Source organism: Mesorhizobium hunchu, from assembly GCF_040081975.1.
In the GTDB taxonomy this organism is placed as follows: domain Bacteria; phylum Pseudomonadota; class Alphaproteobacteria; order Rhizobiales; family Rhizobiaceae; genus Mesorhizobium; species Mesorhizobium hunchu.
Genome location: NZ_JBEBMG010000008.1, coordinates 1 through 110309, shown reverse-complemented (window position 1 = coordinate 110309; position 110309 = coordinate 1). Strand labels below are relative to the sequence as shown.

General features: G+C 65.7%; 112 protein-coding genes, 1 other RNA gene and 2 pseudogenes (1 of these 115 running past the window's edge). 62 read left to right on the top strand and 53 right to left on the bottom strand.

The window, feature by feature from the left end; all coding sequences use genetic code 11:
- From ABMA46_RS15385 to yihA, 3 genes are all read left to right on the top strand, one after another.
- On the top strand, positions 1-48 hold the 3' end of the coding sequence (locus ABMA46_RS15385) for an imelysin family protein (RefSeq protein WP_349000610.1). 1029 nt of this gene lie to the left of the window's left edge; the window shows 48 of its 1077 coding nt (coding positions 1030-1077); its start codon lies beyond the left edge, outside the window; the stop codon is at positions 46-48.
- A 204-nt stretch (positions 49-252) separates the two neighbouring features.
- Positions 253-1356, top strand: coding sequence for a DUF1513 domain-containing protein (locus ABMA46_RS15380; RefSeq protein WP_349000608.1), 1104 nt, complete (start codon positions 253-255; stop codon positions 1354-1356).
- Positions 1357-1435: 79 nt separating this feature from the next.
- On the top strand, positions 1436-2086 hold the full coding sequence (gene yihA / locus ABMA46_RS15375; RefSeq protein ID WP_349000606.1) for a ribosome biogenesis GTP-binding protein YihA/YsxC: 651 nt from the start codon (positions 1436-1438) through the stop codon (positions 2084-2086).
- A 43-nt stretch (positions 2087-2129) separates the two neighbouring features.
- On the opposite strand, the gene ABMA46_RS15370 is transcribed toward yihA, so the two are convergent.
- A complete protein-coding gene (locus tag ABMA46_RS15370; RefSeq protein ID WP_349000605.1) occupies positions 2130-2855 on the bottom strand; it encodes a TetR/AcrR family transcriptional regulator in 726 nt (241 codons plus the stop codon).
- Between the two features lie 117 nt (positions 2856-2972).
- Between ABMA46_RS15370 and ABMA46_RS15365 the strand changes: the two genes are divergently transcribed.
- Both ABMA46_RS15365 and ABMA46_RS15360 read left to right on the top strand, forming a co-directional pair.
- Positions 2973-4130 carry an HlyD family secretion protein gene (locus tag ABMA46_RS15365; RefSeq protein WP_349000603.1) on the top strand — a complete coding sequence of 386 codons (1158 nt, stop codon included), beginning with the start codon at positions 2973-2975 and terminating at the stop codon, positions 4128-4130.
- 21 nt (positions 4131-4151) lie between these two features.
- Entirely contained in the window at positions 4152-5741 is a 1590-nt protein-coding gene (locus ABMA46_RS15360) for a DHA2 family efflux MFS transporter permease subunit (RefSeq protein WP_349000602.1), read from the top strand.
- A gap of 247 nt (positions 5742-5988) precedes the next feature.
- Here the strand turns inward: ABMA46_RS15360 and msrB are convergent, their stop codons facing one another.
- The 4 genes from msrB to ABMA46_RS15340 all read right to left on the bottom strand — a co-directional run bounded on the left by msrB (position 5989) and on the right by ABMA46_RS15340 (position 8632).
- A complete protein-coding gene (msrB, locus tag ABMA46_RS15355) occupies positions 5989-6495 on the bottom strand; it encodes a peptide-methionine (R)-S-oxide reductase MsrB (RefSeq protein WP_349000601.1) in 507 nt (168 codons plus the stop codon).
- A gap of 203 nt (positions 6496-6698) precedes the next feature.
- Positions 6699-7256 (bottom strand): fasciclin domain-containing protein, encoded by a 558-nt coding sequence (locus ABMA46_RS15350; RefSeq protein ID WP_349000599.1) that lies wholly within the window; start codon positions 7254-7256, stop codon positions 6699-6701.
- A 108-nt stretch (positions 7257-7364) separates the two neighbouring features.
- Positions 7365-8096, bottom strand: coding sequence for an anti-sigma factor (locus ABMA46_RS15345; RefSeq protein ID WP_349000597.1), 732 nt, complete (start codon positions 8094-8096; stop codon positions 7365-7367).
- Entirely contained in the window at positions 8093-8632 is a 540-nt protein-coding gene (locus ABMA46_RS15340) for a sigma-70 family RNA polymerase sigma factor (protein ID WP_349000698.1), read from the bottom strand. The genes ABMA46_RS15345 and ABMA46_RS15340 overlap by 4 nt, the downstream gene beginning before the upstream one ends.
- Positions 8633-8776: 144 nt before the next feature.
- On the opposite strand from ABMA46_RS15340, the gene argB reads away from it, so the two are divergent.
- Entirely contained in the window at positions 8777-9670 is an 894-nt protein-coding gene (gene argB, locus ABMA46_RS15335) for an acetylglutamate kinase (RefSeq protein WP_349000595.1), read from the top strand.
- Positions 9671-9763: 93 nt separating this feature from the next.
- Complete coding sequence (locus ABMA46_RS15330) at positions 9764-10072, top strand: plasmid stabilization protein (protein WP_349000593.1); 309 nt, start codon at positions 9764-9766, stop codon at positions 10070-10072.
- Positions 10073-10170: 98 nt separating this feature from the next.
- Here the strand turns inward: ABMA46_RS15330 and ABMA46_RS15325 are convergent, their stop codons facing one another.
- On the bottom strand, positions 10171-10932 hold the full coding sequence (locus tag ABMA46_RS15325) for a GGDEF domain-containing protein (RefSeq protein ID WP_349000591.1): 762 nt from the start codon (positions 10930-10932) through the stop codon (positions 10171-10173).
- Positions 10933-11097: 165 nt separating this feature from the next.
- On the opposite strand from ABMA46_RS15325, the gene ABMA46_RS15320 reads away from it, so the two are divergent.
- Both ABMA46_RS15320 and ABMA46_RS15315 read left to right on the top strand, forming a co-directional pair.
- The gene (locus ABMA46_RS15320) at positions 11098-11805 is read left to right on the top strand and encodes a pyrimidine 5'-nucleotidase (RefSeq protein ID WP_349000589.1); all 708 of its coding nucleotides are present in this window, start codon (positions 11098-11100) and stop codon (positions 11803-11805) included.
- Positions 11802-12707 (top strand): DUF817 domain-containing protein, encoded by a 906-nt coding sequence (locus ABMA46_RS15315; RefSeq protein WP_349000587.1) that lies wholly within the window; start codon positions 11802-11804, stop codon positions 12705-12707. Before ABMA46_RS15320 ends, ABMA46_RS15315 begins: the two co-directional genes overlap by 4 nt.
- Here ABMA46_RS15315 and ABMA46_RS15310 read toward each other — a convergent pair.
- Positions 12679-13521, bottom strand: a complete 843-nt coding sequence (locus ABMA46_RS15310) for an LOG family protein (protein WP_349000586.1) — start codon at positions 13519-13521, stop codon at positions 12679-12681. The two genes, ABMA46_RS15315 and ABMA46_RS15310, sit on opposite strands and share 29 nt — an antisense overlap.
- A gap of 143 nt (positions 13522-13664) precedes the next feature.
- Between ABMA46_RS15310 and dapD the strand changes: the two genes are divergently transcribed.
- Together dapD and ABMA46_RS15300 are read left to right on the top strand one after the other, a co-directional pair.
- On the top strand, positions 13665-14519 hold the full coding sequence (gene dapD / locus ABMA46_RS15305) for a 2,3,4,5-tetrahydropyridine-2,6-dicarboxylate N-succinyltransferase (RefSeq protein WP_349000584.1): 855 nt from the start codon (positions 13665-13667) through the stop codon (positions 14517-14519).
- A gap of 125 nt (positions 14520-14644) precedes the next feature.
- Entirely contained in the window at positions 14645-15007 is a 363-nt protein-coding gene (locus ABMA46_RS15300) for a DUF805 domain-containing protein (RefSeq protein ID WP_349000583.1), read from the top strand.
- A 15-nt stretch (positions 15008-15022) separates the two neighbouring features.
- Here the strand turns inward: ABMA46_RS15300 and ABMA46_RS15295 are convergent, their stop codons facing one another.
- The gene (locus ABMA46_RS15295) at positions 15023-16039 is read right to left on the bottom strand and encodes a 2-dehydropantoate 2-reductase (RefSeq protein WP_349000581.1); all 1017 of its coding nucleotides are present in this window, start codon (positions 16037-16039) and stop codon (positions 15023-15025) included.
- Between the two features lie 168 nt (positions 16040-16207).
- Between ABMA46_RS15295 and dapE the strand changes: the two genes are divergently transcribed.
- Entirely contained in the window at positions 16208-17452 is a 1245-nt protein-coding gene (gene dapE, locus ABMA46_RS15290; RefSeq protein ID WP_349000579.1) for a succinyl-diaminopimelate desuccinylase, read from the top strand.
- The gene (locus ABMA46_RS15285; RefSeq protein ID WP_349000577.1) at positions 17452-18045 is read left to right on the top strand and encodes a transporter; all 594 of its coding nucleotides are present in this window, start codon (positions 17452-17454) and stop codon (positions 18043-18045) included. The genes dapE and ABMA46_RS15285 overlap by 1 nt, the downstream gene beginning before the upstream one ends.
- Positions 18046-18048: 3 nt before the next feature.
- On the opposite strand, the gene truA is transcribed toward ABMA46_RS15285, so the two are convergent.
- Genes truA through fmt form a run of 3 tightly spaced genes read right to left on the bottom strand, consistent with a single transcriptional unit; the run spans position 18049 to position 20248 of the window.
- Positions 18049-18792 carry a tRNA pseudouridine(38-40) synthase TruA gene (gene truA, locus ABMA46_RS15280; protein ID WP_349000575.1) on the bottom strand — a complete coding sequence of 248 codons (744 nt, stop codon included), beginning with the start codon at positions 18790-18792 and terminating at the stop codon, positions 18049-18051.
- Positions 18793-18806: 14 nt separating this feature from the next.
- Positions 18807-19316 carry a GNAT family N-acetyltransferase gene (locus ABMA46_RS15275; protein WP_349000573.1) on the bottom strand — a complete coding sequence of 170 codons (510 nt, stop codon included), beginning with the start codon at positions 19314-19316 and terminating at the stop codon, positions 18807-18809.
- Positions 19313-20248 (bottom strand): methionyl-tRNA formyltransferase, encoded by a 936-nt coding sequence (gene fmt, locus ABMA46_RS15270; protein WP_349000571.1) that lies wholly within the window; start codon positions 20246-20248, stop codon positions 19313-19315. The genes ABMA46_RS15275 and fmt overlap by 4 nt, the downstream gene beginning before the upstream one ends.
- A gap of 204 nt (positions 20249-20452) precedes the next feature.
- Between fmt and ABMA46_RS15265 the strand changes: the two genes are divergently transcribed.
- Positions 20453-20692: a hypothetical protein gene (locus ABMA46_RS15265; RefSeq protein ID WP_349000569.1), complete on the top strand. Its 240-nt coding sequence runs from the start codon at positions 20453-20455 to the stop codon at positions 20690-20692.
- 6 nt (positions 20693-20698) lie between these two features.
- On the opposite strand, the gene def is transcribed toward ABMA46_RS15265, so the two are convergent.
- Positions 20699-21226: a peptide deformylase gene (def, locus tag ABMA46_RS15260; RefSeq protein WP_349000567.1), complete on the bottom strand. Its 528-nt coding sequence runs from the start codon at positions 21224-21226 to the stop codon at positions 20699-20701.
- Positions 21227-21323: 97 nt separating this feature from the next.
- On the opposite strand from def, the gene ABMA46_RS15255 reads away from it, so the two are divergent.
- Positions 21324-22565 (top strand): DNA recombination protein RmuC, encoded by a 1242-nt coding sequence (locus tag ABMA46_RS15255; protein ID WP_349000566.1) that lies wholly within the window; start codon positions 21324-21326, stop codon positions 22563-22565.
- A 46-nt stretch (positions 22566-22611) separates the two neighbouring features.
- Here ABMA46_RS15255 and ABMA46_RS15250 read toward each other — a convergent pair whose 3' ends face one another.
- Both ABMA46_RS15250 and ABMA46_RS15245 read right to left on the bottom strand, forming a co-directional pair.
- On the bottom strand, positions 22612-23034 hold the full coding sequence (locus ABMA46_RS15250; protein ID WP_349000564.1) for a GFA family protein: 423 nt from the start codon (positions 23032-23034) through the stop codon (positions 22612-22614).
- Positions 23031-24017 carry a cation diffusion facilitator family transporter gene (locus ABMA46_RS15245; RefSeq protein ID WP_349000562.1) on the bottom strand — a complete coding sequence of 329 codons (987 nt, stop codon included), beginning with the start codon at positions 24015-24017 and terminating at the stop codon, positions 23031-23033. The genes ABMA46_RS15250 and ABMA46_RS15245 overlap by 4 nt, the downstream gene beginning before the upstream one ends.
- 147 nt (positions 24018-24164) lie before the next feature.
- Between ABMA46_RS15245 and ABMA46_RS15240 the strand changes: the two genes are divergently transcribed.
- A complete protein-coding gene (locus ABMA46_RS15240) occupies positions 24165-24290 on the top strand; it encodes a hypothetical protein (RefSeq protein WP_349000561.1) in 126 nt (41 codons plus the stop codon).
- A 123-nt stretch (positions 24291-24413) separates the two neighbouring features.
- Positions 24414-24728 carry a quaternary ammonium compound efflux SMR transporter SugE gene (gene sugE / locus ABMA46_RS15235; RefSeq protein ID WP_349000559.1) on the top strand — a complete coding sequence of 105 codons (315 nt, stop codon included), beginning with the start codon at positions 24414-24416 and terminating at the stop codon, positions 24726-24728.
- 75 nt (positions 24729-24803) lie between these two features.
- Here sugE and ABMA46_RS15230 read toward each other — a convergent pair whose 3' ends face one another.
- Positions 24804-25232: a DUF6481 family protein gene (locus ABMA46_RS15230; RefSeq protein WP_349000557.1), complete on the bottom strand. Its 429-nt coding sequence runs from the start codon at positions 25230-25232 to the stop codon at positions 24804-24806.
- A 324-nt stretch (positions 25233-25556) separates the two neighbouring features.
- Between ABMA46_RS15230 and ABMA46_RS15225 the strand changes: the two genes are divergently transcribed.
- Positions 25557-26639 carry an AI-2E family transporter gene (locus ABMA46_RS15225; RefSeq protein ID WP_349000696.1) on the top strand — a complete coding sequence of 361 codons (1083 nt, stop codon included), beginning with the start codon at positions 25557-25559 and terminating at the stop codon, positions 26637-26639.
- A 77-nt stretch (positions 26640-26716) separates the two neighbouring features.
- Entirely contained in the window at positions 26717-27718 is a 1002-nt protein-coding gene (locus ABMA46_RS15220) for an LLM class flavin-dependent oxidoreductase (RefSeq protein WP_349000556.1), read from the top strand.
- Between the two features lie 239 nt (positions 27719-27957).
- Here ABMA46_RS15220 and ABMA46_RS15215 read toward each other — a convergent pair whose 3' ends face one another.
- From ABMA46_RS15215 to ffs, 6 genes are all read right to left on the bottom strand, one after another.
- Positions 27958-29178 carry a lytic murein transglycosylase gene (locus ABMA46_RS15215; RefSeq protein ID WP_349000554.1) on the bottom strand — a complete coding sequence of 407 codons (1221 nt, stop codon included), beginning with the start codon at positions 29176-29178 and terminating at the stop codon, positions 27958-27960.
- 194 nt (positions 29179-29372) lie between these two features.
- Positions 29373-29978 (bottom strand): recombination mediator RecR, encoded by a 606-nt coding sequence (gene recR / locus ABMA46_RS15210; protein ID WP_349000553.1) that lies wholly within the window; start codon positions 29976-29978, stop codon positions 29373-29375.
- A gap of 82 nt (positions 29979-30060) precedes the next feature.
- Complete coding sequence (locus ABMA46_RS15205) at positions 30061-31122, bottom strand: cell wall hydrolase (RefSeq protein WP_349000551.1); 1062 nt, start codon at positions 31120-31122, stop codon at positions 30061-30063.
- A gap of 214 nt (positions 31123-31336) precedes the next feature.
- The gene (locus ABMA46_RS15200) at positions 31337-31660 is read right to left on the bottom strand and encodes a YbaB/EbfC family nucleoid-associated protein (RefSeq protein WP_349000549.1); all 324 of its coding nucleotides are present in this window, start codon (positions 31658-31660) and stop codon (positions 31337-31339) included.
- A 22-nt stretch (positions 31661-31682) separates the two neighbouring features.
- Positions 31683-33512, bottom strand: coding sequence for a DNA polymerase III subunit gamma/tau (locus ABMA46_RS15195; RefSeq protein ID WP_349000547.1), 1830 nt, complete (start codon positions 33510-33512; stop codon positions 31683-31685).
- A 120-nt stretch (positions 33513-33632) separates the two neighbouring features.
- Positions 33633-33729: signal recognition particle sRNA small type (gene ffs, locus ABMA46_RS15190), an RNA gene on the bottom strand.
- A 138-nt stretch (positions 33730-33867) separates the two neighbouring features.
- Between ffs and ABMA46_RS15185 the strand changes: the two genes are divergently transcribed.
- From ABMA46_RS15185 to ABMA46_RS15170, 4 genes are all read left to right on the top strand, one after another.
- Positions 33868-34287, top strand: coding sequence for an HIT domain-containing protein (locus ABMA46_RS15185; RefSeq protein WP_349000545.1), 420 nt, complete (start codon positions 33868-33870; stop codon positions 34285-34287).
- A gap of 42 nt (positions 34288-34329) precedes the next feature.
- Complete coding sequence (gene nudC, locus ABMA46_RS15180; RefSeq protein ID WP_349000544.1) at positions 34330-35280, top strand: NAD(+) diphosphatase; 951 nt, start codon at positions 34330-34332, stop codon at positions 35278-35280.
- A 13-nt stretch (positions 35281-35293) separates the two neighbouring features.
- Positions 35294-35587 carry a Dabb family protein gene (locus ABMA46_RS15175; RefSeq protein ID WP_349000543.1) on the top strand — a complete coding sequence of 98 codons (294 nt, stop codon included), beginning with the start codon at positions 35294-35296 and terminating at the stop codon, positions 35585-35587.
- Between the two features lie 74 nt (positions 35588-35661).
- Positions 35662-36702 (top strand): nucleotidyltransferase family protein, encoded by a 1041-nt coding sequence (locus ABMA46_RS15170; protein WP_349000541.1) that lies wholly within the window; start codon positions 35662-35664, stop codon positions 36700-36702.
- A gap of 5 nt (positions 36703-36707) precedes the next feature.
- Here ABMA46_RS15170 and ABMA46_RS15165 read toward each other — a convergent pair whose 3' ends face one another.
- Together ABMA46_RS15165 and ABMA46_RS15160 are read right to left on the bottom strand one after the other, a co-directional pair.
- Positions 36708-37571: a prephenate dehydratase gene (locus ABMA46_RS15165; protein ID WP_349000540.1), complete on the bottom strand. Its 864-nt coding sequence runs from the start codon at positions 37569-37571 to the stop codon at positions 36708-36710.
- 10 nt (positions 37572-37581) lie between these two features.
- The gene (locus ABMA46_RS15160; protein ID WP_349000538.1) at positions 37582-38313 is read right to left on the bottom strand and encodes a 3-deoxy-manno-octulosonate cytidylyltransferase; all 732 of its coding nucleotides are present in this window, start codon (positions 38311-38313) and stop codon (positions 37582-37584) included.
- A 200-nt stretch (positions 38314-38513) separates the two neighbouring features.
- On the opposite strand from ABMA46_RS15160, the gene ABMA46_RS15155 reads away from it, so the two are divergent.
- The 7 genes from ABMA46_RS15155 (at position 38514) to ABMA46_RS15125 (ending at position 48171) form a co-directional block, all read left to right on the top strand.
- A complete protein-coding gene (locus ABMA46_RS15155; protein ID WP_349000537.1) occupies positions 38514-39221 on the top strand; it encodes a c-type cytochrome in 708 nt (235 codons plus the stop codon).
- Positions 39222-39376: 155 nt separating this feature from the next.
- Entirely contained in the window at positions 39377-41260 is a 1884-nt protein-coding gene (locus ABMA46_RS15150) for an extracellular solute-binding protein (RefSeq protein WP_349000535.1), read from the top strand.
- Positions 41261-41307: 47 nt separating this feature from the next.
- Positions 41308-43167 (top strand): extracellular solute-binding protein, encoded by a 1860-nt coding sequence (locus ABMA46_RS15145; protein WP_425475755.1) that lies wholly within the window; start codon positions 41308-41310, stop codon positions 43165-43167.
- Positions 43168-43272: 105 nt separating this feature from the next.
- Positions 43273-44376 (top strand): microcin C ABC transporter permease YejB, encoded by a 1104-nt coding sequence (locus ABMA46_RS15140; RefSeq protein WP_349000531.1) that lies wholly within the window; start codon positions 43273-43275, stop codon positions 44374-44376.
- A gap of 1 nt (position 44377) precedes the next feature.
- Complete coding sequence (locus tag ABMA46_RS15135) at positions 44378-45544, top strand: ABC transporter permease (protein WP_349000530.1); 1167 nt, start codon at positions 44378-44380, stop codon at positions 45542-45544.
- Positions 45541-47169, top strand: a complete 1629-nt coding sequence (locus ABMA46_RS15130; protein ID WP_349000529.1) for an ABC transporter ATP-binding protein — start codon at positions 45541-45543, stop codon at positions 47167-47169. Before ABMA46_RS15135 ends, ABMA46_RS15130 begins: the two co-directional genes overlap by 4 nt.
- A gap of 24 nt (positions 47170-47193) precedes the next feature.
- Complete coding sequence (locus tag ABMA46_RS15125; protein ID WP_349000528.1) at positions 47194-48171, top strand: 2-hydroxyacid dehydrogenase; 978 nt, start codon at positions 47194-47196, stop codon at positions 48169-48171.
- Between the two features lie 13 nt (positions 48172-48184).
- Here ABMA46_RS15125 and ABMA46_RS15120 read toward each other — a convergent pair whose 3' ends face one another.
- Positions 48185-48523: a hypothetical protein gene (locus ABMA46_RS15120; RefSeq protein ID WP_349000527.1), complete on the bottom strand. Its 339-nt coding sequence runs from the start codon at positions 48521-48523 to the stop codon at positions 48185-48187.
- A 216-nt stretch (positions 48524-48739) separates the two neighbouring features.
- Here ABMA46_RS15120 and rpe point away from each other — a divergent pair, with 216 nt between their 5' ends.
- On the top strand, positions 48740-49414 hold the full coding sequence (gene rpe / locus ABMA46_RS15115; RefSeq protein ID WP_349000525.1) for a ribulose-phosphate 3-epimerase: 675 nt from the start codon (positions 48740-48742) through the stop codon (positions 49412-49414).
- Position 49415: 1 nt separating this feature from the next.
- Here the strand turns inward: rpe and ABMA46_RS15110 are convergent, their stop codons facing one another.
- Both ABMA46_RS15110 and pncA read right to left on the bottom strand, forming a co-directional pair.
- A complete protein-coding gene (locus ABMA46_RS15110; protein WP_349000524.1) occupies positions 49416-50831 on the bottom strand; it encodes a sodium:proton antiporter in 1416 nt (471 codons plus the stop codon).
- Between the two features lie 70 nt (positions 50832-50901).
- On the bottom strand, positions 50902-51501 hold the full coding sequence (pncA, locus tag ABMA46_RS15105; protein ID WP_349000522.1) for a bifunctional nicotinamidase/pyrazinamidase: 600 nt from the start codon (positions 51499-51501) through the stop codon (positions 50902-50904).
- Between the two features lie 223 nt (positions 51502-51724).
- Here pncA and ABMA46_RS15100 point away from each other — a divergent pair, with 223 nt between their 5' ends.
- The 7 genes and pseudogenes from ABMA46_RS15100 (at position 51725) to ABMA46_RS15075 (ending at position 59272) form a co-directional block, all read left to right on the top strand.
- Positions 51725-52582, top strand: a complete 858-nt coding sequence (locus ABMA46_RS15100) for an FAD binding domain-containing protein (protein ID WP_349000521.1) — start codon at positions 51725-51727, stop codon at positions 52580-52582.
- Positions 52579-55584, top strand: coding sequence for a molybdopterin-dependent oxidoreductase (locus ABMA46_RS15095; RefSeq protein WP_349000520.1), 3006 nt, complete (start codon positions 52579-52581; stop codon positions 55582-55584). Before ABMA46_RS15100 ends, ABMA46_RS15095 begins: the two co-directional genes overlap by 4 nt.
- Positions 55581-57122, top strand: coding sequence for a 6-hydroxynicotinate reductase (locus ABMA46_RS15090; protein WP_349000518.1), 1542 nt, complete (start codon positions 55581-55583; stop codon positions 57120-57122). Before ABMA46_RS15095 ends, ABMA46_RS15090 begins: the two co-directional genes overlap by 4 nt.
- Positions 57119-57316, top strand: a pseudogene (locus ABMA46_RS21390) (UPF0280 family protein); the annotation flags it as partial. The gene ABMA46_RS15090 and the pseudogene ABMA46_RS21390, both read left to right, overlap by 4 nt.
- 222 nt (positions 57317-57538) lie before the next feature.
- A pseudogene (locus ABMA46_RS15085) lies at positions 57539-58240 on the top strand (UPF0280 family protein); the annotation flags it as partial.
- Positions 58233-58814, top strand: a complete 582-nt coding sequence (locus ABMA46_RS15080; RefSeq protein WP_349000516.1) for an amino acid synthesis family protein — start codon at positions 58233-58235, stop codon at positions 58812-58814. The pseudogene ABMA46_RS15085 and the gene ABMA46_RS15080, both read left to right, overlap by 8 nt.
- Positions 58811-59272 carry a MarR family winged helix-turn-helix transcriptional regulator gene (locus ABMA46_RS15075; RefSeq protein WP_349000514.1) on the top strand — a complete coding sequence of 154 codons (462 nt, stop codon included), beginning with the start codon at positions 58811-58813 and terminating at the stop codon, positions 59270-59272. Before ABMA46_RS15080 ends, ABMA46_RS15075 begins: the two co-directional genes overlap by 4 nt.
- 130 nt (positions 59273-59402) lie before the next feature.
- Here the strand turns inward: ABMA46_RS15075 and ABMA46_RS15070 are convergent, their stop codons facing one another.
- A complete protein-coding gene (locus ABMA46_RS15070) occupies positions 59403-61136 on the bottom strand; it encodes a hydantoinase B/oxoprolinase family protein (RefSeq protein WP_349000513.1) in 1734 nt (577 codons plus the stop codon).
- A 310-nt stretch (positions 61137-61446) separates the two neighbouring features.
- Positions 61447-63510, bottom strand: a complete 2064-nt coding sequence (locus ABMA46_RS15065; protein WP_349000511.1) for a hydantoinase/oxoprolinase family protein — start codon at positions 63508-63510, stop codon at positions 61447-61449.
- A 209-nt stretch (positions 63511-63719) separates the two neighbouring features.
- Between ABMA46_RS15065 and ABMA46_RS15060 the strand changes: the two genes are divergently transcribed.
- The 4 genes from ABMA46_RS15060 (at position 63720) to ABMA46_RS15045 (ending at position 66784) form a co-directional block, all read left to right on the top strand.
- Positions 63720-64544: a ferredoxin--NADP reductase gene (locus ABMA46_RS15060; protein ID WP_349000509.1), complete on the top strand. Its 825-nt coding sequence runs from the start codon at positions 63720-63722 to the stop codon at positions 64542-64544.
- A 72-nt stretch (positions 64545-64616) separates the two neighbouring features.
- A complete protein-coding gene (locus ABMA46_RS15055; protein WP_349000507.1) occupies positions 64617-64904 on the top strand; it encodes a WYL domain-containing protein in 288 nt (95 codons plus the stop codon).
- Between the two features lie 149 nt (positions 64905-65053).
- Positions 65054-65788 (top strand): SDR family oxidoreductase, encoded by a 735-nt coding sequence (locus tag ABMA46_RS15050; RefSeq protein ID WP_349000505.1) that lies wholly within the window; start codon positions 65054-65056, stop codon positions 65786-65788.
- Positions 65789-65938: 150 nt separating this feature from the next.
- Complete coding sequence (locus tag ABMA46_RS15045; protein WP_349000503.1) at positions 65939-66784, top strand: fumarylacetoacetate hydrolase family protein; 846 nt, start codon at positions 65939-65941, stop codon at positions 66782-66784.
- A gap of 233 nt (positions 66785-67017) precedes the next feature.
- On the opposite strand, the gene ABMA46_RS15040 is transcribed toward ABMA46_RS15045, so the two are convergent.
- From ABMA46_RS15040 to ABMA46_RS15015, 6 genes are all read right to left on the bottom strand, one after another.
- Positions 67018-68016 carry an ABC transporter ATP-binding protein gene (locus ABMA46_RS15040; protein WP_349000502.1) on the bottom strand — a complete coding sequence of 333 codons (999 nt, stop codon included), beginning with the start codon at positions 68014-68016 and terminating at the stop codon, positions 67018-67020.
- Positions 68017-68026: 10 nt separating this feature from the next.
- Positions 68027-69094, bottom strand: a complete 1068-nt coding sequence (locus ABMA46_RS15035; RefSeq protein WP_349000500.1) for a Gfo/Idh/MocA family protein — start codon at positions 69092-69094, stop codon at positions 68027-68029.
- 193 nt (positions 69095-69287) lie between these two features.
- The gene (locus tag ABMA46_RS15030; RefSeq protein ID WP_349000499.1) at positions 69288-70127 is read right to left on the bottom strand and encodes a carbohydrate ABC transporter permease; all 840 of its coding nucleotides are present in this window, start codon (positions 70125-70127) and stop codon (positions 69288-69290) included.
- A gap of 10 nt (positions 70128-70137) precedes the next feature.
- Positions 70138-71067 carry a carbohydrate ABC transporter permease gene (locus ABMA46_RS15025; RefSeq protein ID WP_349000497.1) on the bottom strand — a complete coding sequence of 310 codons (930 nt, stop codon included), beginning with the start codon at positions 71065-71067 and terminating at the stop codon, positions 70138-70140.
- 215 nt (positions 71068-71282) lie between these two features.
- Positions 71283-72542, bottom strand: coding sequence for an ABC transporter substrate-binding protein (locus tag ABMA46_RS15020; RefSeq protein WP_349000495.1), 1260 nt, complete (start codon positions 72540-72542; stop codon positions 71283-71285).
- Between the two features lie 24 nt (positions 72543-72566).
- Entirely contained in the window at positions 72567-73505 is a 939-nt protein-coding gene (locus ABMA46_RS15015) for an N-acetylmuramic acid 6-phosphate etherase (protein ID WP_349000493.1), read from the bottom strand.
- A gap of 199 nt (positions 73506-73704) precedes the next feature.
- Here ABMA46_RS15015 and ABMA46_RS15010 point away from each other — a divergent pair, with 199 nt between their 5' ends.
- Genes ABMA46_RS15010 through nagA form a run of 4 tightly spaced genes read left to right on the top strand, consistent with a single transcriptional unit; the run spans position 73705 to position 77556 of the window.
- On the top strand, positions 73705-74586 hold the full coding sequence (locus tag ABMA46_RS15010) for a glucosamine kinase nucleotide-binding domain-containing protein (protein ID WP_349000491.1): 882 nt from the start codon (positions 73705-73707) through the stop codon (positions 74584-74586).
- A complete protein-coding gene (locus ABMA46_RS15005; RefSeq protein ID WP_349000490.1) occupies positions 74583-75371 on the top strand; it encodes a GntR family transcriptional regulator in 789 nt (262 codons plus the stop codon). Before ABMA46_RS15010 ends, ABMA46_RS15005 begins: the two co-directional genes overlap by 4 nt.
- A complete protein-coding gene (locus ABMA46_RS15000; protein WP_349000488.1) occupies positions 75368-76390 on the top strand; it encodes an SIS domain-containing protein in 1023 nt (340 codons plus the stop codon). Before ABMA46_RS15005 ends, ABMA46_RS15000 begins: the two co-directional genes overlap by 4 nt.
- Positions 76390-77556, top strand: a complete 1167-nt coding sequence (gene nagA, locus ABMA46_RS14995; protein WP_349000486.1) for an N-acetylglucosamine-6-phosphate deacetylase — start codon at positions 76390-76392, stop codon at positions 77554-77556. Before ABMA46_RS15000 ends, nagA begins: the two co-directional genes overlap by 1 nt.
- Positions 77557-77754: 198 nt before the next feature.
- Here nagA and ABMA46_RS14990 read toward each other — a convergent pair whose 3' ends face one another.
- The 10 genes from ABMA46_RS14990 to ABMA46_RS14945 all read right to left on the bottom strand — a co-directional run bounded on the left by ABMA46_RS14990 (position 77755) and on the right by ABMA46_RS14945 (position 86975).
- Positions 77755-78468 (bottom strand): ABC transporter ATP-binding protein, encoded by a 714-nt coding sequence (locus tag ABMA46_RS14990; RefSeq protein ID WP_349000484.1) that lies wholly within the window; start codon positions 78466-78468, stop codon positions 77755-77757.
- Complete coding sequence (locus tag ABMA46_RS14985; RefSeq protein WP_349000483.1) at positions 78465-79199, bottom strand: ABC transporter ATP-binding protein; 735 nt, start codon at positions 79197-79199, stop codon at positions 78465-78467. The genes ABMA46_RS14990 and ABMA46_RS14985 overlap by 4 nt, the downstream gene beginning before the upstream one ends.
- 26 nt (positions 79200-79225) lie before the next feature.
- Positions 79226-80191 carry a branched-chain amino acid ABC transporter permease gene (locus ABMA46_RS14980; RefSeq protein WP_349000481.1) on the bottom strand — a complete coding sequence of 322 codons (966 nt, stop codon included), beginning with the start codon at positions 80189-80191 and terminating at the stop codon, positions 79226-79228.
- The gene (locus ABMA46_RS14975; RefSeq protein ID WP_349000480.1) at positions 80188-81069 is read right to left on the bottom strand and encodes a branched-chain amino acid ABC transporter permease; all 882 of its coding nucleotides are present in this window, start codon (positions 81067-81069) and stop codon (positions 80188-80190) included. The genes ABMA46_RS14980 and ABMA46_RS14975 overlap by 4 nt, the downstream gene beginning before the upstream one ends.
- Positions 81070-81363: a type II toxin-antitoxin system RelE/ParE family toxin gene (locus ABMA46_RS21385; protein WP_425475754.1), complete on the bottom strand. Its 294-nt coding sequence runs from the start codon at positions 81361-81363 to the stop codon at positions 81070-81072.
- On the bottom strand, positions 81360-81656 hold the full coding sequence (locus tag ABMA46_RS14965; protein ID WP_349000477.1) for an antitoxin of toxin-antitoxin stability system: 297 nt from the start codon (positions 81654-81656) through the stop codon (positions 81360-81362). The genes ABMA46_RS21385 and ABMA46_RS14965 overlap by 4 nt, the downstream gene beginning before the upstream one ends.
- Positions 81657-81724: 68 nt before the next feature.
- Positions 81725-83029, bottom strand: a complete 1305-nt coding sequence (locus ABMA46_RS14960) for an ABC transporter substrate-binding protein (RefSeq protein ID WP_349000475.1) — start codon at positions 83027-83029, stop codon at positions 81725-81727.
- Positions 83030-83180: 151 nt separating this feature from the next.
- On the bottom strand, positions 83181-84593 hold the full coding sequence (locus ABMA46_RS14955; protein ID WP_425475753.1) for a hypothetical protein: 1413 nt from the start codon (positions 84591-84593) through the stop codon (positions 83181-83183).
- Positions 84594-84600: 7 nt separating this feature from the next.
- Positions 84601-85902, bottom strand: a complete 1302-nt coding sequence (gene pncB, locus ABMA46_RS14950; protein ID WP_349000474.1) for a nicotinate phosphoribosyltransferase — start codon at positions 85900-85902, stop codon at positions 84601-84603.
- Between the two features lie 122 nt (positions 85903-86024).
- The gene (locus tag ABMA46_RS14945) at positions 86025-86975 is read right to left on the bottom strand and encodes a LysR substrate-binding domain-containing protein (RefSeq protein ID WP_349000472.1); all 951 of its coding nucleotides are present in this window, start codon (positions 86973-86975) and stop codon (positions 86025-86027) included.
- A gap of 175 nt (positions 86976-87150) precedes the next feature.
- On the opposite strand from ABMA46_RS14945, the gene speB reads away from it, so the two are divergent.
- The 5 genes from speB to ABMA46_RS14920 all read left to right on the top strand — a co-directional run bounded on the left by speB (position 87151) and on the right by ABMA46_RS14920 (position 92602).
- On the top strand, positions 87151-88212 hold the full coding sequence (gene speB / locus ABMA46_RS14940; protein WP_349000471.1) for an agmatinase: 1062 nt from the start codon (positions 87151-87153) through the stop codon (positions 88210-88212).
- A 67-nt stretch (positions 88213-88279) separates the two neighbouring features.
- Positions 88280-89368, top strand: a complete 1089-nt coding sequence (locus tag ABMA46_RS14935) for an ABC transporter substrate-binding protein (RefSeq protein ID WP_349000470.1) — start codon at positions 88280-88282, stop codon at positions 89366-89368.
- 261 nt (positions 89369-89629) lie between these two features.
- Positions 89630-90667: an ABC transporter ATP-binding protein gene (locus ABMA46_RS14930; protein ID WP_349000469.1), complete on the top strand. Its 1038-nt coding sequence runs from the start codon at positions 89630-89632 to the stop codon at positions 90665-90667.
- Positions 90668-90956: 289 nt separating this feature from the next.
- The gene (locus ABMA46_RS14925; protein WP_349000467.1) at positions 90957-91811 is read left to right on the top strand and encodes an ABC transporter permease; all 855 of its coding nucleotides are present in this window, start codon (positions 90957-90959) and stop codon (positions 91809-91811) included.
- The gene (locus ABMA46_RS14920) at positions 91808-92602 is read left to right on the top strand and encodes an ABC transporter permease (RefSeq protein WP_349000466.1); all 795 of its coding nucleotides are present in this window, start codon (positions 91808-91810) and stop codon (positions 92600-92602) included. The genes ABMA46_RS14925 and ABMA46_RS14920 overlap by 4 nt, the downstream gene beginning before the upstream one ends.
- Before the next feature lies 1 nt (position 92603).
- Here ABMA46_RS14920 and ABMA46_RS14915 read toward each other — a convergent pair whose 3' ends face one another.
- Complete coding sequence (locus tag ABMA46_RS14915) at positions 92604-94004, bottom strand: MATE family efflux transporter (RefSeq protein WP_349000465.1); 1401 nt, start codon at positions 94002-94004, stop codon at positions 92604-92606.
- A gap of 204 nt (positions 94005-94208) precedes the next feature.
- Here ABMA46_RS14915 and ABMA46_RS14910 point away from each other — a divergent pair, with 204 nt between their 5' ends.
- From ABMA46_RS14910 to ABMA46_RS14900, 3 genes are all read left to right on the top strand, one after another.
- Positions 94209-95303, top strand: coding sequence for a hypothetical protein (locus ABMA46_RS14910; protein WP_349000464.1), 1095 nt, complete (start codon positions 94209-94211; stop codon positions 95301-95303).
- Positions 95304-95575: 272 nt separating this feature from the next.
- Positions 95576-96193, top strand: coding sequence for a nucleoside triphosphate hydrolase (locus tag ABMA46_RS14905; protein WP_349000462.1), 618 nt, complete (start codon positions 95576-95578; stop codon positions 96191-96193).
- 106 nt (positions 96194-96299) lie between these two features.
- A complete protein-coding gene (locus ABMA46_RS14900; RefSeq protein ID WP_349000460.1) occupies positions 96300-96725 on the top strand; it encodes a hypothetical protein in 426 nt (141 codons plus the stop codon).
- Positions 96726-96762: 37 nt separating this feature from the next.
- Here ABMA46_RS14900 and ABMA46_RS14895 read toward each other — a convergent pair whose 3' ends face one another.
- The 4 genes from ABMA46_RS14895 to ABMA46_RS14880 all read right to left on the bottom strand — a co-directional run bounded on the left by ABMA46_RS14895 (position 96763) and on the right by ABMA46_RS14880 (position 99762).
- Positions 96763-97467 (bottom strand): glutathione S-transferase N-terminal domain-containing protein, encoded by a 705-nt coding sequence (locus ABMA46_RS14895; protein WP_349000459.1) that lies wholly within the window; start codon positions 97465-97467, stop codon positions 96763-96765.
- Between the two features lie 99 nt (positions 97468-97566).
- Positions 97567-98775 (bottom strand): beta-ketoacyl-[acyl-carrier-protein] synthase family protein, encoded by a 1209-nt coding sequence (locus tag ABMA46_RS14890; protein ID WP_349000457.1) that lies wholly within the window; start codon positions 98773-98775, stop codon positions 97567-97569.
- 7 nt (positions 98776-98782) lie between these two features.
- Positions 98783-99037, bottom strand: a complete 255-nt coding sequence (locus tag ABMA46_RS14885; protein WP_349000456.1) for an acyl carrier protein — start codon at positions 99035-99037, stop codon at positions 98783-98785.
- 239 nt (positions 99038-99276) lie between these two features.
- Positions 99277-99762 carry a hypothetical protein gene (locus ABMA46_RS14880; protein WP_349000455.1) on the bottom strand — a complete coding sequence of 162 codons (486 nt, stop codon included), beginning with the start codon at positions 99760-99762 and terminating at the stop codon, positions 99277-99279.
- A gap of 125 nt (positions 99763-99887) precedes the next feature.
- Here ABMA46_RS14880 and ABMA46_RS14875 point away from each other — a divergent pair, with 125 nt between their 5' ends.
- The 4 genes from ABMA46_RS14875 to ABMA46_RS14860 all read left to right on the top strand — a co-directional run bounded on the left by ABMA46_RS14875 (position 99888) and on the right by ABMA46_RS14860 (position 102215).
- Entirely contained in the window at positions 99888-100244 is a 357-nt protein-coding gene (locus tag ABMA46_RS14875) for a GFA family protein (protein ID WP_349000453.1), read from the top strand.
- 141 nt (positions 100245-100385) lie between these two features.
- Positions 100386-100979 carry a hypothetical protein gene (locus ABMA46_RS14870; RefSeq protein WP_349000451.1) on the top strand — a complete coding sequence of 198 codons (594 nt, stop codon included), beginning with the start codon at positions 100386-100388 and terminating at the stop codon, positions 100977-100979.
- 33 nt (positions 100980-101012) lie between these two features.
- Complete coding sequence (locus ABMA46_RS14865; protein WP_349000450.1) at positions 101013-101615, top strand: urease accessory protein UreE; 603 nt, start codon at positions 101013-101015, stop codon at positions 101613-101615.
- A gap of 159 nt (positions 101616-101774) precedes the next feature.
- A complete protein-coding gene (locus ABMA46_RS14860) occupies positions 101775-102215 on the top strand; it encodes a DUF3995 domain-containing protein (protein ID WP_349000448.1) in 441 nt (146 codons plus the stop codon).
- Positions 102216-102351: 136 nt separating this feature from the next.
- On the opposite strand, the gene ABMA46_RS14855 is transcribed toward ABMA46_RS14860, so the two are convergent.
- Positions 102352-102987, bottom strand: coding sequence for an HAD family hydrolase (locus ABMA46_RS14855; RefSeq protein ID WP_349000446.1), 636 nt, complete (start codon positions 102985-102987; stop codon positions 102352-102354).
- 200 nt (positions 102988-103187) lie between these two features.
- On the opposite strand from ABMA46_RS14855, the gene ABMA46_RS14850 reads away from it, so the two are divergent.
- The 4 genes from ABMA46_RS14850 (at position 103188) to ABMA46_RS14835 (ending at position 107224) form a co-directional block, all read left to right on the top strand.
- Positions 103188-104144, top strand: coding sequence for a sugar-binding transcriptional regulator (locus ABMA46_RS14850; RefSeq protein WP_349000444.1), 957 nt, complete (start codon positions 103188-103190; stop codon positions 104142-104144).
- 157 nt (positions 104145-104301) lie between these two features.
- Complete coding sequence (locus ABMA46_RS14845; protein ID WP_349000442.1) at positions 104302-105096, top strand: isocitrate lyase/PEP mutase family protein; 795 nt, start codon at positions 104302-104304, stop codon at positions 105094-105096.
- Positions 105093-106094, top strand: coding sequence for a proline racemase family protein (locus tag ABMA46_RS14840; RefSeq protein WP_349000440.1), 1002 nt, complete (start codon positions 105093-105095; stop codon positions 106092-106094). Before ABMA46_RS14845 ends, ABMA46_RS14840 begins: the two co-directional genes overlap by 4 nt.
- Before the next feature lie 137 nt (positions 106095-106231).
- The gene (locus tag ABMA46_RS14835; RefSeq protein ID WP_349000439.1) at positions 106232-107224 is read left to right on the top strand and encodes an adenosine kinase; all 993 of its coding nucleotides are present in this window, start codon (positions 106232-106234) and stop codon (positions 107222-107224) included.
- 243 nt (positions 107225-107467) lie between these two features.
- Here the strand turns inward: ABMA46_RS14835 and ABMA46_RS14830 are convergent, their stop codons facing one another.
- The 3 genes from ABMA46_RS14830 to ABMA46_RS14820 are packed head-to-tail and all read right to left on the bottom strand — an operon-like array spanning position 107468 to position 110013.
- Positions 107468-108469 (bottom strand): Ldh family oxidoreductase, encoded by a 1002-nt coding sequence (locus ABMA46_RS14830; RefSeq protein ID WP_349000437.1) that lies wholly within the window; start codon positions 108467-108469, stop codon positions 107468-107470.
- Between the two features lie 39 nt (positions 108470-108508).
- The gene (locus ABMA46_RS14825) at positions 108509-109318 is read right to left on the bottom strand and encodes an ABC transporter permease (RefSeq protein ID WP_349000435.1); all 810 of its coding nucleotides are present in this window, start codon (positions 109316-109318) and stop codon (positions 108509-108511) included.
- The gene (locus tag ABMA46_RS14820; protein ID WP_425475760.1) at positions 109315-110013 is read right to left on the bottom strand and encodes an ABC transporter permease; all 699 of its coding nucleotides are present in this window, start codon (positions 110011-110013) and stop codon (positions 109315-109317) included. Before ABMA46_RS14820 ends, ABMA46_RS14825 begins: the two co-directional genes overlap by 4 nt.
- Positions 110014-110309: the final 296 nt, after the last annotated feature.

Below are 110309 nucleotides of genomic sequence, written 5' to 3'. Positions count from 1 at the left end.
GCCGAATTCGGCCTCACCACCGGGTTCTCCTCGCTGGACGGGGATTGAGCTTGTGACTGACGCCGGCGCACCCCCACCCCTATCCCCTCCCCACAAGGGGGAGGGGGACTTGAAGGGCCGCGCCATGCCCGAAATCTTGTCGGACTTGGCGCGCGGCAGCTACCCCTCCCCCTTGTGGGGAGGGGATAGGGGTGGGGGTGCCGCGACTCCGGAGCGGGCAAACCTCCAGTCATACAACAGGAGGATCGTTCCATGCCCACTCCTCTGATCGACCGCCGTGACTTCCTGCGCGCGGCCGGCGCCGGCTTCGTCGCCGCCATGACGCCTTCCGCATGGGCCGCGACGCTGGACACGGACGCCATCTTCGCCACCGCCTTCGTCCGCCATGGCGGCGGTTATGGGGCGGGCGTCATGTCCGAAGCCGGGAAACTTCTCTACACGGTCGCCCTGCCCGACCGGGGCCATGACGTGACGTTCGACCCCGTGTCCGGTCGCTCCGTCGTGTTTCCGCGCCAGCCCGGCACCTTCGCCGTCGTCTTCGACCACGCCAGGCGCACGCAGCCGCAGACCATCGCCGCAGCACCCGGCCGCCATTTCTACGGCCACGGCGTCTTTTCCGACGACGGCAAGCTGCTCTACGCCACCGAGAACGACTTCGACAATGCCGCAGGCATGATCGGCATCTACGACGCCGGCGACGGCTTCAAGCGCCTCGGCGAACTGCCGACGCACGGCACCGGGCCGCACGAGGTGCTGTTGCTCGGCGACGGGCGCACGCTGGCGGTGGCGAACGGCGGGGTGGAGACACACCCGGACTTCGGCCGCGCCAAGCTCAATGTGGCGACCATGAAGCCGTCCTACGTGCTGATCGACCGCGTCACCGGCGACCTCATCGAAAAGCACGAACCGAAGGCCGACCTGCATCAGCTTTCGATCCGCCACATGGATGTCGATTCAGCCGGCGCGGTGTGGTTCGGCTGCCAGTACGAGGGGGCGACGACAGAGCGGCCGCCGCTGGTCGGGCGCGTGACGCGCGACAAGGGACTGGAACTGATCGACATGCCGGCGCCGGCGCTCAACGGGTTGCGCAACTATATCGGCGCGATGGCGGCCAACAGGAAGGCCGGCACGATCGCGGTCACCTCGCCGGCCGGCAACACCTATGTGGTGCTCGATACGCGCAGCGCTGAAGTGGTCGCGGTCAATCCGATGACGGAAGTCTGCGGCATCGCGCCGGACAAGGCCGGCTTCATCGCCTCCTCCGGCGCCGGCGACATCGTCGGCGGCGACGGACGCAAGGTTTCCGAGCCGGACTATGTCTGGGACAATCACATATTGCGGGTCGCTGGCGCCTGACGCTTCCGCTTCGGAAAGATTCCCTTCTTTCGCTTCCGGGCCTAACGTGCGAGTGGATCGGAAAACCGGAGGCGAGCCGTTGAGCGAAGCATCACACATCGACCGGGAGCTTTTCAAGCGGCCGTGGGCGTTCATCCGCGGCGTGCCGGCGATGAAGTTCCTGCCGCCGGAAGGGCCGCCGGAGATCACCTTCGCCGGGCGCTCCAACGTCGGCAAGTCGTCGCTGATCAACGCGCTCATCGGCCAGAAGGGACTGGCGCGCACCTCCAACACGCCGGGCCGCACGCAGGAACTCAATTATTTCGTCCCGGACGGCTATTCGGGCCAGGGCGACGACCTGCCGCCGGCGGCGCTGGTCGACATGCCCGGCTACGGCTACGCCAAGGCACCGAAGGAGCAGGTCGACCAGTGGACGAAGCTGGTCTTCGATTATCTGCGCGGCCGCTCGACGCTCAAGCGCGTCTATGTGCTGATCGACGCCCGTCACGGCGTGAAGACCAACGACGAGGAGGTTTTCTCGCTCCTCGACAAGGCGGCCGTCTCCTACCAGCTGGTGCTGACCAAGACCGACAAGATCAAGGCCGCCGGCGTGCCGCGTCTGATCGAAGAGACATTGACGAAGATCCGCAAGCGCCCTGCCGCCTATCCGGCGGTGCTGGCAACCTCGTCGGAGAAAGGTGAGGGGCTGGAGGAGTTGCGGGAAGCGATTGTGACTGCGATACGGCAGTAGGCAGTCAGCATAGATCGCGCGCTTGCGGTTGCCCGGCTTCGGCCTATTCCCGACTGCCTTCTTCCTGCTCTCGCAGCTTGTCGGTGCCGTAGGCCTTCAGGAACATGTCCACGCCGGATTTGGCGATGTATTCGACCTCGGCCTTGGTCGGCGCCTCGGTGCGATAGGCGAACAGGCACTGGCGGAACAGGCCGGCGGTGGAAACCTCGGTGAACTGGTAGCCGGCCAGTTCGAGATCGGGAATGTCCAGCAGGCCTTGGGCGATCGCCTTCTCGAGATATTTGACGAAGTGCTCGCGGCCGCGCTTGGGGCCGCGCTCGTAGAAGCGCCGGCCGAGCTCGGGAATCCGCTCCGACGCGCCGATCACGGTCCGCTGCGCCAGGACGACGTTTGGCGACGTCAGCTTGAACGACAGGCCCATGGCGAAGCGGACCAGCGTCTCGCGAAGCGGCGTGCCCTGCTCCAGCGTCTCATAGAGATTCTTGAAGATAGAGCCGCGCTCTTCCTCGATCAGCGCCTCGAACAGCTCTTCCTTGTTGGCGAAATAGACGTAGATGGTGCCCTTGGAGACGCCGGCCTCGCGGGTGATGTCGTTCATCGAAGCGGCGTCGAAGCCCATATTGATGAAGACGCGCCGCGCGCCCTCGATGATCTGCTTGCGCTTGACCGGATCCTGGCCGGCGGCCGGACGGCCACGACGGATGCATTCTTCCTCCCTGCTCCCGCAAGGTTCGGTATCGATCTTGTCAGTATGCTTGTCAGCAGACATTTCGAAAAAATCCAAAATAATCGAACCAATCGGTTCGAACACCCTTGATATGGCGACGCTTTGACGTTAAGTCAACATCGAACCGAACGGTTCAGTCTTATAATCAGAGATTCCCCGATGTCCTCCACCTCCAATACGATAGCGGAAGTGCGTCAATTCCCCAATGCCAAGGCGCCGGTCACCGAAGCACCGGCCGAACCCGTTGTGGACAAGGCGCCCGAGGAAAAGAAGAAAAAGCGGTCGGCGCGCTCGTTCCTGCTGCCGATCATCGGCATCGCGCTCGCCGGCGGCGCGGCCTGGTACGGTTACGATTACTGGACCGACGGCCGCTTCATGATCTCGACGGACGACGCCTATGTCCAGGCGGACATGGCGTTCATCTCGCCGAAGATCTCGGGCTATGTCGACGACATCAAGGTCGCGGAAAACCAGCATGTGAAGGCCGGCGATCCGCTCTTCGTCATCGACCAGGGCGACTACAAGATCGCCGTCGCGCAGGCCGAGGCGCAGATCGCCACGCTCGACAAGACGCTGGACCGCATCGATGCTCAGATCGTCGCGGCCAGGGCATCGCTCGACCAGGCCAAGGCCGAAAAGGTCGCCGACCAGGCCAAGGCGGACAACGCCCTGTTGACGCAGACGCGCGCTGAAAAGCTCGTCGCCACCAAGGTCGGCACGCAGGCAGCGCTCGACGATGCCCGCAGCGCCGTCGAGCAGGCCAATGCGGCGCTGGCCGGCGCGGATGCGCAGATCGCGGCGGCACAGGCCAATATCGGCGTGCTCGAAGCGCAGCGGGCGGAGACGGCGTCGTCGCTGGATTCGCTCAGGCTGGCCAGGGACAAGGCCGAGCGCGACCTTTCCTTCACCGTACTCAAGGCGCCCTATGACGGCGTCGTCGGCAACCGCTCGGTGGAAAAAGGCGACCTCATCAGCCCCGGCCAGAAGCTGGCGGTGATCGTGCCGACGGACAAGCTCTACATCAACGCCAACTTCAAGGAGACGCAGCTTGCGCGCCTCGTTCCCGGCGAGGAGGTGAGGATTGCCGTCGACGCGATGGACGGCGACACGTTCGAAGGCACCGTGTCCTCGCTCGCGCCGGCCTCGGGTGCGGTGTTCTCGCTGCTGCCGCCGGAGAATGCGACCGGCAACTTCACCAAGGTCGTGCAACGCGTACCCGTGCGCATCGACATCCCCAAGGACGTGCTCGACGCCGGCAAGCTACGCGCCGGCCTGTCGGTCGTAGTCGATGTCGACAGCCGCACGGCGCCGAACTAACCAAACGCCCGGAGGTTCGCCATGGCGACCGCCACACTGACGGCACCAGCCATCCCGGCCAGACCGGCCGACCATATGGAACCGCGCCGCGTCATCGCCTTCCTGACGATGGTGTTCGGCATGTTCATGGCGATCCTGGACATCCAGATCGTCTCGGCATCGCTGACCGACATCCAGGCGGGCCTGTCCGCCAGTGCCGACGAAATCCCGTGGGTGCAGACCTCCTATCTCGTTGCCGAGGTCATCATGATCCCGCTGTCGGGCTTCCTGTCGAGGATGCTGTCGACGCGGGTGCTGTTCACCATCGCGGCCGCAGGCTTCACCGGGGCCAGCGCGCTGTGCGCCACCGCCACCAACATCGACCAGATGATCGTCTATCGCGCGATCCAGGGCTTCATCGGCGGCGGCATGATCCCGAGCGTCTTCGCGGCCGCCTTCACCATTTTCCCACCGTCGCGGCGCGCCGTGGTGACGCCGATGATCGGCCTTGTCGCGACGATGGCGCCCACCATCGGCCCGACCATCGGCGGCTACATCAGCCACGCCTTCTCCTGGCATTGGCTGTTCCTCATCAATGTCGTTCCGGGTGTGCTGGTGGCCAGCGCTGCCTGGGCGCTGATCGACTTCGACAAGCCTAACCTCGGCCTGTTCAGCAAGTTCGACTGGTGGGGCCTGATCGGCATGGGCGGTTTCCTCGGCGGGCTCGAATATGTGCTGGAAGAGGGCCCGAACCACGACTGGCTGCAGGACCAGGCTGTGCTGGTGTGCGCCATCGTCTCGGCCACGGGCGCGGTGCTGTTCTTCTGGCGCGCCTTTACGGCGGAAGAGCCGATCGTCGATCTCAAGGCCTTCACCAACGTCAACTTCGCCTTCGGCTCGATCTTCTCCTTCGTCATCGGCATCGGCCTCTACGGATTGACCTATCTCTATCCGATCTATCTCGGCCGCATCCGCGGCTACGATTCGATGATGATCGGCAATGCGCTGTTCGTCTCCGGCCTGGCGATGTTCGCCGCCGCGCCCGTTTCCGGCGTGCTGTCACGCAAGATGGACCCGCGCATCATGATGATGATCGGCTTCCTCGGCTTCGCCGCCGGCACTTGGCAGATGACGCACATGACGGCCGACTGGGATTTCTGGGAGATCTTCGTGCCGCAGATCCTGCGCGGCGCCTCGATGATGCTGTGCATGGTGCCGATCAGCAATATCGCGCTCGGCACGCTGCCGCCCGAGCGGCTGAAGAATGCGTCCGGCTTGTTCAACCTGACGCGCAATCTCGGCGGCGCCGTCGGACTGGCGCTGATCAACACCGTGCTGGTGAACCGCAACGCTTTCCATTTCGCCCGGCTGTCGGAGCACGTTCAATGGGGCAGCGCCGAAGCGCAGACCCAGTTGCAGAACATGACGCGCAATTTCGAGACCTACAGCGGCATGGACGCGGCCTCGGCGGCGATCTCGCAACTCGCCGGCATGGTGCATCAGCAAGCGGCGCTGATGTCCTTCATCGACGTGTTCTACCTGCTGACCGTGCTGTTCGCCTCGCTGGCGCTGTTCGTCATGCTCATCCGTAAGCCGCCTGAATCCGCCAGCGGCGGAGGAGGTGGACATTGATCGTCATTCCGTGGAGAAGAAGGCCGGAAGCCCCGGCCGTCCCGGTGGCTCAATCACGACCGGCATCCTCAATGGACGCCGATCGCCAGTCCGGGACGCCTTCGTTCAAGAGGCAATGGCCCCGAAAGGCGAAGCCGGGACAACCAGGCCGCGATTTCGGCAGCGACGACAACATCCCCCTTCCGCTCGACGGGTGGAGATAGCCGTTGCCGCCAGGAAGCCGTCCGCCTGATCGGTTTCCGCTGCGTTACGCCGTTGCCGGATGGAAGGTCAGCGCGACGCCGTTGATGCAGTGCCTGAGGCCGGTCGGCGCCGGGCCGTCGTTGAAGACATGTCCGAGATGGCCGCCGCAGCGCCTGCAATGCACTTCGGTTCGCATCATGCCGAGCGTCGTATCCTTGTGCTCTCCGATCGCCTTGGGGATTTCCTGCCAGAAACTCGGCCAGCCGGTACCGGATTCGAACTTCGTCTCCGACGAATAAACCGCCAGGTCGCAGCCGGCGCAGGCGAAGGTTCCCTTGCGGTGTTCGTTGAGCAGCGGGCTGGTGAAGGGATATTCGGTGCCTTCGTGGCGCAGCACCTCATACTGCTCGGGCGTCAGCAGCTTCTTCCATTCGGCATCGGTCCTGGCGACCTCGAAGGTTTCGGTCGCGGCATTGGCCTCTTCGGGGCTGCCGGTGCGCCACAGGGCGCCGATGCCACCGAGCAAGGCTGCCGCTGCAGCGCCGGTCCAGAGAACTTCGCGACGGTTCATAACAAAACCTCCTTCACCCAATCTGCCAGTATCGCCGGCATCGCGAAAATCACTTGGCGGTGATGCCTGGGCGAACGTTTTACGCCCCGCATCGGCGCCTGCTTTGGCAACGCGATGCGAGGCGCCCGGTCCGATGGCGTGAGGGACGTTCCTGCCATCGGACGCGACGTCGCTCCTCCTGTTCGCAGGAAGCGCGGCGGTTGTTACATCCTGGGCAGCAGCACCTTGTCGATGACATGGATGACGCCGTTCGACTGGACCACGTCCGCAATGGTGACGTTGGCGGTGTTCCCGTTCTCGTCGGTCACCGTCACCTTGCCGCCGTCATCCTTGAGGGTGAGCTTGCAGCCACCGACCGTGTCGACGACGTGCTTTCCGCCGTCTTCCTTGACCATCGACATGACGTCGGACGACATGGCCTTTGCCGCGACGACATGGCAGGTCAGAATCTTGACCAGCTTGTCCTTGTTCTCGGGCTTCAGGAGATCGTCGACAGTGCCCTTGGGCAACGCCGCGAACGCCTCGTTGGTCGGCGCGAAGACGGTGAACGGACCCTTGCCCTGCAGCGTGTCGACCAGCCCGGCCGCCTTGACGGCGGCGACCAGCGTGGTGTGGTCCTTCGAGTTCATGGCGTTCTGGACAATGTTCTTGTCCTCGAACATGGCGGCGCCGCCGACATGCGGGTTCTTGGCATAGGCAGTCGCGCCGAGGCTGGCGGTGGCGACCATGCCGGCGAGCAGAAGGCTGGCGAATTTACGCATTTGGAAAATCTCCTGATGTTTCATTCCCACTCTTTTGGGAGGCATCAGAAGATACGAGGGCGTTTCAGGAGAGTTTCAGGAATCCTGAAATTTCTTGCCGGCAGCCGCTCAGATGCTCTTCAGATCGCCGGTCGCCACGACGGGACCGGTCGGTTGCCCCGTCGGCGAGCCGCCGGCGGGTTCCACGCTGATCGCCAATACCGCGCCCTGCGCCAGTTTCTGCTGCAGAGCCGGCGTCAATTCGATGTGGACCGTCGGCCCGGTCGGAATGACGCCCATCGAAACCGGGGCGTTCTTGCCCTCGATCATCCAGAGCTGGAAGTCCTTGCCGGCGGCGCGCTCGCCGGCGACGTGGGAAAGGCCGACTTCATGATGGGCCGCGTCGTAGACGGCGAGATACTTCACGTCGCTGCTGTCGGCGGCGAGCGAAGCCACCAGCCTAAGGGCCGGCTGTCCGGCAGGCGGGCTCACATAGGGGACGACAATGGCGATGGCGAGCGCCGCGACGGCGACCGCCGCCAGACCGCGCCAGAAGGCGAGACTGGACCACAGGCCGGCGCGTCCACGCGCGGCGTCGGCTGCCGAAGCGGCGGAGGATGCGAACAGGCGTCGGTCGATCGCAGCCTTGACGCCGTCGGGCGCCGCCGCTTCAGGATACGCTTCTCCCAGCGGCGCCAGCCGGACCTCCCAGGCATCGACCAGCCGCGCGAACGCGGCATCCGCCTCGATGCGGCGGGCTACCTCCTGCCGCTCCTCCCCAGGTAGCACGCCCATGACATATTCGGCGGCGAGGAGATCGTCGCCATCGCGCTCGGGATGGTCGTGTTCGGTCGGGCTCATCGTTCCAGGCATTCCCGCAGCTTGATGAGGCTGCGCCGCAACCAGGTTCTCATCGTATTCAAAGGCACGTCATGGCGTTCGGCCAGTTCGGCATAGCTTTCTCCCTTGAGATAAGCACCCCGGACGGCCGAGGCCCTGTCCTCGTCCAGTTCGTCCAGGCAGCGATGGACGCGCGCGCTGTCCTCGCCAGCCATGGCAAGCGCCTCCGGTCCCGGCGTGGGATCGGCAATGTCGATGGCAGCATCGATGCCCGCCGTCGTCTTTCGCCTGACCCTGAGACGATCGATGGCGTGATTGCGGGCGACCGCAACCAGCCATGAAATCGGGCTCAGCTCCGACACGGCGAAACGATCCGCCTTCGTCCATACCTTGACATACACTTCCTGCAGCGCTTCCTCGGCCTCGCTCCGGTCGTTCAAGACACGCAGGCACACGCCAAAGAGTTTCGCACTCGTCAGGCGATAAAGCAGGTCGAACGCCGTCCGGTCCCGCATCGAGGTGCGAACGATCAGCTTGGTGATGTCTTGCGGTGCCATTCGGCTAGAAGCTAGGCGAATACGGGCGATTTGCAATGCGCACGCAGAACGAGCGATGCGGTTCACCGCATCGACTTCATTTGCCCCTGCCCGCGAATTTCGCTAAGACGCGCCCGTCTTTCCAGCCAGGCCGGGAAAAAACCCATGACGGACGCCGCCGCCACCGCCGAGATGCAAGCCGCCCTGCTCTCTCGCGCGCTGCCCTATATGCAGCGCTACGAGAACAAGACGGTCGTCGTGAAATACGGCGGCCATGCGATGGGCAACGTAGAACTCGGCAAGGCTTTCGCGCGCGACATCGCGCTGCTCAAGCAGTCCGGCGTCAACCCCATCGTCGTGCATGGCGGCGGGCCGCAGATCGCGGCGATGCTTGCCAAGATGGGCATCGAATCGAAATTCGAGGGCGGGCTGCGCGTCACCGACGCCAAGACGGTCGAGATTGTCGAGATGGTGCTGGCCGGATCGATCAACAAGGAGATCGTGGCCCTGATCAACGCCGAGGGAGAATGGGCCATCGGCCTGTGCGGCAAGGACGGCAACATGGTGTTCGCCGAGAAGGCCCACAAGACGATCAAGGACCCCGATTCCAACATCGAGCGCGTTCTCGATCTCGGCTTCGTCGGCGAGCCTGTGGAGGTCGACCGCACGCTGCTTGACCTTTTGGCGCGCTCGGAGATGATCCCGGTGCTGGCGCCGGTTGCGCCCGGCCGCGACGGCCACACCTACAACATCAACGCCGACACCTTCGCCGGCGCCATCGCCGGCGCGCTGGGCGCCAAGCGCCTGCTTTTCCTGACCGACGTGCCGGGCGTGCTGGACAGGGACAAGAAGCTGATCGACGAACTGACGGTGGCCGAGGCCAGGGCGTTGATCGCCGACGGCACCATTTCCGGCGGCATGATCCCCAAGGTCGAGACCTGCATCGAGGCCATCGACCGCGGCGTCGAGGGCGTCGTCATCCTCAACGGCAAGACGCCGCATTCGGTGCTGCTCGAGCTCTTCACCGAACATGGCGCCGGCACGCTGATCGTCCCTTGAGCCCGCGTTCCGCCCTGGCATAGCCAAATCGGGAACATCCCGGCCTCTGGCCCGTTCGCCTTGCGCGGGGGCACGGCAAACAGGAGTGTTCCCATGCCACAAGGCGACAAGGACAAATACACCGACAAGCAGAAACGCAAGGCCGAGCATATCGAGGAAGGCTACGAGAAGCGCGGCGTTTCCGACAAGGAGGCCGAACGCCGGGCCTGGGCGACGGTCAACAAGGAATCGGGCGGCGGCAACAAGTCCGGCTCGGGCCGCGGCAAGAAGGATACGCACGCTTCGGCCAGGAAAGGCGGCAGGCTGGGCGGAGAAGCCTCGGCCAATCGCCCTGCATCCGAGCGCTCGGCCTCCGCCAAAAAGGCTGCCAGGACGCGCGAGGAACATGCGTCCCATCATTGACGCGAGGCGATGGCCAGCGACGCGTGAGGTGATGACCCAAAAGGTTTGCGCCGGACGATTCTTTCGGTTCCGCCGGTGAAACGGCAGGCATGACCCGTTCAGGCGGCCGCGGCGAGCCCCGATTCCACGATCGCCAGGTTACGGCCGCCGTTTTTCGCTTCGTAGAGACGGCGATCGGCGCCGCGCATCAGTTCCGACACGGTCGCGCCGGAGCCGCAGATCGTGCCGCCGATCGAGACGGTGAGCGGGATCGTGCGCTCGTCGACCGGACGGAAACGGACCAGTTCGACCTCGCGGCGGATGCGCTCGGCGATATGGCGCGCCTCGGCCTCGGTGGCGCCGACCAGGAACGCGCCGAATTCCTCGCCGCCGATACGACCGAGGATGTCGCCCGAGCGCACGCCCCTGCGAATCGCGGCGGCGATCAGCAGCAGCGCCTCGTCGCCGGTCAGATGGCCGAAATCGTCATTGATCGCCTTGAAGTGGTCGGCATCGATGATGAGAAGCGCGCCGCGATCGGTTTCGCGCCGCGAATTATCCAGCGAAGCGAAAAAGCTTTCCCGGTTCAACATGCCGGTCATGTCGTCGTGGCTCGCCTTGTCTTCCAGCCGCCGATGCGCGGCAGCCAGTTGCGCATGGGTGCGGGCAAGCTCGCGATGCGCCACCGTCAACCGCTCGTTCTGACGAAAAGTGTAGGCGCTGGCGGGCCAGGCGATCAGCAGCGGGCAGATGACGCACATCATGAAAGCGTTGCCGTCGACCACGCCACCCATGGCCGGCACGACGGTCAGGGCAAGGATCAGCGATGCCGCGACGGAGGCCAAAGCGACAAGTCCCGACCTCACCAGAATGCGCACCATCCGCCGTCCTCCCCGTTACCCTGCTCCTTCCCAACAAGCGCTGAAGGTCTCCTTTCAACCGTCGCTAAAATTTGAATCATCGTGCCGATTTCCGCCGCGATGGCGTTTCAAGCTTGTGGATAACCGCGACCTGCGCATCCGCCGTTTTCATGCCATAAGCACGTCATGACCGAGCTTCCCGATCCCGCACGCTTCGCCCATGTCAGCGACTGGGTGTTCGACCTCGACAACACGCTCTATCCGCATCACTCGAATCTGTTCTCCCAGATCGATGCGAAGATGACGGCCTACGTCTCCAACCTGCTCGCCCTGCCGCGCGACGACGCACGGCGGCTGCAGAAGGAGCTCTATCTCGAATACGGCACGACCCTGAACGGGCTGATGCAGCGCCACGGCATCGACCCTGACGACTTCCTCGAGAAAGTGCATGACATCGACTATTCCTGGCTGGTGCCGGACCCGACCCTCGGCGCCGCCATCCACCAGCTTCCCGGACGCAAGTTCATCTTCACCAACGGCGACCGCGGCCATGCCGAGCGCGCCGCCCGCCAACTCGGCATCCTCGACCATTTTGACGACATCTTCGACATCGTCGCCGCCGGGCTGACGCCGAAGCCGGCGCGCGGGACCTACGAGAAATTCGCCGCCCTGCACGCGGTGACCGGCCGCAACGCCGTCATGTTCGAGGATCTGGCACGCAATCTCGCCGTGCCGAAGGCCCTCGGCATGACGACCGTCCTGATCGTACCGCGCAATTTCGAGCCGACCTTCTCCGAAATCTGGGAACGCGACCCAGACAATGAGGACGACGTCGATTTCGTCACCGACGATCTCGCCGGCTTCCTGACGGCGATCGTCGAACAACCCGCTTGAAGCGCTTCACCTCCGTCGAGGCGGCCATCGACGCCGCCGCCCACGAGGTGCTCGACCGCCTGCCGGCGCGCGGGCTTTCCGGCGCGGCGGTCGAGTTCCTGGTCTTCGGCCTCAAGCAGGGCTGGGCCTGCCTGTTCGGCGGCGCGATGCTGTTCCTCATGCTCGCCACCAAGTTCATCTGGCCGGAGCATTTTCTCCTCGCGCGCTACGATTTCCTTTTCCTCGCCGCACTGGCGATCCAAATCGCGATGCTGTGGCTGCGGCTGGAAACCTTGTCGGAGGCAAAGGTCATCCTGATCTTCCATGTCGTCGGCACGGCCATGGAACTGTTCAAGACCTCGGCGGGATCGTGGATCTATCCGGAGGACAGTTTCTTCCGGCTAGGCGGCGTGCCGCTGTTTTCAGGCTTCATGTATGCGGCCGTCGGCTCCTATATCGCCCGCATCAGCCGTATCTTCGACATGCGCTATTCGCACTGTCCGCCGATGTGGACGACAATCCTTCTCTGCGCGGCGATCTACCTGAACTTCTTCACCCACCATTTCATGATCGACATCCGCTATGCGCTCTTCGCGGCAACGGCGCTGCTCTATTGGCGCACGGTCGTCCACTACCGCGTCTTCCGGCATCGGCTGAAGATGCCACTTCTCTTCGGCTTCCTTCTGGTGGCGGTGTTCATCTGGGTGGCCGAGAACGTCGGCACATGGTCCCACGCCTGGATCTACCCCGGACAGGAGGCCGGCTGGACACCGGTTTCGATCGGCAAGCTCGGCGCCTGGTATCTGCTGATGATCATCTCATATGTGCTGGTGACGCTAGTTCATCGACCGCAACCACTGGAGGCGGCAGACCTTTCCGCTTCGACCGGACTGCTCAAGCCAACTCGTAGAAGCGTTGGATGAACCCCCACGCTTCTTCGGCGGTCTCGGCGTAGTCGATGAGGTTCTGGTCGCCGGGGGTGATGGTGCCCTGCTCGGCCAGGAAATCGAGATCGAGCGCTCGTTCCCAGAACGACTTGCCGAACAGGATGACCGGCACGCGCTCCATGCGGCCGGTCTGGATCAGCGTCAGCGTCTCGAAGAACTCGTCCATCGTGCCGAAGCCGCCGGGGAAGACCGCGACGGCCTTGGCCCGCATGACGAAGTGCATCTTGCGGATCGCGAAATAGTGGAAGTTGAAGCACAGATCCGGCGTCACGTAGATATTGGGCGCCTGCTCGTGCGGCAGGACGATGTTGAGGCCGATCGAAGGCGCGCCGACATCGGCGGCGCCACGGTTCCCGGCCTCCATGACGCCCGGGCCGCCGCCGGTGACGACGACGTATTCGCGATAATAGGTCGTGGCGGAATGCTGCGAGCACAGCCGGGCGAACTTGCGCGCCTCGTCGTAGTATTTGCTGTTCGCTTCGAGATTCTTCTTCTGGGTCTCGTTCTTGGCCGCCCAGGCCTCGCCGCCCGGCTCGGGCAGGCGCGCACCGCCGAACAGGATGACGGTGGAGCGGATGCCGCGCTCGGCAAGGATCATCTCCGGCTTCAGCAATTCGAGCTGGAGGCGCACCGGCCGCAGTTCGCGCCGGGTCATGAATTCTTCGTCGTTCCAAGCCAGGCGGTAGGTCGGCGAGCGGGTCTGCGGCGTGTCCGGCGCGCTCCTTGCTCGCTCGAGATCCTCGTCGGAATGCGGCAGCGGCGTCCAGCCCGCCTTCTCCATCGGGTCCATGATTGAAAATCCCCACTTGCTGCCTGCGAGCGCCGTCCCGTGACGCTACCGCGATTGACCCCCGGTTAGGCTTCACATAGGTTCCCGCGCGGCTTTCAAACAGGTTAAGGGCAGCCCCTTAACAGCACGGTAACGGAGAGATGATGACCAAGCCCGATCTGGCCAGCCTCGAAAAGACGATCGAGACCGCCTTCGAGGCGCGCGAAGGGATTTCGCCCGCCACCCGGGGCGAGGTCCGCGACGCCGTCACCACGGCGCTCGACCTGCTGGACAGGGGCGAGGTCCGCGTCGCAGAGCGGCAGGCCGACGGCAACTGGCGCGTCAACCAGTGGCTCAAGAAGGCGGTGCTGCTGTCGTTCCGGCTGAACCCGATGGAGATCATCAAAGGCGGCCCCGGCCAAGCGGTCTGGTGGGACAAGGTGCCCTCCAAATTCGACGGCTGGGGCGCGGTCGATTTCGAGAAGGCCGGCTTTCGCGCCGTTCCGTCCGCCGTGGTGCGCCGCTCGGCCTATGTGGCGCCGGGCGTGGTGCTGATGCCCTCCTTCGTCAATATCGGCGCCTTCGTCGATACCGGAACCATGGTCGATACCTGGGCGACCGTCGGCTCCTGCGCGCAGATCGGCAAGAACGTGCACCTGTCGGGCGGCGTCGGCATCGGCGGCGTCCTGGAGCCGCTGCAGGCGGGCCCGACCATCATCGAGGACAATTGCTTCATCGGCGCCCGCTCCGAAGTGGTCGAGGGCTGCATCGTGCGCGAGGGGGCGGTGCTCGGCATGGGCGTGTTCATCGGCAAATCCACCAAGATCGTGGACCGCGCCACCGGCGAGGTGTTCTACGGCGAGGTCCCCGCCAACGCGGTCGTGGTGGCGGGCACCATGCCCGGCAAGCCGCTGCCCAACGGCGAGCCCGGTCCCAGCCTCTACTGCGCGGTGATCGTCAAGCGGGTCGACGAGAAGACGCGCTCGAAGACGTCGATCAACGAATTGCTGCGGGACTAGAGCATGATGCCGAAAAATGTAGAGCGGTTTTCGGGCGACATCCTGCTCTATCTCTTTGATTTCAAGCCAGATTCAAATTTCGGATCGGCTCGATCCGAAATCATCCGGCTCTGGGCGGCGCGCGGGTGAGCCTTCAGCAAACGCTCTGGGTGTTCTTCGGCTTTTCCGGCCGGCTCGGGCGGCAGGCCTTCGCGCTTGCCGGCCTGCTGCTCTATGTCATCCGCCTCTATCCCATGTACCGGCTTTACGCGGTGCAGGGCGACGAAGAGGCCATGACCTATTGGGCGAGCGCCTTCCTGATCACGCTGTGCGTGCTGATCGTTTCGCATCTCGCGCTGGCCGCCAAGCGGCTGCACGATTTCGACAAGAGCGGCTGGTTCAGCCTGCTGTTCATCATCGGCGACATCTTCGCCTATCTGCTGCTTTGCCTGCCACGGGGCACGGGCGGCCCCAATCGCTACGGCCCGCGCACCGACGCGCCGGCGTAGTCTCCGGTATCCCACTCAGCGAAAGACGTCCGGAGTAAGGCCGGGCGAGCCGCGCTGTGCCTGCTCGGCCTCGCGAACCAGCCGGACGACGCCGGCCGTGCGGGGCGCGTCGGTTCCGACCTGTACCGCCAGCCGGAGCACCGCGCCCTGCAGCGCATCGATCTCGGTCGGCCGGCGGCGCTCCAGATCGTCCCACATGGACGAGCGGGCAGCCGGGTCGATCGCGAGCATTCGCCGCGCAAGCAGGCCGAACAGCCAGTCCGGAAGACGCAGCGCAGCCGGCAGCCAATCCGGCTTCAGGGGGCCTGCCGCCGCGGCCGGGCGGATGCCGGCGCGGTTCATCGCCCCGAGCGCCTCGGCGATCTGGTCGGCAAGGATCAGCCGCCAGCGCCGGTCGCGCAGTTCCTCGGCCAGAGGCAGGCCGGAAAGCGCGACAAGCGCATTGTTGAGATTGAACAGGAGCTTGCCCCAAAGCACCGCCTTCATGTCGGCACGCGCGGCGACGGCGCAGCCTTCGACCGACAGCAGGTCCGCCAGTCCCTCCACGCCCTCTTCCACCAGCACCGCGCCTTCGGTGGCGCGATGGAGATGGAGCGGCGCGTCGGCGGGCTGGTCCCGCACCACGTTGAACGGCACCATGCCGGAGAGCGCCGGACGACGGGCGACCGCACGGATGCGCTCGGCATTGTCGACGCCGTTCTGCAGGGAGAGCACGACCGCGTCTTTCGGGGCATAGGCCGCGATCAGCCGGGCCATCTCTTCGCTGGCGCCGCTCTTGACGGTCACCAGGATCAATCCGGCGTCGTGGAAGGCCCTGGCGGGATCGGCGCTGACGGAAAGGTCGGCGCCCTCCAGCACCCTGTCCCTGCCTTCGAGATCGGTCACGCGCAGACCGTGGGCACGCAACGATCTTTCGTTGGCAGGTCGCGCCAGAAAGGCGACGTCACGCCCTGCCAGCGCCAGGCAGCCGCCGACATAGCAACCGATCGAACCGGCTCCGGCGACGGCTATGCGGGTGTCGAGGTCGAGCATCGTCTTTCCTTCTGAGCCCGCGCGCGGCTTTCGATCCCGGTCCGCCGAGCCGCTTCCGTCTTCGACGTCCGGTCCGCACCCCGGTCGATGGTCCAAGCAAACCATATTGTCGGCCACACACGCCAGCGGATCGTGACAGGCCATACGCTTTGGACTATCGCTTCGGGAATGAGCCTTCCCGTCGATCCCGCTGAAAATCTCGCCGCCCTCATCCGCTGCCCGTCGGTGACTCCCGCGGAGGGCGGCGCGCTCGCCGCGCTCGCGGCGATGCTGACGCCGATGGATTTCAAAGTCGAGCGGCCGACCTTCTCGGAGGACGGCACGCCGGACGTCGAGAACCTCTACGCGCGGCGTTCCGGCAACGGCCCGCATCTGCTATTCGCCGGCCATACCGACGTGGTGCCGGTCGGTGACGAGGCGACGTGGAAACACCCGCCTTTCTCCGCCGCGATCGAGCGCGGCGAAATGTACGGCCGCGGCGCCGTGGACATGAAAGGCGGCATCGCCTGCTTCGTCGCGGCCCTTGCGCGCCATATCGAGAAGACCGGCGGCCCGAAGGGATCGGTCTCGCTGCTGATCACCGGCGACGAGGAGGGACCTGCGATCAACGGCACCGTCAAGCTGCTCGACTGGGCCGCCGCGCGCGGCGAGACCTGGGATGCGGCGATCGTCGGCGAGCCGACCAACCCCGACCGGCTCGGCGACATGATCAAGATCGGCCGGCGCGGCTCGCTCTCCGGCATGGTGATCGTGCACGGCCGGCAGGGCCATGCCGCCTACCCGCATCTCGCCGACAATCCGGTACGCGGCCTGCTGACGCTGGCGGACGCCCTGCTCAACCCGGTGCTGGACGAGGGCAGCCGCGACTTCCAGCCGACCAATCTGGAGATCACCTCGATCGACGTCGGCAATCCCGCCAGCAACGTCATCCCAGCCAAAGCAAGCGCGATCTTCAACATCCGCTTCAACGACAATTGGGACGCCGAGACGATCCAGGCGGAAATCCACAATCGTCTCGATGCCGCCTCGCGACGCAGCAAGTATCGCAAGGGCCAGCGCGGACCGATCGACTACGAGTTGTCGTGGCGCGATCGGCCGAGCCACGTTTTTCTCACCCATGACGACAAGTTGATCGAGACGCTCAGCGGATCGGTCGCGGCCATCATCGGGCGCACGCCGGACCTGTCCACGTCCGGAGGCACCTCGGACGCCCGCTTCATCAAGGACTATTGCCCGGTGGTCGAATTCGGCCTTGTCGGCAAGACCATGCACATGGTCGACGAGCGGGTGGCGCTGGCGGATCTGGAGACGCTGACCGGCATCTACCAGCGTTTCATCGAGGACTGGTTCGACAGGGACCAGACACGGACCGGCCGGCAGGGACCTGCTTACCGAAGCCGGACGCTAGACTGATGCTGTCGACCGACGAAACCCAGACGGCGCTCACCGGGGCCTGGCGCACCATGCTGGGCAAGGCCGACGGCCTGCGGATGCTCGATCTCAGCGCCGACGGGTTCTGGAACTCGTTCTTCTCCATCCTCGTCGCCATGCCGGCCATGATCGTGAGCTGGGTGGGCATCGCCAACGAGATCGGCGATCCCGATGCCGTGGCGGGCCGGTTCGGCCTGGTCATACGGCTGGCAGCAGTCGATATCGGCACCTGGGTGCTGCCTCTGGTCGGCCTGGCGTTGGTCGGCCCGCGCACCGGCCTCGGCGGGCGCTTCGTGCACTATGTGGTGGCCAGCAACTGGGCGTCGGCCATCATCGCCTGGCTGATGCTGCCTTCGGCGCTGGTCAGGCTGTTCGTTCCGGCCGCCGACCAGGCGGCCAGCCTGCTATCGCTGGTGCTGTTCACCGCCTCTATGGTGCTGACGTGGCGCATGACCAATGTCGCGATCGGCAAGGGCGCGGCGGTCGGCACCGCCGTGTTCGCCGGCATGTTCGTCGCCTCGCTGATCGTATTGTTCGCGCTGCAGGCGCTGCTCGGCATCAACGTGCCGGCGTGACGCTCAATAATCGACTTTCGTCAAGAACAGCCCATCGGGCGGCGCGACCTGGCCGCAGGCGGCGCGGTCGCGCGCGTCGAGCGCGGCCTTGAGGTCGGCGGCACTCCAGGCGCCCTCGCCTACCCGCTTGAGCGAGCCGACCATGGAGCGCACCTGGTTGTGCAGGAAGGAGCGCGCCGAGGCGCGGACCTCGATCAGGTCGCCGTCGCGGATCACATCCAGCCGGTCCAGCGTCCGCAGCGGACTGTTGGCCTGGCATTGCGTCGAGCGGAAGGTGGTGAAGTCGTGCCGGCCGAGCAGACCCTGCGCCGCCTCGTGCATCGCGGCGGCGTCGAGCGGTTTCGGCACCCACCAGACCTTGCCCTTCTCCAGCGCCGGCGGCGCGCGGCGATTGGAGATGCGGTAGAGATAATGGCGGGCCAGCGCCGAGAAGCGAGCGTCGAAATCGTCCGGCACGGCCGAGACGCCCACGATCGCCACCCGCTCGCCGGCCTGGCTCAAATGTGCGTTGAGCGCGTCGCGCACCGTGTCTGGCCGCCAGTTCCTGCCGAGATCGACATGCGCGACCTGACCGGTGGCGTGGACGCCAGCGTCGGTGCGGCCCGCACCGCGCAGCGAAATCGTCTCGCCGCTGAATTTTTCGACGGCCTGCTCGATCGCCGCCTGCACGGAAGGCTGGTCGGCCTGCCGCTGCCAGCCGGCATAGGGGCCGCCGTCATACTCGATGTCGAGGCGAAAGCGTGGCACAGAGCCTCAGACCGTCAGGCCGCAAGCGCCGTTCCGAAGGCCGCGGCATAGACCAGTTCGCCCTTTTCGGGTGCGTCGCCCCAGGCCAACGCCTGCAGCGCCTCGCCCTGGTAAGCGCTCGTAAAACCTGCGGCACGCTCGTGACTGTAGCCGAAGCGTCCGTAATAGGCCGGATCACCGAGAACCACGGCCAGAGTCTCGCCGGCGTTCTTCAACCTCAGATGCGCCTCGCGGATCAGCGCGCCGCCGATTCCGGTGCCGTGGAATGACGGCTCGACGGCCAGCGGCGCGAGCGCCACGGCGGCGGACGACTTCGCGCCGTTGCGCACGACGAGCCGCGAGAAAAGGATATGGCCGACGACCTGGCCGTCTTCCTCGGCGACCAGTTCCAGCACCGCGTCGCCATCCGTCAGCAGCGCGTCGACGAGCCCGGCTTCCGCCTTTTGGCCGAACGCATGTTCCTCGACGAGGCGGATGGCCTCGCGGTCGCGCGGCATAGCCGCGCGGATCGACATCATGCTCATGACAGTTTCATTCCTTCTTCAAGCCTGGCGCCACGCAGGAATTCCGGCGCCGATGCGGGCCTCGCGCCCGCCCTTTGCAATTCGACCAGCCGAACCGCGCCCGCTCCGCAGGCGACGGCGAGGCGGCCGTCAAGAATTTCTCCCGGTGCGCCGGCACCTTCGGCGCGTACGGAACGCAGCAGTTTCAGGCGTTCCACCCTGGCGCCGATCGTCGCCTCGCACCATGCGCCCGGCATCGGCGACAGGCCGCGGATATGGTTGTGCACCGCATCGGCGGAAAGCGACCAATCGACGCGGGTTTCTGCCTTATCGATCTTTCTGGCGTAGGTCACGCCCTCTTTTGACTGTGCGGTAAAAATCAACGTTCCCGCCTGCAGACGGGCGAGCGCCTCGACCATCGCCGCGGCACCGACCGCGGCCAATCGGTCATGCAGTTCGCCCGCGGTCATGTCGGAGCCGATGGCGACCTTCTCGACCAGACCGACGGGGCCGGTGTCCAGCCCCTCCTCCATCTTCATCACCATCATGCCCGTCTCTTCGTCGCCGGCCATGACGGCGCGCTGAATGGGGGCAGCACCCCGCCAGCGCGGCAGCAGCGACGCATGGCCGTTCAGGCAGCCGAGCCGAGGGGCATCGAGCACCGGGCGCGGCAGGATGAGGCCGTAGGCAACGACCACCACGACGTCGGCGCGCAGCGCCGCGAAAGCCTGCTGCTCGGCCTCGCCCTTCAGCGAGACGGGCGTGCGGACCTCGATGCCGAGACGGTCCGCCTCGCGCTGAACCGGCGACGGCGTCAGTTCCAGCCCGCGGCGGCCAGCGGCGCGCGGCGGCTGGGTATAGACGGCCGCGATCTCATGGCCCGCGGCAGCGACGGCGGCGAGCGTGGAGACCGAAAAATCCGGCGTACCCATGAAGACGACGCGCAGCGGCATGGTTTTCTCCGGAAAGCCGCTGCGAAGCCCTATCCTATGGTCAACGGGCGCCGACAGTCGGCCTGGCGATGCAATCCGTCTTCAAACGTCTTTCGACCGCAGCGGTCAAGGCGCTGGCGAGAACTGTCAGGAAGGTGACGCGACTTTATCCACGCCTACTCACCGGGGCTTAGCGTAGAGGCTTGCTCCAATCGAGTTCGTGTCATGGAAAACAAGCCCCCGTTCCGGGTCTCCCTGCCTCCCGCGCTGGCCGAGGTCGAGACCTCCGATTCGCAATTCCACGACGGGCGGCTGCAACGCACGCGCCGGCGAAGGCTCGCGCTGCGTATCCGGCCGCTCGGCCTATGGCTGATCCTCGGCATTTCACTGGCGCCCGGCGTCTGGACGCTGCTGAGCAGCCTGGGCAAGGCCGCGCTGCGATGGCTGCTGGCGATTCTGGCCTGAGCCGGCTCAGCCGACCAGGCGGCCGGCCTTTTCCTTGGCGATCTTCCTGAATTTCTTGACCACCATGTCGCGCTTCAGCTTCGAGATGTGGTCGATGAAAAGCACGCCGTTCAGATGGTCGATCTCGTGCTGCAGGCAGGTCGCCATCAGCCCTTCGGCCGTCATCTCCTGCGCCTTGCCGGCACGGTCGAGATATTTCACGCGCACGCCGGCGGGCCGCTCCACCTCGGCATAATAGTCGGGGATCGACAGGCAGCCTTCCTCGTAGACCGAACGGTCGTCGGTGCTTTCGAAGATTTCGGGATTGATGAAGACGTGCGGCGCCGGCGTTTCGTCCTCCTTGGCGAGATCGATGACCAGCATGCGCAGCGGCTCGCCGACCTGGATGGCGGCGAGACCGATGCCTGGCGCGTCGTACATCGTCTCCAGCATGTCGTCGGCCAGCCTGAGAAGCGGCGCGTCGACCCGCTCCACCGGCTTGGAAACCTGGCGCAGGACCGGATCGGGAAGGATGACAAGCGGCTTGATCGACATGCCGCCTCACCTAAGCGGTCGCGGCGACAGCGTCAACAGGAACGCCCGTTCCCGTTTTGATCTGTCCCGGCGACACGAATCGGATATGGTGGCGGCCATGAACGCCGCGCCCCTGTCCGAACCCGTCTTCCATATCGGCACCGCCGCCGTCACATTGGCGCAGGCCATCATGGGCGCGGCGGCGCTCGCAGCCGCGCTTCTGCTGGTGCTCGCCTTCGCCCTGTGGCGGGCCGCCAAGGCGCGCACGGATGCCGCCAACGAAGCCGCCCAGCGGGCGCAGGAAGCCGAGAACCGCATGGCGGCCATCGCCCAGGCGCAGGCGGAGATGCAGGGACGCATGGGCGCGCTGGCGGACGTCTTCGGCTCGCGCCAGGCCGAGCTCACGCAGTCGATCAGCCAACGGCTCGACGCCATGACCGGCCGGCTCGGCCAGTCGATGAGCGAGCAGTCGCGCTCCACCCATGAAAGCCTCGCCAGGCTGCAGGAAAGGCTGGCGGTGATCGACACCGCGCAGACCAATATCCAGTCGCTCGCCGGACAGGTCGTACAGTTGCAGGCGATCCTCTCCAACAAGCAGACGCGCGGCGCCTTCGGCCAGTCGCGCATGGAGGCGATCGTCGCCGACGGGCTGCCGCAGGGCGCCTATGAATTCCAGGCGACGCTCTCCAACGGCAGCCGCCCCGACTGCATCGTGAAGATGCCGAACGGCGCGCCGGCGCTCGCCATCGATGCCAAGTTCCCGCTCGAGGCGTGGAACGCGATCCGGGCGGCGGAGGGCGAGGGGGCGCAGAAATACGCCGCCCAGGCGTTCCGGCGAGATATCGAGGTCCATATCCGCGACATCGCCGACAAATACCTGATCCAGGGCGAGACGCAGGACACGGCCTTCATGTTCGTGCCGTCGGAATCGGTGTTCGCCGAGATCCACGAGAACTTCGAGGCGATCGTGCAGCGGGCGCACCGCGCGCGCGTCGTCATTGTCTCGCCGTCGCTGCTAATGCTGTCCATCCAGGTGGTGCAGGCGATCCTGAAGGATGCACGCATGCGCGAGCAGGCGCACCTGATCCAGGGCGAGGTGATCCGGCTGATGGAAGATGTCGGACGCCTCGACGAGCGCGTGCGTAAATTGCAGACCCATTTCGGCCAGGCTTCGAAGGACATCGACGACATACTAGTCTCGTCCTCCAAGGTGACGAAGCGCGGCCAGAAGATCGAGGCGCTGGAATTCGGCGAGCATGGCGAGGAGACCATCGAGGCGCCTGACGCCCAGCCGGACAAGCGCGCTGCCCAGTCGAAGACCGGGCAGCTCAGGCTGAGGGTGGTCGAGGACGACGACTGACGGCGCGGCCCGCGCCGACGAGCCCCAGGCTTTTTACCCCCCCCTTCTACGACTGGCCTTCGACCGTCACAATCGTTTCGAAGCCGGGACCGTCGAACTCCGGCAGCCACGCCATTTTCGAGCCGTGCCAGATCTGCCTGCGCGGAACGAGATGGTCGCGTTGGCGCGCGGTTCCGGTACGAATGCCGTAGACCTTCGGGCCGTCGCCGTCCGACGTCGCATACAGGTGCGATCCGCAGTCCGCACAAAAGGCCTGGAGACGTTTCGCGCCGCTGTCGGCGGTCTTGACGAAGACCTTCGGCTCGCCCTTGGTGATGCGGAAATCGGCCTCCGGCGCCGGCACCGTCACGCGGAAGGCCGTGCCGGTAAGCTCCTGGCAGGCCCGGCAATGGCATATGGAGGTCTTTTCGGGATCGACTTCCGCCTCGTAGGCGACCGCCCCGCAGAAACATCCGCCGTCTATTCTCATGGTTCTTCTCCTTGCAATTCTCCGGGCAATTCTCCGGACGCGGCGGCGATCTCGCGCCGCCGTCGCTCCCATGTTCCTGTCGTCTGCGGCTTGACGAAGAGGTTCGAGATCGTCGGCACCTCCGCCTTCAGCCGCTTTTCGATCCGCTCGACGCAAGCCTCGATCTCGGGCGCCGTCATGTGGTCCTCGAACTCGATGCTGAGGCCGGCGACGATCTCTTCGGGGCCTATATGCACGGAGGTGATGCCGTTGGCGCGCTGCACCGCCGGATCCTGCTGGGCGATGGAAAGCACCTTGCGCTGGATGTCGGGCGCGGCCGGCTCGCCGAGCAGCAGGCCCTTGCTCTCGCGCGCCAGGAAGATCGCCGTGGCGGCGAGGATGGCGGCGATGCCGAGCGAGGCCACGCCGTCGAGTTCGGGCATGTCGAGAAGCTGGGCGGCGAGGATGCCGGCAAAGGCGACGATAAGGCCGAGCAGGGCGGCGCTGTCCTCGAAAAGCACGGTGAAGACACTCGGATCCTTGCTCGCCCGGACCGCCTCGAACCAGCCGAGCCGCCCCTTGTTCTGGCGAAACTCCCTGAGCGCGACCAGCCAGGACGCTCCCTCGAAAAGGAACGAGAGGCCGAGCACGATGTAGTTCACATAGGGGTTTTCGACCGGCTCCGGCGACAGGATATGGATCACGCCCTCGTAGAAGGAGACGCCCGCGCCCAGCGCGAACACCAGAAGTGCGACGATGAAGCTCCAGAAGTAGAGTTCGCGGCCGTGGCCGAGAGGATGGGTGCTGTCGGGCGGACGGGCCGCGCGGTGCATGCCGTAGAGCAGCAGGCCGCCATTGCCGGTATCGACCAGCGAGTGAACGCCTTCGGAAAGCATGGCGGAACTGCCGGTGAACAGGGCCGCGGCGAACTTGGTCACCGCGATGGCGAAATTGCCGGCAAGCGCCGCGTAGATCACCCGTTTCGATCCGCCCTGCGCGGCCATGCCCGGTCCCCTGTTCTTTCTGCCCGAACATAGCGCGCATCGCGCCGGCGGCCAGAAAAAGATGATATTCCGGTTCTGTCCCGCACCCATCTTGCGGACGGTCCGTTCTCCTGATTGACTTCATCTGTCACCGATTGGAGGACGACCATGGCAAAAGGTGCGATGAAGGCGAAGAAGGAAGCCCGCAAGCCGAAAAAGGACGCCAAGAAGACGGCGGCGTCCGGAAAGACGCCGCCCCCGCCCGTTATGGCGACCAGGATCAAGGACAAGTAACACCTCCTGCGTCGATCCCTGCCATTGACAGTGCGGCGAAGCGGCCCACATCGCGAAAGCGGGGACGACCCCGTGCTTTTCCCAGACACTCGGCAGGACGACCCGCCGGAAACGGAGCGTTCCATGTCGTGGATTTTTTTGTTCTTCGCCGGGCTTCTGGAAATCGGCTGGGCTATCGGGCTGAAATATACGGACGGCTTTACCCGCCCGGCGCCCACCCTATTCACCATCGCCTCGATGATCGCCAGCCTGGCGCTGCTGGGACTGGCGCTGAAGACGCTGCCGGTCGGCACCGCCTATGCCGTTTGGACCGGCATCGGCACGGTCGGCACGGCGCTGCTCGGCGTCTGGCTGCTCGGCGAACCGGCCACCGCGACGAGGCTGGCCTGCATCGGCCTGATCGTGGCCGGAATCGTCGGTCTCAAGCTGGCGGCCTGACCTGGCCGCAATCTAAAAAGCAAAAGGCCGGTCCGGATACCGGATCGGCCTTTTCGATAGTCGACAGCTATGCCGTCAGCGGGCGGAGAAGCCGGGCGGTGCGCGACCGACGCGAGCCTTGCGCGCGGCATAGCGGGCGTCGCGCTTGGCCTTGCGTGCGGCCTCGTCGGACAGCTCGTTCGCAATGCGTTCGGCCTCCTCGGCGGCGCGGATGCGCGCTTCCTCGGCGGCCTTCGCCTCAGCCTCGGCGCGAAGCCGCGCTTCCTCAGCCTCACGTGCGGCCTTCTCGGCGGCTTCGCGCGCCAGCCGTTCCTGCTTCAGCTTCTGCTTTTCGGCGTCGCGGATGGCGCGGGCCTCGAGGATCTTGCGGCGCTCTTCCTGGCGGGCCAGGACCTTGGGGTCGTCCGCCGCCGGCTTCGCCTTGAAACGCGCCAGAAGCGCCTTCTTTGCCTCATTCGCGGCGTTGCGCCGCTCGAAGATGTCTTTTTCCCTGTAGATAGCCAAATCTCATTCCCTGAAGTCAATTCGCGCCGCTTACATACGCGCCGATGCCGCGAGTTCAAGCCTCTAAACGGTATGCCAGCCATGAAAATCTGCAGTGTTGCATGCCCGGCACGTTGCGGGGCGCCTGTGCGAGTCCGCCGTCATGCTGTTGCGGAACTTCGGCACGGCTCACGCGTTTGAGACGGCGCCATGCGCGATGGCGCTCTCGCACTGGGGGATCCCATGAAGAACGACGGAGAGGCGCCGGGCGGTGCGGCAGCATCGCATGCGACGACGATAAGGAATGCGGCAAGCTTCGAAATCCTCGTCGAACAGGCGCAAGGCATGACGGCGATCCGCTGGCTGCTGACCGGCATCTTCATCTTCATGGCGATTTTCGCCCTCTATTTCGCCAAAGCCTTCTTCATGCCGGTCCTCCTGGCGTTCCTGCTCGCGCTCACGCTGACGCCGGTGGTGCGCTTCCTGCGCAAGCGCGGCGTGCCGGACGCCGTCTCGGCGACGCTGCTGGTGCTCCTGTCCGTCATCGGCATCGCCACCGTCGGCTATCTTCTGAGCGGCCCGGTCATCGATCTCATCAACAATGCGCCTTCGATCGGGCAGCAGCTCGCCGAACGGCTGGAGCGGCTGCGCAAGCCGTTCGAGAGGATCATGAACATCGTCGGCCAGATGAGCGCGGTGACCGAGGCGCGGCAGGAGCCCGGCGTGCAGCGCGTGGTGCTGGCGCAGACGGGCGTCGTCTCGCAGGCGGCCGGCAACGTTCTTTCGGCGGGCACCTCGATCACCATCGTCTTCGTGCTGTCGCTCTTCCTGCTGGCCTCGGGCACGATGTTCTACGAGAAGATCATCCAGTCCTTCGCCACGATGAGCGAGAAGAAACGGGCGCTGAGGGTGGTCTACGACGTCGAACGCGAAATCTCGCGCTACCTGTTCACCGTCGCGCTCATCAATTCGGGGCTGGGCGCCGTCATCGCGCTCGGCCTGTGGATGCTCGGCATGCCCAATCCGCTGGTATGGGGCACGGCGGCGGCGCTGCTCAACTTCCTACCCTATGTCGGTGCCTTCATCACCATCGTGCTGGTCGCGGCGATCGCGCTGATCAGTTTCGACACAATATCCTACGCGTTGCTGGCGCCGGCCTTCGTGCTGATGTGCGACATTGTCGAGGGCCAGTTCGTGACACCGATGATCGTGGGTCGCAGGCTGGAGATCAATTCCGTGGCGATCTTCATCGCCATTGCGTTCTGGTCATGGCTTTGGGGTTTCGTCGGCGCGCTGATGGCGGTGCCGCTGCTGGTCGTGATCAAGGTGTTCTGCGACCATTTCGAGAGTCTGACCCATGTCGGCAATTTCCTGGCTGCCGCGCCCGCGCCGGTGCCGGACGACGACGAGGATGACGAAGCTGCCTGACGGGACAGGGGCGGTGTTTGCGGGCGGCACGGGTGCGCCCTATATGCGCGTGACCGCCGCCACACAGGACGCCCGCCATGCCAAAGCTTTCGGTTCTCGATCTCTCGCCCGTGGTCGAAGGCAGCGGGCCGGCGCAGTCGCTCGCCAACTCGCTGGACCTGGCGCGTCATGCAGAGCGGCTGGGTTACAACCGCTACTGGCTGGCGGAGCACCACAACATGCCCGGCATCGCCAGCGCCGCCACTGCCGTGGTGATCGGCCATGTAGCCGGCGGCACGAAGACGATCCGCGTCGGCGCCGGCGGCATCATGCTGCCCAACCATTCGCCGCTGGTGATCGCCGAGCAGTTCGGCACGCTGGCGGCGCTCTATCCCGGCCGCATCGACCTCGGTCTGGGCCGCGCGCCCGGCACCGACATGCTGACGGCACGGGCGCTACGCCGCAATCTCGACGCCGCGGTCGACACGTTCCCGCAGGACGTGGTGGAACTGATGGGCTATTTCCGCCAGGCGGAGCCGGGCCAGCGCATCCGCGCCGTGCCGGGCGAAGGCGAGACCGTCCCGGTCTGGATTCTCGGCTCCAGCCTCTACGGCGCGCAACTCGCCGCCATGCTCGGCCTGCCTTATGCCTTCGCCTCACATTTCGCGCCCGCCGAACTCGACAATGCGCTTTCGGTCTACCGCTCGCGCTTCCAGCCGTCGGAACACCTCGACAAGCCTTACGTCATGCTGGGGCTGAACGTGGTCGCCGCCGCGACCGACGCCGAGGCGCGGCTTCTGTTCACGTCGCAGCAGCAAGCCTTCGTCAACCTGCGCAGCGGTCGGCCCGGCAGGCTGCCGCCGCCGGTCGAGAACTACGACCGCGATCTCGACGGCCCGGCACGGGCGATGCTCGGCCATGCGCTGGCGGAAGCCGTGGTCGGTTCGCCTGAAACGGTGAAGCGCGGCGTCGAAGCTTTCGTCGCGCGCACCGGCGCTGACGAGTTGATGGTCACCGCCCAGGTTTTCGACCACGGCGCGCGGGTGCGCTCCTACGAGATCCTGACCGACGTACAAAAGGAGATGTCGGCGGCGGCATAGTGGCGGTTCACACTGTGAGACAAAGGAGAACCTGGTTCTCTATTCCAACCGCCGCACACCCCCACCCCTGTCCCCTCCCCACAAGGGGGAGGGAGACGCCGACATCGCCGTTTCGTTCACAATTGTGAAGGTCGGCACAGGATGGCCTCGTAAGGTTCCCCTCCCCCTTGTGGGGAGGGGACAGGGGTGGGGGGTGCGGCGTCATGGGCGGTTGCCCGGCCACTACGGAGAGCGGGCCGTCACCTTATCGCCTTCACCAGTCTCTCGTCGGGAAAGCAGGTGGCGGCCATGCCGTTCTTCTCCTGCCATTCGCCTATCGAGCGGCGGGTCTTGAAGCCGGGCAGCCCGTCGGCGCCGCCGACGTCGTATCCTTTCTTCTGGAGCCTGCGCTGCATGGCGGCGATATCGGAACGGTAGAGGCCGCCGACGGCACCCCAGGCACCGGCGAAGCGATGGTCGCCATAGGCGATGCGGTCCGCCGAAAGGCCGACGAACAGCGCATAGAGGTCGCTGGTGTTGTATTCCTTCAGCACGTAGAAATTCGGCGTGACGATAAAGGCCGGGCCATGACGGCCGGCCGGCATCATCAGGAAACCTTCCGCCTTCGCCTCGCTCGCCGGGAACGGCTTGCCGTTGACCCGCGCGATGCCGAGCTTCGCCCAGTCGGAAATTTTTTTCCCGCGGTCCGGTCCCTCGAGCGAGCAGGAGACGCTTTCGGGCACGGTGACCTCGAAACCCCAGTCGCGTCCCTTCACCCAGCCGTAATCGGCGAGATAATTGGCGATGGAGCCCATGATGTCGGGTGCGGACTTCCAGATGTCGGCGCGGCCGTCGCCGTCGAAATCCACAGCGTGCTTCAGGAACGAGGTCGGCATGAATTGCGGCTGGCCGAGTGCGCCGGCCCAGGACGACTTCATCGCGCCTTTCGGCTCCAGCCCCTTCTGCACGATCTCCAGCGCCGCGAGCAGCTCGCTGCGGTATATGTCGCGCTTGGTCGCCGACAGGAAGGCGCGCGTGCCCAGCACCTGGAACGCGTCGTAGCGGATGGTCGCCGCGCCGTAGCCGGTCTCGCGGCCCCATATGGCCAGCACGATGGAGCCGGGCACGCCGGTGCGCTTCTCGATCGCGGCGAGGGCGGTGGCGTATTGCCCGGCGCGGGCGCGGCCGCCGGAGGCAACCGGCGCCAGCGTCTTTTCGGCGAAATAGGGCGCCGGCGAACCGAACTCCGCCTGATGCTGCACCTTCGGCGTCGACGGCTTCTCGCCGGGCATGACGAGGTCGGGCAGCCTGAGGTTCGGCGTCACCCCATCGAACGCCTGATTGAAGGTCTTGCGGGAAATGCCTTTCGCTGCGGCCTGCGGCCAGAGGTCCGTCTGGAGCCAGGCGCGGAACTGGCCGTCGATTTTAGCTGCGGAAGCAGGCGAGGCAATCGCAAGCAAAAGAAAGGCAGTTTGCAGCAAGAGCCAGAGATTTCCGACCCAGCGCACCCCCACCCCTAACCCCTCCCCACAAGGGGGAGGGGAACAACGCCGAAACTGTCTCGTCTTCCGAAAGAGTATGCCAAAAAGTGGCGCTGCAAGTCCCCCTCCCCCTTGTGGGGAGGGGCTAGGGGTGGGGGTGCGCTGGCGGCTGGCAATCATGGCACGATGCAATCTCAAAAAGCCGTGCGCGATTTCAGCGCGGCGGCCAGCGTGCCTTCGTCGAGATAGTCGAGTTCGCCACCCACCGGCACGCCGTGCGCCAGCCGGGTCACCTTGACGTCGAAGCCCTCGAGCTGATCGGTCACGTAATGCGCAGTGGTCTGGCCCTCGACGGTGGCGTTGACGGCAAGAATCACCTCCCTGACATCGCCGGCGGCGACACGGTCGACAAGGGAACGGATGTTCAACTGGTCCGGGCCGATACCGTCGAGCGGCGAGAGCGTGCCGCCGAGCACATGGTAGCGCACGTTCATCGCGCCCGCCCGTTCCAGCGCCCACAGGTCCGACACGTCCTCGACCACGATCAGCGTGGCCGGATCGCGGCGCGGATCGGTGCAGATCATGCAAGGGTCGGCGGTATCGACGTTGCCGCATGTCGAGCAGACGCGGACCTTCTCGACCGCTTCGCCCATCGCGGCGGCCAGCGGCGACAGCAGTTGGTCCTTCTTCTTGATGAGGTGGAGCGCGGCGCGCCTTGCCGAGCGCGGTCCCAGCCCCGGCACCTTGGCGAGGAGCTGGATCAGGCGTTCGATTTCAGGACCGGCGATTCGTTTGGACATGACCCGAGCATATATGCCGAATGGCGCCCGGAAGGGAGACCGCTCGTTGATCGAGAAGCACGTGTCGGCGAGAGAGCAGTCGCTACTGGGCGAAGCCCATCGACATCGACGGGTCGTCGTCGCCGAAGCGCGCGGCGATCGGTTCCTCGGCCGCGACCTGGACAGGCTGCGGCGCGACCTCTTTCTTCGCGACCTTGCGGGACGGAAGCGGTATCATCGCCGCGCGGGCCGTCGGCACGGGAGCGGCGCTCGGCACAGCGATCTTGCGCTCGGACCTGGGGACCGGCTCGTCCGCCGACGCAAGCGCGAACGGAACGGTCTCGGCCTGCGGCATACGCTTGCGCGCGGACTTCACTGCCGGCTTCACCGATGCGGCAGCAACCCTCCCCTCATCGGGGCGCATGGTCGGACGGGGCGGCTCGACCGAAGCGAACGCCTGCGCCTCAGGTGCGGGCGACGCGGAGGCCACGACCACCTGCGGCTGCGGCGCGACCGTCTCGGACCGGGCGGCCGGCTGAACCGGCGCCGGCTCGGCGGACGCGACCATCACCGGCGGCGCCACGTCAGGGGTCGAGCCGGAATAGGCCACCATCGTCTCGGGCGGCAGCGGCTGCCAGTTGCGCGTGCGCTTCTCGTAGAAGGAGTTGCCGCCGGCGACCAGCACGTAGTGCATATTCTTGTAGGGGAACTTCAGGCCCGCCGTGTGGAAGAACATCGCGTTCTTGAGTTTCGGCGAGCGCTCGCCTTTCAGTACCGCCTCGGCGGTGTCCCTGGCCAGATCGGCTCCGCGCGAATCCATCTTGCGAGTCAGTGCGCCCGGCGCGAACTGGCCGGCTTCGCCGACGACCTCGCAGATCGAGCCGCCGTGCTTTCCGGACCGGAGGCGGTTCATGACGACCGTTCCGACCGCGACCATGCCGTCGCGGCTGGAGCGGTTGGATTCGAAATACATCACCCGCGCCATGCATTCCTTGTCACGCGACGAATAGCGATAGGGACGCGCCTTCAGGATGGAGGGAGTGACGGCGTCCGTCAGGCTTGCGACCGACATGCCGTGGGAGGTTGTCTGGCTGCAACCGGCCAGGAGAAACGGAGAGAGCGCGGCACACAGCAGGGCTGGCGCCTTCCATCGCGTCGCTGTCAACGTACATGCCTCATGCTATGTCGGCTAATCCCGTCCCCAGTCGTGGCAAGAATGAGACTGTTTCGGGCCAAAAGATGGCCAAACCGTTAGCGAAGCGCCTTCAATAGCAATTGCAATGCGTTGAAGGGCATCAACAATCCGCACGAATGGTTACAGAGCGTGATAACAAGGCCAATTGTGGCAGACGTGGAGCGCTTGCCGGCGAACTTGGACCTCAGAACGGGAGCTTCATGCCGGGCGGCATCGGCAGGCCGGCCGTCAGTTCCTTGGTCTTCTCCTGCATGATCTGCTCGACCTTGGCCTTGGCATCGTTGTGGGCCGCCAGGATCAGGTCTTCCAGGATCTCCACCTCGTCTTCCTTGAAGAGCGACGGATCGATCTTAAGCGCCTTCATCTCGAACTTGCCGGTGATGGTCACGCTGACCAAACCGCCGCCGGCCTGGCCGGAAGCCTCGATCGTGGCGACCTCTTCCTGCATAGCCTGGAACTTGGCCTGCATTTCCTTGGCCTTGCCCATCAGGCCGAGAAGATCCTTCATCGCGGGGTCCTTTTCCGTTCGTTCAGTTGTCGTCTTCGTCGCCCGAAGTCTCTTCGGCAAGGTCTTCCTCGCCGTCCTCGGCGTCCGGTGCGTCGGGAATGCGCACGTCGATCACCTTCGCGCCCGGAAACTTCGCCAGTATGGCGGCGACCGTCGGATCGTTGCGGGCGTCGAGAAAGGCGGTCTCGCGTTTGGCGGTCTCCAACTCGGCCAGCGTCTGGCCGCCTTCCTCCTTGGACAGCGAGACCAGCCAGTTGCGGCCCGTCCAGTCGCGCAGCCGGGCCGTCATGTCGTTGAGCAGCGTGCGTGGCGCATCGTCGGTGAGGACGACGTCGATGCGTCCCGCCTCGACACGCACGGGGCGCACGCAGCGCTTCAACATCACCTTGAACGTCATGTCTCGATGCTGGTCGGCCAGCGCCGCGAGATCGGCCAGCGAACGGATCGTGACCGCCGGCATGCTTTCGGCGACAGGCTCGGCGGGCGCCGAGACGGGTTCGGCCCGGACCTCGGTTTCCACCAGCCGCATGGTCTGGCCGCCACCGGAACCTTGCACCCGGGCATGGCCAACGGCCATCGGTGCGCCGTCGTTTCTCGATGAGCTCGCGGACGCACCGGTGCCGGGGGACGGCGAGGCCGTCTGCGCCCCGTCCAACGATTTCAGCGCTTCGTCCAGCGTCGGCAGGTCGGCCGCGTGGGCGAGGCGGATCAGCACCATTTCGGCGGCGCTGACGGGCCGATTGGACGCCTGCACTTCAGGAATACCTTTCAGGAGCATCTGCCATGTGCGCGACAGGACGCGGACCGAAAGCTTCCCGGCGAAGTAGGCGCCGCGCCTGCGCTCGTCCTCGGAGAGCGTCGCGTCGTCGGCCGCGGACGGCACGAAGCGCAGCCGCGTCACCAGATGATTGAATTCGGCGAGATCGGTCAGCACGGCGGCCGGATCGGCACCGGTGTCGTATTGCCCGCGCAACTCCGCCAGAGCGGCGGCGACGTCGCCCTTCATGACATGCTCGAACAGGTCGACGATGCGGGCGCGGTCGGCGAGGCCCAGCATGGTGCGCACGGTCGTCGCATCCACTCCACCTGTGCCCGTCGAACCGCCACTATGGGCGATCGCCTGGTCGAGAATGGACAGCGAATCGCGCGCCGAGCCCTCGGCCGCGCGCGCGATCATGGCCAGCGCCTCGGCATCGACCGCGATGCCTTCCTTGCCGGCGATCGAGGCGAGGTGCGTCACCAGCATACCCGCGTCGATGCGGCGCAGGTCGAAGCGCTGGCAGCGCGACAGCACCGTGATCGGCACCTTGCGAATCTCGGTTGTGGCGAAGATGAATTTTACGTGGGGCGGCGGCTCTTCCAGCGTCTTCAGCAGGCCGTTGAAGGCCTGCGTGGAGAGCATGTGCACCTCGTCGATGATATAGACCTTGTAACGGGCCGACACGGGGGCGTAGCGGACGCGGTCGATGATGTCGCGTATGTCGTCGATGCCGGTGTGCGAGGCCGCGTCCATCTCAATGACGTCGACATGGCGACCTTCCATGATCGCGCGGCAATGCTCGCCCAGTTCCGTCAGCTCGACGGAGGGGCGATCCACGGACGCCGTCTTGTAATTGAGCGCGCGCGCCAGGATGCGCGCCGTGGTTGTCTTGCCGACGCCGCGCACGCCCGTCAGCATCCAGGCCTGCGCGATGCGTCCGGTGGCGAAGGCGTTGGTGAGCGTCCTCACCATCGGCTCCTGGCCGATCAGCTCGGAGAAATTGGACGGGCGGTACTTGCGCGCCAGCACGCGGTAGGCGCCGGCCTTTTCCGCTGAATTCGCGTCCGATCCGCTTGTTCCGGCTTCGCTCATCGACCTCGACGGTTCCTGATGGGTGCCGCAAATACGCGGCCGATTCCGCAAGGAGTTTCGCCCGCGCGCCGATGCGCCGTCAATGTCGCGGTGCGAGACGTCGCGGGAAAAGACGGAAAGGCGGGAGGCTGGAACAATGACCCGTTCCGGGCTCGTTAGGGCTGCTTCCTTCCGGACCTGACCCGGTTGGCGAGTGGATCGTCCACCACCAACCTCCCGCTCCCCATATCGTCAATCCGGCACCGGAATGCAAGGCAAAAGCGATCATGGGGCTCGGCCCGCAGTCCGGCAAAACGATTCGCTTGCAGCGGAGCGGCAGCCGCAATAGCCTTCCGTCAAAATGAGGGAAACGCCGATGATGCCGGGCCTGAAGGCCGGATTTGCCCTGGACGCCAGGTTGGAGGCGGACAGCGAGCCCCTGATCTGGCTCGGCCTGTGCGAATTGCGGGTCATGAACGATCGCCGCTGGCCCTGGCTGATCCTGGTGCCGCAACGGCCGGGCATCGAGGAGGTGCACGACCTCACCCCGCTCGACCAGGCGATGCTGACCTTCGAGGTCAACATGTCGGCGCAGACGCTCAAGCGGGTGACCGGCTGCACCAAGATCAACACCGGCGCGCTCGGCAACATCGTGCGCCAATTGCACGTCCATGTCGTCGCCCGCAACGAGGGCGACGCCGCCTGGCCGGGACCCGTCTGGGGGCACGGCCTGCGCGAACCCTACAAGCGCGACGATTTCCATACGTTTGCCGAAACGATCAGGGCGGCGCTATAAGCTTCCGGCAAGTCCCGCCATCCGCTTCGAGTCCGCCGTCCCATGACTTTCCGCCTTTTCGACGCGCCGCCGCGCGAGCCCAGCCAGTTCGTCGGCTTTGCCGGCAACCGCCTCGACCGCCAGTCCGAGAACCGCGCCGACGACTGCGTGGAAACGGCGCTCGCCGATCCGCGCGCCCGGCTCATGCTGATGCGCGAGGGCCGGCTCTATCTCAAGACGGACGGCGAGGCCTTCGACCCCTGGTATGCGGCGGCCGAAATCGGCTCGCTTGGCGCGCTGCGCGGCGGGACGATCCTGCTCGGCTTCGAGGACGACGGGCAGCCGCTGCTCGCTGCGCCGGCCGGCACAGCACCGGAAGAACTGCCCGACACGATCAAGGCGATCGACTACCGCTCCGTCTACATGCAGGGGCTGATCGATCCGGCGGTGCTCGGCGCGCTGGCCCAGGGCGCCGCCCTTTTGGCCTGGAACGACAGCCACCGCTTCTGCTCGAAATGCGGGCAACCGTCCGAAATGCGCGCGGGCGGCTACCGGCGGCATTGCCCGGCCTGCGGCGCCGATCACTTTCCGCGCACCGATCCGGTGGCGATCATGCTGACGGCGACGCGCGAGAAATGCCTGCTGGGGCGCAGCCCGCGTTTCGCACCGGGCATGTATTCCTGCCTCGCCGGCTTCATCGAGCCCGGCGAGACGATCGAGAACGCGGTGCGGCGCGAAACCTTCGAGGAGGCGGGCATCCGCATCGGTCGCGTCGTCTATCACGCCAGCCAGCCCTGGCCGTTCCCCTATTCGCTGATGATCGGCTGCTTCGGCGAGCCGCTCGACGAGGAGATCAGGCCAGACCTGACCGAACTGGAAGACTGCCGCTGGTTCGGGCGCGACGAGGTACGCCAGATGCTGGAGCGTACGCATCCAGAAGAGCTGACGACGCCGCCAGCCGGCGCGATCGCACATACGCTGATCAGGACGTGGGTAGAGCAAGGACTGGATTAAGGGGAGCGAAAAAATGATCCGTCATACGGTGGTCTTCAGGCTCAGACACTCGGCAGGCTCCGCGGAGGAGACGCAGTTCCTCGCCGACGCCAAGGCACTTGCCGCCATCCCGGGCGTGAAAGAATTCGAGCAGTTGCGGCAGGTCAGCCCGAAGAACGACTACCGGTTCGGCTTCTCTATGGAATTCGCCGATCAGGCCGCCTATGCCGGTTACAACGGCCACCCCGATCACGTCGCCTTCGTGCGCGACCGCTGGGTGCCCGAGGTCGAGGATTTCCTGGAGATCGACTACGAGCCGCTGGGCTGAGCCACCTTGCCACACAAAAATATCCTTGTGTGGCAAGAAACCCATGTTAAATTGCCACACAGGAAAATTCTTGTGTGGCAACGCATTCGATGACGGCATTTCTACGCCATAGCCCGACGGCGCAGGCAGCATACCATGATCTGGTTTCGATGCTTCTTGACGACACGGTTTCGGACATACGGGGAGCTCCAGTTTCCAGGGAGCGCAACGGCAGGCAATATTGGTATGACCGATACCGCATAGGCCAGCATATCCAGGAACGGTATCTGGGGGAGGATTCTCCGGAAATCCACCAGCGCCTGGAGAAACATCACCTTCTCAAGGAAAAGAGCGACGACCGCCGGCACGAACGCGCGCGCCTCGTCAGACTGCTTCGCAGCGAACGGTTTCTTGGCGTTGACGGCGCTACGGGCAGCCTTGTCGCCGCGCTGGCCCGGACAGGCGCATTTCGGCTGGGCGGCGTGCTCGTCGGGACCAACGCATTCCGGCTCTACGAAGGGGAACTGGGCCTGCGCTTGAAACTCGACCAGTTGGCCATGACCAACGACATCGATATCGCCAGCTTCGAAAAGCTTTCCTTCGCCATCGGTGAGACAGTGCTTCCGTCCATTGACGAGGCGCTTGCCGACCTCGATTTCGACCCCGCGCCGAGCCTGGATCGCGAAAAGATCTGGCGCTGGCGGCAAGCCCGCAGCGAAACGCTCGTGGAATTCCTGACGCCTTCCTTCGATGAAGAAGAAACCTTGCGCGATCTGCCCGCGCTCGGCGTCAGCGCCCAGTCGCTGCATTTCCTGAACTATCTGATCGCGGACCCAATTCATGCCGCGGCCGTCTATCGGGACGGCATATTGGTTCGCGTTCCGCGTCCCGAAAGGTTCGCCATACACAAGCTGATCGTTGCCGACAGGCGACGTGAAGGACCGGACAGCCTCAAGGCGCGAAAAGACCTCGCTCAGTCACAATTGCTCGTCGCGGTGCTGGCCCAGGATCGTCCTACCGACCTCCATGAGGCCTATCAGGATGCGCTGTCGCGCGGACCGCAATGGCGCCAGCGGATCGAAAGAAGTCTGAAGCGCATTCCGGAAACCGACGCACTTTTGAAAGGCGCAGGATAACGGCTTCAGTCCGCCACTTTCCATTCCTCGCGCGAGTCCGAGCGCGGATAGACACCGAGGATACGCACTTCCTTGGAAAAGAACCGCAGTTCTTCCAGCGCGTTCTTCACGCCCGGATCGTCGGGGTGGCCCTCGATGTCGGCGTAGAACAGCGTCGCGGTGAAGGCGCCGAGCTGGTAGCTTTCCAGCTTGGTCATGTTGACGCCGTTGGTGGCGAAGCCGCCCATCGCCTTGTAGAGCGCCGCCGGCACGTTGCGCACCCGGAAGACGAAGGTGGTCATCATGCGGGCGTCGGGCGTCGGGCGCTCGACCCATTCTCTCGATTTCGTCAGAACGACGAAGCGGGTGACGTTCGAATCGGTGTCCTCGACATTGCGCTCGATAATATCCAGCCCATAGAGTTCGGCCGCCAGCGCCGGCGCCAGCGCCGCCATGGAACGCTGGTTTTCCTGCGCCACGAAACGTGCCGAACCGGCGGTATCGCCGGCGACCACGCCCTTCCAGCCGTTTTTGCGGATATATTTGCGGCACTGGCCGAGCGCATGGATGTGGCTGTGGACCGTTCTGATCTCCTCGCGCTTCACGCCTGGCAGCACCATGAGCTGAAAGTGGATGGGCAGGAAATACTCGCCGACGATATGCAGCTTCGATTCCGGCAGAAGGTAATGGATGTCGGCCACGCGCCCGGCGATCGTGTTCTCGATCGGGATCATGGCGAGGTCGGCCTTGCCGGTCTCGACTGCGTTGAAGGCGTCCTCGAAGGTCGGACACGGCAACGGTTCCATGCCGGGATACATGTTGCGGCTGGCCGTGTCGGAATTCGCGCCCGGCTCGCCCTGAAAGGAAATCCTGTTCGTTTTTTCCGGCATTGCAGTCCCGTCAGAGTGTCAGCAGTTTGCGCGCGCGCTCGAGGTCTTCGGGCGTGTCCACGCCGAGCGGCACCGAATCGACGATCTCGGCGTCCACCCGCATGCCCGCCTCCAGCGCCCGCAATTGCTCCAGCTTTTCGCGCTTCTCGAGCTGCGATTGCGACAAGCTGACGAAGCGCGCCAGCGCCGCGCGACGATAGGCATAGAGGCCGATGTGATGATAGAGCGGCCCCTCGCCCCAGGGCGCGGTGGCGCGGGTGAAATAAAGCGCATGCAAGCGCGTCGGCGAGACCGGCGAACCGACGATCTTCACGACGTTGGAATTGGTCTTTTCCTCCTCGCGCACGATCTCGACGCCGAGCGTCGCGATATCGACGGCGGTGTCGTCCTCAAGCGGGCGCAGCGCGGCGCGGATGACGGCGGGATCGATCGTCGGCAGGTCGCCCTGGACGTTGACGATGGTTTCGACCTGTCCCGCCGGGTCGATGGCCTCGAGCGCCTCGAATATGCGGTCGGAGCCCGACTGGTGGTCGGCCCGGGTCATCGCCGTCTCGAAACCCGCAGCCCGCACGGCAGCGGCGACTTCGGCCGAATCGGTCGCGACCACGACGCGACCGAGACCGCTTTCGGCGGCGCGCAAGGCGACATGGACGATCATCGGCTTGCCGTCGATATCCGCCAGGGGTTTGCCCGGCAGACGGGTGGAGGCCATGCGGGCCGGGATCAGGATGAGCGTGGACATGGTTTCGCCATATAGGGGTTTCCGGATATAGGGATGCGGCAAAAAAGTGGCAAAACGTCTCACTGGAAGCGCCCTTATAGGTGTTGCATGGCCGAAGCAAAAGACCTAGTTTCCGCCCGATTTGGCCGCCTTCTCCAGGGGCCACGATACCGACGGACGGATGGACGGCAAAGTCCGCCGGAAAAGGGAGCTCGGGGTGCATGGACTCATTCGAACTGAACAAGCTGATCGGCGGACTGCTCGGCACGGTCTTCGTCGTCTTCTCGGTCGCGCTTGTCTCCGACGCCCTGTTCGCCTCGCCCGCGCCTGAAAAGCCCGGCTACGCCATCGAGGCCGCCGAGGAACCTGCCGAGGGCGGCGCCGCGGCCGGACCGGCCGAGCCCAAGCCGATCGCAGAACTGCTGCCCACCGCCAGCGTGGAGAAGGGCCAGGCGATCTTCAAGAAGTGCCAGGCCTGCCATTCCGGCGAAAAGGGCGGCCCCAACAAGGTCGGCCCGGATCTGTGGGACATCGTCGACCGCCCGGTCGCCGAGCATGAAGGCTTCTCCTATTCGGCCGGCATGAAGGATTTCTCCAAGGGCGGCACGGAGAAGTGGACCTACGACCATCTCTATCATTTCCTGATCTCGCCCAAGGCCTTCGTGAAGGGCACCGCGATGGGTTTCGCCGGCCTCAAGAAGGACGAGGACCGCGCCGACGTCATCGCCTATCTGCGCACGCTTTCGGACAGCCCGAAGCCGCTGCCCGAGGCTGCCGCTCCCGCTGCGGACGCCAGCAAGCCGGCTGACGCGAAACCGGCCGATGCCAGCAAGCCGGCTGATGCGAAGCCCGCCGATGCAAAGCCTGCCGAGGGTGAAAAGCCGGCCGCGCCGGCGCAGGGCGAACAGCCGGCACAGCCTGCGCAATGACGAAATTGTAATCCTTCGATCCATGAAAAAGCCGGGTTCAGCCCGGCTTTTTTGCTATCAGAAGGCATTCGCAGCCCAAATGCGGCCGTGCGGGTTTCCGCTCGCCGCGTTTTGGCTAGATTGCTGGGACAACACTGTCGGGCGAGAGGAACGGAATGCGGCACTGGAAAAGCGTGACAATCCTGGCGACGGCGCTGCTCGCGTTCATCCTCGCCGCTGCCTTGCCCGCGCGCGCCGACGACCAGTGGCACACTTACTCCTCGCTGATCGGCGATTCGAAATACGGCGAGACCTTCCAGCACTACGATTACGTCAATCCGGACGCGCCGAAGGGCGGCACGCTGAACTCGACCGTGTTCGGCACGTTCGACAGCTTCAATCCCTATATCGTCCAGGGCGCGCCGGCGGCAGGCCTCGCCGGTTTCGGGGGCGGCCTGCTCTATGACACGCTGATGGAGCAGGCGACCGACGAGGGCAGCGTCAGCCATCCGCTGATTGCCGAAGCCTACAAATATCCCGGCGACTATTCCTCGGCCACCTACCGGCTCGATCCGAACGCCCGCTGGCACGACGGCCAGCCGATCACCGTGGACGACGTGGTGTGGTCGTTCAACGTGCTGAAGGCCAACAGCCCGATGTACAACCGCTATTTCGAGAACGTGACGGAGGCCAAGGCGCTTTCCGACCGCGAGGTCCAGTTCATCTTCGACCAGAAGGGCAATCGCGAGCTTCCCAAGATCATGGGCGACCTGGTGGTGCTGCCGAAGCACTGGTGGGAGGGCACCGACGCCAACGGCAGGAAGCGCGACATCACCAAGTCGACGCTGGAGCCGCCGCTCGGTTCGGCCGCGTACAAGATCAAGAGCTTCAAGCCGGGCTCCGAGATCGTCTGGGAGCGCGTGCCGGACTACTGGGCGGCGAAGCTGCCGGTGAAGATCGGCCGCGAGAATTTCGACACGCGGCGCTACACCTACTTCCTTGACGAAAGCGCGGAATGGCTGGCCTTCGTCAAGGGCGGCTTCGAGGACATTCATTCCGAAAACAGCGGCCGCGGCTGGATGACGAAATACGACTTTCCGGCCGTCAAGGCCGGCGACGTCGTCAAGAAGGAATACAAGGCCAGTTCGCGCGCCAACATGCAGGGCTTCGCCATCAACACGCGGCGGCCGCTGTTCAAGGACCGGCGCGTGCGCGAGGCGCTGTCCACCCTCTACGATTTCGACACGATCAACCGCACCCAGTCCTTCGGGCTCAACACGCGCATCACCAGCTATTTCATGGGCAGCGACCTCGCCTCAAGCGGGCTGCCGCAGGGCAAGGAACTGGAGATCCTGAACCAGTACAGGGACAAGCTGCCGCCGGAACTGTTCACGCAGGAGTGGAAGCTGCCGGCCTTCGACACGCCACAGGCCGAGCGCAAGATCCTCAGGCAGGCGGTCGACCTGCTGGCCAAGGCCGGCTGGGTCATCAAGGGCCGGCAGATGGTCAATGCGCAGACCGGCGCGCCCTTCCGCTTCGAGATACTCGGCTCCAACCAAGCTGCCGAGGCGACGCTCAACCCCTATGTCGCCATGCTGCGCAAGATCGGCATCACGGCGACGCTGCGCTTCGTCGACCAGTCGCAATACATCAACCGGCTCAACGATTTCGACTTCGACATGACGACAGTGGTGCTGCCGCAGTCGGATTCGCCCGGCAACGAGCAGCGCGACTTCTGGAGTTCGCAGGCCGCCGATTCGCCGGGATCGCGCAACTATTCCGGCATCAAGGACCCGGTGGTCGACGCGCTGGTGGACCGCGTCATCTTCGCCAAGAATCGCGACGACCTGGTCGCCGCGACCCACGCGCTCGACCGCGTGCTGCTGTGGAATTTCTACGTGGTGCCGCAATTCACGCGGCCGGACGTCTGGCTGGCCTACTGGAACAAGTTCGGCATTCCCGACAAGCAGCCCACCTATATCGGCCCGGACATCGAATCCTGGTGGATCGATACGGACAAGGAAAAGGCGTTGGCCGCGAAATACAAGAGCGTCGATTGATGAGGCATAGAGGACCGGAGCGCACAGTCCACCAATCGGCGAGCATGATGGGTCGCCGCGATTTCCTGGCACTCGGCGCCGCTGCGGGTGCGGCGGCCCTCCTGCCGGGCCGCGTCTTCGCCGAAACGAAGACCGGCGTGAAGCTGCACGGCCTGTCGGCGTTCGGCGACTTGAAATATCCGCCCGATTTCCGGCAGTTCGGCTATGTGAACCCGGATGCCCCGCAAGGGGGGACATTCAACTTCGGCCCGTCGCAATGGGTGTTCAACCAGAACCCCTACACCTTCAATACGCTCAACAGTTTCGTGCCCAAGGGCGATTCGCCGCCGCGCATGGAGATGTGTTTCGACTCGCTGATGACGAGCGCCCTGGACGAACCAGATTCGGTGTACGGCCTGATGGCCGAGACGGTGACGATCTCGGCCGACCGCAACAGTTTCACCTTCGACCTGAGGCCGCAGGCGCGCTGGCATGACGGCACGCCGCTGACGGCGCAGGACGCGGCCTATACGTTCAACCTCTTCAAGGACGAGGGGCATCCCGACCTGTCGCTGCCGCTCAGGGAACTCAGCGAGACGATACCGGTCGACGACCGGACGCTGCGGCTCACCTTTTCCGGAAAGCAGTCGGAGCGCACCATTCTGGACGTGGTGACGTTTCCGATCCTGTCGAAGGCCTATTTCGCCAAGGTACCGTTCGACAGCGCGCGCCTGGAAGCGCCGCTCGGCTCCGGCCCCTACAAAGTCGGCCTGGTCCGCGCCGGCCAGACCATCGAACTGGAGCGCGTGGCCGACTATTGGGGCGCCGACCTGCCGGTCAACCGCGGCCATTATAATTTCGACAGGCTGCGCATCGAGTTCTACGGCAATCGGCAGGCGGCGTTCGAAGCCTTCAAGAAGGGCGACGTGTGCTTTCGCGAGGAGGCGACGTCGCGCCTGTGGGCGACCGGCTACGATTTTCCGGCGCTGAAGGCCGGCAAGGTGGTGAAACGGGAATTTCCCGCCGAGAAACGCCCGTCCATGCAGGCGGTCGCGGTCAACCAGCGGCGCGAGCGGTTCCGGGACGTGCGGGTGCGCCGCGCCATCGCGCTGTGCTTCGATTTCGAATGGACCAACAAATCGCTGTTCTACGGCCTCTACGACCGCTCACAATCCTGTTTCGAGACGTCCGACTTCAAGGCGCAGGGCACGCCCTCGCCGGATGAACTGGCCTTGCTGGAGCCGTTGCGCGACAGGCTGCCGCCCGAGGTCTTCGGCGAGGCCTATGCGCTCCCTCCCTCCGACGGCAGCGGCCGCGACCGAAAACTGCTGCGGGAAGCGCAAAGGCTGATGAGCGAGGCCGGTTGGAAGCGGTCCGGCGCGGCTTTCCGCAACGCCGCGGGCGAGGCCTTCGACCTGGAACTCCTGGTGGACGACGACGGCTTCGTCCGCATCTGCCAGCCCTGGGTGGACAATCTGAGGGCCGTCGGCTTCAACGCCTCCATCCGCCTGGTGGACTCCGCACAGCATCAGGAGCGGCAGGCGACGTTCGACTTCGATTTGATCATGATGGCGCTGCTGTTCTCTCCCACGCCGACGCGCGAGGGTATGGACGGCATCTTCCATTCGCGGTCGGCCAACCTGCAGGGGTCGCGTAATCTGCCCGGCACGGCGGACCCGGCGATCGACATTCTGGTCGACAGGCTGAGCCAGGTCAAAGATCGCGCGGACCTGATAACCGTGATGCGCTGCCTCGATCGGGTCTTGCGCGCACGCATGGACTGGATTCCAAGTTGGTATTCGGCGAATCATCGCGTCGCCTTCTGGGACATGTTCGGTTTCAAGGAGCCGAAGCCAGATTACGGGTTCGCGATGGAAGCGCTGTGGTGGTTCGATCAAGACAAGGCAGCGAAGATTGGCAAGGCCTGACGATGGCGACAGCGCCACAGGGACCGGCGCAAGGGGGACCGGCATAGCACACACAACAGCACGAGCGGCCGGCATGATGCGAACCGATGGAAGGCGCGACACCTGATGGGCGCCTATATTCTGCGTCGTATTCTGCTGATGATCCCGACACTGTTCGGTATCATGGCGGTGTCCTTCGTCATCATCCAGTTCGCACCCGGCGGCCCGGTGGAACAGGTGATCGCCCGGCTCACCAGCCAGGGCGGCGATTCCGGCGATCGTCTCGGCGGCGGTGGCGGCGGCGACCTGGCGGGCGGCGGCTTCGACGCGGCCGGCGGTGCCGATTCCAAGTATCGCGGCGCGCAGGGCCTCGATCCCGAGTTCATCGCCAAGCTGGAAAAGCAGTTCGGCTTCGACAAGCCGCCGCTCGAGCGCTTCGGGCTGATGCTGTGGAACTATGCGCGCTTCGATTTCGGGCAGAGCTATTTCCGCGACATCTCGGTGGTCGACCTGATCCTGGAGAAGATGCCGGTCTCGATCTCGATCGGCCTGTGGATCACGCTGCTCTCCTACCTGATCTCCATTCCGCTCGGCATCCGCAAGGCGGTGAAGGACGGATCGACCTTCGACACATGGACCAGCGCGATCGTCATCGTCGGCTACGCCATCCCGGCCTTCCTGTTCGGCATATTGCTGATGATCCTGTTCGCCGGCGGCTCGTTCTGGGATTGGTTCCCGCTGCGCGGCATCGTTTCCGACAATTGGGACCAACTGTCCTGGCCGCAGAAGATCGTCGACTATTTCTGGCATATGACGCTGCCGCTGACGGCGCTGGTGCTTTCGGCCTTCGCGACGACGACGCTGCTCACCAAGAACTCCTTCCTCGAGGAAATCCGCAAGCAGTATGTGGTGACCGCCCGCGCCAAGGGCCTGTCGGAACACCGGGTGCTCTACGGCCATGTCTTCCGCAACGCCATGCTGATCGTCATCGCCGGCTTTCCGGGCGCCTTCATCTCCGCCTTCTTCACCGGGTCGCTGCTGATCGAGAACATCTTCTCTCTGGATGGACTCGGCCTGCTCGGCTTCAAGTCGATCGTCGACCGCGACTATCCCGTCGTCTTCGCCAACCTCTACATCTTCTCGCTGATCGGCCTCGTCGTCAGCCTGATCTCGGACCTCACCTACACCTGGATCGACCCGCGCATCGATTTCGAGCGGAGGGACGTCTGAGATGTCGGACGTCCAGTTGAAGGCGTCGGTGGAGACGCAGCGCGAGGAGGTCGGGCCGGATGCCGTGAAGAGGCCGTGGCTGTCGCCGCTCAACCAGCGGCGCTGGGCCAACTTCAAGGCCAACCGCCGCGGCTACTGGTCTCTCTGGATCTTCCTCGTCCTGTTCGTGGCGTCGCTGTTTTCCGAATTCATCGCCAACGACAAGCCGATCATCGCCTCCTACAAGGGCGAAATCCTGTTTCCCGTCCTCGTCGCCTATCCGGAAGAAAAGTTCGGCGGTTTCTACGCGGTCGCCGACTACCGCGATCCGGTGATCAGCGACGAGATCAACGCGCATGGCTGGATGATCTGGCCGCCGATCCGCTATTCCTACCAGACCGTCAACAACGCCGTGCCCGAGGCCGCGCCCGCCAAGCCGTCCTGGGAATACGACAGGAAGACGCGCTGCGCGCAATATCCGCAAGGCGAGAACGACCCCGACTGCATCGTCGGCAACTGGAACTGGCTCGGCACCGACGACCAAGCGCGAGACGTCGCCGCGCGGGTCATCTACGGCTTCCGCATATCGGTGCTGTTCGGCCTCATCCTGACGCTCGGCTCGGCGGTCATCGGCGTGTCGGCGGGCGCCATCCAGGGCTATTTCGGTGGCTGGACCGACCTGATCTTCCAGCGCTTCATCGAAATCTGGTCGGCGATTCCCGTACTCTACCTGCTCCTGATCGTGGCCGCCGTGCTGCCGCCGGGCTTCTGGATCCTGCTCAGCCTGATGCTGCTGTTTTCCTGGGTGGCTTTCGTCGGCGTGGTGCGCGCCGAATTCCTGCGTGCCCGCAACTTCGAATACGTCAACGCCGCGCGCGCGCTCGGCGTGCCGAACCGCACCATCATCTTCCGCCATCTGCTGCCCAACGCGATGGTGGCGACGCTGACCTTCCTGCCCTTCATCCTCAACGGCTCGATCTCGACGCTGACCTCGCTCGACTTCCTCGGCTTCGGCCTGCCGCCCGGCTCGGCCTCGCTTGGCGAACTCTTGAAACAGGGGCAGCGCAACCTCAACGCGCCATGGCTCGGCATCTCCGGCTTCATCGTCATCTCGCTCATGCTGTCGCTGCTGATCTTCATCGGCGAAGCGACGCGCGACGCCTTCGATCCGAGGAAGACGTTCCGATGAGCGAGCCCCTCCTTTCCGTCCAGGACCTGTCCGTCGCCTTCGCGCAGGGCGGCGGCGAAACGCTCGCGGTCGACCATGTCTCCTTCGACATCGCCAGGGGCGAGACGGTGGCACTGGTCGGCGAGTCCGGGTCCGGCAAATCCGTCTCGGCCCTGTCGGTGCTGAAGCTGCTGCCCTACCCGCCGGCGTCGCACCCGTCGGGGAAGATCCTGTTCGACGGCCAGGACCTGATGGCGCTCGACGAAGCGGCATTGCGCAAGGTCCGCGGCAACAAGATCACCATGATCTTCCAGGAGCCGATGACCTCGCTCAATCCGCTGCACACGATCGAGCGGCAGATCGGCGAAATCCTTTCCGTTCACCAGGGCATGCGGGCCGAGCCGGCGCGCGCCCGCACGCTGGCGCTTCTGAAAGAGGTCGGCATCCGCGATCCCGAAAAGCGGCTGGGCGCCTATCCGCACCAGCTTTCCGGCGGCCAGCGCCAGCGCGTCATGATCGCCATGGCGCTGGCCAACGAGCCGCAACTGCTGATCGCCGACGAGCCGACCACCGCGCTCGACGTGACGGTGCAGGCGCAGATCCTCGAACTGCTGGCAGAGCTCAAGCAGCGCAACGGCATGTCGATGCTGTTCATCACCCACGACCTCGGTATCGTGCGCAAGATCGCCGACCGTGTCTGCGTGATGACGAAGGGCAAGATCGTCGAGAGCGGCCCGACCGCCGACATCTTCGCCAATCCACAGCATGCCTATACCCGCCACCTGCTTTCGGCCGAACCGAAGGGCAGACCGCCGGCCGCCGACGACAAGGCCGAGGCGGTGATGACCGGCAAGGACGTCAAGGTCTGGTTTCCGATCAAGCAGGGCTTCTTCCGCAAGACGGTCGACCATGTGAAGGCCGTCGACGGCATCGACGTCACCGTGCGCGCTGGGCAGACGCTTGGCGTGGTCGGCGAATCCGGCTCGGGCAAGACGACGCTCGGCCTTGCGCTGGCGCGCATGATCTCGTCCAAGGGCGAGATCAGATTCACCGGGAGAGACATCGACAAGCTGTCATTCAACGCGATGCGGCCGCTGCGCCGGGAATTGCAGATCGTCTTCCAGGACCCCTACGGCTCGCTCAGTCCGCGCATGTCGGTGGCCGAGATCATCGAGGAAGGCCTGAAGATCCACGAGCCGAAGCTGTCGGCCGAAGGGCGCGACCGGCGCGTGGTGGACGTGCTGAAAGAAGTCGGCCTCGACGCGGCGACGCGGCATCGCTACCCGCACGAATTCTCCGGCGGCCAGCGCCAGCGCATCGCCATCGCACGCGCCATGGTGCTCAATCCGCGCTTCGTGATGCTGGACGAGCCGACCTCGGCGCTCGACATGAGCGTGCAGGCGCAGGTGGTGGACCTGCTGCGCAACCTGCAGGCGCGGCATAACCTCGCCTATCTCTTCATCAGCCACGATCTCAAGGTCGTGCGCGCCCTCGCCAATCATGTCATCGTCATGCGCAATGGCCGGATCGTGGAAGCCGGGCCGGCGCAGCAGATATTCGAAGCGCCGCAAACCGACTACACGCGCGCGCTGATCTCGGCGGCATTCCGCATCGAGACGGCGCCAGCCGGCGTGGTCAGCGAGTGACGGCCAAGGAAAAGGAAATGGACAATGGCCATGAATGACGAGGCCGACAGCGATGTGCCGCAGGCCAAGGGGCGGATACTGCTCGCCCTGACGGGCATGCACCCGCAGCGCTGGTATGAATTGCTTGCCGGCGAACGCACGGTGGTGACCGAGCCCGACGGCGCCACCGACCCGTCGATCACCTATGCGGTGGTGTGGAAGCAGCGGCCCAACCTGCTTTCGTCGCTACCGAACCTGCGCGCCATCTTCTCGATCGGCGCGGGCGTCGACCACATCCTGGCCGATCCGACCGTGCCGGACGTGCCGATCGTGCGCGTGGTGGCCGACAACCTCACCCAGCACATGGTGGAATACATCGTCTGGCGCGTGCTCGACCATCATCGGCAAGGCGCGCTCTACAGGGTGCAGCAGACGAAGAAGATCTGGCGCGAACCGGCGCAGCGCACGGCGGCCGACATCTCCGTCGGCATCATGGGTCTCGGCAATCTCGGCCGCGCCGCCGCCTCGGCGCTGGCGGCGCTGGGCTTCCACGTCAATGGCTGGTCGCGGCGCGACCAGGCGCTTGCCGGCGTCACCACCTTCGCAGGCGACGCCGGACTGGTGCCGTTCCTCAACGCCACCGACATCCTCGTCGTGCTCCTGCCGCTGACGCCGGCCACGCGCGGCATGGTCAACTACGGCCTGCTGAAGGAATTGCGCAGGCGCAACGGGCTGGGCGGCGCAGTGCTGATCAACGCCGGGCGCGGCCGCCTGCAGAAGGACGCCGACATCCTGCGCGCGCTGGACGACGGCACGCTCAAGGAAGCGAGCCTCGACGTCTTCGAGGTCGAGCCGCTGCCGAAGACCAGCCCGCTGTGGACCCATCCCAAGGTCTTCGTCACGCCGCATGCGGCGGCGACGTCCGACCCCACGCATCTGGTGCCGATCATGCTCGAGCAGATGGCCGCCTTCGAACGCGGCGAACCGCTTCAGAATCTGGTGGACCGCGAGGCCGGCTACTGAGAGGCCGGCGCTCTCACCCCTTCGGCGCGGCGACGCACTTTCGCCTCACGAGAGACCGGTTCATGGCATCGACGCGGCCGGCGGCCTGATCGGCTTCGCGCCTGCTGCCCGAGCGCATGTCGGGAATGACGGTGCCCAGTCCGGTGGGAGAAGACGTGAAAACCGGCTTGGCATCCCGCGAGAGGCCGTAACGCGCGGCAAGCGCATCGCGTTCGCCGATCAACTGCTTGCAGGCGACACCGTCATATTGAAGCGACGAGGAGACATTGGCGTCCTCTCCCGCCGCGATCGTGCCGGACGCGCACCCTGACAATGCGACGCCTATCAACGCCATGACGATTCCAGCACGCATCTGTCGTTCTCCAATCGGCCATTCCGGACGGAAGCCGACACTGTGCAGCAAAATCCGGCATTGTCGAGACCGATCGCCGTCGCGTCCGACATGCCTTGCGCGGATGGCACGGAAGCGGGGGAATACGGAAGGCGCCGTCCTCTTCCGTGCCCTTTGCTATCGACAAGCCGGGCCGCGGCGGCTAGGCGAAGGAAAATTGCAGGAGCGAGAACAGCCATGATCGCCAAGACCCTGATTGCGCCCTCCGTCCTGGCTTCGGATTTCTCCCGGCTGGGCGACGAGGTCGAGACCGTCGCGGCGGCCGGCGCGGACTGGATCCATCTCGACGTGATGGACGGGCATTTCGTGCCCAACATCACCTTCGGCCCGCCCGTCATCAAGACGATCCGCAATCGCACCAAGGCGTTCTTCGACTGCCACCTGATGATCGCGCCGGCCGATCCCTACCTCGCGGCCTTTGCCGAGGCCGGCGCCGACGGCATGACCGTGCATGCGGAGGCGGGACCGCATCTCGACCGCTCTCTGCAGTCGATCCGCAATCTCGGCAAGAAGGCCGGCGTGGCGATCAACCCGGCGACGCCGGAGAGCGCGATCGAATATGTGCTCGACCGGCTGGACATGATCCTGGTGATGACGGTCAATCCCGGCTTCGGCGGCCAGGCCTTCATCCACGCCATGATCGACAAGATCAGGCGCGTGAAGGCGCTGATCGGCGACCGGCCGATCCATATCCAGGTGGACGGCGGCATTGCGCCCGACACCGCGCCGCTGGTGACCGCAGCCGGCGCCAACGTGCTCGTCGCGGGTGCGGCGATCTTCAAGGGCGGCAGCGTCGAAGCCTACCGCGCCAATATCGAGGCGATCCGCGGCGCCGGCGACGCCGCCCTGTAACCTAAAAGAAGATCAGACTGGACAGGACGAAGGTCGGGATCAGCACGAGGCCCGACCAGGCCATGTAGCCGAAGAAGGACGGCATACGCACGCCCCGGCGGCGCGCGATGGCGTAGACCATGAAATTGGGCGCGTTGCCGATATAGGTGTTGGCGCCCATGAAGACTGCGCCCGCCGAGATGGCAGCCAGCGTCGAGGCGAATTCGTTCATCAGATGCTGCGCGTTGCCGCCGGCCAGTTCGAAGAAGACGAGATAGGTCGGCGCGTTGTCGAGAAAGGACGAGAGCAGGCCCGTCAGCCAGAAATAGGCGAGGTCGTTGGGCTGGCCGTTCGCGCCGGTCACCATCGCCACCAGCGGCGCCAGCGCGCCTTGCGCTCCGGCCTGGAGGATGGCGACGACCGGCACGATGCAGATGAAGATGGCCGCAAACAGCTTGGCAACCTCGGCGATCGGCCCCCAGTCGAAGCCGTTGGCGGCGCGGTATTCCTTGCGCGATACGGCAAGCGAGACGAAGGCGAGCGCAAGAATGATGATGTCGCGCACGAGGTTCTGCAACTCGACCGTCACGCCAAGAACGGTGAAGGCTGGACCGGGCTTCCACCAGGCCGACATCAGGATGGCGCCGATGACGCCCGCCAGCAGCGGCAGGTTGGGCAGGCCGCGAAGCCGCACCTTGGAATCGGGCGTCGGATCCTTGATCTTCGGCATCCCTTCCTCGCGGAGGTGGAAGAAGATGTCGATAGCGAGGAACAACGCGAGCACCACGCCCGCGACGAACAGCGTGTCGGGGAAAATGTGCACTGTGGTCCAGAAAAAGTCGACGCCGCGCAGGAAGCCGACGAAGAGCGGCGGATCGCCCAGCGGCGTCAGTGAGCCGCCGATGTTCGACACGAGGAAGATGAAGAAGACGACGACATGCGCGTTAAACGGCCGGTTGTCGTTGGCGCGGATCAGCGGCCGGATCATGATCATCGAAGCGCCTGTCGTGCCGACGACGGAAGCCAGCATGGCGCCGATCAAAAGCAGGCCGGCATTGGCGAGCGGCGTGCCGTGGATGTTGCCCGCCACCAGGATGCCGCCGGCTATGGTGAACAGCGCGAACAGCAGGATGATGAAGGACATGTATTCTGTCAGGAGCGCATGCAGGACCGCCGCGCCGGCCTCCGTCAAGCCGAACGAGGCAGCCAGCGGCACGATCACCACAGCCGCCCAGCCGGCGGCGATCTTGCCGTAGTGATGTTCCCACACATGCGGAAACAGCAGGGGTCCGGTGGCGATGGAGAGCAGCAGACCGGCGAACGGGACAGCCCAGACAAGCGACATGGCGTCGCCGGGGAGACCGCCTTCGGATGCGAAAGCCGGTTCGGCAACAAGAAGCAAGGCGACTGCCGCCGCCAGAATTTTCGCTGAACGCATTCCGCCCCCTCAACAATCAAGTCGTCGGTGCATTACATTGCCCGTCGAAGCCGTGCGCCCATCGATGCCATCACGCCAGCGCCACGCCGGCCGCGCGCATGCGCTTCAGCATCGCCTCGACCGAGCCGTCAAGATCGATGCCCCGGCAGGCGTCCAGCCGCACCGTCACCGAAAACCCCTGTTCGGCGGCGTCCAGGGCCGAATAGGCCACGCAGAAATCGGTCGCAAGACCGCACAGGGTGATTTCGCCGATGCCGCGCTCGCGCAGATAGCCGGCCAGCCCGGTCGGCGTCTTGTGGTCGTTCTCGAAGAAAGCGGAATAGCTGTCGATCGCGCTGCGGAATCCCTTGCGGATCAGCAGTTCGGCCTTGGTCCAGGCGAGGCCGGAATGAAAATCGGAGCCGAGGCTGCCCTGGATGCAATGATCCGGCCATAGCGTCTGCGGCCCGTAGGGCATGTCGATGGTTTCGAAGTGCCGGCGGCCGGGATGGCTGGAGGCGAAGCTGGAATGGCCTGCCGGATGCCAGTCCTGCGTCATCACCACGTGGTCGAAATTGCGGACAAGGTCGTTGACCAGCGGCACGATCTCGTCGCCCCCGGCGACCGCCAACGCGCCGCCGGGACAGAAATCGTTCTGCAAATCGATCACGATCAGCGCTTGCTCGGTCATCGGCAATCTCCGGAGTCGCGCTCCCGGCCGGGAGCGGCGGCAGACCCTCGACCAGTTGGCGCACGACGTCAACCTTCCGGCACGTCCAACGACGCGCCCGCAAACCCGCCTTTGACAAATCCAGCCGACGCGATATCATTTGCATACGAACAAATTCTTGGCCGGCTGCGAGCGGGATTCCGCCGTGAACGCCGGCTGGCGGGGAACTGCGGGAAGGCCCGGCGTGACGCGTTACGCTAAACCCACCAGCCTCGACGAGGCGCTCGCCCTGCTCGGCGAAGCGCCGTGGCGGATCGTCGCCGGCGGCACCGATTTCTATCCCGCGCTCGGCAACCGGCCGATCCGGGAAAACATCCTCGATATCAACGGACTGGCCGGGCTTCGCGGCATCGGGGAAACCGAAGACTACTGGCTTATCGGCGCGCGCACGACATGGACGGATATCGCCAACAGCGATCTGCCACCGGCCTTCGACGCGCTCAAACAGGCCGCGCGCGAGGTCGGCTCCGTCCAGATCCAGAACGTCGCCACAATCGCCGGCAATCTGTGCAACGCCTCGCCCGCCGCCGACGGCGTGCCGGCCCTTCTGGCACTGGACGCGGTGGTCGAACTTCGCTCGGGAAATGCGCGGCGAAGCCCGAAGTTGGCGGATTTCGTTCTCGGCAACCGCCGCACCGCCATGCGGGACGGCGAGATGGTGACCGGCATCCGCATTCCACGCGCATCCGGCGCGGGGCGCTCGGCTTTCGTCAAGCTCGGCGCGCGGCGCTATCTTGTCATCTCCATCGCCATGGCGGCGGCACGGCTGGTCGTGACGGACGGACGGATCGAGCAGGCAGCGATCGCCGTCGGCGCTTGTTCGGCGACCGCAGCGCGCCTGACCGGTGTGGAGACGGCGCTCATCGGCCGACCTGTCGACGGGTCGCTTGCGAACGCCGTCCGGAGCGCGCCCGTCACAGAGCTTTCGCCGATCGACGACGTGCGCGGTAGCACCGCCTACAGGCTGGAAGCAGCGCGCGAGATCGCGGCGCGCGCCGTCTGCCTCGCGGCCGGCCTGACCCCGGAAAGCATGGCGGCATGAGCGGCGGGCGCATCGACATCGCCTTCGGCGTCAACGGCGCGCCGGTCTCGGTCCATGTCCAGCCGATGCGCCGACTTTCCGCCGTCCTGCGCGACGACCTCGGCCTGACCGGCACCAAGGTGGGCTGCGACGCAGGCGACTGCGGCGCCTGCACGGTTCTGGTGGACGGCGCGCCGGCCTGCGCCTGCCTGATGCCAGCCGCCGGCGCGGCCGGCCATGAGATCACCACCGTGGAGGGGCTCGGCAACGGCCGGCTCTCGGCGCTTCAGACGTCCTTCCTCAGGCATGGCGCCGCGCAATGCGGCATCTGCACGCCCGGCCTGCTGGTGACCGCCACGGCCCTGCTTGCGGACAATCCGCGGCCGAGCGAAGCGGAGGTCCAGGACGCGCTCGGCGGCGTGCTCTGCCGGTGCACCGGATATCGAAAGATCATCGCGGCGGTGATGGATGCGGCATGTTGCATCGCCGACGGTCTTTCCCGGACTGAGCTGCCGGCTGTCTCTCCTTCAAGGGAATTGGCAAGTGCGGATGGCGTCGCACCCCCACCCCTATCCCCTCCCCACAAGGGGGAGGGGGACCTTGCGGCAGCGCCACAATGTTGCGACGCCGACGGCTTTCGCGAGGACGCTATTGACCGCGCTCCCCTCCCCCCTGTGGGCGTCCGAAGGACGGGCGAGACCCGTGGCTCGCCCCGGCAAGGGCAGGGATGGGGGTGTGCAGCCGCAGGAACACCGGGCTCCGGCTTTCCCCCTTCCGGCAAGGCCGTCGGCGCGCGAGTCGCGCGGCTGGACGGCGTTCCAAAGGTGACGGGCGCAGAGAAATTCGGCGCGGATTCCTTTCCCGACGACGCGCTGGCGGTGCTCGTTATCCGCTCGCCGCACCATCATGCCCGCTTCCGCTTCGGCGATATCGCGGCATGGCAAAGGAACAACCCCCGCGTGGCCGGCGTCTTCACCGCCGCCGATATTCCCGGCACCAACTGCTTCGGCGTCATCGCGCCGTTCGCGGACCAGCCGGCGCTGGCTGACGGCGAGGCGCGGTTTCGCGGCGAGGCGGTGGCGCTGGTCGCCTGCGAGAGGGAAGCGGCGGCCGATCTCGACCTCTCCGGTTTCCCGGTCGAATGGACCGAGCTTGCCCATGTCCTTCAGCCCTGCGAGGCGAAGACCAGAGACGCCATGGCCATCCATTCCGGACGGCCCGACAATGTGCTCACGTCCGGGCTCGTCGAGCGCGGCGACCCGGACGCCGCCATCGCCGCCGCCGCTTATGTCGTGTCGGGCGCGATCGAGACGTCCTATGTCGAGCACGCCTATATCGAACCGGAAGCCGGCTATGCTTCCTGGGACGGCGACACGCTGACGGTCGTCGCCTGCACGCAGGCGCCCTACATGGACCGCGACGACACCGCCAAGGTGCTGGGGCTCGTGCCCGAAAAGGTGAGGATCGTGCCGACCGCCACCGGCGGCGGCTTCGGCTCCAAGCTCGACGTTTCGGTGCAGCCGCTGATCGGTCTGGTGGCGATGAAGACAAGGCGACCGGCGGCGCTCGCCTACACGCGCACCGAATCCATGATGTCCACCACCAAGCGCCACCCCGCGGCCATGCGGGCAAGCGTCGGCGCGGACGCCGACGGCAAGGTCGTCGGCATGATGTTCGAAGGCGAGTTCAACACCGGAGCCTATGCAAGCTGGGGGCCGACAGTGGCCAACCGCGTGCCGGTCCATGCGTCCGGTCCCTATCTGACGCCGACCTATCGCGCCGCCGGCCACGCCATCCATACCAACGGCCCGATCTCAGGCGCCTTCCGCGGCTTCGGCGTGCCGCAGGCGACGATCATGCAGGAAAGCCTGTATGACGAGCTGGCCGCGAAGCTCGGCATGGACAGGCTGGCGTTCCGGCTGAAGAACGCGCTTCGTAACGGCTCCGAAACGGTGACCGGCCAGCGGCTCGAAGGAGTCGGCATCGCGGACTGCCTGGAAGCACTGGCGCCGCATTGGGCGCGCGCGCTGGCGGAAGCCGAGGCCTTCAACGCCGCTCATCCCACGCGCAGGCGCGGCGTCGGCGTGGCGTCCTGCTGGTACGGCTGCGGCAATACGTCGTTGCCCAATCCATCGACGATCAAGATCGGGATTTCGGCGGAGGGCGAGGTCGTCCTGCATCAGGGCGCGGTGGATATAGGGCAAGGCTCGAACACGGTGATCGCCCAGATCGCCGCCGACGCGCTGGGCTTGCCGCTGGACAAGGTCCGGCTTCGGGGCGCCGACACGGCGATCACGCCGGACGCCGGCAAGACTTCCGCCTCGCGCCAGACCTTCGTTTCCGGCAAGGCGGCGGAGAAGGCGGGACGGGCGCTGCGCGAGGCGGTCCTGCGCTTCGCCAACGTTTCCGGCAAGGCCGATCTTGCGCTGGAAGCGGGTGCGCTGGTCATCCGCGAAGGCGAGGCCGCGCGGCGCATCGACCTGACGACGCTGCCCGTCGACGGCGACGGCTTCGTCTTCACGGCGCAGGAGACCTACGACCCGCCTACTTCGGCGCTCGACGAAAAGGGCCAGGGCAGCCCCTACGCCGTCTACGGCTACGGCGCGCAGATCGCCGAGTTGGAGGTCGATATGATGCTCGGCACGGTCCAACTCCTCAAGATCACGGCCGCACACGATGTCGGCCGGGCGATCAACCCGATCCTGGCAGAGGGCCAGATCGAGGGAGGCATCGCGCAAGGCATCGGCTTGGCGCTGATGGAGGAATATATCCCCGGCCGCACCGAGAACCTGCACGACTATCTCATTCCGACCATCGGCGACGTGCCGCCGATCGAGACGATCCTCGTCGAGGTGCCGGATCCGGAAGGTCCGTTCGGGGCAAAGGGATTGGGCGAGCATGTGCTGATCCCGACGGCGCCGGCGATCCTCAACGCCATCCGCCATGCCACCGGCGTGACGGTGCGGAAAGTGCCGGCGACACCGAGCCGGATCCTGGCGGCGATCAAGGCGCAGGCCTCATGAGCGAACTCTCCGAACGCTTCGAGACGCATGATCCGGGCGCCAAACAGGTGGCGGAGAAGATCCGCTGCGATGCCTGTCCGGTCATGTGCTACATCGCCGAAGGCCGCACCGGCGCCTGCGACCGCTACGGCAATGTCGGCGGGCGCGTCGTGCGTATGGATCCGCTCACCGTACTGGAGCATTCGGCCGAAGCCGGCGCGGAGGTGGTGGCTTTCGCGGACGCCGGGCCGTGGGACGGTGAACTGGTCAATACCGGCCGCCGCTTCGTCACGGCGATCGGCGCCGGCACCACCTATCCCGACTACAAGCCCGCCCCCTTCATCGTCAGCCAGGAGGTCGAAGGCGTCGATCTCGTCACCGTGGTAACCGAGGGCATCTTCTCCTATTGCGGCGTCAAGGTGAAGATCGACACGGACCGCTTCATCGGCCCGGAAGCCGCGACGGTGCGCGCCGCAGGCGAGGCGGTCGGTCATGTCACCACCGGCGAATACGGCTCGCAGATGCTGTCGCTCGGCGGCGTGCATCACCTGACCGGCGGTTCGAAGGCGGAAGGGCGCGCCACCTGCGACGCGCTGCTGGCGCTGTGTAACAAGCAGGCGGTGGAGCTTTCCATCGATGGCGGCGAGAGCGTGGTGGTGCAGGCCGGCAAGCCGCCGGTCATCGGCGGCAAGGTCGAGGAACGAATGCGCGTCGGCTGCGGATCGGCCACCATCGGCATGTTCGCGACGCAATGGCGCGGGCTGGTGGACGAGGTCGTGGTCGTCGACGACCACATCACCGGGGTGGTCTCCGAGCATCAGGCCGGCAAGGTCCTCGACTGGCCGGACACCGGCATCAAGATCCTCGGCCGCCGCTCGACGCCCGGCCGCTACTTCAAGGTTTCCGAACCCGGTCTCGGCTGGGGCGGCACGGCGATCTCCGATCCGCTGTCGATCCTCGGCGACTGGAACCCGAAGAAGGGCGCGCGGCCGGGGCTGTCCCTGCTGATGGTCTCCACCACCGGCGAGCAATTCGCCTATTACGAGCTGGACGACGAGCTGAAGCCGGTTCAAAAGCCGTTCCCCGAGCGGCTGCGCAAATCGGTCGACCTGATCGAGGACAATTGCGAGCCGGCGCTGTGCACTGTGCTGTTCGTCGGCGGTGCGGGCGGCTCGCTGCGCGCCGGCGTCACCGAAAACCCGGTCAATCTCACGCGCTCGGTACAGGGGCTGCAGACCTATGTCACGGTCGGCGGCGCGCCGGTTTATGTATGGCCGGGCGGCGGCATCACGCTCATGGTCGACGTCATGCGTGTGCCCGACAACGCCTTCGGTTCCGTGCCGACGCCGGCGCTGGTGGCGCCGATCGAATTCACGCTGCGGCGCGACGACTATGTGCGCCTCGGCGGTTACGAATCCGAGATCCGCAGCGTCGAGGACGTGCTGGCGCGCGGCGGCGAATACCTCAACCCGCGCCGCGGCGCGCATGCGCCGGCACACAATCCCTGGCCGCCGCTGACGCAATTGCGGCGCGACGCGCAAGACGGCGCGGCACGATGAACGGGCCGCAGGCGCACTGGCTGGAGGACGGACGGCGGCTCCACCTCAACCACGGCCCGATCGACCTGATCGTGGAAGCGTTCGGCGAAGAGGATGAAAGGCGGGCGGCCTATGCGCAGGCGGTGGCGCGCTTCGCCACGATCCTGACCGAACTGGTGGCGGAACTGCCGAGGCTGCGGATGCCGGTTGTGTTTCCTGTAGGCGGCGCGCAGCACCCCCACCCCCACCCCTGTCCCTGCCGGGGCGAGCCGCGGGTCTCGCCCGTCCTTCGGACCCCCGCAAGGGGGAGGGGGACGCCGGCACCAGCGTTTGGCCCAAGATCGCTAGTGGCCCACCGCGGCGTTGGCGCAGAGTCTCCCTACCCCCAGCGGGGAGGGGCGGGGAGTGAGGGTAGCTATCCCCCCGCATTCTCGAACTTCTTTGGTCCCACCGCGCGCCGCATGGAAGCGGCGGTCGCGCCGCTGGCGACAGACTTCATCACGCCGATGGCGGCCGTCGCCGGGGCGGTGGCGGACGAGGTGCTGGCCGCCATGATCGTCGGACGCAGGCTCGAACGCGCCTATGTCAACAATGGCGGCGACAGCGCGCTTCATCTGGAGGCCGGGCAATCGATGCGGCTGGCGATCGCGGGAACGGGACACGGTTTCGCCGACCGGATCACCATCCGCGCGCGGGACCGGGTGCACGGCATCGCCACCAGCGGATGGCGCGGCCGTTCCTTTTCGCTCGGCATCGCCGATGCGGTGACCGTACTGGCCCGCACGGGGGCGGAGGCCGACGCGGCCGCCACCATCATCGCCAACGCGGTCGACCTGCCCGGTCATTCGGCCGTGACGCGGCAGCCGGCGCGTGAGCTTGCGCCCGACAGCGACCTTGGCGGCAGGTTAGTAACGACCGGCGTCGGTGGTCTGTCGTCCGCAGAGATCGCCGAGGCACTGGAGCGCGGGTTCGGCGTCGCCGGGGATTTGCGCCGCTGCGGACTGATCGAAGCGGCCGCGCTGTTCCTCGCAGGGCAATCGCGTATCTGCGGGCACATGCCGGTTGACGAAGCCGCATTCGCCCCCCTCTACCCTGCCGAACATCCCACCAGGAAAATTCGAGAGAGACCACATGCCTGATTTCCCCATCCGCAAGATCGAAATCGTGACGGAAGAGATCTTCCACGACGGCGGGCCGGCCCCGGCAGAAACGCGCCGGCGCGCCGCCGCCTTCGCGCTGGTGAAGAATCCATTTGCCGGCAAATATGTCGAGGATCTGCAACCGGCGATGGACGATCTCAAACCGCTCGGACTGATATTGACGGATCGTCTGATCGCAGCACTCGGCGGCATCGAGGGGATCGACGGCTACGGCAAGGGCGCTGTCGTCGGCGCCGCCGGCGAGATCGAACACGGCGCGCTCTGGCATGTTCCCGGCGGCTACGCCATGCGCGATCGGCTCGGGCAGGCCAAGGCGATCGTACCGTCGGCGATGAAGGTCGGCGGCGTCGGCGCGACGCTCGACGTCCCGCTCGGCCACATCAACGCCGCCTATGTGCGCAGCCATTTCGACGCATTCGAGGTACGCGCGGCGGACGGCCCGCGGCCGGACGAAATCCTGTTCTGCCTCGCCATGGCGCGCGGCGGTCGGGTCCACAGCCGCATGGGCGGGCTGGAGGTCGCCGACATCAAGGTCTGGGACGGGCAGCGATGAGCGGCGAGGACAACCTGCTGCGGCTGGTCGAGGGCGATACCACGACGCCCGAGGATTACCATCTGCAGGAGCAGATCGGCTTCCTGCTGCGCAAGGCGCACCAGCGGCACGTGGCGATCTTCGCATCCCAGGTTGGCGACCTGACGCCGCCGCAATTCGCGGCACTTGCCCGACTTTTCGAGGACGGCGGCACGTCACAGAACCAGCTCGGCGCGATGATCGCGATGGACGCGGCGACCGTGAAAGGCGTCATCGACCGGCTGAAGGCGCGTGGCCTGGTCGAGCTTTCCAGGCACGAGGGCGACAAACGGCGGCTGATGGTCAACCTCACGGCAGAGGGTCGCCAGACCATCGAGCGCCTGATCCCGCTGGCACGAAAGGCGACAGAGGAAACGCTCAGTCCCTTCAGCGCGCGCGAGGCCACGACGCTGACAAAGCTGTTGGCGAAGATCGCGTAGATTCCCTTCCCGTCGCGTGAGGGTGCCGAGCGAAGGGAGATGGGTGGGATTGCCGGCTGTAGAGCGCGACTTTCCTTAAACGTCGGCGTGGTTGAGGTTACCCCTCCCGACCTCGCAGCCTTCGTTGTACTCAGGCTGTTCGGCCACCCTCCCCCCAAGGGGGAGGGAAATTGACCCCGAACATTTCCCGCGCCTGCTCTTCGGTATAGTAACCGAGTTCGACGTCGCTCCGCACCAAATCCGGGCCCCGCTCCGTCGGATCGCCGAAACCACCGCCGCCCGGCGTGCCGACGCGCACGCGGTCGCCGGCCTGAAGCGGAATATCCTGTTCCTTCGACAGATGCAGCGGCACATGCACCTCGCCGCCGCGGAACACCGTCACCTCGTTGACTGCGCCGTCCCTGCCGCCCAGCACGCCCTGCGGGCCGAAGCGGCCGTGATCCATGACGAAGGACGCGCGCGCCTCGCCGCGCAGAAGCTCCACCTCGTAGGCCAGGCCGAAGCCGCCGCGATGTTTTCCCGCACCGCCGGAGCCTTCGCGCAGCGCATAGTGGCGGTAGAGAACCGGAAATGCCTGCTCCATGATCTCGACCGGCGGCGATTTCGAAATGCCGATGGTCGAGCAGCCGTTGGTCAGGCCGTCATGGCCGGCATTGCCGCCGTAGCCGCCGCCGGAGATCTGATACATGACGTAGTCGCGCCCGCGCGCCGGATCGTGCCCGCCCAGCGCGAAATTGCCGCTGGAGCCGGCAGGCGCGGCCGTCACCTTGTCAGGCAGTGCCTGCACCAGCGCGGCAAAGACCGCTTCGGCGATGCGCTGTGACACTTCCGCCGCGCAGCCGGACACGGGACGCGGATAGCGCGCGTCGAGGAACGTGCCTTCCGGGCGCTGGACGATCAGCGGCTCGAACGCGCCAGCATTGATCGGCACATCCGGGAAGATATGGCGCATGGCCAGATAGACGGACGACAGCGTGGTCGCCAGCACGCTGTTCATCGGGCCGGCGCAGGGTTTCGAGGAGCCGGCAAAATCGAACGACAGCGTCCCGCTCTTCTTCTCGACGGTGAGCGCGATGGTGAGAGGCTCGTCCACCACCCCATCGGAATCGATGAAGGCTTTCGAGCGGTAGGTTCCGTCCGGTATGGCGGCGATCTCGGCGCGCATCTGTTCGGTGGCGCGGCGGCGGAGTTCGCCGATCGCTTCGCTCACCGTTTCGTCTCCGTAACGGTCCAGGATTTCCGTCAATCGCTCGCGCCCGACCAGCAGGGCGGCGGCTTGGGCCTTGACGTCGCCGATGCGCTGGTCGGCGACACGGATGTTGGACGAGATGATGGCGAAGATTTCCGCGTCGAGGACGCCCTTCTTGAACAGTTTTACCGGCGGCAGGCGCAGGCCTTCCTGCTCTACCGCCGTGGCCGAGGCGGAAAAGCCGCCCGGCACCGCGCCACCGATATCGGGCCAATGGCCGGTGTTGGAAAGCCAGCAGAAGATTTTTCCCTGCCGGTAGACCGGCATGAGGAAGCGCACGTCCATCAGGTGCGTGCCGCCGAGATAGGGATCGTTGACGATATAGATGTCGCCCTCCTGCGGCGGCAGGCAGCGTCCGTCGCTGATCATCTCGATGACGGTGCGGGTGGAATACTGCATGACGCCGACGAAGACCGGCAGGCCCTGGTTGCCCTGCGCGATCAGCGCGCCGTCTTCGGCCGAGTAGATGCCGTCGGAGCGGTCGTTCGCCTCGGCGATCACCGGCGAGAAGGCTGCACGGGAGAAAGCGAGATCCATCTCGTCGCAGGCCTGCTGCAAGGCGGCCTGGATGACGGAGAGGGTGAGGGTGTCGAGGAGGGATACGGGGACGGTCATGGCGCGGCCTGCCTCCCTCCCCCTTGTGGGGAGGGATTGAGGGTGGGGGTGGACTGCCAAAACGAAAGAATAGCAGCAATGGCAAGCGCCAGCGCACCCCCACCCCTAACCCCTCCCCACAAGGGGGAGGGGAACTTCGCGGCATAGCTACAGTCCACAAACATCGAGGATTTCGGGCGAAACGGCCGCGTCGGCGTCTCCTTCCCCCTTGTGGAGAGGGGACAGGGTTGGGGGTTTCGGGCCAAAGAAAAGTTCATATGCAATGGCCCTGCCGTAAACAAGGACAAGGAAGCTCCTAAATGTGTCGCCCTCATCGTCCCACCTCGATGACGATGTTCCCGTCGGCGTCGCTTCGCGCCCGGTCGCCGGGTTCAAGCACCGTGGTGCAATCCATCTGTTCGAGGATGGCCGGGCCTTCGAGGACGGCGTCCAGCGGCAGCTTTTCGCGCGCGTAGACCGGCGTATCGCGCCAGCCGCCATCGAACCAGACAGGCCGGGTCTCGTTCAGCGCCGCCCCCAGACTGTCGACTCGGCCGGCCGGGTCGATAAGCCGGCTAAGGTCTACTGCCGGCCGTACGCCGATGACCGACGTGTTGAGGTTGACCAGGTTGGCGCGGATTTCAGGCAGTTCCACCTTGAAGCGGGCGAAATAGGCTTTCTCGAACAGAGCCTGCAGGGTCGCGCGGTCCACGTTGGCGGACGGCAGCGGCACGTTGACGATATGGGTTTGGCCGATAAACTGCATGTCGGCCGAGTGGCGGACTCGGATTTCCTCCGGCTTGACCGCCTCCTGCGCGATCAGCGCCCTGCCCTCCTCGACATGGGCGGCGAAAATGGCACGCACCGCCGCCTCGTCCAGTCTCGACACCGGCTGGTTCAGCGTGTTGACGAAGTCGTGCCGCAAATCGGCGACCACGCAGCCCAGCGCGTTGGTGATGCCGGGCCGCGCCGGCACCAGCACGCGCGGCAGGCCGAGTTCGCGCGCCAGCGCCGAGGCGTGCAGCGGACCGGCGCCGCCGAAGGCGAACAGGGTGAAGTCGCGCGGATCGTGGCCGCGCGCGACCGAGACCATGCGGATCGCGCCTGCCATCTTCAGATTGCCCAACCTCAGCACGGCGCCCGCCGCCTCGACGCCGCTCATGCCGGTGGCGCGGCCGATCCTGTCGGCGAAGACGCGGGTCACGTCGGCGGCGGTCACCGGGTCGGCGACGGCGAGCAGTTTCCTCGGCGCCAGCCGGCCGAGCACGAGATTGGCGTCGGTGATGGTGGGTTCCGTGCCACCGCGGCCGTAGCAGATCGGACCAGGATTGGCGCCGGCGCTCTGCGGTCCGACCTGGATCAGGCCGGCGGCATCGACGCGCGCGATGGAGCCGCCGCCGGCGCCGACGGTGTGCACGGCCACCATCGGCACATGGATCGGCATGGCGTATTCCACCTCGATCTCGTTGGAGACCGCCGGCTCGGCGTTGCGGATCAGCGCCACGTCGGTCGAGGTGCCGCCCATGTCGTAGGTGACGAGGTTCCCGATGCCGGCGCGCCGGCCCGTATAGGCGGCGGCGATGACGCCCGAGGCCGGGCCCGACATGACGGTCTTGGCGGCCTCGCGGGTGACGAAGCGCGCGGAGATCATGCCGCCGTTTCCGTTCATGATAAGGAAGTCGCGCGCATAGCCCTGTGCCGAGAGTTCGCCGCGCAGACGGCCCACATAGCGCTCCAGGATGGGCTGGACGGAGGCGTTGACGGCTGCCGTCACGCCGCGTTCGAACTCGCGCGCCTCCGACAGCAGCGCATGGCCCATGGTCATGTGGTCGTTCGGCCAAAGCTCCGCCGCGATCTCGGCGGCACGGCGCTCATGCGCGGGATTGGCGTAGGAGTGCAGAAAATGGATGACGAGGGATTCGCAGCCCTCGTCCAGCAGGCGGCGCACCGCCCGGCGCACGCCCTCCTCATCCAGCGGCGTGCGGACGACGCCGCCGGCCTCGATGCGCTCGGCCACCTCCAGCCTGAGATTGCGGGGAATGACCGGCACGAAGGTTCCGGTCATGCCGTAGGCCTGCGGGCGGGTGCGCCGGCCGAGCTCGATGACGTCGCGAAAGCCGGCGGTTGTGATCATGCCGGTGCGGGCCAGCCGCCGTTCCAGCACGGCATTGGTCGTCGTGGTCGTGCCGTGGACGATCAGGTCGATGTCGCGCACCGGAAAACCGCTGTCGCCAAGGGCGGCGACCACGCCGAACGCCTGGTTGTCGAGCGTCGTCGGCGTCTTGGCGATGCGAACGCCACCGTCGCCGCGTGCGTCGATCAGGATGAGGTCGGTGAAAGTGCCGCCGACATCGATGCCGGCCACCACGTTGCCCCCGGTTCCATTCTCATCCATCGCCGAAAACCGAAATCGCTGGACTACGGATATGTCGCGGATTGGAAAGGCTTTTCCCTCCCCGACCTTGACATGAAAATCATTTGTATACTAATAATTCCGGCAGGCAAGGGGCCTGACGGCTTGAAGCTGAGGACAGGCTGCCTACTTGACCGGTTTGGGGCGGCGCGATACCGCCTCGCGACTTTGACGCAGGAAGCTGTCCCGCAATGCCCTCTGCCCTTGCAACAGATACGGCCGAACGCGCGCCGCGCTTTCCCATCCCCGCGAACGTCCATGCCGAGACCGTCGTCTCGGTCAGGCATTATACGGACCGGCTGTTTTCGTTCCGCATCACCCGGCCGCAGTCCCTGCGCTTCCGCTCCGGCGAGTTCGTGATGATCGGCCTGCCCAATGCCGAGAAGCCGGTGTACCGCGCCTATTCGGTGGCGAGTCCCGCCTGGGACGAGGAACTGGAGTTCTTCTCCATCAAGGTACCGGACGGCCCGCTGACCTCGGAACTGCAGAAGATCCAGGTCGGCGACACGGTCCTGGTGCGCCCGAAGGCCACCGGCACGCTGGTGCTCGACGCGCTGACGCCGGCGAAGCGCCTGTTCATGATCTCGACCGGCACCGGCATCGCGCCCTTCGCCTCGCTGCTGCGCGACCCCGACACTTACGAGAAGTTCGAGCAGGTGGTCCTGACCCATACCTGCCGCGACGTGGCCGAATTGGCTTACGGCCAGGAACTGGTGGCGGCGCTGGCGGACGATCCGCTGATCGGCGAATTCACCAGTGGCCGCGTCACGCTCTACAATTCGACGACGCGCGAGGAGAGCGAGCGCATGGGCCGCATCACCGCGCTGATCGGCTCCGGCAAGTTCCACGCCGACCTCGGCATCCACAGGCTCGATCCCGAGACCGACCGCATTATGATCTGCGGCTCGATGCACATGCTCAAGGACGTCAAGGAGCTGGCGGAGGGGCTCGGCTTCGTCGAGGGTTCGCTCAGCCATCCCGCCACCTTCGTCGTCGAGCGCGCCTTCGTCGGCTGACATCGTCGCGCGCCGTGACTGGCGGCGGGCCGACATCGCACTATCTCCCGACCGGCATTGGGTCGGGAAAAGATGACGTCCGAAGAAACGATCTGCGAGGCGATCCGCAACCGCCGGCGCCTGTCCTTCGACTATGACGGTAGCCGGCGCGTCGTCGATCCCTATGTCCTTGGCCATGACGCCGGCGGCAGGCTGCTGCTTTCCGCCGTCCAGATCAGCGGCGGCAGCGGCGCCGGCTTCCGCACCTTCGAACTCGCCGGCATCGATAGCTTGAGCATTATGCCGGAGACGTTCTTCGGCAACGATCCCCGCTACAATCCGCGCGACCGGCTGTTCGCCCGGATGCTGTGCCGCGTTTGAACGCGCCCGGCAGCGTCTTGACGGACCAGTTCCGGTTCTTTATCGAGAAAAAACATTTGGCCTCGGCAGGTGCAGCGGATGCGCCGAACTGGCACATTGCCTGAGGCTGTTCCCGGCAAGACCGTCTGGCCGCAATTCGAGGAAACCTCATGTCGCAGGATCTGACAGGCAAGAGCGTCGTCATCACCGCGGCGGCGCAGGGCATAGGGCGCGCCAGCGCGCTGGCTTTCGCGGCCGCCGGTGCCACAGTCCACGCCACCGACATCAACGACAAGGCGCTCGCCGAACTGGAAGGCACGAGAGGCGTCGTCACGCGCCGGCTCGACGTGCTCGACGCGGATGCGGTGAAGGCCGGCTTCGCCGAGATCGGTCCCGTCGATGTTCTGTTCAACTGCGCCGGCTTCGTCCATGGCGGAACGATCCTCGACATGAAGGACAGCGACCTCGACTTCGCGCTGGACCTGAACGTGCGCGCCATGGTGCGCACCATCCGCGCCGTGTTGCCGGGCATGCTGGAGCGAGGCAGCGGCGCCATCATCAACATGTCGTCGCTGGCGAGTTCGGTAAAAGGCGTGCCCAACCGCTTCGTCTACGGGCTTTCCAAGGCAGCGGTCATCGGCCTGACCAAGGCGGTCGCGGCTGACTACGTCGCCCAGGGCATCCGCTGCAACGCCATCTGCCCCGGCACGGTGGAAAGCCCTTCGCTGGAAGGCCGGATGCGCGCCGGCGGCGACTACGACGCGGCCCGCGCCGCCTTCATCGCCCGCCAGCCGATGGGCCGTCTCGGCACGCCGGAGGAAATCGCCGATCTCGCCGTCTATCTGGCCGGCGCCACCTATACGACCGGGCAGGCCTACAATATCGACGGCGGCTGGTCGATCTGATCGGGCGGTCTGAAATTCGCACGGGCCGGCACGGAGTCCCCGTATTCACGCTTCCGGCAGCGCGCTGGTTTGGGTAGTTTCCGCTCGCGCGATCGACGTTTTTCATTCTGGCGGAAAGAGCCCGCCGAACCGACAGGAGAGGACATTTCCATGAAACTGCTGCGTTATGGCGAAGCGGGCGCCGAGAAGCCCGGCCTTCTGGACGCCGACGGCGCCATTCGGGACCTTTCGGCGCATGTCGACGACATCGGCGGCGGTGCGCTCGACCCGTCTTCGCTGGCGCGATTGGCAAAACTCGATCCGAATTCGCTTCCGGCGGTCTCCGGCAAGCCGCGCCTCGGCGCCTGCGTGGCGGGCGTGGGCAAATTCATCTGCATCGGCCTCAACTACTCAGACCATGCCGCCGAGACGGGTGCTGCCGTGCCGCCTGAGCCGATCATCTTCATGAAGGCGACCTCGGCCATCGTCGGCCCCGACGACACGGTGCGCATTCCGCGCGGTTCCGAAAAGACCGATTGGGAGGTCGAGCTCGGCGTCGTTATCGGCAAAAAGGCGAAATACGTCTCCGAAGCCGAGGCGTTGGACTATGTCGCCGGCTATTGCGTCTCGCACGACGTGTCCGAGCGCGCCTTCCAGGCCGAGCGGCAGGGCCAGTGGACCAAGGGCAAGAGTTGCGACACGTTCGGCCCGATCGGACCGTGGCTGGTGACGAAGGACGAGGTGGCCGATCCGCAGAATCTCGGCATGTGGCTGAAGGTCAATGGCCAGACCATGCAGGACGGATCATCGAAGACGATGATCTACGGCGTCGCTTTCCTGGTGTCCTATCTCAGCCAGTTCATGAGCCTGATGCCCGGCGACGTCATCTCCACCGGCACGCCGCCCGGCGTCGGCATGGGCATGAAGCCGCCGCGCTATCTCAAGGCCGGCGACGTGGTGGAACTCGGCATCGAAGGCCTCGGTACGCAGAAGCAGACGGTAGAAGCGGACGCCTGATCCGGGCTCCTTGAGGCATATGACGGCGCACCCCCACCCCTGTCCCCTCCCCACAAGGGGGAGGGAGACGCCGACACCGTCGCTTCGACCGAATGATCAACGTTGCGACATTGCAGAACCGCCGCAAGATCCCCTCCCCCCTGTGGGGAGGGCAAGGGGTGGGGTGCTGGACCGTCGCATTTAACGAAAGCCATATGCGATAGCCCCCGTCCGTTTGCAGGGTATAGAATACCCTACCGCACCGTCCTGCCGTCGGCGTCGAAGCGGTAGGTCTTGCCGGGTTGCGGCGTCGCGTAGAGCGTCGCGCCCGGTTCTGCCGCGTAGGTGCCGAACAGGCGCACGGTGATCAGCCCGGCCTTTTCGCAGTCGAGATAGAGGTTGGTGTCGGCGCCGAGATGCTCGGCATGGACGACGGTGCCCTTCCAGTCGCCTTTGGCGGGATCGAGGCTGATGTGCTCGGGCCGCACGCCGATCGTCTTGACCGTCTCGCCAAGCCGCGCGCCGTCGATGAAGTTCATCTTCGGCGATCCGATGAAGCCCGCGACGAATTCATTAGCCGGCGTATCGTAAAGCTCCATCGGCCGCCCGACCTGCTCGATGCGGCCGGCGTTGAGCACCACGATCTTGTCCGCCAGCGTCATCGCCTCGACCTGGTCGTGGGTGACGTAGATCATCGTCGCCGTCAGCCGCCGGTGGAGTTGGGCGATTTCCAGCCGCGTGTTGACGCGAAGCGCGGCGTCGAGGTTCGACAGCGGCTCGTCGAACAGAAAGAGCTTGGGCTCGCGCACAACGGCGCGGCCGATGGCGACGCGCTGGCGCTGGCCGCCGGAGAGCTCCGCCGGCCGGCGCTTGAGATACGGCTCGAGGCCCAGCATGGCCGAGGCAGCGGCGATGCGCTTGTCGATTTCGGCGGCCTCCTCGCCCGCCTGCTTGAGGCCCAGCGCCATGTTGTCGCGCACGGTGAGGTGCGGATAGAGCGCGTAGGTCTGGAACACCATGGCAATGCCGCGCCTGGCCGGCGGGACGGCCGACACGTCGTCGCCGTCGATCAGCACGCGCCCGGAGGTCGAATCCTCGAGCCCGGCGATGACGCGCAGCAGCGTCGACTTCCCGCAGCCGGACGGACCGACGAAGACGACGAATTCGCCGTCCTTCACGTCGAGGTCGATGCCCTTCAGCACCTCAACGGGGCCGAAGGCCTTCTTGACGTTTTCGATTTTCAGTGAGCCCACGGCATTTTCCTCAGAGTTTGACGGCCATGCCCGTGCGCACGCTCTCGTCCGCCGCCAGGCAGACGGCGAGCGAGCGGACCGCGTCTTCCATATGGCGGGTCAGGTCGATGTCCTCGCGGATGGCCTTGAGCAGGAAGGCCTGCTCGCGGTCGCACAGTTCCTGGTGCCCCGGTTCTCCCTGCATGGAGAGGACCCGGTCCGGCGTGGTGAAGGCGCCGTTCGGCCCGGTCTCGGCCGAATGGACCTTGATGGTCGAGGTTTTGGTGTGCGTGTCGATGTCGTCCGACTTCACGCCTTCGGCCATCACGATGGACACGCAGCCTTTCGGAGACATCACGTCTTTCACGAAGAACGCCGTCTCCGAGATCATCGGCCCCCAGCCGGCCTCGTACCAGCCGACCGAACCGTCGTCGAACAGCACCTGCAGATGGCCGTAATTGTACATGTCGGGCCTGATCTCGTCGGAGAGCCGCACCCCCATGCCGCGCACCTCGACCGGCCGCGCGTCGGTGATCTGGAGCATGACGTCGAGATAGTGCACGCCGCAGTCGACGATCGGCGAGGTGGTCTGCATTAACTGCCTGTGCGTCTGCCAGGTCTTTCCCGACGATTGTTGATTCAAGTTCATGCGGAAGACATAAGGGCCGCCCAGTTCGCGCGCCTCGGCGATCAACCGCATCCAGGAAGGATGATGGCGCAGGATATAGCCGACGACGAGCTTTTTGCCGTTGGCCCTGGCGGCATCGACCACGCGCCGTGCATCTGCGACGGTGGTGGCCAGCGGCTTTTCCACGAAGACGTGGCAGCCGGCTTCCAGCGCCGCCACCGCATAGTCGGCGTGGCTGTCGGAATAGGTGGCGACGCAGGCGACATCCGGCCTCTCGTCGCGCAATGCCTCCTCGAAGGAGCGGCGGATTTCGTGGCCGGCCAGCCCGCCGGGCAACGGCACGTCCGAACGGTTGACGAGCGCCGCGATCTCGAAGCCCGGATTCTCGTGATAGGCCAGCGCGTGGCTGCGACCCATATTGCCGAGCCCGGCGACGACGACGCGCAGGGGTTTTGTCAATGCATCGATCATGGGACTGCCTTTGCCGAACAAGCGTCATCCCGGAAGCGGACTGGAGCGAAGCGGAAGGACGCTATCCGGGATCCACTCCCTGACTTTTCTATGTTCCGGAATGGATCCCGGATACGAAGTCTCGCCTTGCTCGACGTCGTTCCGGGATGACGCCGGTGGGAGTGCTTCCCGCCAATCTGCTGTGAACGGCGCATCACTTCACCGCTCCCGAGGTGATGCCGCGGATCAGTTGCCGCGAGAAGACGACGTAGAGAACCAGAACCGGCAGGATGGCCAGCGACAGAGCGGCCAGTACCGCGTTCCAGTTGGTGACGAACTGGCCGAGGAAGAGCTGGGCGCCGAGCGTCACGGTCTTGGTGGCCTCCGAGGGCGCCAGGATCAGCGGGAACCAGAGGTCGTTCCAGATCGGGATCATAGTGAAGACCGCGACCGTCGCCATGGCCGGCCTGACCAGCGGCAGCACCAGCCGGAAGAAGATGGTGTATTCGGAAAGCCCGTCGATGCGCCCGGCGTTCTTCAGATCGTCGGACACGCTCTTCATGAACTCCGACAGGATGAAGATGGCGAGCGGCAGGCCCTGGGCGGTATAGACCAGGATGAGCGCCGTGAGCGTGTTGACCAAGCCGGTCTTGACCATGAGTTGCAGGATCGCGACCGTGGCCAGGCGGATCGGGATCATGATGCCGAGCGCCAGATAGAGACCCATCAGCGCGTTGCCGCGAAAGCGGTATTCCGACAGCGCGAAAGCCGCCATCGCGCCGAACAGGAGCACGAAGAACAGCGACGCGACGGTGACGACCAGGCTGTTCTGGAAATAGAGCACGAAATTGCCCTGGTGCAGCACGGTCGCATAGCCGACCGGGTCGAACGTGCTCGATGTCGGCGGCATCAGCGGCGTGCGGAAGATTGCGTTGCGCGCCTTGAACGAGTTGACGACGATGATGAAGACAGGAAACAGCGCGATAAGCGTGTAGAGGATCAGCACGCCGTGGGCCGCGATGCTGCGCGCCGGTGATGCGGTGGCCTTGCTCATGTCACGCGCCTCAGAACTGGTAGCGACGCAGGCGCGTCTGCACGAGGAAGAGATAGATGCACACGCCGACCAAGATGATTAGGAACATCATGGTGGCGATCGCGGCTCCCATGTTCGGATCCCCCACCTGCAACTGGAAACCGAAGAAGGCGCGGTAGAGGAAGGTGCCGAGGATGTCGGTGGAATAGTTTGGGCCGGCCAGCGCGCCCTGGGCCGTGTAGATCAGGTCGAAGGCGTTGAAATTGCCGACGAAGGTGAGGATCGAGATGATGCCGATCGCCGGCAGGATGAGCGGCAGCTTGATCTTCCAGAATTGCGCCATGCCGGTGACGCCGTCGCATTCGGCGGCCTCGATCACCTCGTCGGGGATCGACAGCAGCGCGGCGTAGATCAACATCATCGGGATGCCGACGAACTGCCACACCGAAACAAGGCTGAGCGCGATGAGCGCGCTGCTTTCCTTGCCGAGCCAGGGGCTGAACAGGCTCTTCAGGCCGACCAGGTCGAGCAGGCTCGGCGCGACGCCCCAGATGGGCGACAGGATGAGCTTCCAGGCGAAGCCGACGACGACGAAGGACAGCACCGTCGGCACGAAGATCGCCGTGCGGTAGAAAGCGGAGAAGCGCAGCCGCGGCGAGGACAGGAGCGCCGCCAGCACGACGCCGATCGGGTTCTGCACCAGCATGTGGATGACGAAGAAGACGAGATTGTTTCTCAATGCGTTCCAGAAGCCCGCCGACCAGTTCGGATCGCCGAACAGGGTGCGGAAATTGCCCAGTCCGACGAAGGTCTGCACCTGCGCGACGCTGCGGAACAGGGCAAGCTGCAGCGTGCCGAACAGCGGCAGGATCATGATCGCCGTATAGACCAGCACCGCCGGCGCCAGAAACACGGCGATATGCCAGCGGATCGCTTTCTTCGGTGCTGCTTCTGCGGCCATGAACGCGGTCCCCGTCCGGTCAGGTCTTCATTTTGTGCAAGGCAGGGCATCCATGCCGGGCGCGCTGATCCCGCGATCATGACGGGCGGCGGTTATGGACGCAATGCTGCCCGCGCTTGCGGAACAGGATGAAGGTCGGCGCCGAACGCGGCGCCGCCTTCACCTCGTCTCCGTAACCCGGGCCTCCGTTCAGGAGAGCCCGAGTATCGGCGTGGTTACTTCGCCGGCTTGTACCAGCTATCGAGGCCGTCCTGCAGCTTCTTGGCGGCCTGCTCAGGCGTCTCGGTGCCGTTGATGACATTGGCCGTCTCGACCCAGGTCTCGTTCTCGAGGTTCGGCGTGCCGCGCGACAGGATCTGGTAGGTCGAGCGGATGGTCGACTTGCACTTGCCGCGCCAGGAGACGAACTCCTGCGCCAGCGGATCCTGCATCTTCACCGGCGTCGAATTCAGGCTGAAGAAGCCCGGCAGCGAATTGGCGTAGATGTCGGCGAATTCCGGCGAGGCGACCCAGGACAGGAACTTCTTCGCCGCATCGGCATTCTTGGACGCCGCGTTCAGGCCGATGCCGATGTCGTTGTGGTCGGAGATGTAGCAGGTGTCGCCCTTCTTCTCGACCGGCGGCGGGAAGGCGCCCATCTTGAACTGAGCCTGGGTGTTGAACAGGCCGATCTCCCACGAGCCGGCCGGATAGATGGCGGCGCGGCCGAGCGTGAACAGGTTCTGGCTGTCGGGATAGGTCTGCGCCTCGAAGCCGTCGCCGAGATAGGGCTTCCACTTGGCCAGTTCTTCGAGCGGCGCGACCCAATCGGGATCGGTCAGCTTCTGCTCGCCCTTGATGAGCGCCAGACGGCCTTCCTCGCCCTTCCAGTAGTTGGGCCCGATGTTCTGGTAGCCCATGGTGGCGGCTTCCCACAGATCCTTGGTGCCCATCGCCATCGGGATGTAGGTGCCATCGGCCTTGATCTTGTCGAGCGCGGCGAAAAATTCGTCGCGGGTCTCGGGCACCTTGATGCCGAGCTGGTCGAAAGCGTCCTTGTTGTAGATGAAGCCGTGCAGGACCGAGGCCATCGGCACGCAGAAGGTCGCCTTGCCGTCGTCGGTCGTCCAGGCAGACTTGGCCACGTCGGAGAAATTCTCCATGCCGGGCAGCGTCGTCAGGTCGGCGAGGTTGCCCTTGTTGTAGAGTTCCAGCGACTTGTCGAAGGGGCGGCAGGTGATCAGGTCGCCGGCGGAGCCGGCCTGCAGCTTGGCGCCGAGGGCGGCGTCGTATTCGGTCGGCGCGGACGGCGCGAAGGTCACCTTGATGCCCGGGTTCTTCGCCTCGAAGGCCGGGATCAGCTTGTCCTGCCAGATCGACAGGTCGTCGTTGCGCCAGCTCTCGATGGTCAAGGTCGCGTCCTGCGCCGAGGCGACCCCGGCATAGCCAAGAATGCTGGAGCCCAGAAGGATTGCGGTCAGTAGTCTCGTTTTCATGCTCAGTCTCCCTGTAGACCTTTTTCAGGTTCGGTTTTGACGAGATCGGAGGGTTGCGCCCTCCGCTTCCCCTCGGATCGCGGACAAAGCGGGCCGCAATTTCTGGCCCGCGCCGTCCAGGAGCTTTTTGGCGACCTCGGCATCGGCGGCGCCTGCCGCCAGCAGGATCGCGGTCTTGACCGCGCCGCCGCTCGCCTCCAGAAGCGCGGCCGCCTCCTGCGGATCGCGGCCGGCGACAGCCGCAACGATGCGCGCGGCGCGGTCGCGCAGCTTGGAATTGTCGGCAATGAGATTGACCATGTAGCCGTCATGGACATGGCCGAGATGGATTGCGGCCAGCGTCGACAACATGTTGAGCGCGATCTTCTGCGCGGTCCCGGCGCCCATGCGGGTCGAACCCGCGATCACTTCTGGCGGCGTTTCCAGAAGGATGCCGACATCGGCCTTTTCGAGCAGCGGCGCCGCCCGGTTGTTGGCGATCGCGATCGTCGCCGCGCCGCGACGGCCGGCCTCCTGCAAAGCCGCGACGGCATAAGGAGTGGAACCGCTGGCCGACAGCGCGATGAGGCAATCGCCCGCGCCGACGCCGGCCTGAGCTACGGCGGCCTTCGCCCCGTCGACGTCGTCTTCCGGCGCGCCGGCAAGATCTTTCAGCGCCGCGTCACCGCCTGCCAGCAGAACCAGGATGCGGTCGCGCGCGATGCCGAACGTGCCGGGCAGTTCAAGCGCGTCTGCCAGCGCCATCAATCCGGAGCTGCCGGCGGCGGCGTAGACCAGACGCCCGCCGGCCTTCAATCGCCCGGCGATGAGGCTTGCGGCAGCTGCGATCTGCGGAATGGCTGCGTGGACAGCGCCGGCGGCCTCGACCTGGCCCGCCGCAAGCGAAGACAGGATGGCCTCCGGGGCCTGCATATCCAGGCCCTCGGCATTGCGATGGTGCGCTTCGGTGCGCCGCTCGGCCATTCGGTGTCCTCCAACCCGGCAACCATACCAAAAAAATACCACTTGTCCATACGGGATTAACGATTTCAAATAGACGATCATTGGGCGGTCTATAAAATTGCAAATAAAACAATAGATTGGACGTTAGGAAATTCGAAATCCAAATTAATCCTTGGCGAATGGTATTTTATTGGTATTATCCTCCTTGAGGAGAAATCACGTGATCTTCGTGCTTGGCATCGACGGCGGCGGCACAAGCTGCAGGGCGGCCCTTGCGACCGCCGACGGAACAGTTCTGACCCGCGCCAAAAGCGGCGCGGCCAACATCCGCACCGACCTCACCGGCGCCCGCACGCATATCGTGGAGGCGGCGCGACAGGCTTTGCTGGCGGCCGGCGAAGACCCCGAACGGATTGCGCAGACGCCCGCCGTGCTCGGGCTGGCGGGCGCCAATGTCGGCACCTACCGGCAGCAGCTCGAAGCCATCCTGCCCTTCTCGACAAGCCGCGTCGAGACCGACGCCGAGATCGCGCTGGAAGGCGCGGTCGGCTCCGGCGACGGCGCGATGGCGATCCTCGGCACCGGCTCCGCCTATATGGTGCGCCACGACGGCCGCTCGCGCGCCATCGGCGGCTGGGGCTTCCAGGTCGGCGACCAGGGCAGCGGCGCGCGCATCGGCCGCGACCTTCTGGAGCAAACGCTGCTCGCCCATGACGGCATCCGCCCCGGCTCGCCGCTGACGGAGGAGATGATGGCGGTGTTCCGCGACAATCCGGAAGATCTGGTCGAGTTCACCACCAACGCCAAGCCGGGCGACTTCGGCGGCTTCGCGCCGAAGGTGTTCGAGAACGCCGACAAGGGCGATGCGGTCGCCACATGGATCATCGACAGGGCGGTCGGCGATGTCGAGGCGGCGCTCGCCGTGCTCGATCTGCGATCCACTGACCCTCTCTGCCTTCTCGGCGGGCTCGGCCCGCTCTACGCGCCGCGCCTTTCGCCGCGCTATCGCGACCATCTGCGGGCACCTCTCGACGATGCCCTCGGCGGCGCGGTCCGGATGGCGGCGCGGCTGTTCGGACAGGGTGCGGGAGCAGGCCGGTGAGCGAGGCGGCCGACCATATCCTCGCCGCGCTCAGGCAATCGGGCCAGAGCGGCGCGCCGCTCTATCTGCAATTGCGCAAGAGCATCGAGGACGCCGTCAACCGCGGCGTGATCGGTCCCGGCGACGCCCTGCCCTCCGAACGCGACATCGCCGTCAAGGCCGACATGTCGCGCGTGACGGTGCGCAAGGCGGTCCAGGATCTGGTCAAGGGTGGCATCCTGGTGCAGCGGCACGGATCCGGCACCTTCGTCGCCCCGCGCATGGAGCGCGTGGAGCAGTCTCTTTCCCGACTGACCTCCTTTACCGAGGACATGGCGCGGCGCGGCATGAGCGTGCGTTCCGAATGGCTCGACCGTGGCCTTTACGCCCCGTCGCCCGAGGAAATGATGGTGCTCGGGCTGTCCGCCGACGACATGGTGGCGCGGGTGGCGCGCCTGCGCGTCGCCAACGACACGCCACTGGCCATCGAGCGCGCCTCGCTGTCGGCCGGCATCCTGCCCGATCCTTCCGCAATCGGCTCGTCGCTCTATGCCGCGCTGGAGGCAAGCGGCAACCGCCCGGTGCGGGCCGTGCAGCGCATCTCGGCCGCCAATCTCGGCACGGCCGACGCCGGGGTGCTGCAGGTGGCGCCGGGATCGGCCGGCCTGCGCATCGAACGCATTTCCTACCTTGCCAGCGGCAAGGTGATCGAATTCACCCGATCGATCTACAGGGGCGACGCCTATGATTTCGTCGCCGAACTGCGCCTGGCCTTGCCGGGCGACGACAATGGAGCCAGACCATGACCACCCACATGCGGCGCGAGATCGAGGAGATACCGGAAGCGGCGGCGCGGCTGCTCGACCGGTCGGGCGCGGTGCTTGCCGAGGCCGGCCGGGCGATCGGTGCGCGTGACCCGCATTTCCTGGTGACGGTGGCGCGCGGCTCCTCGGACCATGCCGCCACCTTCATGAAATACGCCGTCGAATTGACCGCCGGTCTCGCCGTCGCCTCGGTCGGCCCATCCGTCGCCTCCGTCTACGGACGCCAACTCAGGCTTGCCGGAGCAGCCTGCCTGGCGATCTCGCAATCCGGCAAGAGCCCGGACATCGTGGCGATGGCCGAAAGCGCGCGCCGAGGTGGTGCGCTGACGATCGCGCTGACCAATACCGCCGATTCGCCGCTGGCGGCGGCCAGCGACCACGCGATCGATATCATGGCCGGCCTCGAGCGCAGCGTCGCGGCGACCAAGACCTTCGTCAACTCCACCGTCGCCGGCCTTGCGCTGATGGCGCACGCGACAGGCGACGAGAAGCTGCTGGCAGCACTCGCCAAACTGCCGGAGCAGTTCCGCCGCGCCGTCGCCTGCGACTGGAGCCCGCTGACAGGAGCGCTCGACGGCCACAATTCGCTGTTCATCCTCGGCCGCGGTCCGTCCTTCGCGATGGCGAACGAAGCGGCGCTGAAATTCAAGGAGACCTCCTCCGTTCACGCCGAGGCCTACAGCGCCGCCGAGGTGATGCACGGTCCGCTGGCGCTGGTCGGCCCGGGCTTCCCCGTGCTGGCGCTGGCCGCGCGCGACGCCTCCGAGCCGTCGCTGGTCGAAGGGGCAGACGGCATGACGAGCAAGGGCGCGGCGGTGTTCATCACCTCCGACAAGGCGCAAAGAGCGATGCACCTGCCGCATGTGGCGACCGGCCATCCGCTCACCGATCCGCTGACGCTGATCGTTTCCTTCTACGGCTTCATCGAGGGCTTCGCCCGTCATCGCGGCCTCGACCCGGACCAGCCGCCCAACCTGCGCAAGGTGACGGAGACGCGGTGATGGCTACGATGCCCTCCTTCGCTCTTGCAGGCGCGCGCCTTTTCGACGGCGACGCCTGGCATGACGACGCGGCGCTGTTGATCGAAGGGGGAACCGTCGCCGGGATCGTGGCCAAAGCAGATGTTCCCGACGATATGGAGGTTCGCGACCTGGACGGCGGCATCCTCGCCCCCGGCTTCATCGACCTGCAGGTCAATGGAGGCGGCGGCGTCATGCTGAACGACCGGCCCGACGTCGAGACGATCCGCACCATCTGCTCTGCGCATGCGCCCTTCGGCACCACGGCGCTGCTGCCGACGCTGATCACCGATACGCCGCAGATCACGGCGGCGGCAATCCAGGCGGGTCAAGAGGCGGCGGAACAGGGCGTTCCGGGCTTCCTCGGGCTGCATCTGGAAGGGCCGCATCTGTCGATTGCGCGCAAGGGCGCGCATGATCCGAAGCTGATCCGGCCGATGACTGACGCGGATCAGGCGGCGCTGATCGCCGCGCGTGGCACCATGTCGGTATTGCTCACCACCGTCGCGCCGGAATCGGTCGATCCGCAGCAAGTCGCCGCCCTGGCGGACGCAGGCGTCGTCGTCAGCCTCGGCCATTCCGACGCCGGCTACGCGACCGCCGGCGCCTATGCCGACGCCGGCGCCGGCGTGGTGACGCATCTCTTCAACGCCATGAGCCAGATCGGCAATCGCGAGCCAGGACTGGCGGGCGCGGCGATCGACGACAGCAGGCTGTTTGCCGGGCTGATCGCGGACGGCATCCACGTGCATCCCTCGACCATGGAAATCGCGCTGGGCGCCAAGGCCGGACCGGGCCACATCTTCCTGGTCACCGACGCGATGGCGACCATCGGCACCGACATGACCAGCTTCACGCTGAACGGGCGCACCATCCACCGCAAGGACGGATCGCTGAGGCTGGAAGACGGGACGCTGGCCGGCGCCGACCTCGACATGATCTCGGCGGTGAAATTCGTCTCCCGGCTGCGCGGCTGCGACCTGGCGGAAGCGCTGCGCATGGCCTCGCTCTATCCGGCCGAGGCTGTGGGGCAGGCCGGCAGGCTGGGACGGCTGAAAGAAGGTTACGTCGCCAACATCGTCGCGCTGTCGGATGCGCTGGACGTGAAGGGCGTGTGGATCGACGGCCGGCGGGTATTCGGCGGCTAATTCCGACAGATCGCAGAGGTCGCGCACCCCCACCCCTAACCCCTCCCCACAAGGGGGAGGGGGATTTTGCGGCGACGCCACGATGCGCCAACGTTTGTGATTTCGGGAAACAATGGTGCCGGCGTCCCCTCCCCCTTGTGGGGAGGGGTTAGGGGTGGGGGTGAAGGCCATATGCAGATTAGCGCGCCTGAGCCGCCCTCACCCGACGCCCACATAGCGGCGGATGGCGGCGGGGTCGGCGCGCAGGGCCTCGACATCGACCGTCTCGCGGTTGCGGCCGTTCTCGATGAAGGCGATGCGGTCGGCCACCGGCAGCACGGCATCGACGCGCTGCTCGACAAGGATGGTCGAGACGCCGCGCGCCCGCAGACCGGAGACGGTCTCGCGGATCCTCTGGATCATCGACGGCATCAGCCCCTCGGTCGGCTCATCGAGCAGGAGCACCTTCGGCTCCAGGCAGAGCGCCCGCGCCATGGCCAGCATCTGCTGCTCGCCGCCCGACAGCGTGCCCGAACGCTGCGACAGGCGCTGCCTGAGCAACGGGAAAAGCTCCAGCACGGACTCGCGGGTCGTCCGCCCCTTGCGGCGCGCCATCAGCCCGATCTCGATGTTTTCCGCCACCGTCATCTCGGCGAACAGGCGGCGCCCCTGCGGCACATAGGCGATGCCGGCCCTGGGTACCTCATGCGCGGGCAGGCCGACCAGTTCACGCCCCTCCAGCCGGATCGATCCGCCCGCCGTCGTAACAAGGCCCATGATCGCCTTGAGCGTCGTGGTCTTGCCGGCGCCGTTGCGGCCGAGCAGGCAAAGCACCTCGCCGCGCCTGAGGTCGAGGTCCAGGCCGTGCAGCACCTGCACCGCCCCATAAAAGCAGTCGAGGCCGGCGATGGTCAGGATCGGCTCCTCGTTCATGCCGCCGGTTCCTCCACCCCGCCGAGATAGGCTTCCTGCACGGCGGCGTTCGCACGGATTTCTTCGGGCGTTCCTTCGGCCAGCATGCGCCCGGCATTCAGCACGGTGATGCGATGGGCAAGCTGCATGACCAGCGGCATGTTGTGCTCGATCAGCATGACCGTGGCGCTCTGCGCGATCTCGCGCACGAGCGCGGCGAAACCTTCGATCTCGCCATCGGACAGGCCCTGCGTCGGTTCGTCGAGGATAAGCAGACGCGGCTCCAGCGCCAGGCCCATCGCCACTTCCAGAAGACGCTGGTGACCGTAGGCTAGCTGGCCGGCAAGCGCATAGGCGCGGTCGGCCAGTCCGGTGCGCTCCAGCGCCTCCATCACGCCGGCTCGCAGCGTACCGCCTCCCTTGGCTTCCAGCCGGCGCTGCACCGGCAGGGCGACATTGTCGTAGACGGTAAGGTCGGGGAAGATCGAGGTGATCTGGAATGTGTAGGCGATGCCGAGCCGCACCCGGCGATGCGCGGGCAGATTGGTGATGTCGGCGCCGTCGAAGACGATGGACCCTGCCGTCGGGCGGATGCGGCCGCAGATCAGGCTGACGAAGGTTGTCTTGCCGGCGCCGTTCGGGCCGATCACGGCGCGGATTTCGCCGGGCATCAGCGAAAAATCGACGCCGTCGACCGCCTTCAGGCCGCCGAAGTGACGCGCCAGCCCTTTCGTCACGAGCAACGGTTTCACGGGAGGCGGTTTCGGGGGAGGCGGCGTCATGGCAGCCACCCCAGCCATTTCTTGCGCAGCGTGCCCATGATCCCCTTCGGGAAGAACAGCACCAGCACGATCAGCGCGATGCCGACGATGAGCAGCCAGGCGGAGGTGTAGCTGCTGGCGGTATCGGTGATGTAATACATGACCACTGTGCCGATGAGCGGCCCGAGCGTCGTGGCCGCGCCGCCGAGCAGCACCCAGAGCAGCGGCAGGATCGAATATTGCACGGTGGCGAAATTCGCGCCGACATAGCCGAACAGCAGCGCGAAGGCAGCGCCCGCGGCTGCCGCGATGGTGCCCGACAGCACGGTCGCCGCCAGCTTGTTGGCGAAGGTGTCATAGCCCAGCATCCGCGTGCGCTCCTCGTTCCCGCGGATGGCGATTAGGACGCGGCCCCAGCGCGAGCGCACGACGACGAGGGTGACGAAGAGCGCGACAGCCAGCAGCGCCAGCGCCGTCATGTAGCGGACGGTCGGATCCGTCAGGTCGAGCGAAAGGGAACCGAGCGTGGCGATGCGCGCACCGTGCTGCAGCACCAGTCCCTGGTCGCCGCCGGTCCACGCCGCGAAATAGAGGATCAACAGATAGAAGACCTGGGCGAACATCATGGTGACGATCATGAAGGCGACGCCCGAGGTGCGCAGCGCCAACAGCCCCACCGCCAGCGACAGCACAGCTCCGGCCGTGATGCCCGCCACGAAGGAAAGCGCCACACCGGCGCCGGCGTGGGTCATGGCGAGGCCCGCGCCATACATGCCGGCGGAAAAGAACATGGCATGGCCGAGGCTGAGCAGGCCGGCATAGCCGAACAGCATGTTGTAACCCATGGCGAAGATGGCCAGCACCATGATGCGGGCGACCAGCCCGTGATGATAGGCAGGCAGCACGAAGTTCATGGCGAACAGGGCGAGCACCACGGCAAGATGCAGGCCGTAGACCTTGGCGGGCGACGCGTCCTCCCTCATCGCGGCGCCGCCCCGAACAGGCCCTGCGGGCGAAACACCAGCACCAGCGCGACGGCGAGGGTTGCGACGATCTTGGCGAGCGTCGGCGAGAAGAACATCGAGATCACCCCGTCCGACAGGCCGATCAGGATGGCGGCGACGACCGTACCGCGCAGCGACCCCAGCCCGCCGATGATGACGACGATGAAGGAGAGAAGCAGCGGGTCCTGTCCCATCAGGTAATGCGCCTGGCTGATCGGCACGATCAGCACGCCTGCGACCGCCGCCAGCATGGCGCCGAGCGCGAAGACGCCGGCATAGACGCGGTCGACCGGAATGGCGAAGGCCTGGGCGGTTTCGCTGTCATATTGGGTGGCGCGCATCAGAAGGCCGATCTTCGTGCGCGTCAGAACCAGCCAGGTGGCGACCAGCAGCAGCGCCGCGATGGCGACGATGGAAAGCTTGTAGCCGGAATAGCCAAACCACGGCAGGAGCACGCGGTAGCTGAAAGGCGGCGAGACCGGCCGCGCCTCCGGGCCGTAGAAGGTCAGCGCCAATTGCTGGATGATATAGAGCAGGCCGATGGTGGCGACGATGGTGGATTCGGGATTGTAGTTCAGCCGCCCGAGCACAAGGCGTTCGGCCAGCAGCGCGATGGCGCCGACGACGAGCGGCGCCACCACCAGCGCCGCGACGAAGCCCACGGCGGGATGTGCGCCAAGCATGTTGGAGACCACCCAGGCAAGCACAGCGCCGAGCATGAAGAACTCGCCGTGCGCGACATTGACGATGCGCATGACGCCGAACACCAGCGACAGGCCAAGCGCCGTCAGCGACAGCACCGCGGCGCTGACAAGGCCTTCGAGCACGGCGAGCAGGAGATGCGGTCCGAAGGCCATTCAGGATTCGTCCTCGGTGAGAGGTGGCCACTGGCGGGAGGTGTGGACAACGGCGACGATCCAAACGGCGTCGTCACGAACTTCATAGACCAGACGATAGTGATCGTGGGCCAGAACCTGCCGGGTATTCGGCAAGGCGCCTACATGTCCGGAGAAGGGAAAATTGCCAAGCCGTTCCGCGGCGATGCCAAAAGCCTCGTCGACGCGTAGTGCCGCTCGTGGATTATCCGCAGCGATATAAGCTCTGATTGCATCGCGGTCATCCTCCGCGTCGGACGACCACCTGACCTTCACGAATTTTCCTCATCCATCCGGCGCTGAAGTTCGGCGCGCCGGGCTGCGGCCCTGGCTTCAACCTCCTCGTGGGAAGACCACCTGCCAGCCGCTATCGAGCTGCGAGAGCGTTCGATCTTGCGCCGCAGGAATTCATCGTAACCACGCTTCTCCTCCTCGCGCCGGAGGAGATAATCCCTCATCAGTTCACGCATGATTTGCGATGCCGGACGGTCCGCCTCCAACGCTTCGGCCATGAAGGCGTCGCGCAGTTCCGGTTCCAGCTTCATGGTGAAGACGGCTTCCTTGGCCATGACACGCTCCATCGATTGATACTGACGACGTATATACGTCGTCAGTATCTCCCAGGCAAGGAACCCGCTCAGAGCGGCTGCGTCGTGTAGTCGGCTTCCGGTTCGTACATGCCGTCCTCGATCGCCGTCTTGTGGACACCGTGGAGCTTGCCGTCCTTCACCTGCGAGATGTTCTGGCTGCCGAACACCTGATGGATCTTGCCGTTGAACACCTTCCTGCCCTGCGGGTGCTCCGGACCCTCGGCGAATTCGGTCAGCGCCTCGGTCGCTTCGACCAGCTTGGCGCGATCCTGCGGACCCTTATAATCCGCATCCTCCATCGCTTTCTTGATGACGTAGAGCGTTTCCCAGCAGCCGAACATGTGGGCGGCGGTGGAGACATCCTTCGGATCACCGGCGGCGGCGCCATTGTCGTCTATGCCGACGGCGGCGCGATAGGCCTTTTCGGCCTCCGAATCGTTCGGCTGCGCATAGCGCGGCGAGCCTTCCCAGAAATGGCTGCCGTCGAGATATTCCAGGCCCGGGGAGTTGATGTCGACGGCCTCGAGCGAATCGATGAAGCCGAACAGCTTGGGACCGCTGGAGCCGTAGAAATCGCCGAGTTCCTTGACGAAGGTCAGCACGCCCGGTCCGACCATGACATGGTAGATGACCTCGGTCTCGGGCGGGATCTGGGGAAAATACTTGGTGAAGGAGGATTCCGTCGGCGGGATGGCGATCTGCGCGACGACCTCGCCGCCGGCCTTCTTCATCGCCGGCGGCAGGTAATCGCGATGGTCGTAGCCGAAGGCGTAATCGGGGAAGATCTGCGTGACCTTCTTGCCGGCATTGGCGGCGATCCACGGCGCGACGGAGGTCACCTGCGCGCGCACGTCGGTGATGCCCGGCTGCAGGCACCAGCGGTTCATCTTGCCCGACGCGACATGATAACCTTCCGAGACGACGTAGTAGGGAACCTTCAGTTCGCCGGCCGTCGGCGCGGAGGCGATGACGACGTTGGAGAACAGCGTGCCGTAGACGATGTCGGCCTTGTGCTGGTTGACGAGTTTGGACACCACCTCGGCGCCGCGCGCGGCGTCGGTGCCGTCGTCCTCGACGACGATCTCGACCTGGCGGCCGTTGATGCCGCCGGCGGCGTTGATCGCCTTGACCGCGGCATTGGTGGTGCGCTCGTACCAGCGGCCATAGGCGGCGCCGATACCGGTGCGGTGCGCCTGGAAGCCGATCCGGATCGGCTCCGACGACTGCGCCTGCGCATAGCGCACGAAACCCGGCGCGACAGCCAGGCCCGCGCCGGCGGCCAGGCCCTTCAGCGCGGTTCGGCGGCTCAGCCTGCCCTTCGAAAGATCGAAAAATCCCTTGCGGTCAGTCATGACGGTTCCCCTGTTTTATCGACTTTGACCAACGAAAACGGATGCTTTCAAAGCTGCCGCGGCAGCATCGAAAATTGCATGTATACAAACTAAATCATCAAAGCCGCGCACTGACAAGCGAGCTTTCCGTTGGGGCAATCCGAGGCTCCCCCTAGCCGGCCGCTGGCGTCGCCAGCAGCCACAGGCCGAACACGGTGTAGGCGATCATCAGCAGCGTCAGCGGCAACTGGCTGAGCACCGCGCCGCGCGTTTCGCCATAGAGGCGGTACGCCAGCGAATGGGCGACGATCACGGCCAGTACATGGCCGAAGATGATGGCGCCGGCCTGGCAGTTCCACAGCACCCAGGCGGACTGCGCGCCGGCGGCGATGCCGGCGGAAACCTGCATATGCGCCGTGCCGAACAGGTTCCAGCCGCGCGCGAACGGGTCCGAGAGCGCGACGACGGCGTATTGGCCGTCGACCAGCAGCGCGGTGAGGTAGTGGGCGACATGATAGGCCAGCGCGATCGGCACGATCGACCAGACAAGCAGACCGGCGGCGCCCGCCGGCGCGCGCCGGGCGAAGAGCTGTCCCACCGCGACGGCTAACAGGAAAAGCGCGCCGAGCACGACAAAGGTCGCCGCCAGACCCATCGTGGAGATGAAGATGAGCGCCGTCCGTCCCGGATAGTCGATCGGGTTGATGCCGTTGAGGCCGAGCCAGAAGAACGTCCTGGCCAGCCCGTCGAAGGAGACGGACGACAGCGTGAGCAACACGAAGGCGACGCCGCTTGCCGGCAGCGGCGCCATGTCCAGCAGCTTGGCGCCGGGCCAGCGCAGGAAAAGCCGGCCCTCCCTACGCTCGAGCGGCGCGAAACGCGCGACCATGGCGAAGAAAACGGAAAGGAACTCGCCGCTTCGGCTCCATCGTTCGTAGCCGAAAGTCAGCATCGCGACGAAGCTGAACAGCCAGTAGCCGCCAGCCGCCCATGCCAGGCGCGCCGGGTCGGCGGGCGCCGGATCGACCAGTTCGAACCAGGCGAAGGCGAAGAAGAGCAGGAAGGCCGGCAGGAGGTCGAGCCGCTCGACAAGCCGGCGGCCGGTCCCTCGCCCGAACAGCGGCGAAAGCACCCGCCACGGTCCGTACCAGGGATTGAGCCACGACCAGATATCGCCGAACAGGCCCTGCAGCAGGGTCAGCCCGCCCCACAGCAGCGTCCAGATCGTCAGCGGCAGCGGATTGGAAAGCGGGTCGCGGCTGCCCCAGAAGCCTGCCACGACAAGACTTGCAAAGCCGGCAAAGGAAACAAGCGAGACGACCGTGCGCGCACCGTCTCCGAAGGAGAGGAGCGGCAGCCGCGATCGCCAAATCCGCTCCAGCGCTGCGGCGGGAACGAGCGCCAGCATGAGAAAGGAGACGGCCACGGCAAAGGCGCCGCCGACGAGATAGTAGCCGGTGGGCAGCAGCAGCACATGGCCGTTGTCCGAGGCGTGGGCGAAAGCCGTCGCGGGACATGCGGCCGTGACGGCGAAAGGCAGGACGCCGCGAAGGAAGAAAAGCGGAATTGGCTGGCCGCGTCTCAAGGCGGCCTCACACCTTCACCAGATGCCGCACCCGATCCTTGTCGCCGAACACCCGCAGATAGCGTTCGATCTCCTTCGGATCGCCGGTCGCCTTCTCGGGATTGTCGGACAGCTTTACCGCCGGGCGGCCATCGGCCTCGGTCACCTTGCAGACGAGCGAGATGGCGTTCAGCCCCTCCGTCGGCGTCGGCGCGCAATCCTCGAAATCGTTGGTGAGGTTGGTGCCCCAGCCGAACGACATGCGCACCTTGCCGCGGAAATGCCGATAGGTGTCGATGATGGTGTCGACCTCCAGCCCGTCGGAGAAGATCAGCAGCTTCGTCTTCGGGTCGCGGCCCATCTTCTTCCACCAGGCGATGATCTTCTCGCCGCCCTCGATCGGCGGCGCGCTGTCGGGCCGGAAACCTGTCCAGTCGGCAACCCATTCGGGCGCGTCGCGCAGGAAGGCGGCGGTGCCGAAGGCGTCGGGCAAGACGATGAGCAGATTGCCGCCGTAATAGCGCTGCCAGTCCTGCAGCACCTTGTAGGGCGCAGCGCGCAACTCCTCCTCGGTGTCGGCGAGCGCGGCCAGCACCATCGGCAGTTCGTGCGCGTTGGTGCCCAGCGCCTCGAGGTCGGTGTCCATCGCCAGAAGCACGTTGGAGGTGCCGGTGAAGGCTTCGCCGATGCCTTCCTTCAGGGCCTCCACGCACCAGCGCTGCCACAGGAAGGAATGGCGACGGCGCGTGCCGAAGTCCGAGATCAAGATGTCGGGCAGCTTCTTCAGCCGCTCGGTCTTGTCCCACATCCTGGCCTTGGCGCGGGCGTAGAGCACGTCCAGCGCGAAGGGACCGAACGCCTTCATGGCCGAGCGCGAGCGCAACTCGTTGATGATGGCCAGCGCCGGGATTTCCCAGAGCGTGGTATACATCCACGGGCCGGCGAAGGTCAGCTCATACTGCCCGTCGCGCCGCTCCAGGTGATATTCGGGCAGCCGAAAATCCTCCAGCCAGGCGAGGAATTCGGGATGGAATATCTGCTTGCGGCCATAGAAGGTGTTGCCGCCCAGCCAGATCATCTCCTTCTTGGAGAAGCGCAGCGTGCGGGCATGATCGAGCTGCTCGCGCAATTCCCCTTCGTCGATCTCGTCGGCGAGGCGGACCGCGCTGCGGTTGATGAGCGAGAAGGTGGCGTTAACCCTGGGATACATGCCCCAGATCATCTGCAGCATCAGCAGCTTGTAGAAATCCGTGTCGAGCAGGCTGCGTACGATCGGATCGAGCTTCCAGGCATGATTGTAAACCCGCCGCGCTATGTCGGTCCTGGCCATGCGGTTCCACCCTCGTTTTCAGCGACGCCGGCTTGTGCGACAGGCCTCATAGCATCGATTTCGCCGAAGCGCTGCCTGCTTCGGCCCTGGCATAGAAAAAACCGCACCGCCTCGTCCCGCGGTCAGCGCGTCGCCGCCCCGCGCCGGCGCATACCGATGCGGCCGCCGGCAAGCGGATCGCCCCGGCCATCCGCCTCCATCTTTTCCGCGAACAGCCAGTCGATGAAGACGCGCACGATCGGCGCCGATTTCATCTCGTTGCGGCAGACCACGTAGAAATCGTCCACTGCGGGAACGGCAAGGCCGAACGGCGCCACCAGTTGCCCGCGTGCCAGCAGCCCGCTGGCGGTGACAGTGTCGCCCAGCGCCACGCCATGGCCGTGCAGCGCAGCCCCGATCGACAGATGCGCGTCGGTGAAATGATGTCGCCGCCCCCGTTCCAGATCGAGCGCATCGGCGGCGGCCAGCCAGGTGTGCCACTCGCGCCCGTGGTCGCCATGCAGCAGCACATGATTGCCGAGATCGCGCACCGACCGCAGCGGACGGGCGTTCACCAGCGTCGGGCTGACGACCGGAAAGAGTTCCAGTCCCGACCATCTGCGCATCCAGCAATCGTTCCACCTGCCGTCGCCATAGAGCAGGCACAGGTCGAATTCCGCCGAGCGGATGTTCTGCGGATCGTTGGAACCGGTCAGGTTGAGCTGGATATCGGGATATTGCGCGACGAAGGTTCCGAGCCGCGGGATCAGCCACAGCGACAGCAGGGCCGGCACGCAGGAGAGCGACAGGGTGCCGCTGGAGGCCGGCCGCGTCAGTTTCAGCGCCGCCGCCGCGATGCCGTCGAAGGCAGACGACACCGCCGGCAGCAGTTCGGCACCGTGCGGGGTAGGCTTCAGCCGCTGCCCGGCGCGCTCGAACAGCTTCACCCCCAGCGACTGCTCCAGCGCCTTGATCTGGTGGCTGACCGCGCCATGCGTGACGCTCAATTCCTCGGCCGCCTTGGTCAGCGACCCGTGCCGCGCCGTCGCCTCGAAGGCGCGCAGCGGATTGAGCGGCGGCAGGCGCTTGCGCAAGGGCGGCTCCCTAAGATTGTGAGATTTCCTCACAGCTGCAGTTATAACAATATCAATTGCTTTTCCACTTCGCCTCTCCGAAAATCCGGGAAAACAAGCATAAAGACGGAATAATTGCCGGCGGGCCACGGATATCGTCATCGGACGCAGGCGGCTTTGCGTGGAGGAATTGCGTATGGACTTCGACGACTCCAAGCTCGAGGCGCTGCGGGCCAAATATGGCGAGAGCCACGGCGGCGAGTTGTTCGACCCGAAGTTCCGCCGGGTCGCCGACAAGATATTCTCCAAGAGCGGCACGCGCGTCGCGCCCTACTCCGGCATTCCGACCTTCCTCGCCGCGCCGCTGCGCGAGGTCGCCGCCGAAAACCCCGATTTCGGCGATCTGCAGGTGGCGATCATAGGCGTGCCGATGGACCTCGGCGTGACCAACCGTAACGGCTCGCGTTTCGGGCCGCGCGCCCTGCGCGCCATCGAGCGCATCGGTCCCTACAACCACGTACTCGACTGCGCGCCGACCTATGAGCTCAAGGTCGCCGACATCGGCGACGTGCCGTTCCGCAGCCGCTACCGGCTGGAACTCAGCCATGAGGACATCGAGAAGCGGCTGACCCAGATCGTCGATGCCGGCGTCGTCCCGCTGTCGGTCGGCGGGGACCATTCGATCACCCATCCGATCCTCAAGGCGGTCGGCAGGCAAGGCCCCGTCGGCATGATCCATATCGACGCGCACTGCGACACCGGCGGCGCGTTCGACCAGACCAAGTTCCATCACGGCGGACCGTTCCGCAACGCCGTGCTCGACGGCGTGCTGGACCCGACCCGCACCATCCAGATCGGCATTCGCGGCGCTTCGGAATATCTGTGGGAGTTCTCCTACGAATCCGGCATGACGGTGATCCATGCCGAGGAGATCACCGGCATGGGCATCCCCGCAATCATCGAGAAGGCACGCGCGATCGTCGGAGACGGGCCGACCTATCTCTCCTTCGACATAGACAGCCTCGACCCCGCCTTCGCGCCGGGCACCGGCACCCCGGAAATCGGCGGGTTGACGACGCGCGAGGCGCTCGACCTGCTGCGCGGACTGAAGGGGTTGAACATTATCGGCGGCGATGTCGTCGAGGTCGCGCCGCAATACGACGCCACCACGAACACGGCGCAGGCCGGCGCGCAGATGCTTTTCGAAATCCTCAGCCTTATGGTGTTCAGCCCGGCGCTGAAAGCGAAGGCACGCTGACGCGAAAAAAAGGATAGACTGCAACAAACGGGAACCCGGCAAAGACCGGACTGCAAGGAGAACGGCAATGACACAATTCATGCAGCGCAAGCTCAGCCGCAGAACCGCGCTCGGCGTCGGAATCGCTGCCGCAGGCATGCTCGCCATGCCTGCGGTGCTGAGGGCGCAGGACAAGTCGCTCAAGGTCGGCGTCTATGGCGGCTATTTCAAGAAGTCGTTCGACACCCACATCTTTCCCGAATTCACCAAGGCGACCGGCATCGCCGTCGAATCGGTGGCCGAGCCGACGGGCGAAGCCTGGCTGGTGCAGCTCGAACAGGCGGCCAAGGCAGGACAGGCGCCGGCCGACCTTTCCATGATGTCGCAGACGACGACGCTGAAGGGCCAGTCGACGGAACTGTGGACGCCGCTCGACACCTCGAAGTTCAAGCACTACGGCGACCTGCTGCCGCGCTTCGTCAACAAATATCCGGACGGGCGCGTCGCCGGCATCGGCGCGGTGGCATGGTGGATCACGCTGGTCTCCAACACCGACGTCTTCAAGGAGGCGCCGACCTCCTGGGCGGCGCTGTGGGAGGACGACAAGAAGGACAAGCTCGGCCTGCTGGCGCTCGCCTCCAACTCCTTCCTGCTGGAAGTGACGGCCAAGACGTTCATGGGCGGCACCGATGCGCTGAGCACCGACGAGGGATTGGACAAGGCCTTCGCCAAGCTCGCCGAGGTGAAGCCGAACGTGCGGCTCTGGTATCGCGACGAGGCGCAGTTCGAGCAGGCGCTGAAATCGGGCGAAATCCCGATGGGCCAGTATTATCACGACGTCACCGGGCTGGCCGTCGCCGACGGCTTCCATGTGCGCTCGACCTTCCCGAAAGAAGGCGGCATCCAGGATTCGGGCAACTGGTGCCTGTCGCGCGCTTCCAAGAAGGTCGACGAGGCACACGCCTTCATCGACTATATGAGCCAGCCGTCGATCCAGGGGCTGATGTCGCGCAAGGTCGGCACCCAGCCGACCCTGAAGAAGGACGTGCTCGACCTGAAGCCGGAGGAATTCGCGGCGGTGTCCTCGGATATCGAGCCGATCATCCCGCGCTACGACCTCTATACGTCGAAGGCCGACGAGATTAACCAGAAGTGGACTGAACTGATCGTCGGGTGAGCAGTCGCCTTCCCCCTGCATGGCAGGCGGATCATATGACAATTTCGAGTGAAATTGCGGCTGATACCCCCACCCCTGTCCCCTCCCCACAAGGGGGAGGGAGACGCCGGCGTCAGCGGTCCACATAGAATCGTTTATGTCGGCATGCTGTAGGATCGCCTCAAAGTCCTCCTCTTCCCAAGGAGGGAGGGGTTAGGGGTGGGGTGCAGCGGCATATGCAATTGCCCTGCCGCGAAGCGGCGGGTAGTCCGAGGATCATAGATGTCCGGCCTGTCCATCAACGCCGTCACCAAACGCTTCGGCGACTTCACCGCCGTCGATGACGTCACGCTCGCCGTCCCGCACGGCACGTTCGTGTGCCTGCTCGGCCCGTCCGGCTGCGGCAAGACAACGCTGCTTCGCATGATCGCGGGTCTGGAGGAGCCGAGCGCCGGCTCGATCGCGCTCGACGGCGTGAACATGACGGCGCTGCCGACCCATAAGCGCGACCTCGGCATGGTGTTCCAGTCGCTGGCGTTGTTCCCGCACCTCACCGTGGGGCAGAACATCGCCTATGCGCTGCGCATCCGCGGCGCATCGAAGGAGGCGCAGCGCAAGCGCGTGGACGAACTCCTGGCGATGATCCATCTGCCCGGTTTCGCCAACCGGCCGGTGACGCAACTGTCCGGCGGCCAGCGCCAGCGTGTCGCGATCGCCCGCGCGCTGGCGCTGTCGCCGAAGCTGTTCCTGCTCGACGAGCCGCTTTCGGCGCTGGACGCCAAGCTGCGCGAGGCCATGCAGGTGGAACTGAGGCAGTTGCAGCAGCGGCTCGGCGTCACCACCATCGTCGTCACCCACGACCAGCGCGAAGCGATGACGATGGCCGACCTCGTCGTCGTGATGGGCAAGGGCAGGATCCTGCAGGCCGCTTCCCCGATCGAGATCTATCGCAAGCCGGCTGACGCCTTCGTCGCCGACTTCATCGGTATCACCAACCTGTTGCCGGCCGAACTGGACAGCGCGGGACGAGTGACAGTGCTCGGCGCGGCCGTGGCCGACCTGTCGCTGCCGTCCGGTATGGCGAAGGCCTCGGTCTCCATCCGCCCGGAGGACATACGCCTGACGGCGCCGCGCCAGGGCACGCTCGACGGCACGGTGACCTTCGTGCGCGACCTTGGCGGCACCATCGAAACCTTCGTCGAGGCCGGCGGGGCGACGATCACCGCCGTCGCGACCCCACGCGAGCGGCCGCAAGTGCAGGTCGGGCAGACGGTCGGCGTGCTGCTGCCAGCCGAAAGCTGCGTTGTGGTGAAGGCATGAGCGGCGGCGGTAAAGGGCTGTCTTCGCCCCGTTCACGGCAGGGCGATTGCATATGGAATGTCCCCCATTCCGGCCGCCGCACACCCCCACCCCTAACCCCTCCCCACAAGGGGGAGGGGGAGGGGGAGGCTGCCGCCGCCTTTGCGTGCGAAATTGCCAAGGTTTCTATGTCGTGGCGCTGCCGCAAGAGTCCCCCTCCCCCTTGTGGGGAGGGGTTAGGGGTGGGGGTGGAGCGCCATATGCGATTGCCTTACCGTAAACGGGGCGAAAGAAGAGGGGATTGCCTCCCATGAGACGCGAGCCGCCGCGCAGCGCTGCCGACTATGCGCCGCTGGCCTTTCCGGCGCTGATGCTCGTCGTCTTCTTCGTGGTGCCGTTCTCGACCATGGTGGCGGTTTCATTCTTCAAGCGCGACCCGGCCGGCTTCTACAAGCCGGACTTCGTCATCGACAATTACGAGCGGTTCCTGTCCGCCTTCTTCGGCGAGGTGCTCGGTTTCTCGCTGATGCTGGCCGTCGGAGTGGCCGTTTGCTGCGTCGTCATCGCATTCCCCTTCACCTATCTCCTGACCAAGCGCCCGCGCAGGGTGCAGGTCGTGTGGCTGGTCGGGCTGATGTCGGTGCTGTCGCTGTCGGAGGTCATCATCGGCTTTTCGTGGTCGACGCTGCTGTCGCGCACGGCCGGCATCACCAACCTGCTGGTCGCGGTCGGGCTGATGGACCAGCCGGTGGCACTGCTGCCTTCGCTCGGCGCGGTGCTGACCGGCATGGTCTATCAGGCGCTGCCCTATACGATCCTGGTGCTCTATCCCGCGCTGGTGCGGCTCGACCCGACGCTGACCGAGGCCGCGCGGACCTTGGGCGCGTCTCCCGTTCGCGCGTTCCTCAACGTCGTCGTGCCGGCGCTGCGCAACACCATCGTGGCGACGCTGATCATGGTCTTCGTCTTCGCGCTCGGCTCCTACCTGCTGCCGCAGATCCTCGGCCGGCCCCAGCAATGGACGCTGTCGGTGCTGATCACCGACCAGGCGATCTATCAGTCGAACATGCCCTTCGCGGCGGCGATGGCGGTGTTCCTGGTGCTGATCTCGCTCGCGCTGGTCGGTCTCACCCTGCTCGTCGGCCGCCGGGAGAACGCGGCATGACCTGGCTGCGCCGCCTTTATTTTCTCACCGTCGCGCTATTCCTCGCGGCGCCGCTGATCGTCGTGGCCGGCGTCTCGGTCAACGAGAAGCAGGATCTGACCTTCCCGCCGAAAGGGTTCTCGCTTTCCTGGTACGCGCAGATCTTCACCGACCCGGAATGGCGCGCGGCGCTGTTCCATTCGCTGACGCTGGCGGTCTGCTCGGCGGCGCTGGCGGTGGCGATCGCGCTGCCGCTCGCCTGGTTCCTGTGGCGGCGCATCGCACCGTGGACGAACGTCTTCCGGGTCCTCGGGCTCGCGCCGTTCATCCTGCCTCCGGTCATCACCGCGCTCGGCTTCCTGTCGTTCTGGGCGACGCTCGGCCTGTTCGGCCAGTTCTTCACGGCCATCGTCAGCCACGCGATCTTCTTCGTCACCCTGCCGCTGGTGACACTGTCGCTCGGCTTCGCGTCCATCGACCGCTCGCTGGTCGAGGCGGCCGCCACGATGGGCGCGGACGACCGCACTGTGGCGCGCACCGTGGTGCTGCCGCTGATCCTGCCCTACCTCGTCTCCGGCTACGCCTTCGCCTTCGTGCTGTCGCTCAACGAATACATCGTCGCCTACATGACGATCGGCTTCACCACCGAGACGCTACCGATCAAGATATTCAACGCGCTACGCTACGGCTACACGCCGACGATGGCGTCGGTCTCGGTGTTCTTCGTCGCGGTGGCGGCCGTCGTGTTCGGCCTGATCGCCGCCTTCGGCGACATCCGCAAGCTGCTCGGGGCGATGAGCTCCGAGCGATAGCTCAACCGAAAACGGGTGCTGCGGCAAGCCGGTCGCGGCGCAGCCAGCGCGCCAGAAGCAGCACCGCCACCGCCGCCAGCCCGCTCGCCAGGCCGATCCAGATGCCTGTGCCGGCGAAGCCGAAACGGAAGGCCAGCAGCGCGCCGAGCGGCAGGCCGATGCCCCAGTAGCCGATCGCCGCGTAGATCATCGGCACGGTCGTGTCGTGCAGGCCGCGCAACATGCCCGAAGCCACCGCCTGCGCGCCGTCGAATATCTGGAACAGGGCGGCGAAGGCGAGGAAGGAGACGGCAAACGCGATGACCCGCGTGTTGGCGGGGTCGGCAACGTCGATGAAGGCGCCGATCAGCGGCCGCGGCCACAACAGCATGACCAGCGCCATCAGCGCCATGAAGGAGACGCCGAGACAGAAGGCGGTCCAGCCGGCGCGGGTCACGCCCTCGCCGTCGCCCGCGCCGTAGGCCAGGCCCACGCGCACCGTCGCCGCCTGGTTGAGCCCCAGCGGCACCATGAAGGTGATCGAGCATATCTGCAGGGCGATGGCGTGGGCGGCCAGCTGGTCGGCGCCGATCAGCCCCATCAGCAGCGCCGCTGCATTGAAGATCGTCACCTCGAAGGCAAGGATGCCGGCAATCGGCAGGCCGAGCCTGAGCAGACCCCAGAAACGCGGCCAGTCCGGACGCCAGAAGCGCCCGAACAGCACGTAGCGGCGGAACCGCTTCTCCGTCAGCACGACGACGACGAGCCCGAGGAACATCAGCGTCGACGACAGCGTGGTGGCGAAGCCCGATCCGGCGATGCCCATGGCCGGCATGCCGAGATGGCCGAACATGAACACCCAGTTGAAGCAGGCGTTGGCGGCCACGGCCGCGAACACGATCACCAGCGCCCAGCCCGGCCGCTCCAGCGCCGAGATGAAGGAGCGCAGAACGATATAGCCATAGAAGGGCAGCACCGCCCATTGCAGCCAGCGCAGATAGATGCCGGCCTGATGCGCAAGCGCCGGCTCCTGCCGGATCAGCAGGAGGATGCGCTCACCGTTCCACAGGAACAGCCAGATCGGGACGCAGACGAAGACGGCCAGCCACAGGCCCTGGCGGACGGTGCGGCGGATGTCGCGCACGGAATGGCGCCTGCGGCCAAGCTCGACAGCCATCATCGGCGAGGTGGCGAGCATCAGGCCGAGGCCGAAGATCATCACCATGAAGTAGAGGTTGGAGCCCAGCGCGCCTGAGGCGAGCGTATGCGAGCCCAGCCGTCCCATCATCATGACGTCGGTGGCGGTCATGGCCGTCTGGCCGAGATTGGTCAAAACCATGGGCCAGGCGAGCGCCAGCGTCGCCTTGATTTCAGAGCGCCAAAGGTAAGCCGGCGCTCGCACGCCGGCATCGACAACAGCCATTTCGCCTGTCCTCGCGGCGCGTCGGCAATTGCCGGAAGCCGCACGTTTCGGCATGGAATCGGAAAATGCCGGCCATGCGCGATGATCGGCTTGTCCCTGAAACCGGGCGACTTGGCAAGAGGCGCGCCGGAACAAGGCATGGTCCAGGCCCTTGCGCGCCGGATCGCGGGCAGGTCTTCTGGCAGCGGCGATTCGAGGATGCGCATGGAAACGGTTACCATCAGGGCAAAGGGAATCTCGGTTTCGGTAGATTGCAGCGTCGGCCATCTGGCCGATCTCGCCATCGAGACGGAGGAGCGGACTCTGAGGCCGCTGCACCACGCACCGTGGCTCGATGAGCCACCCGAAAGCCTGCCGCCCGGCCTGCCAGACGGCGTGACTCGGTTGTCCGGCGACTTCCTGTGCGCGCCGTTCTCGGCCGCGGATGTGGAGGCTGCGCCGCTGCACGGCTGGACGGCGAACAGCGCATGGGATCTCGTGGAAGAGGCGGCAATAGACGCTGGCAGGCGGGCGCGGTTCCGTCTCAGGCGCACCGTGATGGGCGCGACCGTCGAAAAAATCCTGACGCTGCGCGACGGTCATCCTTTCCTCTACCAGGAGCACGCCTTCATCGGCGGCGCTGGCGCCATTCCCGTCGCCCATCACGCCATGACGGTCATGCGCGAGGGTGGAACCCTGTCCTTCTCGCCGAAGCGGCTCGCCGCCACGCCCGATACGGCGCTGGAGCCGGACCCCACGCGCGGCCGCTCGCTGCTCGCCTATCCCGCATGCACGCCGGACCTGACGGAGTTTCCGGCGGCCGACGGAAGCACCATCGACCTGACCGATTACTGCATGGACCGGCGCCACGAGGATTTCGTCACCCTCGTCGAGGCCGATCATCCGGGTCCCGGCTGGACGGCGGTGGCGCGGCGCGCCGAGCGCGACGTCGTGCTGGTGCTGAAGGACCCGGCGACGCTGCCGGTCACCATGTTGTGGATCTCCAACGGCGGGCGCGACTACGCGCCCTGGAGTGGCCGCCATCGCGGCGTGATCGGCATCGAGGACGGCCGCACCGCGATCGGTCATGCCGCCTCCATCGGCGACAACTGGCTGAAACGCGAAGGCATCGCGACGACGTTCGAACTGGCCGAGGGTCGACGCGTGGCGATCCGGCAGGTGATCGGCGCGACCGACGCCGCCGGCGATCCGCCCGATACGGTGACGGTGGAGACGGGACAGCTCAGGCTGGGCTGGCAGGGCGGGACCACGCGCGAATTGCCGTTCGCCGACGGCTTCCTGAAGGGCGTGGAAAACTAAAAGTTCTTCCATATTGCCGTCGCGCACCCCCACCCCTGTCCCCTCCCCACAAGGGGGAGGGAGACGCTGACGCGGCCGTTTCGACAAAGATTTCCAGCCTTGGCGAGTTGCAACATGGCCGCAAAGTCCCCCTCCCTTGTGGGGAGGGGTTAGGGGTGGGGGTGCGCGACGGCGGAATCGGGCAAACGCCCATGCGGTTTCGGAAGACATGAAATCCGCCATTTGAACTTCCGGCCGCGCCAAGACAGAATGGCGCGAGCGGAGACGATGCCATGTCAGAGATCGCCCATATCGCAGCAGCCATCTTCAAGCGCGCCGGCAAGGCCGGACGTTTCGTGGTCGCCATCGCCGGGCCGCCAGGGGCAGGCAAGTCGACCCTGTCGGCCGCCTTGCGCGACGTGCTGCCCGAAGGCAGCGCCGAAGTCGTTGCGATGGACGGCTTCCATTTCGACGACATCATCCTCGAGCGGCGCGGATTGCGCGGGCGCAAGGGGGCGCCCGAGACCTTCGATTTCGCCGGCTTCGAGACGCTGATGAAACGCATCCACGCCGGCGAGCCGGATATCGCCATCCCGGTCTTCGACCGCAACATGGAGCTGTCCCGCGCCGCCGCCGAGGTCGTCGGCTCCGATACCCGCTTCATCCTGGTCGAGGGCAATTACCTTCTGCTCGACGAGGACCCCTGGTCGCGGCTCGCGCCGCTTTTCGACTTCACCATCTTCATCGACGTGCCGCGCGCGGAACTGGAACGGCGGCTGCGGCAACGCTGGCACGATCACGGCAAGAGCGAGGCCGACGCGCTTGCCTGGATCGCCTCGAACGACCTGCCCAACATCGAACGGGTTCTGGCCCGGCGGCGCGAGGCCGACCTGATTGTGGAAGATGGCTGATCTATATCCAGAACCGGTGAACGCTTCCTGGAGATATGCGTCAGGAACCTCGGCCGCCTCGAATCGTTATCGCGAAGCGGCGATTTTGCCCGAACGAGGGACTCCGATGGCAAGCACGACGAAGAAACCCGCCCCCGGCGCAGGCAAGAGCGCCTCCAAGGCGACCAAGAGCGGCTCCGCCAAAACGAAGGCTGCCAAGATGACACAGGCGAAGGCCGGCGCGGGTCCGGCCATAGCGGAACGTTCCAAGGACGCGAAGCCGGCTTTCGGCAAGGCCGCGCCGAAGAAGGTCAGCCCGGCTGCCGTCAAGGCTGCGCCCAGGATCACCGCGAAGGCAGACGGCGGCAAGTCCGTGGGCAAGGCTCCCGCCGCCAGGGTGGGCTCGGGTGACGATTCCATCGGTACGAAAGTGGCGCGCGGCGCGAAAGCCGCAGTGAACGTCGCCGCCGGCGCCGTCGTGGTCGCGGCAAAGGGAGCGGCGTCGCTGGCCTCCTCCGTCAAGGGACCGAAGGACCGTTCAAAGCCGAAATAGGCCGCCGCTCAAGATTGGCGAGCCAGGTTGTGGCAGATCAGGGTTTTGCCGGGATGGCCAGCCCACGCTGGACGGCAGGACGCGCCAGGCCACGTTCCAGCCATGCAGCGACTTTCGGAAAATCGTCGAAGCCGACCAGGTCGCGCGCCTCGTAGAAGCCGATCAGGTTGCGCACCCAGCCGAGCATCGAAACGTCGGCGATGGTGTAGTCGTCTCCCATGATCCAGTCGCGGCCATCTAGGCGGCCGTCCAGAACGCCGATGAGCCGGCGCGACTCCTTGCGGTAACGGTCCAGCGGCCGCTTGTCGGCGATCTCGCGGCCGGCGAACTTGTGGAAGAACCCCAGCTGGCCGAACATCGGTCCGATGAAGGCCATCTGGAAGAACACCCATTGGATGGTCTCGTAGCGCCCAGCCGCGTCGCCCGGGAGAAGCTTGCCCGTCTTCTCGGCCAGATAGAGCAGGATCGCCCCGGATTCGAACAAAGCGAGCGGCTTGCCGCCCGGGCCTTCGGGATCAAGGATCGCCGGGATCTTGCCATTGGGATTGAGCGCCAGGAATTCGGGCGTCCAGCTCTCGTCCTTGCCGATGTCGATGTAGTGCGCCTCGTAGGGCAGGCCGATCTCCTCCAGCATGATCGATGCCTTCACGCCGTTCGGCGTGGGCGCCGAATAGAGCTGCAGGCGGTCGGGATGCCGTACCGGCCAGCGCTTCGTGATCGGAAAGTCGGAAAAGTCGGTCATCTGGCGGTCCTTGGAAAAGGGTAATCGGCACTCAAGGCGGGACGCAGAAGCTAAGGCGGCGACTGGTCCCCTTCAAGAGAGGCAATCGACGACGATCGCTCAAACCGCCCTGAACGCCAGCACGGCGTTGGTGCCGCCGAAGGCGAAGGCGTTGCTCAGCGCCGTCCGCACCGGCCGCTCGCGCGCAACGTTCGGCGTCACGTCGAGGTCGCATTCGGGGTCGGGCTCGCGATAGTTGGCCGTGGGCGGAACCAGTCCGTCGCGCATCGCCATGACGCAGGCGATCATCTCCAGCCCGCCAGACGCGCCCATGCAATGGGCGTGCATCGACTTGGTCGAGGACACCGACAGCTTGTAGGCATGATCGCCGAAAACCCGCTTGATCGCCGCCGTCTCGATCTGGTCGTTGGCCTTGGTGCCGGTGCCGTGCGCGTTGACATAGTCGACGTCCTCGGGATTGAACCCGGCGTCGGCCAGGCAGGCCATCATCGCCGCGGCCGGCCCGTCGACCGTCGGTGCGACGATATCGGTGGCGTCTCCCGACATGCCGGCGCCTGCAAGCTCGGCCAGGATCGACGCGCCCCGCGCCGTCGCATGTTCATAGGTTTCCAGCACCGCCATGCCGGCGCCTTCACCGATCACCAGCCCGTCCCGGTCGGCGGAGAAGGGCCGGCAGGTTTCCCTGGCGAGCGCCCGAAGTGCCTCCCACCCCTTCAGCACGCCATAGACAAGCGGCGCGTCGGTGCCGCCGGCCAGCATGGCGTCGGCGCGGCCGAGCCTGATCTGGTCTGCGGCCAGCGCGATCGCGTGATTGGCCGAAGCGCAGGCGGAGGTGACGCCGAACACCGGCCCGCGCAGGCGATAGTTCATGCTGACCTGTCCAGCCGGGGCTCCGGGCATGATGCGCGGGACGGAGAACACGTCGGCGCGGCCGCGCCCCTCGATGAACAGCCCGCGATAATTCTCCTCTGTCGTCCGGGCGCCGAAGATGCCGGTTCCGACCACGGATCCGACGCGCCTTTCATTGTCTTCGGAGACGGTCAGGCCGGACTGGCTGATCGCCTCGCCCGCCGCAATGACGGCCAGCAGGCTGAAGCGGTCCATGGTGACGAGCCGCTTGCGATCGATGCCGTGCTCCGGCAGGGCCTTGATTTCTGCGCCGACGCGGACCTTGAGTTCATGCAGGGGCGTCGTGGTGATTTCGCCTATGGCCGAGCGGCCGGCCCGCATCTCCCGCCAGATGGCGTCGACGTCGACGCCCAGGCCGCAAATGCCGCCGAGGCCGGTGATGACGACGCGCCGGCGCATGGGCGGCTCAGGCTTTCTTGGCGATCAGGGCGCGTACCGCTTCGACGATGTCGCCGACGTTCTTCAGATTGCTCCAGGCATCGACCGTGTTCATCTCGATCTCGATGCCGTAGGCCTCTTCGAGGTCGAAGATGATCTCGGTGAGTTCCAGCGAATGAATGCCCAGCGCTGACAGTTCCGTGCTCGTGGTGATCTCCTGGCCGCCGTTCTCGGCATGCGCTGCGATCTTCGCGATGATGTCCCGTGCCAGTTCGTCAGCCATTCGCTCCCTTTCCGACGCAAACTTCCTGTCGATGACGCGCTGGCGCCCCGCCTCCATTCCCGTTCCGGATCGGGCGTCCCCCTCGACGCTGCATCCGGCAGGCCAGTCCTGTATAGAAACCGAAATCCCGGCAGGCAAGTCCGCGAAAGCCTATCGGTCGCTTTCCGGCAAACGCAGGCCAAGGGTGCCGCCGGCAGGCGACAAAAGCAGTGAAGCGGCAGACCCCACCTTCGCGGCCGTTACGGAGTCGGCTTCGCGGCGGCGTAGACAACCACCTTCCGCGCCCCGTCCTCGAACTCGACGGCAAGCACGTCACCCATCAGCACACGGCGCGAATCGATGGCGTGATAGAGCAGCGCATTGGCCTCGATCTCCTGGCGAAGTTCGGCGACTTCGTCGCGATGCTCCTCGATCTTCTCGGCGATGCGCGGCGGCGGGCCGCCTTCGCTGCGCGCGGTGTCGCTGAGGAAGACGATATCGACCTGATCGACATTCGAGGTCTTGCGGACGGTGCCGATATTGTCCGCCGTCCGGTCGATCGCCGCCAGCACCCTGCCCTCTTTCGCCGAGGCCGTCGCTTCGTCTTGCTTGACGTCGGAGCCGACGATGTTGTCGACCGTCTTGCCGTCGAGGCTCTGCGCGACCGCCGAGGTGACGCCAACCGGCGCTGCGCTGGCAGCGGCCAGCACGATCGCTGTGAGAATTCGTCTTGCGGTGGCGGTCAAGAATCTGCTCCTTTCGCTCGCCGGGTAATACATCCGTGCGTTCGGGGAAAAAACGGCCTGTCGCCGGCATGGTTCCTGAGCGATCATGCCGACGACTGTGACGATCGATTGACGAGGAGGAAAAGATGGTCGCCAAAGCCTATTCGGGAAGCTGCCAGTGCGGCGCGGTCCGCTACGAAGCGACAGTCGATCTCGACGAGACCGTCAGCTGCAACTGCTCGCGCTGCGGCCGGCTGGGCTCGATCCTGGCCTTCACGCCGGAAGACCGTTTCGAGCTCATGTCAGGCGAAGGCGAACTGACGGAATATCTGTTCAACCGCAACACCATCCATCACCTTTTCTGCAAGGTCTGCGGCATCCAGTCGTTCGCCCGCGCGACGACGCCGGACGGCAGGAAGATGGTCGCCGTCAACGCCCGCACCCTCGAAGGGGTCGACCCCGACGCGCTCGATCCGAAGAAAGTCGACGGCAAAAGCTTCTAGGAGTTCCCGACCGGTCCGCACCGCGATGGAAACACCCGCGCCGGTATCGGCAGGCGCTCGACGGTGCCGATGGCGCGGCGGTTTTTTCTGTTCTAATGTCCGCTTGACCAACAATATCGCCAGCGACGGCGATCTCGACGCATGGACCAAGCGCCCCTCTCCGCCCACGACATCTTCCCGCATATCCGCATCGTCATGGGCATGGTGATCGGCCTCGGCGTCACGCGGCTGCTCTCGGGCGTGGCGCGCATCATCCAGCATCCCAGACAATATCCGCTCTATCCAATCCATCTCGCCTGGGTGGCGATGCTGCTGCTGATGCTGGTGCATTTCTGGTGGTGGGAGATCGACCTCTACGTCGTCACCGACTGGACGTTCGGCAAATACGTCTTCGTCGTCTTCTACGCCATCACGCTGTTCCTGATGTGCGCGCTGCTGTTTCCCGACTCCATGCTGGACTATCGCGGCTACGAGGAATTCTTCTACGCGCGGCGGGCCTGGTTCTTCGGCCTGCTGGCGCTGACCTACCTGCTCGATATCGTCGATACCCTGCTGAAGGGCCGGGACTATTTCGCTCGCTTCGATAACGAATACTGGATGCGCACGCCGGTCATGGTGGCGCTGTGCATCGCGGCCATCGCCGTTCGCGACTGGCGCTATCACGCCCTGTTCGTGACGGGCGCGCTGATCTACCAGATTTCGTGGATATTCCGGCTTTTCGACACCATCATCTGAACCGCGGCGACCGGACCGCCCGAGGAGTTCCCCTTGAAATTCACCATGCAGACCGACTTCACCAAGTTCCCGCGCGCGACATCGATGCTGCGCGCCGCCGAGGCGGACGGCACCGCGCCCGCCGGCCGCGCCATTCTCGCGCATGACGAGCGGCACCTGCGCCGGCGCGCGCTGCCGCTGGAAAACGGCGAGCGCATCCTCGTCGATCTCACCGAACCGGCGACGCTCGGCCAAGGCGACCGGCTGGTGCTGGAAGACGGGCGGCAGGTCGAGATCGTGGCCGCGGAGGAAGAGGTGCTGGAGGTGCGCGCCGGCGACGCCGTCCATCTGGCCGAACTCGCCTGGCACGTCGGTAACCGGCATCTCGCGGCGGCGATCTTCGCCGATCGCATCCTGATACTGCGCGATCATCCCAAGGAAATGATGGCCATCAAGGCTATGCTGGAAGGACTGGGCGCCGAGGTGAATGAAACCACCACGCCTTTCGAGCCGTTGCGCCGCATCCATTCAGAGCACGACCACGGACATGGGCACGATCATGGGCACGGGCACCATGACCATCGTCATGGAGACGGCGAGCGCGATGCGCACGGCCGCCTGCCGGGGGACCCGCATTACGGACACAACCATGCCTGAGGCCGCGGGCCAAGCACGACCGAAGCTGCACGCGCTACCTCCCGAATCCGTTACAGGCGGTCGTCAGGTTCTGACTGCCGGAGGGGACGGAAACGAGCTATCCTTGTCGCCGTGATGGCGGCGATGCTCCGCAATACGATATTCGAGATTGTTCCGTTCATGACCGCACTCGCCTACGCCCTGTCCACGATCCTGCTCCTGATCACCGCGCTGCACGTCTACTGGGCGATCGGCGGCGTCTGGCCGGGGCGCGACCCGGCGTCCTGCGCGCGTGCCGTCGTCGGCTTCAAGGACGTTGAGGAGATGCCCTCGCCCGCTGCGGCCTTCGCGGTGGCCGCCTGCCTGGCGCTCGCCACGCTGTGGCCGGTGGCGCTGGAAGGCGTCTTCGCCACGCCGTTCGCACAGCCGGGGCTGGCGGCCACCGCCGTGCTGATCGGCCTCGTTTTCCTTGGGCGCGGCCTTGCCGGCTTCACGCCGTGGTGGCGGGCGCTTGCGCCCCAGCAGCCTTTCGCGCGGCTGGACATGCGTCTCTATTCGCCGCTCTGCCTCCTGATAGGCATCGGCTTCATCATTCTCGGTATTGAAGGGTTTTCTCCCTGACTCGGCCGGACGGACCGCCCGCATTGGCGATCCGGCGGCGACAGCAGGGACTGGAGGCGGTGTCGATCATGCCGGAGAGCGAAGGGAGACTACGGCCTCGACTATGGCGCAGCGGTTCCGTCTTCGAGACCCCGCCTCAAAGGCCCAGCATGGCCCTCAGTTGTTCGGCGCTGTCGGCGACGAGAGCGCCGTCGGGACCCTTCATGCCGGAACGCTCGGGCCAGAACACGGTCTTCATCCCGGCGGCGAGGCCCGCGCTCGCCCCGGTAACGCTGTCGTCGATCGCAACGGCGTCGGCCGGATCGACGCCGACGAGCCATGCGGCGCGCAGGAACGGTTCGGGATGCGGCTTGCCCTCCCGTACATCGTTGCGGCTGACGGTCTTCATGCCGGCATAGGACAGGCTGACGGCGCGCAGATTGGCGTCGACGATCAACCGATCCGAATTGGAGACGACCGCCTGCGCGACGCCGCGCGCCTTCAGTTCGCGGAAAATCTCGAGCGCGCCCGGTCTCGGTTTCAGACCATCCACATGGGAAAGGTAATAATCGTATTTGAGCGCGATCCAGCGGTCGAACGGCATGTCCAGGCCGAACTCGTCGCGCATCATTGCGTAGACGCAGGCGGCGGTCTGGCCGAGAACGCGCGCGTGCAGATCGGACGGCGGCGTCAGGCCGACGCTCCGCATGGCCGAAACGAGGGCAGCGTCGTGCAGCGGCTCGCTGTCGGTCAGCGTCCCGTCCATGTCCCAGAAAACGGCTCTCGGCGTCATCGCAACTCCCTTGGGCCGCTCCTCCTGGAGCAGCTCATTCTCTACACCGTCTCATAGAGCATTCGCGCGGCGAATTGAAACAGCTCTTGCGCGCCTCGGCAAAAACCCGATACCCGATCCATGCGAACAATTGCCCTTTTGGATAGACAATTGCGCATTCCAGCATTTGCTGCGAAATAGGCGCTGGAGGATAAAGCGGCATGAACGCACGCCAGGACAGCACAAGCACGCGGCGCGACGAAGCCGCCCGCGCCGGTTGGCTCTATTACGTCGCCGGCAATACGCAGGACCAGATCGCCGCCAAGCTCGGCATTTCGCGACAGACCGCGCAAAGGCTGGTGTCGCTGGCCATGTCGGAAGGATTGATCCGCGTACGTGTCGATCATCCGATCGCCAACTGCATGGACCTCGCCGAGCGGCTGCGCACGCGTTTTTCGCTCGCCATGGCGGAGGTGGTGCCCTCCGACCCAGGCTCGTCCTCGACCACGACCGGCGTCGCGGAAGCAGCCGCGGCGGAGATCGAGCGCTGGCTGCGCAAGCCCGAGCCGGTCGTGCTCGCCATCGGCACCGGCCGCACACTGAAGACGGCGATCGAACAACTGCCGCCGATGGAATGCCCACAGCACAAGGTCGTGTCGCTGACGGGCAACATCTCTCCGGACGGTTCGGCCGCCTTCTACAACGTCATCTTCACCATGGCCGACCGCATCAAGGCGCGATCCTTCCCGATGCCGCTGCCGGTGATCGCCTCCTCCCGCCAGGAGCGTGATGCGTTGCTTGCCCAACCGATGATCCAGCCGACCCTAGAACTGGCCGCACGGGCCGATGTTGCTTTCGTCGGCATCGGCGATCTCGGGCCGAAGGCGCCGCTCTACGAGGACGGCTTCATTTCGGAAAGCGAGCTGAAAGAGCTGCAGAAGGCCGGCGCGATCGCCGAGATCATCGGTCGGGTTTACGATCGCGAGGGCCGGCTGATCGAGAACATGACCAACGAACGGGTTGCTTCCGCACCATTGCCGTCACGCGAGAAATCGCTGGTGGTCGCGCTGGCGATGGGCGAGCGCAAGCTCCCTGGCATCCTCGCAGCAGTCAGGCGTCATCTGGTCAACGGGTTGATCACCGACGAGCGGACCGCCGAGGCGCTGCTCGCGGCCTGACATCGAAAGCGCCGATGCCGCGCTTGGCAGCGGTCCTGTTTTGACAGGAGCGTGATCTGAGCCAATGGCATTCGTTTGCACGGCCGGAGGCCGGCGTCTAACCTAGGAACGACCGCGTTTCGACGCACCCGAAGAGGATGACGACAGGAGCCGTTTCATGGACGAGGGCAAAGCCTTTCGCGATCTCCATGCCGCGACGTTCGTGATGCCGAATCCGTCCGATATCGGCACGGCGCTTTGGCTGGAGAAGGCAGGATTCAAGGCGCTGGCGACCAGCAGCGCGGGCTTTGCCTTCTCACAGGGCCTCGCCGACGGCGCGGTCGGCTTCGAGGCGATGATCGCCCATTGCAAGGACATGGCGGCCGCGGTCGGCGTGCCTGTGTCCGCCGATCTCGAAAAGGGCAAAGGCGACAGCGCGACAAGTGCTGCCGAAACCATCTTCGCGGCCGAAGCTGCGGGCCTCGCCGGCTGCTCGATCGAGGATTTCTCCGGAGACGACGGCAGGCCGATCTACGATTTTTCGCATGCCGTCGAGCGTGTCGCGGCGGCGGTGGAGGCGGCGCGCTCGCTGAAGCGCGATTTCGTCTTCACCGCGCGCGCCGAGAATTTCCTGCACGGCCGCGCCGATATCGACGACACGATCCGGCGCCTTCAGGCTTTCGACAAGGCGGGCGCGGACGTGCTGTTCGCGCCAGGCATCGCCGACGAGGCGACGCTTGCCACGATCTGCCAAGCGGTCGGCAAGCCGGTCAGCGTGATCGCGCCGCGCGACGCCTCGATCGATCGGCTGGCGAAGGCCGGCATCAAGCGCATCTCGCTCGGGCCGCGGCTGACGCAGGCGATGTTCGGCGCCGTCAACCGCGCGGCCCGGGAAATCCTCGACCGCGGAACCTTCACCTTCATGGACGATGCGCTCCCGTTCGGCGAGCTTCAGGGCCTGTTCTCCAGATGATGGCCCCGCTGACCGTCACCGACATGCACACCGGCGGCGAGCCGGTGCGGATCGTCACCGGCGTCTATCCGCCGATCCCCAAGGGCACGATCCTTCAAAAGCGCGCCTATGTGAGAGACAATCTCGACCATCTGCGCAGGCTGCTGATGTTCGAGCCGCGCGGGCATTACGACATGTACGGCGCGCTGCTGGTCGAGCCGGACCTGCCGGGCGCCGACCTCGCCGTGCTGTTCATGCACAATGAAGGCTATTCGACCATGTGCGGCCATGCCGTCATCGCGCTCGGCCGCTATGCGGTGGACCAGGGGCTGGTGCAAGCCGTCGAGCCGGTGACGACCGTCAACATCGAGGCGCCGTGCGGCCTTGTCGTCGCCTCCGTCGAGATAAAGGACGGCAGGGCGGCCTCTGTGTCGTTCGAGAGCGTGCCGGCCTTCCTGTTCGCCGGCGACAGGACCGTCGATCTTCCAGGCCACGGCGCCATCCGTTTCGACATGGCCTATGGCGGCGCGTTCTACGCGCTGGCCGACTGCCGGCAGTTCGGGCTGGCGTTCGGCCGCGACAGGGTGCGCGACTTCGTCGATGCGGCGACGGCGCTGACCGAGGCGCTGAAGGCCGGGTTCCCGCTGTCGCATCCCGACCATGCCGACCTCGCCTTCCTCTACGGCTCCATCCTGACCGACGGCGGCGACGGCAAGGGTGAGCCGACCCGAAACGTCTGCGTCTTCGCCGACGCCGAGGTGGACAGGTCCCCGACAGGCTCGGGAGTCACCGCGCGGCTGGCGGCCATGCATGCCAAGGGCGAGATCAAGATCGGCGAGACCCGCGCCTTCGAGAGCATAGCCGGCTCCCTCTTCACCGGGTCGGTGGCACGCCAGACAAAAGCCGGCGACCGCGAGGCGATCGTCGCGCGCGTCGGCGGCCGCGCCTTCTATTCGGGCAAGGCCGAGTTCACGCTGGAGGACGGCGACGACCTCGGCATGGGTTTCCTGCTGCGGTAATCCCGAGGGTTGCAAAAGCGGATGGAGCGGCTAGAACCGCTCGCGGCCGGCGCAACGCCGGCCAGCTCTTTGTCCATCGCATTTCCTCCACGCGAACCGACGTTCACTTCGCCCGAAAATGCCCTAAAGGAAGCCGAATGAGCCAATACGACGTCCTGTGCATCGGCAACGCCATCGTCGACATCATCGCCCAGTGCGACGAGGGTTTCCTGGAAACCAACGGCATCATCAAGGCCGCGATGAACCTGATCGACGCGCAGCGCGCCGAACTGCTCTATTCGCGCATGGGGCCGGCGCTGGAGGCTTCTGGCGGATCGGCGGGAAACACGGCCGCCGGCGTCGCCTCCTTCGGCGGGCGCGCGGCCTATTTCGGCAAAGTCTCGAAGGATCATCTCGGCGACATCTACACGCACGACATCCGCGCGCAGGGCGTGGCCTTCGACACCAGGCCGCTGGATGGAGAACCGCCGACGGCGCGCTCGATGATCTTCGTCACGCCGGACGGCGAGCGCTCGATGAACACCTATCTCGGCGCCTGCGTGGAGCTCGGGCCGGAGGACGTCGAGCCGTCCAAGGTGGAAGGCGCCGCCGTCACCTATTTCGAGGGCTATCTGTGGGATCCACCGCGCGCCAAGGAGGCGATCCGCCAGGCCGCCGCCATCGCCCACGCGGCCGGTCGCGAGGTTTCCATGACGCTGTCGGATTCCTTCTGCGTCGACCGCTACCGCGAGGAATTCCTCGAGCTGATGCGCTCGGGCACGGTGGACATCGTCTTCGCCAATTCGCACGAGATCAAGTCGCTCTACCAGACCACGTCATTCGACGAGGCGCTGGCCGCCATCCGCAAGGATTGCAGGCTGGCAGCCGTGACGCGATCGGAAAAGGGATCGGTGATCGTGCGCGGCGACGAGACCGTCGCCATCGAGGCGACCGCGATCCGCGAATTGGTCGACACGACTGGCGCGGGCGACCTCTATGCCGCCGGCTTCCTGCACGGCTATACGCAAGGACTGGACCTCAAGACCTGTGGCAACCTCGGGTCGCTGGCCGCCGGCCTCGTCATCCAGCAGGTCGGCCCGCGCCCGCGCCAGAATCTCAGGCAGGAAGCGATGAAGGCGGGGCTGCTGTAGTTTTCACGCAACGCATCTGTGTCCCCGCTGGACCATGCTTGCAGTTCTCGGCACGACACGAACGGCGGCGCCCCCCTAACCCCTCCCATCAAGGGGGAGGGGGAGACTCCGACATCGCCGTTTCCTCCAAAATTGCAGACATGGGTGGTTGCGACGCTGCCCTAAAGTGCCCTCCCTTGAGGGGAGGGGTTAGGGGTGGGAGTGCGCAGCGGTCGGCTTCGCGAAGGATTCGAACTAAAAGCCTCACCCGCCATAGCGCGACGCATAGTCCGAAATCCGCTGCACCACCTCGCGTGAGACCGTGACGCCGTGCGCCGCAGCCTGCTCGGCTGCCTCGGCACCGGCGCGGCCGGGACTATGGACGCCGTAGCGGCGCCTCAACCGCTCGACCTGCTCGCCGGCGCGGCGCTCGAAATCGGGATCGAGCAGTTTCGGCTCGATGGCGACGACGAAAAGCCCAGTGCCAGGATTTTCGGCCCCTTGCATGAAGGACGGCGCGTCGAGCGACCAGTTGGCGCCGGTCACGCCCGCCGCCAGCATCTCCACCATCAGCGCGATATTGGCGCCCCGGTTGCCGCCGAAGGCGAGCAACGCGCCCTTCATGGCGGCGGCAGGGTCGGTAGTCGGGTTGCCGGACGCGTCGAGCGCCCAGCCTTCGGGGATGGGATCGCCGTCCTCGGCCGCCTTGCGGATATTGACGAAAGCGGTGGCGCTGGAGGCCTGGTCGATGACCAGCGGCGGGCCATCGCCCAGGGGAGCGGCGAAGGATAGCGGATTGGTGCAGTAGACCGGCTTGATCGAGCCCGCGCCGGCCATCAGCGCCGGGCCGTTGGTGGCCGCGAGCGCCACCAGTCCGCGTTCCGCCAGCCGCCTCGTGAACCAGCCCAGCGCTCCGCAGGTATAGGCGTTCTTCTGCGCGAAGATCGCCACGCCGAACAGCTTTGCCGCCTTGGCGAAGTCGTCGAACGCACGGTCGAAACCTGTATGTGCCGCGCCGCCTTTCGCGTCCGACGCGAACATGGTGAGCGCCGGGCGCGTGACGACCGGCTCGGCCCTACCGTCGATGCGGCCGTCCTCCAGCGCCTCGAGGTAATCGAGGAAGTGCGACAGGCCGAGCGCTGTGCTGCCCTCCGCCTCGGCGGCCACGGCGGAAGCGGCGAGCGCCGCCGCCGTCTCCTCGCCGGCGCCGGCACCCAATGCGGCCATGCGGCAGAGCCCGGAAATCTGGTCGAGACTGAGTTGCATTGTTTCGATCCCGAAATCGAAACCCGCTCCGGAACTGTTTTAGCCGATCCGCGTCGGGATACGGGCCTCCAGCCGGCGGAACAGGAAGACGATGACCCCGGTGATGGCCATATAGACCGCGGCCAGCAGCAGCAAGGGTTCGTAGGTGACGAACAGGTCCTGCCGCACCCGCGAGGCGACCGCATAGATGTCGATCATGGTGATGGTCGCCACCAGTGGCGTGGCCTTCAGTTGCAGCACCGTCTCGCCGGCCAGCGTCGGCAGGGCGCGGTGCAGGGCCTGTGGCAGCCAGATGCGGCGGAAGGCGGTGAAACGGCTCATGCCGAAGGCGCGAGCGGCCTCCAACTGCCCGCGCGGCACACCGGCGAAAGCGCCGCGCATCACCTCGCCCTCGTAGCCGGCGTAGGACAAGGTCAGCGACAAGACGCCGTAGGGCCACGCCTGCCTCAGATACGGCCAAGCCCAAGATTCGCGGATCCAGGGGAATTGCGGAAACAGCGAACCGAGGCCGTAATAGAGCAGCCAAAGCTGCAGCAGCAGGGGCGTGCCGCGGATGATGGTGCAGAACGTCTTCGCCGGCGCGGAAAGCCAGACCGGCCCGGCCGCCTGCGCGAGCCCCAGCGGAACGGCGAGCAGGATGCCGAGCGCCGAGGTGACCACCAATAACCAGATCGTGCGCCAGATGCCCTGTATCGCCAACGGCAGGTATTGCGGCAGCCAATCCCAGCGCAGGAAGAAGGCGGATCCCAGCACGATCGCCAGCGCGATCAGTATGAGCACGACACGATGCGGCTTCAGCCAGTTTGCGCGGCGCTTCGGCGGCGTGACGTTCATGAGGGCGTCGGTCATCGCGCGCCTTCCGCCACCGAGGGCATGCCGCGCCGCGCCCAGCGCTCGATGCGGCCGATGATGGTGTTCGAGAACAGCGTCAGCGCCAGGTAGATGGCGCCCGCCGCCATGAAGAAGGTAAAGTAGGCCTTGGTGGCGCCGGCGGCGGTACGCGTCACCTGCGTCAGTTCGTTGACGCCGACGATGGCCAGCAGCGCGGTGTCCTTGGTGGCGATGAGCCACAGATTGGCAAGACCCGGTATGGCGAAGGGCAGCATGGCCGGCAACGTGATGCGGCGCATCAGCAGTCCCGGCGACATGCCATAGGCGCGCGCGGCCTCGATCTGGCCCTGCGGGATGGCGAGGATCGCGCCGCGCAGCACCTCGGTCGAATAGGCGCCTTGCACGACGCCGAGCACGAAGATGCCGGCCGCGACGCCGTTGACGTCGGTCGCAGCGTAGCCGAAGGCGACAAGCGCCCGGTTGAGAAGGTCGGTGCCGGCGAAATAAAGCAGCAGGATCAGCACCAGTTCCGGCACCGCGCGCACGATGGTGGTGTAGACGGCCGCCAGATCGCGCGCGACGGGGCCGCCATAGAGCTTGCACCAGGCTCCGCAGATGCCGATGGCCAGACCGAGCACGGTGGCGCCGACGGCGATCATCACCGAGTTGAGGAAGCCGGCCAGCAGGAAGGCGCCGCGGCCGGGCGGATGCAAAGCCAGCAGGCTCAGCGTGCTGTCGCCGAAGACGGAAGCCACGAGGTCGGTCAGGTCAGTCGCCCTCCCTGGCTGGCTGGATGAGCGGCGCGCACCCCCATCCCCTTGTAACTTGTCGTGTGCCGCATCTGCTAAGATTGGGGAAGCGGTGGCGCACGAGAGGCCGCGGACCCTTTGGGCGGCAGAGCCCGGTGGGGAGCAGGGGTCGTCGTGCGCCGTTCCATCGAACCCGAACAGTCGCCTGGGCCGCAAGCGAAGCCCGATTAGGCAAGGATGGGACAGGATGGACGCTTTCG

What these genes read in the sequence shown, in the direction of transcription:
- ABMA46_RS15265 (WP_349000569.1), top strand. Translation starts at nt 20,453, where the DNA reads ATGGAAAACAAGCCCCCGTTCCGGGTCTCCCTGCCTCCCGCGCTGGCC.
- dapE (WP_349000579.1), top strand. Translation starts at nt 16,208, where the DNA reads ATGAGCCTTCCCGTCGATCCCGCTGAAAATCTCGCCGCCCTCATCCGC.
- nagA (WP_349000486.1), top strand. Translation starts at nt 76,390, where the DNA reads ATGGCTACGATGCCCTCCTTCGCTCTTGCAGGCGCGCGCCTTTTCGAC.
- ABMA46_RS14835 (WP_349000439.1), top strand. Translation starts at nt 106,232, where the DNA reads ATGAGCCAATACGACGTCCTGTGCATCGGCAACGCCATCGTCGACATC.
- ABMA46_RS15365 (WP_349000603.1), top strand. Translation starts at nt 2,973, where the DNA reads ATGTCCTCCACCTCCAATACGATAGCGGAAGTGCGTCAATTCCCCAAT.
- argB (WP_349000595.1), top strand. Translation starts at nt 8,777, where the DNA reads ATGACGGACGCCGCCGCCACCGCCGAGATGCAAGCCGCCCTGCTCTCT.
- ABMA46_RS15120 (WP_349000527.1), bottom strand. Translation starts at nt 48,523, where the DNA reads ATGCGTGCTGGAATCGTCATGGCGTTGATAGGCGTCGCATTGTCAGGG.
- speB (WP_349000471.1), top strand. Translation starts at nt 87,151, where the DNA reads ATGGACTTCGACGACTCCAAGCTCGAGGCGCTGCGGGCCAAATATGGC.
- ABMA46_RS15035 (WP_349000500.1), bottom strand. Translation starts at nt 69,094, where the DNA reads ATGATCGATGCATTGACAAAACCCCTGCGCGTCGTCGTCGCCGGGCTC.
- recR (WP_349000553.1), bottom strand. Translation starts at nt 29,978, where the DNA reads ATGTCCAAACGAATCGCCGGTCCTGAAATCGAACGCCTGATCCAGCTC.
- ABMA46_RS15130 (WP_349000529.1), top strand. Translation starts at nt 45,541, where the DNA reads ATGAGCGAGCCCCTCCTTTCCGTCCAGGACCTGTCCGTCGCCTTCGCG.
- ABMA46_RS15080 (WP_349000516.1), top strand. Translation starts at nt 58,233, where the DNA reads ATGCCTGATTTCCCCATCCGCAAGATCGAAATCGTGACGGAAGAGATC.
- ABMA46_RS15275 (WP_349000573.1), bottom strand. Translation starts at nt 19,316, where the DNA reads ATGAGCATGATGTCGATCCGCGCGGCTATGCCGCGCGACCGCGAGGCC.
- ABMA46_RS15255 (WP_349000566.1), top strand. Translation starts at nt 21,324, where the DNA reads ATGAACGCCGCGCCCCTGTCCGAACCCGTCTTCCATATCGGCACCGCC.
- ABMA46_RS15345 (WP_349000597.1), bottom strand. Translation starts at nt 8,096, where the DNA reads ATGAGCCCGACCGAACACGACCATCCCGAGCGCGATGGCGACGATCTC.
- ABMA46_RS14855 (WP_349000446.1), bottom strand. Translation starts at nt 102,987, where the DNA reads ATGACGCCGAGAGCCGTTTTCTGGGACATGGACGGGACGCTGACCGAC.
- ABMA46_RS15055 (WP_349000507.1), top strand. Translation starts at nt 64,617, where the DNA reads ATGACGTCCGAAGAAACGATCTGCGAGGCGATCCGCAACCGCCGGCGC.
- ABMA46_RS15095 (WP_349000520.1), top strand. Translation starts at nt 52,579, where the DNA reads ATGAGCGGCGGGCGCATCGACATCGCCTTCGGCGTCAACGGCGCGCCG.
- ABMA46_RS15325 (WP_349000591.1), bottom strand. Translation starts at nt 10,932, where the DNA reads ATGGTGCGCATTCTGGTGAGGTCGGGACTTGTCGCTTTGGCCTCCGTC.
- ABMA46_RS15295 (WP_349000581.1), bottom strand. Translation starts at nt 16,039, where the DNA reads ATGCTCGACCTCGACACCCGCATAGCCGTCGCCGGAGCCGGTTCGATC.
- ABMA46_RS15045 (WP_349000503.1), top strand. Translation starts at nt 65,939, where the DNA reads ATGAAACTGCTGCGTTATGGCGAAGCGGGCGCCGAGAAGCCCGGCCTT.
- ABMA46_RS15135 (WP_349000530.1), top strand. Translation starts at nt 44,378, where the DNA reads ATGTCGGACGTCCAGTTGAAGGCGTCGGTGGAGACGCAGCGCGAGGAG.
- ABMA46_RS14915 (WP_349000465.1), bottom strand. Translation starts at nt 94,004, where the DNA reads ATGGCTGTTGTCGATGCCGGCGTGCGAGCGCCGGCTTACCTTTGGCGC.
- ABMA46_RS15165 (WP_349000540.1), bottom strand. Translation starts at nt 37,571, where the DNA reads ATGCCGGAAAAAACGAACAGGATTTCCTTTCAGGGCGAGCCGGGCGCG.
- ABMA46_RS14980 (WP_349000481.1), bottom strand. Translation starts at nt 80,191, where the DNA reads ATGAGGGAGGACGCGTCGCCCGCCAAGGTCTACGGCCTGCATCTTGCC.
- ABMA46_RS15065 (WP_349000511.1), bottom strand. Translation starts at nt 63,510, where the DNA reads ATGGATGAGAATGGAACCGGGGGCAACGTGGTGGCCGGCATCGATGTC.
- ABMA46_RS15245 (WP_349000562.1), bottom strand. Translation starts at nt 24,017, where the DNA reads ATGGCCGCGCAGGGCGGATCGAAACGGGTGATCTACGCGGCGCTTGCC.
- ABMA46_RS15060 (WP_349000509.1), top strand. Translation starts at nt 63,720, where the DNA reads ATGCCCTCTGCCCTTGCAACAGATACGGCCGAACGCGCGCCGCGCTTT.
- rpe (WP_349000525.1), top strand. Translation starts at nt 48,740, where the DNA reads ATGATCGCCAAGACCCTGATTGCGCCCTCCGTCCTGGCTTCGGATTTC.
- ABMA46_RS14830 (WP_349000437.1), bottom strand. Translation starts at nt 108,469, where the DNA reads ATGCAACTCAGTCTCGACCAGATTTCCGGGCTCTGCCGCATGGCCGCA.
- ABMA46_RS15015 (WP_349000493.1), bottom strand. Translation starts at nt 73,505, where the DNA reads ATGGCCGAGCGGCGCACCGAAGCGCACCATCGCAATGCCGAGGGCCTG.
- ABMA46_RS15340 (WP_349000698.1), bottom strand. Translation starts at nt 8,632, where the DNA reads ATGGCACCGCAAGACATCACCAAGCTGATCGTTCGCACCTCGATGCGG.
- ABMA46_RS15350 (WP_349000599.1), bottom strand. Translation starts at nt 7,256, where the DNA reads ATGCGTAAATTCGCCAGCCTTCTGCTCGCCGGCATGGTCGCCACCGCC.
- ABMA46_RS15125 (WP_349000528.1), top strand. Translation starts at nt 47,194, where the DNA reads ATGGCCATGAATGACGAGGCCGACAGCGATGTGCCGCAGGCCAAGGGG.
- ABMA46_RS15025 (WP_349000497.1), bottom strand. Translation starts at nt 71,067, where the DNA reads ATGGCCGCAGAAGCAGCACCGAAGAAAGCGATCCGCTGGCATATCGCC.
- ABMA46_RS14900 (WP_349000460.1), top strand. Translation starts at nt 96,300, where the DNA reads ATGGCAAGCACGACGAAGAAACCCGCCCCCGGCGCAGGCAAGAGCGCC.
- ABMA46_RS15140 (WP_349000531.1), top strand. Translation starts at nt 43,273, where the DNA reads ATGGGCGCCTATATTCTGCGTCGTATTCTGCTGATGATCCCGACACTG.
- ABMA46_RS15090 (WP_349000518.1), top strand. Translation starts at nt 55,581, where the DNA reads ATGAGCGAACTCTCCGAACGCTTCGAGACGCATGATCCGGGCGCCAAA.
- ABMA46_RS15200 (WP_349000549.1), bottom strand. Translation starts at nt 31,660, where the DNA reads ATGAAGGATCTTCTCGGCCTGATGGGCAAGGCCAAGGAAATGCAGGCC.
- ABMA46_RS14885 (WP_349000456.1), bottom strand. Translation starts at nt 99,037, where the DNA reads ATGGCTGACGAACTGGCACGGGACATCATCGCGAAGATCGCAGCGCAT.
- pncB (WP_349000474.1), bottom strand. Translation starts at nt 85,902, where the DNA reads ATGGCCAGGACCGACATAGCGCGGCGGGTTTACAATCATGCCTGGAAG.
- ABMA46_RS15070 (WP_349000513.1), bottom strand. Translation starts at nt 61,136, where the DNA reads ATGACCGTCCCCGTATCCCTCCTCGACACCCTCACCCTCTCCGTCATC.
- ABMA46_RS14990 (WP_349000484.1), bottom strand. Translation starts at nt 78,468, where the DNA reads ATGAACGAGGAGCCGATCCTGACCATCGCCGGCCTCGACTGCTTTTAT.
- ABMA46_RS15145 (WP_425475755.1), top strand. Translation starts at nt 41,308, where the DNA reads ATGGGTCGCCGCGATTTCCTGGCACTCGGCGCCGCTGCGGGTGCGGCG.
- ABMA46_RS15160 (WP_349000538.1), bottom strand. Translation starts at nt 38,313, where the DNA reads ATGTCCACGCTCATCCTGATCCCGGCCCGCATGGCCTCCACCCGTCTG.
- ABMA46_RS14840 (WP_349000440.1), top strand. Translation starts at nt 105,093, where the DNA reads ATGATGGCCCCGCTGACCGTCACCGACATGCACACCGGCGGCGAGCCG.
- ABMA46_RS15250 (WP_349000564.1), bottom strand. Translation starts at nt 23,034, where the DNA reads ATGAGAATAGACGGCGGATGTTTCTGCGGGGCGGTCGCCTACGAGGCG.
- ABMA46_RS14960 (WP_349000475.1), bottom strand. Translation starts at nt 83,029, where the DNA reads ATGACTGACCGCAAGGGATTTTTCGATCTTTCGAAGGGCAGGCTGAGC.
- ABMA46_RS15195 (WP_349000547.1), bottom strand. Translation starts at nt 33,512, where the DNA reads ATGAGCGAAGCCGGAACAAGCGGATCGGACGCGAATTCAGCGGAAAAG.
- ABMA46_RS15155 (WP_349000537.1), top strand. Translation starts at nt 38,514, where the DNA reads ATGGACTCATTCGAACTGAACAAGCTGATCGGCGGACTGCTCGGCACG.
- sugE (WP_349000559.1), top strand. Translation starts at nt 24,414, where the DNA reads ATGTCGTGGATTTTTTTGTTCTTCGCCGGGCTTCTGGAAATCGGCTGG.
- ABMA46_RS15285 (WP_349000577.1), top strand. Translation starts at nt 17,452, where the DNA reads ATGCTGTCGACCGACGAAACCCAGACGGCGCTCACCGGGGCCTGGCGC.
- ABMA46_RS15310 (WP_349000586.1), bottom strand. Translation starts at nt 13,521, where the DNA reads ATGGACCCGATGGAGAAGGCGGGCTGGACGCCGCTGCCGCATTCCGAC.
- ABMA46_RS15030 (WP_349000499.1), bottom strand. Translation starts at nt 70,127, where the DNA reads ATGAGCAAGGCCACCGCATCACCGGCGCGCAGCATCGCGGCCCACGGC.
- ABMA46_RS14895 (WP_349000459.1), bottom strand. Translation starts at nt 97,467, where the DNA reads ATGACCGACTTTTCCGACTTTCCGATCACGAAGCGCTGGCCGGTACGG.
- ABMA46_RS15175 (WP_349000543.1), top strand. Translation starts at nt 35,294, where the DNA reads ATGATCCGTCATACGGTGGTCTTCAGGCTCAGACACTCGGCAGGCTCC.
- ABMA46_RS15050 (WP_349000505.1), top strand. Translation starts at nt 65,054, where the DNA reads ATGTCGCAGGATCTGACAGGCAAGAGCGTCGTCATCACCGCGGCGGCG.
- ABMA46_RS14850 (WP_349000444.1), top strand. Translation starts at nt 103,188, where the DNA reads ATGAACGCACGCCAGGACAGCACAAGCACGCGGCGCGACGAAGCCGCC.
- fmt (WP_349000571.1), bottom strand. Translation starts at nt 20,248, where the DNA reads ATGCCGCTGCGCGTCGTCTTCATGGGTACGCCGGATTTTTCGGTCTCC.
- ABMA46_RS15330 (WP_349000593.1), top strand. Translation starts at nt 9,764, where the DNA reads ATGCCACAAGGCGACAAGGACAAATACACCGACAAGCAGAAACGCAAG.
- ABMA46_RS15000 (WP_349000488.1), top strand. Translation starts at nt 75,368, where the DNA reads ATGACCACCCACATGCGGCGCGAGATCGAGGAGATACCGGAAGCGGCG.
- ABMA46_RS14875 (WP_349000453.1), top strand. Translation starts at nt 99,888, where the DNA reads ATGGTCGCCAAAGCCTATTCGGGAAGCTGCCAGTGCGGCGCGGTCCGC.
- ABMA46_RS15370 (WP_349000605.1), bottom strand. Translation starts at nt 2,855, where the DNA reads ATGTCTGCTGACAAGCATACTGACAAGATCGATACCGAACCTTGCGGG.
- nudC (WP_349000544.1), top strand. Translation starts at nt 34,330, where the DNA reads ATGACTTTCCGCCTTTTCGACGCGCCGCCGCGCGAGCCCAGCCAGTTC.
- ABMA46_RS14870 (WP_349000451.1), top strand. Translation starts at nt 100,386, where the DNA reads ATGGACCAAGCGCCCCTCTCCGCCCACGACATCTTCCCGCATATCCGC.
- ABMA46_RS14910 (WP_349000464.1), top strand. Translation starts at nt 94,209, where the DNA reads ATGGAAACGGTTACCATCAGGGCAAAGGGAATCTCGGTTTCGGTAGAT.
- ABMA46_RS14925 (WP_349000467.1), top strand. Translation starts at nt 90,957, where the DNA reads ATGAGACGCGAGCCGCCGCGCAGCGCTGCCGACTATGCGCCGCTGGCC.
- ABMA46_RS14965 (WP_349000477.1), bottom strand. Translation starts at nt 81,656, where the DNA reads ATGGCCAAGGAAGCCGTCTTCACCATGAAGCTGGAACCGGAACTGCGC.
- ABMA46_RS14930 (WP_349000469.1), top strand. Translation starts at nt 89,630, where the DNA reads ATGTCCGGCCTGTCCATCAACGCCGTCACCAAACGCTTCGGCGACTTC.
- ABMA46_RS15220 (WP_349000556.1), top strand. Translation starts at nt 26,717, where the DNA reads ATGCCAAAGCTTTCGGTTCTCGATCTCTCGCCCGTGGTCGAAGGCAGC.
- ABMA46_RS14920 (WP_349000466.1), top strand. Translation starts at nt 91,808, where the DNA reads ATGACCTGGCTGCGCCGCCTTTATTTTCTCACCGTCGCGCTATTCCTC.
- ABMA46_RS14935 (WP_349000470.1), top strand. Translation starts at nt 88,280, where the DNA reads ATGACACAATTCATGCAGCGCAAGCTCAGCCGCAGAACCGCGCTCGGC.
- ABMA46_RS14890 (WP_349000457.1), bottom strand. Translation starts at nt 98,775, where the DNA reads ATGCGCCGGCGCGTCGTCATCACCGGCCTCGGCGGCATTTGCGGCCTG.
- ABMA46_RS15150 (WP_349000535.1), top strand. Translation starts at nt 39,377, where the DNA reads ATGCGGCACTGGAAAAGCGTGACAATCCTGGCGACGGCGCTGCTCGCG.
- pncA (WP_349000522.1), bottom strand. Translation starts at nt 51,501, where the DNA reads ATGACCGAGCAAGCGCTGATCGTGATCGATTTGCAGAACGATTTCTGT.
- ABMA46_RS14845 (WP_349000442.1), top strand. Translation starts at nt 104,302, where the DNA reads ATGGACGAGGGCAAAGCCTTTCGCGATCTCCATGCCGCGACGTTCGTG.
- ABMA46_RS14905 (WP_349000462.1), top strand. Translation starts at nt 95,576, where the DNA reads ATGTCAGAGATCGCCCATATCGCAGCAGCCATCTTCAAGCGCGCCGGC.
- dapD (WP_349000584.1), top strand. Translation starts at nt 13,665, where the DNA reads ATGACCAAGCCCGATCTGGCCAGCCTCGAAAAGACGATCGAGACCGCC.
- ABMA46_RS15020 (WP_349000495.1), bottom strand. Translation starts at nt 72,542, where the DNA reads ATGAAAACGAGACTACTGACCGCAATCCTTCTGGGCTCCAGCATTCTT.
- ABMA46_RS14825 (WP_349000435.1), bottom strand. Translation starts at nt 109,318, where the DNA reads ATGACCGACGCCCTCATGAACGTCACGCCGCCGAAGCGCCGCGCAAAC.
- ABMA46_RS15380 (WP_349000608.1), top strand. Translation starts at nt 253, where the DNA reads ATGCCCACTCCTCTGATCGACCGCCGTGACTTCCTGCGCGCGGCCGGC.
- def (WP_349000567.1), bottom strand. Translation starts at nt 21,226, where the DNA reads ATGTCGATCAAGCCGCTTGTCATCCTTCCCGATCCGGTCCTGCGCCAG.
- ABMA46_RS15320 (WP_349000589.1), top strand. Translation starts at nt 11,098, where the DNA reads ATGACCGAGCTTCCCGATCCCGCACGCTTCGCCCATGTCAGCGACTGG.
- ABMA46_RS15360 (WP_349000602.1), top strand. Translation starts at nt 4,152, where the DNA reads ATGGCGACCGCCACACTGACGGCACCAGCCATCCCGGCCAGACCGGCC.
- ABMA46_RS14860 (WP_349000448.1), top strand. Translation starts at nt 101,775, where the DNA reads ATGACCGCACTCGCCTACGCCCTGTCCACGATCCTGCTCCTGATCACC.
- ABMA46_RS15110 (WP_349000524.1), bottom strand. Translation starts at nt 50,831, where the DNA reads ATGCGTTCAGCGAAAATTCTGGCGGCGGCAGTCGCCTTGCTTCTTGTT.
- ABMA46_RS15075 (WP_349000514.1), top strand. Translation starts at nt 58,811, where the DNA reads ATGAGCGGCGAGGACAACCTGCTGCGGCTGGTCGAGGGCGATACCACG.
- ABMA46_RS14975 (WP_349000480.1), bottom strand. Translation starts at nt 81,069, where the DNA reads ATGGCCTTCGGACCGCATCTCCTGCTCGCCGTGCTCGAAGGCCTTGTC.
- ABMA46_RS15185 (WP_349000545.1), top strand. Translation starts at nt 33,868, where the DNA reads ATGATGCCGGGCCTGAAGGCCGGATTTGCCCTGGACGCCAGGTTGGAG.
- ABMA46_RS15225 (WP_349000696.1), top strand. Translation starts at nt 25,557, where the DNA reads ATGACGGCGATCCGCTGGCTGCTGACCGGCATCTTCATCTTCATGGCG.
- msrB (WP_349000601.1), bottom strand. Translation starts at nt 6,495, where the DNA reads ATGAACCGTCGCGAAGTTCTCTGGACCGGCGCTGCAGCGGCAGCCTTG.
- ABMA46_RS15240 (WP_349000561.1), top strand. Translation starts at nt 24,165, where the DNA reads ATGGCAAAAGGTGCGATGAAGGCGAAGAAGGAAGCCCGCAAGCCGAAA.